Here is a 114,020-nt window from a genome sequence, read left to right as displayed (position 1 = left end):
AGATGACGCCACCCCGCACCTGCGCTTCGAAGTTGACCGGGTCCAGAATGCGCCCCACATCGCAAACGGCATACACCTTGTCGATCTTGATGCCCTGAGGTGTGTAGCTCACCTCGACGACTTGAGCCATTGGCACGCCGAAGGACAAAGTCAGCGCCACGCCGCGGGCTCGTCGATCGTCGATTCGCGAGCCGGTCCAGGCAGAAATATCACGCAAAGTATGCAGCACCTTCTTGGACGGCTCATGATTGCAGAGACGGATGAGCTCTGCCATCGGATCCGCGCCCGCGGCATGGATCAGTTCGTCTAGGAAGGAAGCATGGTGGAAACCATTGGCGGACGCTCCAACCGATCGCCACGGGCTGACTGGCACCATTTCCTTCGACTTATAACCCGTCACACGAAAGTTCGGTATTGCGAAAGGCTGGTCCCAAATACCGTTGACGCTTGAAACATCGGGGCCGGGAGGGACGGGCGCCTGTAACCGATTGAACCAGGAGGCGCCCATCGATTGTCCGGCCACATCGATGCTCATGCTCTCGACCATGCCATCGCGAACGGTTCCCTTGGCGCGCGAGAGCTGAATCGGGCGGGGATAGTCGTGCGCCATGTTCTCTTCACGGCTCCAAGTCATCTTGACTGGAACGCCTTCCATCGCCATCGCCAGTTCGACCGCCTGCAACGCATAGGTGTCGTCGAGTCGCGCCCCGAAACTGCCGCCGATCGACTGAGCGTACACGAAGACCTTCTCTTCCGGCAGTTGGGTCAACTTCGCCGCATGCGCCTGGAGGAATACCGGGATCTGCGTTCCCGTCCAGATGTCGAGCCGTTCCTTGGTGTAGAGTACAACCGCATTCATGGGCTCGAGCGGAGCGTGGGCAAGATATGGAGTGCGATACTCCGCCTGAACCGGTTTGGACGAGCCGGCCAACGCCTTCTCCACGTCTCCGTCATTGCGAAGTCGGCTGTCATACTGGTCTTTGGAAAATGAATTCTCTAGCACCTTCCACATTCCAGCCGAGTCGGCCGGATAAGGTGGGTTGTTCCATTCGATCTTGATAGCGGCGGCGGCCTGAAAGGCTCTCCACGTATTATTGGCAATGACGCCTACACCGTCTTTGATCGGAACGATCTTTTTGACGCCCCTCATCTTTTCCGCGCTAGAGGCATCATATCGTTTGATCGTGCCTCCCATGCCGGGGTTGGCTCGGACAGTGGCATACACGACCCGGTCCGGACGAATATCGATCCCATATTGTTGCGTACCGGTAGACTTGGCGACGATATCGATCCGGCGCATCTTCTTGCCGATGTAGCGCCACTCCTGTTCCGGCCGGAGGGTGACATCGGTAACCGGTGCAAGCTGCGCTGCCTCAACGGCCAGCTCCGCGTAAGTGACGGACTTGCCATCAGGCAAGATGACCTGACCGTCCTTGGTCTTCAATTGCGATCGGGACACCCCCGACCTTCTGGCCGCCGCCTCCTTCAAAGTCTCGCGTGCGACGGCTCCCGCCATGCGAAGTTTCTGATAGCCGTCGGGTACGGTGGACGAACCTCCCGTGATCTGCATACCGAGAAGACGGCTCAACACCTCGCCACCTCCCCGCGCGCCTCGGGCCATGACTCCATCGTCGATGGTAGAGAAGGGCAGACTGTCGTCCATGATCCGGCTGTTAAAGTAGGCCGGGTTTGGTGGACCAGGATCGATGCGAACCTTGTGCGGATCTACGTCAAGCTCTTCGGCAATCAGATGAGCCTGTATGGAATATGAGCCTTGGCCCTTGTCGGCGCGCGGAGTGATGAGCGTAACGCCCTTTGCGTCGACGCGGACGTAGGGCGTGATCGCGGCTTCACCCGCCTTGAGGTCCTTGAGCAGCGGATTAGGAGGATCCTGGCGCAATCGGTAGTAGCCGAAGGCGACGCCCCCGGCGAGCGCAGCGGAGCCGATCAGAAATGTGCGTCTTGCAATTGTCTTGAGCCGAGCCACGCTATTTCCCCTTCATCATCTGGGCTGCAGTTTTGACGGCGCTGTGGATGCGCGTGTAAGTTCCGCATCGACAAAGATTTCCGCTCATGGCGTCGGCGATTTCGGAGTCTGACGGATCGGGGGTTTTCGATAGAAGGGCCGCTGCCGTCATCATTTGTCCGGACTGGCAATAGCCGCACTGCGCAACTTGGTGCTCGATCCAAGCCTGCTGAACAATGTGCAGGTTTACGGGAGTTCCCAGGCCCTCGATCGTCGTGATGCTGCCGCGGACCTCACCAGCGTTGGTCGAGCAGGAGCGAACCGCCTTCCCGTCGATATGAACGGTGCACGCGCCGCAAAGGCCCGCCCCGCACCCGTACTTCGGTCCTGAGATACCCAGCTCGTCTCGGAGTACCCAAAGGAGCGGCATTTCCGGTTCAACATCCAGATCGTAGCGCTTACTGTTGACGGTCAACTGCATTGCGAATGCTCCTGTAGTTGCGAACAACGACACCTGCCTGCCTCTCCAAGCGCCGCGGCCAGCCCGATCTGATGTGCCGAACCAGGCACGTATTCTTGACGATTAGATCGTTACAGAGGCCTCGGCCAATTCAGAATCGAATAGCGTTGCGTTACCGCTGAATTGCAACTAAGCGCGTTTCAGCAAAGCCGTTCGATGCTTGGATTTTCGGAAAGCACGATGCTCGGATCCCACCAGGCACGCTCGCGGCTCGGTCCGCTCCGCGAGGACAGCCACCGTGCTTTCGGCGAACACTGACGCAGGACGAGTTCGGAGCTGTCGTGCGTCGGGCGGGCGCATCAGAGCTACCTAGGTTTGCGCCGCCCCCGGCGCCCGGAAGCTGTGGCACGGCTCTGCTCCGATCCAGCTTCAGGCAGCGGCGCATCGATAACACGCGTCATGAGCTCGCGGAGATGGCCGGCCTCGCGCGCCCCAAACGCCAATTCGAACCCGGCTCTCGCCTTTTGCCAGGCCGGATGCGCCGCAAACAGCACCTCCTGCCCACGGTCCGTGATTGTAACCTGCCGCACCCGCCGATCCTCCTCGCTCACCTTGATCTTGAGGAAGCCATCCCGCGCGAGCGGCCGGAGATTGTGGCCGACCGTCGCTCGATCCATTGTCATGATGTCTGCCAGGCTGACCATCGTCATCGGGCCTTCCGCGGCGAGGAAGCCCAGCAGGCTGTACTGGGTCGACTTGAGCCCGGTACCGGCAAGGCAGAGATCGTAATACCGAGATACGCGGCGCGCCGCCCGCCTGAGCTGGCTGCAGGTGCAGTTCTGAGGAAAATCACTCATCGGAATCGAACGTCGTGCCAAAGTTCAGGTTTCCTTGGTGGCCTGGATAGGTGCTCCAGACCCTTAGCATCAAATCGCCGAACGAACCTCAATGAAATGGCAGTTTGCTTGCCTGCACGACGGATGATAGTCTCATATGCCCGTAATTATGTCCGGCGCACCGCGCGCGGACGCACGCACCTTCGGTTCAAGGAGACCAGCATGGCGGGACTTAAGGACCATCCGATCGCCGAACGCATACGACTTAACCCTCCGGCACCGCCTGCATCCCTTAGCCTCGACGCTTTGAAGGCGTTGGTCATGGAATGCGGTGCAGATGATTGCGGTATCGTCAGCCTCGATGACCCTCTGGTAAAGGACGAAGCGGTTCACGCGCGACGGGCTTTCGCGGGGGCGCGATTGGCGGTGAGCATCGTGAGCAGGATGAATCGCGCTCCCATCCGTTCACCCGCGCGTTCGGCGTCCAATAACGAGTTCCACAAGATTTCTCACGACGTCGACGATATCGCGCGCGAGCTGGTTCGGCGGCTGGAAGACATGGGAATCTCTGCGATGAACCCTCCGATGGCATTCCCCATGGAGTTCGACAAGTACCCGGAACGAGGATGGGTCGTCTCGCACAAGCTCATTGCCGAAGCTGCCGGCGTTGGAAAGCGCGGCATCCATCGCAGCGTCATCCATCCCAAATTCGGCAGCTTTATCCTTCTGGGCACTGTGCTGGTCGATCTCGACATAGAGGCGCCGTCGAAGCCACTCGACTACAATCCCTGCTTCGAGTGCAGGCTCTGCGTCGTCGCCTGTCCGGTCGGCGCAATCAAGCCAGATGGTTATTTCGATTTTTCTTCCTGCCTGAACCACAACTACCAGCAGTTCATGGGCGGATTCGCCCAATGGATCGAGGACATCGCGGACGCGAAGTCGGCAAAGGACTACCGTGAACGCCAGCCGCTGGCAGAAACAGTCAAGCGCTGGCAGAGCCTCTCGTACGGCCCCAACTACAATGCTGCCTACTGCGTCGCGGTTTGTCCCGCCGGCGAAGACATCATGGCCGGCTACTTGTCGGACCGCAAAGCGCACGTGGAAACGATCGTCAAACCGTTGCAGGACAAAGTCGAGCCGCTCTATGTCGTCCGGGATTCCGATGCAGTAAGTCACGCAGCGAAGATGTTCCCACACAAGACGCTTCGGTTTGTGCGCTCGAGTGCCCGGGCCTCGAGTATCGGCGCATTTCTCTTCGGAATGGGGCTTACTTTCCAGCGTAATAGGGCTAAGGGTTTGAATGCCACCTACCACTTCGTCTTCACGGGCCAAGAGCCCAAGGAGGCCACGGTGGTTATCAAAAATCAGAAGCTGACCGTCACCGACGGCCTCATTGGTACCCCGGACTTGCGGATTCAGGCGGACTCAGCCGCTTGGCTGAAGACTTTGAATGGTCAGATCTCGGTCGTCCTAGCGCTCGCGCAGAGAAAGATTCGATTGAAGGGTCCTCTTAAACTCCTGAAGGCCTTCGGTGCCTGCTTCCCGAAATGACAAGACATCGTCGCAAGCCGGAGCGTAATGACCTCGTCGGGCTCGGCGCCTACTCGCCGTAGGTTCGATACTTCATAGTTCCTTTTTCGAATTGACTGAGCCGTCCATCTTGATATCTTATTGCCGCACCTCCCGGTCCGGTCCAGGAGACGGCGAGATCTGGCTCGGACTACTTAACCGGCTGCGCAAGCGGCCGGTTTTTTTCATCGTACTATTCGGTGGAACAAAAGAGCCAGGCTCGTCTCGCAATCTGCAGCATCTCCGTTTCACGGAGCTTAAGTCGGTAAACTCTCGCTTTCGATCTTGGATAATGCTGGGCCGGGGAGGCTCTCAAGATCGCCGGAAGCGCGCTGAAGCCGAGCATCATGCCATTCGGTGCGGTCTCGGTTGGATCAAGACGAAAGGCCGGCGGCGAGGCAAGGCCGTCTCCCTCGTGATCGCGGCTCCAGCCAAGGCGTTCGAGCGCGGCTACAGGCGATTGTTCGCCGGCGCGCCATTTCAACACTTCGATCGCAGATCGAAAAGCAAGCGTTACGCAATCGATGTCGTCGACAGAGCGGTCGCCGACCAACTGCTCGTGATGCTTAACAGCCTGCAATACCTCTTCACGCGCGTGATCATGGCTGAGTGCGATAGCAGTCAAGCCAAAGAGAGCGTCAAAGATCTGAAAGGCGTGACGCGCGGTGGCCAGCACCGGTAGATAACATTCAAAGGCAGTCGGTCCGAACGCGGCGGCCGACTTTGCTCCGGCTGCCGCCAGCCATACCGTACGCGCTCTCGTGAATGCCAAGCTAGGTGTCCACCCGTTCAATATCGATGATTTCGCCGCCTCAATCAACGAATGTTCATGAGCATCGCTGCTCATCAGGACGAAATGAGCCATGATGTGGGCCATTGCGCAGAAGTTGCATTCACCGGCACTGAACGCGGTATTGACTTCACCCCTCGCGCGCTCACGTAAGTCTTCCAGGGCCGCCAGATAACGCGTTGCCAACGCGTATGCCAACAATTCGATGAGAGGCGCCCATCTGAATACGGACTGGAACTCTGTTCGAGACGGAAAGCGCCCCGGAAGAGCGAATGGCGCGAGCAAATCGAAAGCGATATCTCTGCTTTTCGCTCTGAGACCATGTAGCCGGCTCCGTAAGCCTGCAGATGTCATAAGCTTGTCGATCTCTTCACCGACCGGGACCCCATGCTGACGAAGCAGGCGCAACACCCCGGACGGGTCGATCTCAATGGCGGCCGGGACGTCCGGAATTTTCAGGACCACTGGTCGCGCAGACTTGCCGGGCGTCCGGATCCTTTCCCATGTTGTTGGCTCCATCTCTATGGCGAGTCCGATCGCCAATGTGTCGGCCAATCTCATCAGGTCGTCAGATCCATATGCAGGGACGATCGGACCGAAGTTATGAGATTTCTCTCCGGCCTCCTGGTTCTCTCGATCCGGATGCAAAGTTCGCTGCTCCAACTTCCACCTCTTTGGTTCTTCCCGGGAGCGCTAAGCCGATCGTCGCGCATGGCGAACCGAGCGATTTCCGAGGATGAACATAGGGTGAGAAAGTAGGTGTGGTTCCCGCAGCCCGGTCGAGCCGCATATTTCGAGCACCGCCTAATCAAGAATGAATAAGCGAACGTTCGTGAAGAGCAGTCGATTCGACACCCGAGCTGTCCTGCTTGCTGGAGTGCGCTTGCATCGCTCAACAAGTTCTTTTATGGAACTTGTAGAAGCCCTTCCGAAGAGAGAGCCATCGGCCGTTGAGTTCGCCAACGTCAAAATGTCGATGAACCCGTTCGACGCGCGTATGCGACCCAACGTACCCGGCAATTCCAACCGCAAGCGCCGTCAAGGACGGCGATATGGAGGAGATCGATGAGCACTGTCGTGAGCCTGAAGTCCCACGATGCCGTAGGCATCGTCACTATCGATAGCCCTCCCGTCAATGCGCTCGGTGCAGCTGTACGCGGCGGCATTCTGGAGTGCGTCCAACAGGCCATTGCCGACCCCTCCATTCAGGCCATCGTGTTGACCTGCGCGGGACGGACCTTCATTGCCGGAGCCGACATCACGGAGTTCGGCAAGCCTCCGACGAAGCCGGCTCTCGATGAGGTCCTGACCGCCATTGAGAGCAGCCCGAAGCCCGTCATTGCGGCCATCCATGGGACCGCTCTCGGTGGGGGGCTCGAGGTCGCCTTGGCGTGTCATTTCCGGGTGGCGGACAAGAATTCGAAGCTCGGCCTGCCCGAGGTCAAACTCGGGCTATTGCCAGGCGCCGGCGGCACGCAGCGCCTACCGCGCGCGGTGGGTCCAGAACTTGCCGTTAAGATGATCATTGGCGGTGATCCCATCGGCGCCAACGAAGCGCATCAGAACGGACTGATCGAGGAGGTGGTCGAGGAGGCATCATCGGGCGGCGAAGCCTTCGCTCGAAAGATCCTCGCCGACCGGCGCCCGCTTCGCAGGTTGCGCGACGATGACACCAAGCTCGCCGCGGCTCGGTCAGACCGCTCGATCTTCACCGGCGCTGTGGCTGCGATTACAAAAAAGGTCAGAGGGTTGGAGGCGCCGTTCGTTGCGGCCGACGCAATCGGCCATGCGCTCGATCTACCCTTTGAGCAGGGGTTGAAGAAAGAACGCGAGTTATTCCTCCTCCTGATGAGCAGCGATCAATCGAAGGCGCTACGATACGCCTTCTTCGCCGAGCGAGAGGCAGCGAAGATCGCCGGTGTCGAAACCGGCACCAAGCCGCGCGCGGTCGAAAGTGTAGCGATCATTGGCGCCGGCACCATGGGCGGCGGTATCGCGATGTCATTCGCGAACGCAGGCATTCCCGTCACTCTGGTTGAGACCGGCAAGGATCAGCTCGATCGCGGATTGAGCGTCATCCGTAAGAACTATGAAGCGACCGCAGCGCGAGGCGGTATTCCCGCCGATGCACCTGCGAAGCGCATGGCACTCATCAGCGGAGCCATCGGTCTCGAAAACGTCGGGCAAACCGACCTCATCGTAGAGGCCGTATTCGAAACCATGGCGATCAAGAAGGAGGTGTTCGGACAGCTCGACAAGATCGCGAAATCTGGCGCTATTCTGGCGACCAACACCTCCTTCCTGGACATCAACGAGATCGCCAAGGAAACCGGGCGTCCCCAGGACGTGGTCGGCATGCACTTCTTCAGCCCGGCCAACGTGATGAAGCTCTGCGAAATCGTCCGCACCAAGAGCACCGCGCCCGACACGCTGGTAACCGCAGTTTCATTGGCGCGGAAGATCGGAAAAGTGCCGGTAATCGTGGGTGTCTGCGACGGCTTCGTCGGCAACCGCATGCTCATGGCCCGGCAGCGTCAGGCCAGTCAGCTGCTTTTCGACGGCGCACTTCCTCAGCAGGTCGACGCCGCCCTGACCAAATTCGGCATGCCGATGGGCCCGTTCGCGATGGGTGATCTCGCCGGATTGGATATCGGGTGGCGGTCGCGACAGGATCGTGGCATCAAATCGGAGATCGAAGACGCCTTATGTGAGGCGGGCCGCTTCGGACAAAAGACCGGAAAAGGCTTCTTCCGCTACGAAAGCGGCTCACGTGCTCCCCTTCCCGATCCGGAGGTCGAAAAACTGATCGATCAGACGTTGAAGCGTCTCGGGCGCAAGCGGCGCATGATCAGCGATGAGGAAATCCTCGATCGGACGACATATTCGATGATCAACGAAGGAGCTCGGATCCTTGAAGAAGGCATTGCGGCTCGAGCAAGCGACATCGACGTGGTGTGGCTGTATGGATACGGATGGCCGGTCTATCGTGGAGGCCCCATGTATTACGCCGATCATGTTGGGCTGAAGACAATCGCTGACAAGCTGTCGGACTATGCGAAGGAAGCAAGCGATCCGTCGCTCGAGCCTGCACCGTTGCTGAAGAAGCTGGCCAATCAGAACGCGAAATTTACGTGACCAGTCTGCCCCGGAGTGAACCGACCCGCTCGCCGAGAGGCTGACCTGCTTGGCGGCGAGTGGCCCCCGAACCAGCGAGGAGGGACCATTTTACCTCAATAGTTACTTGCTATTTCGTAGCTGCTCTGGCAATTTGTGCCCTGCTATTTGCAGGGGTAGGGCACGGCTCCCTATCACGGGTGAAAGCGTCCCCCCTCATCGCTGGAGAGGAAGTTCAGGAAGAACCGATACTGCTGGCGCATGATCGGGATCTCCCCCTGACTCTGGCAGTAGACCGTCGTATCACCAAGAACCGGGTCCTTATATGCGCCGAATAGTAGTCACAGGAATGGGGCTGGTCTCTCCGCTCGGCTGCGGTACGGAGGTGGCATGGTCCCGGCTGCTTGCCGGCAAGTCCGGGCTGACCATCCTGCCCGAGTGGGCTTCCCCGCTGCCGGGGAGAGTTGCCGGGCTCGTGCCGACCAAAGACGACGACGTCGATGGCGGCTTCGATCCCGATCTGACCATCGCGCCCAAAGAACAGCGGAAAATGGATCGGTTCATTCAGTTCGCGTTGGTGGCGGCGGCGGAGGCAGTCAAGCAGGCTGGCTGGTCCCCTGCGGACGAACGCTCCCAGGAGCGCACAGCGACGATCATCGCTTCTGGAATTGGCGGATTTCCGGCCATCGTCGAAGCGGTACGGACTACCGACCAACGTGGCGTCCGCCGCCTGTCACCATTCACCGTGCCATCCTTTCTGGCAAATCTCGCCGCCGGACACGTTTCGATACAGTACGGCTTCAAAGGGCCGATCGGCGCCCCCGTTACGGCGTGCGCCGCCAGCGTACAGGCGATCGGCGACGCGGCTCGATTGATCCGCGCTGGTGAGGCCGACGTGGCGGTCTGCGGGGGTGCCGAAGCTTGCATCGATCTGGTCAGTCTTGGAGGGTTCGCAGCGGCCCGCGCAATCTCCACCCACTTCAACGACAGGCCCTCGCAGGCGTCTCGTCCGTTCGATCGGGACCGCGATGGCTTCGTCATGGGCGAAGGAGCCGGAATTCTGGTGATCGAAGAGCTCGAGCACGCTCGAGCGCGCGGGGCCCGGCCGATCGCCGAACTCATCGGCTATGGAACTTCCGCTGACGCGTATCATATCACGTCAGGTCCTGAAGATGGCTCAGGCGCACGGCGAGCCATGGAAGCGGCCTTGCGGCACGCTAACCTTGATCCGGGCAACGTACAGCATCTCAATGCACACGCGACCTCGACGCCGGTCGGCGACAACTCCGAGCTTGCTGCCATCAAATCCGTTTTCGGAGCTCACGGTAGCATCGCCGTGAGCGCGACAAAGTCGGCGACTGGTCATTTGCTGGGCGCCGCAGGGGGCGCCGAGGCCATCTTCGCGATCCTCGCCGTCCGAGACCAGATAGCCCCTCCCACTCTCAATCTGGAAAATCCCGACGAGGCAGCGGAAGGCGTCGATCTCGTCGGACCAAAGGCCCGAAATATGGCGATGGACCACGTGATCTCGAATGGTTTTGGGTTTGGTGGCGTGAACGCCAGCGTCATCTTCAAGCGCTGGTAGGGTGACGCGCGCGCACTTCTCTTTGCTGGGTTCTAGCCGGCCAGCTTCGCTCTAATGCGTCAATTCCCTCATCGCCCCTTCTAGGCCGTCGATGGTGATCGGGAACATCCGATTGGCGAAGATGCGTTTGATGATGGTGGTGGATTCCGAATAGTCCCAGTGCTTCTGCGCCACCGGATTGAGCCACACCGCGTGCGGATAGGTGCGGATGATGCGGTCGAGCCAGACCGAGCCGGCCTCTTCGTTGACGTGCTCGACCGAGCCGCCGGGCACCATGATCTCGTAAGGCGACATCGAGGCGTCGCCGACGAACACCACCTTGTAGTCGTGCGGGTACTTGTGCAGCACATCCCAGGTCGGCGTGCGATCGGTGAAGCGCCGCTTGTTCTGCTTCCAGACGCCTTCATAGAGGCAGTTGTGGAAGTAGAAATATTCCATGTGCTTGAATTCGCTCTTGGCGGCCGAGAACAGCTCCTCGACCTGCTCGATATGCGAATCCATCGAGCCGCCGATATCGAAGAACACCAGCACCTTGACCGCGTTGCGCCGCTCGGGGCGCATGTGCACGTCGAGATAGCCGTGGTTGGCGGTCTCCTTGATCGTGGTGTCGAGGTCGAGCTCGTCCGGCGCGCCGGTGCGCGCGAACTTGCGCAGCCGCCGCAGCGCCACCTTGATGTTGCGGATGCCGAGTTCGACATTGCCGTCGAGGTCCTTGAACTCGCGCTTGTCCCACACCTTCACGGCGCGGTTGTTGCGGTTCTTCTCCTGCCCGATCCGCACGCCCTCGGGGTTGTAGCCGTGGGCGCCGAACGGCGAGGTGCCGGAGGTGCCGATCCACTTGCTGCCGCCCTGGTGCCGGCCCTTCTGTTCCTCGAGGCGCTTCTTCAGGGTCTCCATGAGCTTGTCCCAGCCCATGGCCTCGATCTGCTTCTTCTCTTCCTCGGTGAGATATTTCTCGGCGAGCTTCTTCAGCCACTCCTCGGGGATCTCGGCCTTGCCCATCGCGTCGAGCAGGCTTTCGAGCCCCTTGAACACGGTGCCGAACACGCGGTCGAACTTGTCGAGATTGCGCTCGTCCTTCACCAGGGCGGCGCGCGACAAATAGTAGAAGTTCTCGACGGTCTGTTCGGCGAGATCGGCGTCAAGCGCTTCCATCAAGGTCAGATATTCCCGGAGCGTCACGGGGACCTGCGCATCGCGCAGAGAGGTGAAGAATTGCAGGAACATGGCAGATGGACCATCCGAGTATCCGGGCGAAATTATCCTAGATATTGGCGCGACCGATCGACAAACGAGAATAAGTACGCCTCATCGGTGAATAGCCTCGCGCATTGATTCTTGCTCTGCCGATGGCCGATCAATTGCTCTGGATGAGTAAGGCACAAAGCATTTGAATCACGCGACTTTAATCATGTCGGGCCGGGCTCGGGCAGATAACCGCAAATTCTCGACTTTGCATGCGAGTCACTCCAGGAACACGCGCGGCAGCTGGAAGCGGCCGAGTGGCCGCGGGCTTGATCCGCTTGCAAAACTGTCGCTATTCAGATCATACCTTGCATACCATCCACTCGAACAACTCTGATGGCCATGAAATTCACTGGTACAAAAAATTACGTCGCAACCGACGATCTCAAGGTGGCCGTCAATGCATCGATCGTGCTGCAGCGTCCCCTCCTCATCAAAGGCGAACCGGGCACCGGCAAGACGGTGCTTGCTGAGGAGGTCGCAAACGCGCTGAATGCGCCGCTGCTGACCTGGCACATCAAATCCACCACCAAGGCGCAGCAAGGCCTCTACGAATACGACGCAGTATCGCGGTTGCGCGATAGCCAACTCGGCGACAGCAGGGTGTCCGACATCAATAATTACATCAAGCGTGGCAAGCTGTGGGAGGCCTTCACCGCCGAGCAGCGCCCGGTGCTCCTGATCGACGAGATCGACAAGGCCGACATCGAATTCCCGAACGACCTGCTGCTCGAGCTCGACCGCATGGAATTCCATGTCTACGAGACTAGCGAGACGATCAAGGCCAAGCAGCGTCCAATCATGATGATCACCTCCAACAACGAAAAGGAGCTGCCTGACGCGTTTCTCCGCCGCTGCTTCTTCCACTATATTAAGTTCCCCGACGCCGACACGATGGGCCGCATCGTCGACGTCCACTTCCCCGGCATCAAGAAGCGCCTCGTCGCAGAAGCGCTGCGCATCTTCTTCGAGGTGCGCGAGGTGCCCGGCCTGAAGAAGAAGCCGTCCACGTCCGAGCTTCTGGATTGGCTCAAGCTGCTGCTCAACGAAGACATGAGCGTCGAGCAGCTCCGGGAGCGCGATCCACGCAAGCTGATCCCGCCGCTGCACGGCGCGTTGCTCAAGAACGAGCAGGACGTGCATCTGTTCGAGCGGCTGGCGTTCCTCGGCCGGCGAGAGGTCTAGCCATTTCCAGAGTTCGATATTGGCTGTCGGCCGGAGTTCTTGATATTCAAGTCTCCGATTATTCTGACCGGAGTCGATGAGATGGGCCACTCCCAAGCGGACAAAGCGAAAAGTCGGGAGCGGATCCTGGATGCCGCCGCAGTCCAGATCCGCGAGCTGGGATTGGACGGATTCAGCATTGCCGAGCTCATGAAATCGGTGAAGTTGACGCACGGCGGGTTCTACGGGCATTTTGACTCGCGCGATCACCTGATTTCCGATGCTCTGACAAAAGCTCTCTCGGAGGGCGGCCCAGAATCGGCGCGCGTGGGAAGCGCGAACAATCCGCGTAATCTCAGAGCGCTGCTAAACACCTATCTCAGCAAGGCACATCGAGACGATCGGAGTGTAGGGTGTGCGGTAGCGGCGCTGGCCGGAGACGTTGCGCGAAGCGATCGAAGAACGCGCGACGTCATGACGAGCTATCTCTCCCAGTACTTCGACAAAGTGGCTCACCTGGTGGAAGGCGATCACCCCGACGAATCCGCTATTGCCATCGTCTGCACGATGGTCGGAGCGGTCGCTCTTTCGCGAGTCGCGAGAGATCGTCCGATGTCGGACAAGATATTGCGCGCGGCCCAACGTAGCATTCTCGATCTCGTGGAATGCCGCGAGGCAACTGAAGAATAGCGGGCTTAGATGACGCGCTCGGCAGATGCATCGAAGCTCAAGGCCGCGATCGCTCCCAGGCCCGAAGGAAAGAAGACGGCGATGAAGCTCTACGATTTCGGACCTGCGGCGAGCGCCCAACGCGTTCGTGTCTTCCTGGCCGAGAAGGGCCTCGAGCTACCAACTGAACAACTGAACGTCCGAGAAGGGGCGCAGTTTACCCCCGCCCTCGCCGAGATGAATCCGTTTCATTGCGTCCCTTTCCTGGAATTGGACGACGGCACGGTCATCGCGGAGTCCGTTTCGATTTGCCGCTATCTCGAAGAAATATACCCGCAACCAACTCTTTTTGGACGGACGAGCACCGAGCGCGCCGTAGTCGACATGTGGTTGCGGCGATTCGAACTGGATGGCCTTGTTCCGATGCTGCACGCCGCGCGCAATTCCCTGCCTGTGTTCGCCGGTAGAGTTGTGCCCGGCACCCGGAATGGCCTGCCGCAATTGCCCGCACTGGTCACTCGTGGGCGCGAAATGATGGAGATCTTTCTCGGTCGCGTGGAGCCGCACATGGCCAGGAATGCCTTCGTCGCCGGCCCCCAATTCAGCGTCGCAGATATCACCGGCTTCTTCGCCATACGATCTGCCAACGCGCTGAACATGGATATCGGCGCGCGCTATCCTGCCGTCGCGGCCTGGTTTGCCAAAGTTTCGGCACGCCGGTCCTTTCAACTCTGAGGAGACCCATATGAAGGATCCAGTTTGCGTCGTCACCGGGGTCGGTCCTGAGCACGGCACGGGCGCGGAGATCGCCCGGCGCTTCAGCGAGGGCGGCTATCGGGTCGCGATGATCGCCCGTAATGCGGAGAACCTCCGCAACCTGGCATCGAAGTATGACGGCTCGCGCGCTTATCCTTGCGATGTCGGTGATCGCAAAGCGTTGGTCCAGACGCTCGCCCTCATCAAGACCGAGATGGGTGCTCCCCAAGTCGTCGTTCACAATGCTCTGCGCGCAACGCGGGGAAGCATCCTTGCCATGGATCCCGACGATTTGGAGAAGAACTTCCGGGTCAATACCACCGCGTTGCTCCATCTCTCCCGCGAGACCATTCCGCAGATGCTGGAGGCCGGGAAAGGTGCGATCCTGGTCACTGGCAACACGTCCGCCTTTCGGGGAAAGGCCAATTGGGGCTTCTTCGCTTCAACCAAAGCGGCCCAGCGCATTTTGGCTGAATCGATGGCGCGAGAGTTCGGGCCGAAGGGAGTTCATGTCGCCTACTTCATGATCGACGCAGCGATCGATACGCCCCGCACCCGCCCGATTTTGGCGGCGGACAAGCCCGACGATTTCTTCGCAAAGCCTGCCGCCATAGCGGAGGAGATGTTTCGGGTCGCTCACCAGGACCGGTCGACCTGGTCGTTCCTTGTCGAACTACGCCCGTTCGGCGAGACCTGGTAAGGGTAATCGAACTGCCGAGCGCGACCGATCAGATGGTCAAGCTTGCTTCGGCGTCGGCCCCGCGCAGACGAGCTGAGTTGTTGGGGCAATTTGGCGGGCTCACGCAACCTGCTGCAGTCGCTTCTGAGCCGACCTCTGACCGACAAACCACGATTTGGTGTTGGTCAATTCGGTTTCCAGAAACCGCCAGACCTGCTTGGTCATCTTTCTGAGGTCGCTTTCGCGGCGGCGGAGCAACCATAGATCCAGAATGGCCGCCTCGTCCGGAAGCACACGCACCAGGCCTTCGGCCAAAGCAAACGGCACCGGCAGAAACGCCAGGCCAAGACCTTCCGCCGTCGCAACGAAATGATTGACGACCGGCGTAAGCGACAGCGTACTCTGGGCGTTCGCAGCCGAATTGAAAGCCGTCAACAACGTGATGTGACTGGTGCGTTCGTTGTGGAGCCTGCCGTACTCGGCCGTGCTTCCGATCAGTTCATGATCGACCAACTCGCTCAGGGAGCTCGGCGCACCACGCTCCGCCAAATAGCTTTCGGATGCAAACAGACCAAAGGCGATGGTTCCGACGCGGCGGCCGACGAGTTCGCTGTCCCCCGGATGTCCTATCCGAATGACTAGATCGAGATCACTGGTGGCAAGGTTTTGCTGCTCGACAGTGGAATTGATCTCAAGTCGGATCTGAGGATTCAGCGCGCGCAACTTCTTGACCCGAGGCAGGAGCCAGTGCTTGGTCAGGCCTTCTGTCGCAGAGATCTTGATGGCGGTCGAACGATGGCCGACACGCGCGGAGAGATCCCGGTGAAACTCCTCGAAAGAACGAACCATCTCTTCCGCCGAGCGGAGAAGGTCCTGTCCCTCCTGGGTCAATTTCACTCCCGACGAGACGCGAAAGAAAAGCGGTGCACCGATATTCCGCTCCAACTCTTTCAAGCGCCTGCTGAGAGTCGGCTGGCTCATGCCCAGGTCTCGGGCAGCCCTGTTGACGCTTCCGGTTCGTGCCACCGAAAAAAAGAGCCTGAACAGGTCCCAATTAGTTTCGGTAAAGCGAGGCTTGTGTTGGGTCGTACCGGTCGCCTCCACCCCCGTGTCACGGGGCTCCGCTTCGGAGAAAGGTCCGCCGCGCGCAGCTTCGCCACCCACCACGTTATCCATTCCCACCCCCCTTAAGACATGTCCGAGTGGAGATAAATGATGCTCGTCATCTTTTCAAGAGGATGATGCCTATCATGCAGAACGTCAAGCGGGGATTGAACAGAAATCGGTTGTAATTGAGCAATTGAACACACGGTCACCACACGTAAAGGTTGCGATCAGAGCGAATCACTGAGCGAGTTCAGCCGAGTAGTTCCTTGGCGCAAGCACGGTGCCGGCCCCGGCGGAACGCCGGGCGACCTTGCGCAGTGACGGATCTCAACTGTGAAGGCCAGCTCGCCCTGATCGGGACGTTTCACCATCCGACGGTGGCCGCGAGGACGCGAATGCGCTCGGGAGTTGGTGGTCGCGGTAACGCTCACGAAGCTCCGACTTCTTGACCTTCCCCGTCGCCGTATGAGGAATCGAATCCATCACGACGTCATCAGGCATCCACCACTTTGCGATCTTGCCCTCGAGATACGAAAGAATGGCGCTCTTGGACGCTTCCGCACCCGGCTTGATCTGAACTACGAGAAGCGGCCTTTCGCCCCATTTCGGATGTGGCACGGCGATCACCGCAACCTCCTGCACGGCAGGGTGCGCGGCAGCGACATTCTCGATCTCGATCGACGATATCCATTCGCCGCCCGATTTGATCACGTCCTTGGATCGATCGGTTATGCGCATATATGCGTGCTCGTCGATCGTTGCGACGTCGCCTGTGTCGAAATAGCCGTCGTCGTCCAAGACTTGGTCATTCAAGCCAAAGTACCCTTTGGCGACGCTTGGGCCACGCACCTTCAGTCTGCCGAATGCTTTTCCGTCGTGGGGAAGTTTGGCGCCGAAGTCATCGGTGATCTTCATTTCGACGAGAAACGGTGCAAAGCCCTGGCTTGAAAGCTGGGCAAGCTTCTCAGCGCCGGTCAAGCCTTCGAACGGCGGCTTCAGATACCCAATCGATCCGACGGGCCCCATCTCCGTCATACCCCAGCCTTGGCGCGCAGCGATTCCCATCCGCTGAAAGCCTTCGATCATTGTGGGCGGAGGCGCTGCCCCACCGATCGTCAAATTTCGAAGCCACGGCAGTCGGAGGTTCTCCGATTCCATATGCTGTTGAAGCATGAGCCAGACCGTCGGCACGCCGGCCGTCGACGTAACGTTCTCGTCCTTGAGCAATTCATATACCGAAGGGCCATCGAGCTTCGCGCCCGGAAAAACGATCTTGCTGCCGACCATTGGCGCCTGGAATACGTAGGCCCAGCTATTGGCATGAAATAACGGCACAACCGGAAGCACTGTATCGTTACAGCTTAAACCCATTACGTCTGCTTGGGCGGTCATCAGCGACTGAAGTACGTTTGACCGATGAGAATACAGCACCCCCTTCGGATTCCCTGTGGTGCCGGACGTATAGCACAGGCCGGCGGCGGTATTCTCGTCAAAGCACTTCCAGGCGAAGTCGCCATCCACGCTATCGATCCAGTCTTCATACGCAATGGCTCCCCTCAAGGAGGTGTTCGGCATGTTCTTCCGATCAGTCAATATGACGAAGCGTTCGATGAATTCGAGGTGTCCCGATAGCTTTTCGAGAAGCGGCACGAATGTGACGTCAGCACAGAGAATTCTGTCCTTTGCGTGATTGATGATCCATGCAATCTGTTCGGGAAACAGCCGGGGATTCACGGTGTGGCAAATGGCGCCGAGCCCCATGATTCCATACCAGAGCTCCATGTGTCGCCATGTATTCCAGGCCAGTGTCGCGACCCGATCACCAAGCACAATGCCGTCGCGATCCAGCCGCTGGGCAACTCTTAGCGCACGTTTTCTGATTTCACCGTAATTGGTCCGATGGATTGGCCCCTTCGATCGACCGCGTCACCACCTCGCGACTGGGATGACAAGCTGCGGCGTGATCAATGATCCGCTGACACAGCAAAGGCCAGTCTTGCATCAAGCCCAACATGGATTCCTCCGACAGGGTCCTGCCACTTCCGTTCAATCGGATGCGGTGTGTTGCTTCATTTGGAGCATGAGGTTGCCTTGCGGCAAAACGTAAACATGAGGGTTGGCGCGAAACGTCAATTTTTTGGCGCGCGCGGCCATAGAACCCGGTTCGCCAGGGCGTGATATTTCCCAGGAGATCTCAAGAACAGCGCACACGCGGGAGACGGCATGCCAATCTACACCATCACAAGCGAACGCGGCACGATCGGCTCCGAGCAGAAGTTTGAGCTCGCCGAAGCGCTCGTCGAAATGCACTTGCGCATTGCGGGCGGAGCCAGATGGCTGGTCAACGTGGTCTTCCAGGAATCGGAAAGCGTGTTTGTGGGCGGAGCGCCAGCAAAGAGGTTGTTGATAGCGACAACGATCCGCGAGGGACGAACCGACGAGGCTAAAGCGAAACTGCTGGCAGAATACTCATCCCTTGTATCGCGCGTGCTGGATGTCCCGACCTCGGATATCATCGCCGGCCTTGATGAAGTAAATCCGGACAACGTAATGGAGGCCGGATTCATTCTTCCAAAGGTCGGGCAGGAAGAGGCGTGGATGAAGAAAGTCCTGGCTTCTCAAAGACATTGATGCCGATCGGATCAAGCGAAACGCCTCGGTGTAGTGATCGACGACAGCTTATGGGTGGCATCGTTGTCGATGCAGACGGATGTCGAAGCGCCTTTTAGCTGTAATGACCTCGTCAGGGAGGACGCAATGACCGCAAGGACGCTCGAACAGGCGGTGATGCAGAATCACGCCGCGCTGGGCGCGATGGTGAAGGGTGACTGCTCCGGCTACGTCGCGCTGCTCTCTGATCATGATGACGTGACCTGGGGCAACCCGTTCGGCCCCTTCGCGCGAGGCCGCGCAAACGTCGAGGCCACTCTGGCCGGCGCGGCGGCGCGCATGCGGGGCGGCAGGGCGGCCGGTGCCAATCACGTCGCGACATACCTGGCCGACAAGCTCGCCGTGGTGGTCGAGGTGGAACACGCCGAAACCGTGGCTGGCGGCGCGGACGCCCCCTCGCCGGCGGCGCTCCGGGTCACGAGCGTCTGGCGGCTGGAGGGCGATGCCTGGAAGCTTGTCCATAGGCACGCCGACCCAATCACGACGCCCCGCTAAGCCATTCCCGTGATCTCAGCCTAGCGCCTCGGGAATGAAGAATTCGGACGAATGATGATTGACTGGATATCGGCCGGTTACAAGACGCGGTAGTGGACGATGCGCCCCGTTGAAAGATTAGATATTGTCGCTCGGACTTACCATATGGGAACAGAAGCGTCGCAACCTGTTGCCGCCTTTTGAATTTTTTTGACTGGCTTCCCGCAGCTTGCCTGACCCGCCTGTCTGCTATCGACCTTTGCTTCAACTCGAGCGCAAGCAAACAAAGCCTCGCCCCGAATGGCAACAGCAAGGAGGCGCCGGTCACATCCGTCCACCAAAATGAGGCTTTCAAAAAACATCGCCGGCTCAATAAAAGGGCATGGCGACCTTTGACAGGAAATTGATATGATGGAGCACCACATGGAGAACCATCCCTTTGGCAGCACTCACAGTGGCCTCATGCTGGTTTAACGCCATTCTCGACGGCCTTGAACGGCAGGGGCTGGAGAGAACGCAGCTGACGCTGGGGGTTCGCGGCATCGTCGGCGGCAGATTTCCGGATACGAGCCGCATTGAGCTCTCTCCGACGAGGACTATTTGGGGCCGCGCGCGGCTTCTCTCGGGCGACCCTCTGATCGGCGTCAAGGTCGGCAGCGCTTTACCTATCCATGCCACGAACGTGATTGCGGTCATCACGGCGCATAGCCCTACATTTGGCGAGGCGATTCAACACCTCTTGCGCTATCAGGCGTTGCTGAGCGAGGGCGGTCAATTCACGACGCAGACCTCGGAAGGTTCGCTTCGGATGTTGTATAAGCCCAACTGGGACGCCGTATCGATGGATGTGCTCCATTCCGATGCGATCATCGGCTGTTTCGTCGCCAGCGGTCCGAAGCCCACCCTTGTCCACCTCGTCGGGCGGCCAGATGCCGACCAGGCGTCGTTTGCCCAGGTCTTGAAATGCAACGTCTGCTTTGGCGCCCGATACGCTTCCGCCGATTACGATGCCAAGGCACTGAACGCGATCAGATCTGGAGCGGATCGATCGTTGTGCGACATCAATATCGCGTACGCCGAGACTTTGCTGGGCACTCTCCGAACAATGGATGCCCTTTGCCAAAGGGTACAGGCTGCAATCGTAAAGCTCGGTCCGGGTGCAGCTAACATCGAGGCCGTCGCCAGCGAAGTCGGCTGTTCACCGCGCACCCTCCAGCGCCGTTTGAGCTCATCCGGCATGAGCTTCTCTGAATTATTCGAGGCCTACCGGATGGGAGAAGCCTTGATCATGCTCTCCGAGACAGATGTCGGTCTCTCCCGTATCGGTCACCTGCTCGGCTACTCGGAAGCGAGCACATTCTCACGGGCCGTTTCGCAGTGGTACGGACTATCGCCCCGCCAAATCAGGAAGCAACGGAGCAGCGATATAGCTCGAACTCGAGATACGCGCCAACCGCTTTCCAGCACAACGAGCGGCGCTGTTGGAACGTCTCGGACCAGAGGCGTCAAACGGCCGAGCTCCGTGCTTACCGTGTGACATGCTCACTCCATCACAGGAAACGCGACCGGTGTGTTCGATCGACGGGGCAGGATTGCACCTTGCCCCGCCGCGATGGTGGACGGAACGTCGACGCCGCTACGCCGCGGCCGCCTTTTTCGGCGTGAAGCGACCGTAGAATGTCTCGCCTTTAGCGGCCATTTCGATCAAGAGCCTTGGCGGCGTAAAGCGCGAACCGAACTTCTTCTCCAGCTTCAGGCACAGCTCGACGAACTTTTTCGTACCCATGAAGTCGATGTAGGACAGCGTGCCCCCAGTGAACGGCGGGAATCCGAATCCGAGAATCGAGCCGACGTCGGCCTCTCGCGGATCGGTGATGACGCCATCCTCCACGGTGCGCGCCGCTTCCACAGCCTGGACCACGAGAAACCGCTGCTTCAACTCCTCGACGTCGAGCGTATCTGGATCGAGCAGCTTGGGCTGCAGCACGGTCAACTCCGGCCATAGCTTCTTCTGTCCCTTGCCCTTCTCTGGGTAGTCATAAAAGCCTTTCCCATTCTTCCGGCCGAGGCGTCCGCGCTTTTCCACCATTTCGACCAGCAACTTCATATGATGCTGATTGACCGCCTGAGTGCCGACATCGGCTTCGGTGGCCCTCAATATCTTCAGTCCCAGGTCGAGAGCGGTTTCATCATTGAGCGCGAGCGGCCCGACCGGCATGCCGGCCATCTTGGCGACGTTCTCGATCATCGCGGGCGGCACGCCTTCTAGCAGCATCTCGTAGCCTTCGAAGAGGAAGAGCATCACGCAACGGTTGGCGTAGAAGCCACGCGAGTCGTTGACGACAATCGGCGTTTTCTTGATCTGCCGCACGTAGTCGAGGGCGGTGGCCAGCGCGACATCTCCGGTGTCTTTGCCGACGATGATCTCCGACAGCATCATCTTTTCGACCGGAGAGAAGAAGTGAATCCCGATGAACTTCGACGGATCCCTAAACTCCTCGGCCAGCGAATTGATCGGCAGCGTTGAGGTGTTGCTCGCAAAGATCGCACCTTCCTTCAGAAGAGGCTGCGCCTTGGCGTAGGTCTCTGCCTTGACATTCCGATCCTCGAACACCGCTTCGATCACCAGGTCGCAATCGCTTATCGCATTGTAATCTGCGGTGGCGGTAATCCGCGAAAGGATTGCGTCGCCGTCCGCTCGATCCATGCGCCCCTTGGAAACCGCCGCATCGACGCTCGCCTGGGCGTGGCCCTTGCCCTTGTCCGCCGCTGCCTGGTCGCGATCGATCAGCACCACATCGATGCCGGCCTGAGCGGAAATATAGCCAACGCCGGCGCCCATGAAACCAGCGCCGATGACTGCAAGCCTCCTCACTTTTGTCGGCGGCATGTTCTGCGGACGGCGCGCGCCCTTATTCAGATCCTGCATCGATATGAAGAGAGAGCGGATCATCGCCGCCGCTTCCTTCGAACGTAGAATCTTGGCGAAGTGCCGCGATTCAACGCGCAACGCCGTATCCATCGGTAACTGCAGGCCTTCGTAAACGCACTGCAGGATTGCCCGTGCGCCCGGATAATTATCGTAAGTCTCCTTGCGCAGGATCGCGGTCGCCGGCTGGAAGAATTGCAATCCCGTTTTCGAGTAGACCGTACCACCGGGCAACTTGAAATCCTTCTGATCCCAAGGTGCCACCGCCTTGCCGCCGGCTTTGATCCAGTCCTTGGCTTTCTGAACCAGATCCCCGGCAGACACCACTTCTCCGATGATTCCGCGGGCTTGCGCCTTCTTGACATCGATCGCCTCGCCCTTGAACAGCATCTGCACGGCATCCATGGTCGGCATCAAACGCGGCAGCCGCTGCGTGCCGCCGGCGCCTGGGAAAATTCCAATCTTGACCTCAGGCAGCCCGATGCGAGTTTTCGGATTGTCGGAGGCGATGCGGTGGTGACAGGCAAGCGCCAGTTCGAAGCCGCCGCCGAGCGCCGTTCCATTGATCGCGGCAACCCATGGCTTACCGCCAACCTCGATATTTCGGAACGATTGCGACAATTTGCGCGCCTCGCCGAGCATGTATTTGTTCGCTGCTTCCTCGCCTTGCGACTTCAGCATCTCCGCGTGATTGCGGTTCATCGCTTCGAGCATCGTCAAATCCGCGCCGGCGCAGAATGCGTCCTTGCCGGATGTGATGACGACGCCCTTCACCGCAGCGTCCGACGTCAGTTGCTCGATGATTGCGCTGAGCTCGGTTCCCGATGTCTCATCGATGACGTTCATCGACTTTCCGGGAATATCCCACGTCACCAGCGCAATGCCGTCGACGTCGGTCTCGATCCTGAAATTCTTGTAGGCCATATGATCGTTCCAATTTCCTGTCGTCGTCCAGAGGTAACCTCGCTTCTCGCGAGGCATCCAGAGGATGTCGTGATTGAAATTCTCGATTGGGTCGCCTCCCGTTACGGGGACGATGAAGTTCAGACCCGTTCGATGATGGTCGCGGTGCCCATGCCGCCGCCGATGCACAGCGTCACGAGCGCGGTGGATTTGTTGGTACGCTCGAGTTCGTCGAGGACCGTGCCAAGAATCATCGCACCGGTCGCGCCGAGCGGGTGGCCCATTGCAATCGCGCCGCCGTTGACGTTGATCTTGTCCCTGTCGATTTGGAACGCCTGCATTAATCGCAGGACCACCGAGGCAAATGCCTCGTTCAGTTCGACTAGGTCGATGTCCGACAGTTTCATGCCGGAACGATCGAGCACTTTCCTGGTAACGTCAACCGGACCGGTTAGCATCATCGCAGGTTCGGAGCCGACATTCACGAACGCTCGAATCTTTGCACGAGGCTTGAGGTCGTACTTTTTTCCAGCATCCTTGCTACCGAGAAGAACGGCTCCCGCGCCGTCGACAATACCCGACGAGTTGCCTGCATGGTGCACGTAGTTGATAGCTTCGACTTCCGGATGCGCCTGAACTGCGACAGCGTCGAAGCCGCCCATCGCACCCATCGCGGCGAATGATGGCTGCAGCTGGCCAAGCGATTGCATTGTCGTGCCTGGGCGAATGTGCTCGTCCTTCGCGAGAATCGTGATGCCGTTGACGTCCTTCACCGGCACGACCGATTTCTTGAACCGACCTTCGTCCCAGGCCCGGGCCGCCCGCTCCTGGCTCTGAACGGCATAGGTGTCGACATCGTCGCGCGAAAAGCCGTATTTGGTAGCAATCAAATCTGCGGCGACGCCCTGAGGCATGAAATAGCTCGGCACCGCCATCGAAGGGTCCGTCGGCCATGCCGAACCGGAGGACATGATCCCGACGCGGCTCATGGATTCCGCGCCGCCGCCGATGGTCAATTCGTGCTGCCCCGACATGATCTGCGCCGCGGCAATATTCACGGCGTCGAGGCCCGATGCGCAGAAGCGGTTGACCTGAATGCCCGGCACTGACTTGTCGAAGCCGGCCTTCAGCGCAGCAAATCGCGCAATGTCGCCCCCCGCCTCGCCGATCGGATCAACAACGCCGAGCACGACGTCATCAACGCTGTCAGGCGCCAGATCGTTGCGCTCCTTCAGCGCCTGCAACGGCACAGCCGCCAGCGCGAGGGCCGTCACTTCATGGAGCGAGCCGTCGGACTTTCCCTTGCCGCGCGGCGTTCGAACGTGGTCGTAGATATATGCCTCAGGCATGTCTGGCCTCTCCTGCCTTGTTCACCTCCCTGGTTCGGGAGGAATTGTCCCATCTCAATCAAGCGGTCTTGAGTCTCCGCGAGAGCGCGGCTGACACGACAATTCTCGTCCAGCTCAAGTAGACGTCCTAAACCCACCAGCATTGCTTTCGTATATCGACTTGTTTTTTACAAGTTGATATACGACGAATTTCGGTCCGGCCGTATACCTCTCTCTCGATACCACAGGTCTGATCTTCGTTCAGTGTTCAGCGGGTGCGCGACGACCTTACGTCGGCGCACCACGGCTCAGCTCAGTGCGCAAGTCTGCCAGGAAGCGCCACCATGTGGGTGGCGGAGCCCGCTCTCGTTCCTTCTCACTCAGACGAAGCGTCAAGTACTTCCCCGAAAAGCTCCCACGCGGTGCCACTCCAGCGTTGCAGCCTCATTTGCGTGTAGTTCATGTTGATCTTATCGCTTGTGTTGACGCTGATGCCGGGCAACAACGTCGGCAGCATCACATTCTTCAGGCTCTTCGCCTGCCTGATGACGTTCTCCCGCGAGAGATCGCTCCCGCATTGCTTGATCAGGTGTTCGAGCAGCACTGCTTGCGCATACCCGTACAGGATATTGGTGTCGGCGATATCCGCGCCTGACATGTACTTGTCCAGGAAAGTCCGATAGCTCTTCATCCCCGGATCGTCGGCCCACTGGGTGTCGGTCGGATCCATGATGTTCTGGCCGACGATCACCCCGACTGCCTTTTCCAGGCCGACCGGCTTCAGGACCGCGCTGACCGAACTCGACGGGTAATTCAGCACGATCGTCGGCTTCCAGCCGATCTCGGCGGCCTTCCGAATGGCTTGCGCGGCGAATTTCGGCGTTGCCGCCACCAGCAGCGCGTCGGCTCCTGAACTCTTCAGGTTTAAGATTTGAGAATCCACGGTTGGATCACTCACCTCATATGAGACCGCAACAACCTTCGCTTCGAAGGCGTCTTTCAAGATCACCTTGAAGGCGTTGACGTAATCTTTGCCGAGATCGTCGTTCTGATAGAGGATGCCGTACTTGGCGTTCGGCATCGTCTTGGTCAAAAACTTCGCGTAGATTTTCCCCTCAGTATCGTAGCTGACGATGCTCGTCGTGGTCAGCGGATAATCCGCAACATTGGTGAACTTGTTAGCCCCGGTGATGATACCGATGCTCGGTATGCGCTTCGACATCAGATACTTTGCTACCGCAGTGTTCCCCGGGGTACCGAGCTGACCAAAAATAAAGGCGACCTCGTCGCCTTCGACGAGCTTGCGCACCTGCTCCACCGCTTTGGGCGGGCTGTACGCATCGTCGTGGGCAATGTAGTTAATTTTCCGGCCGTTAATGCCACCGCGGTCGTTGATCGATTGGACATAGGCAAGAATGACTTGGCCAATGACGCCGTACGGCGAGGCAGGTCCGCTGAACGGAAAGACTCCGCCAATCTTGACCTCAGACGGCGTCACTCCCGGTGCATCGGCGGCATACGCTGCGGGTCCGACCGACATCAGCATCAAGGCAATAGCTGGCCTCAAGATCTTAAACATGACCCTACTCCATGAATGCGAAACGACATGTGGTCAGAAATCCCACGCTGCTTCGTGAAACTTGGCTTCGTCGACTAGGACGCGCGGCGTATACGCGTCGACGATGGGAGCCGTTCGCGGACCATCTCCCGAACCAGGTCCTTGCGTACCTTGCCAAAGCTGTTGCGCGGCAACGCGTCAAGGCAGACCACTTCACGCGGCCGCTTGTAGCTCGCGAGGGAGGCGCAGCTCCTTACGATGTCGTCCAGATCCACGGGTGCATCGGTCGCCTTAACGATTGCGGCGACGACAACTTCGCCCCATTTCTCGTCGGGAACTCCGATAACCGCGGCTTCCCGGACGGACGGATGGTTGATCAACGCCAGTTCGACTTCGGCGCAATAGACATTCTCACCGCCGGAGATGATCATGTCCTTCTTGCGGTCCTTGATGGCGAGGTATCCGTCCTCGTCGAGGACACCGACATCGCCGCTGCGGTACCACTCCTGCCCATTCAAATTGATGATCGCTTCCCGCGTCGCTTGCTCGTTGTCGAGATATCGCGAGAACGCCGTCGGTCCGCTGATGAGAATCTCTCCGGTCTCTCCATGGGGAAGAACACCGCGCTTGTCGTCGTAGACGACGATCTGCGTCGCGGGTGCCGCGAGCCCGGCACTGCCTGGCTTCTTCGACAGCATCGCGGGAGGACAGGTCGAAACGAACAGCATTTCCGTGATGCCGTAAGTGTTTATGACGCCATTTGGCAGTTCGAATCGCTTTGTGATTTGTTCCGCAAGTGCCGGCGGCAGCGGCGCCGACGCCGAAAGCCAGTTGACGAGATGAGGTAACGGCTTCGTTTCAGTGGCTATTTCGCGCAGCAATTGCCAGGCCATGGTGGGAACGATGAAGGCCGTGTTGATCTCGAGCTTCTCGAGATACTCCAACGTTTGTGACGCGCTGAGCTTTTTGAACAGGAACTGCGTGCCACCGCACATCACAACAGGGAGCGCTACGTTTTCCATCGCTCCTCGATGAAAGAGGGGAGCGACTCCCAGGACTCTGATAGGTTCCGAAATCCGAATGCACCAGGCGCCGAGCATCGCGGCAGCGAGGGCTGATCGGTGCTTCACCACCGCTCCCTTCGGCCGGCCCGTTGTGCCCGAGGTGAACCAGATGCCGCTATCTGCCTCCGAGCTTACGATCGGGAAGGAAGGGATGTCTTCGGTGCTGCCGCTCAGCAGATCATCGAAGCGAAGCTGATCGGGCCGCACGCCGTTGCCGCACACGACCAGCAGGATGGGGAGGGTAGAGGTCGCGACGGCCTCCGACGCCAGTCCGGCGAGTTCTTCGTCAACGATGAGCGCTTTACACTTGGCTGCCGAGAGCTGGTACGCGAGTTCTTCGGCCGTCAGCCGAAAATTCAGAGAAACGGTCAGCGCACCGAGCCGCGCGATCGAAAAGTAAGAGAGAAGCAGCTCACGCTGATTCCACAACAAATACGCAACCCTGTCGCCTGCTCCGACGCCGAGCCGCTGAAGTCCCGCAGCAAGGCGGTCGACGGTCTGATCGAACTCGCGGTAGGTCAGCGACCCCGCCTCATCGACGACAGCGTCCCTTTGCGGCATCGCGCAGGCCGTCGCTCGGAGAACATCCGAAATAGAAATGGCTCGATCCAGCACCATGACCTCCCCTTGATTCGTTCTGGCAGCTTGTGCTGCTCTTAGAGCTTTGCGACCTCGCCTACCGTGGCGGCTCTGGCTGCCACTTCACCCAGTGGAAGAACGACCTGCACTGCCGGCACCGAAACAAGACCTCGGAGACGCTCCCACCGAAGGGCGATTCGATGTCGACGACATCAATGCCACAGTGCGGACAGACGACCTTGCTGGCATCCACCGGCAAGTCGAAGGTTGGCTCGCTTCGATTCACGGCATCGCCAATTCGCGATTCTTAAAACGGATCTTCTCGAACAGGTTCTCCGGGATACCAGGAACGCCGTTGCGGCGGATGGACGGCTGCCACGACTTTGCCGGGACTGCTATTCCGTCCTGAACATCGAAGGTTGCGCCGACCGCCTTGAGAAAGCGGTCGCGAAGGTCCGAGTCCGACGTATCCCGATAGCCGGTCGAGAAAACTACATCCGGCTGGTCCGCGTCGCCCCACCAATCCAGAGCGTCGGCCAGGCGGCGACGGGCGTCTTCGTCGACCGTGGTCGCCGGATCTTTGCGTAGCGCCTTGATCCAGCCCACCGAATAGCTGAGATGAAAGCGCGATTCCTTCAGGATCTTGTCAGCGAGACGCGCCAGGGTTCTGTCGGCCAGGCTCGATCTGTAGGCGCTCAGTTGCGTGGAAATTGTCTGCTCGGCCATGAATATCGTCGCGATAAAGTCGGACCATGATTGCGGCGGCCGATCGAGCACCTTCGGTGAGCGGATATCCTTCGCGCCACGCGTCCACTCCACCTCCTCGAGGGTCACGCCGAAGCGCCCGAGATGCTGATAAAGCGCGCGGGCATGCCCATATTGTCCCTGCATCATCGCGCAGATGGACGTGAAGTCCGAGATGGAGCGCCCGTTCTGCAACACCATCATGTACCAGCCGGCGAGCACCAGTTTGGCATCCGCGATGCAATACAACTCGTCCCGCAGGCACCGGTCTGCATCTGAAAGCTCTTCGATTGAATTGATGACGGCCATCACACCACCTTCACCTTCGATTTGCTGCCGCGTTCGGTAATCGTAACGATTGCCGACAGCGGAACGATGCACATCTCCCGCCAGGAATGGTGGTCGTAGACAAACCAGGCGCGCGCCTCCGCCAGTTCTTCGTTGGGGGCTTCGACCGAACCGATATGAGTGAGCGGTTCTGCGGAATCTCGGCGCGCAAATACCTCGTAGAATTCGGGCTTGTCGCCGCCCAACTCTAATTGTCTGTCGATAACCTTCTTCATCATCGCACCCCTAGACCTGTATTCCAAAGCGGCGCATCAGTTGTCGGGCATTGGGCTCAATGGATTGAGTGGTCCAATCGTGATGCCAGCCCTCGAGGACATTGACCTCGCTGACCCCCTTCAGGCCGCCCACTGCGTCCTTGACCGATTGCTTCAACATCGAGACGCCGGGACAGGCCAGGCATGGAATCGCGAGCTCGACATTGACGACGCCCGTTTCCGATACCGTGACTGCCCGTAACATCCCCATGCTCTCGATGCTGACCGGGATATGCGGGTCATTCACCGCAAGGAGCGCCTCCCGAACGGCCTGCTCCGTCACCACAGGTCCTGCCCCCACAGCTCGACCTGCATCCGGCTCAGGCCCGGCAGCTTCAACGGGCCGCCCTTCTTCCACTGCGCCAGCTTCTCAGGCCACGTTACCGTACGAAAATCCCACTTCAGGGTTTCCAGATTCAGCAGGATCGGCATTTGGTAATCGAGGACGTAAATGCCCCTTTCGCGATCGAAGTGAGCCGGGACCTTCAAACCAACCTGCTCGCAGAAAGGAACGAGGCGCTGCAGCCAAATCTGCCTCAGTTGATCGTTGCTGCTCCCGCGTATCTTGTAATGGAGCTGGTCAGTCCTCGACTTGACGTCGTCCGTCGCACCGAACCACTCGGCACCCAGCGGAAACCAGAAATCCATACGTTCCTGGACCCGCTTCCGTATCTCAGGGCCCTGCTGCATGTAGTGGCGGATCATGTACTCGCCGCGCTTGACGTGGAAGTTTTCTTCGAAGTTCACCTTCCGCAGCGATCGGCTATACGGCCCGAATGAGCAATTCTCCTCGAGATCGCGCGTCGTGATATATCCCGCCTGATCGCCGACAAGGTGGCCCAACCCCACGTCGATTGGACTCAAATTCCCAAACTCGAGCAGAAAGAACGTCTTGAAGTTCTTGGGATCACGCTCGAACACCTGGTGATAGGAGTCGAAGCCGAAATCCTCGAGCATGCGGAACATCACTTGGGCATGTCCCATCTCGTCTTGCAGGGCAGACGCGACGGCAATGCGATCGTTGATGCTGGGCGCAAACGCTATGGCATCGTAGTCGAGAGGCAACGTCATGATTTCCAGATCGGCGGCGATCGCCATGGTTGCGACCAGCACGTCACGATAGCGGGGCGTCATCTCGTCGATATCTTCCAGTGTCGCACCAGCCTTAATTCGGGTCTGCAGGGCGACCTCAGTTGCCTCTTCGGTGTTTTCACGCGCGAGTGCCGCTTGAGCCATGGTCGAACCTTCCGTCGTTACAATTCGTTGACTGGTTGTTCTTAGTCCTGAAGATTGCCGCGCAAGACATCGATAACGGAGGGACCGTCATCAGCCTCAATGTCTCTCGGCGCCTCCGACGCGATTTGAAGACCGGTAAGCACGACAGCCTTCAGCGTACGAACCAGACGATGAACATCAATGCGGAGATTTTGACGGAGGCACTCAAGCATGATGCCATCTCCGGTCGAGATCAGGAGCCGAGCCATATCATTGCTGCTCAGATCGGAGCGAAACGCTCCAGAAGCCTGCCCCAACTCCAGGACGTTTCGCACTTCTCGTGCGATCCGGTTGTAGCCAGCCTTTACCCTGCGCGCCGCCTCGGATTCAGTTCCGGCCATCTCTATCGAAACGACGATCGGCAGCAACATCGATCCCGGATGCTCAAGGGCGATCCTGCCTGCCCTCTCCAGGTATTTCGTCATGCGCTCGACGGGCGAAAGGCCTTGGTCTTGCAGGATCTGAAGGTACGGCTCCATGACGTTGGCTTGCACGCGATTGAGCAGTTCAAGGAGAACGCCTTCCTTGGTGCCGTAATAGAAGTAGACACTGCCCTTGGTCAGGTCCGCGAGCTGCCCGATCTGCTCCGTCGTCGTACCATTGTAGCCCTGGGTCACGAAAAGAAACTCGGCGGCAGCCAACACTGCCGACATGCTCAACTCGCGATGTTCGGAATTTGTCAGTCGTTTCTTGCGCTTTTTCATGCGCTCGAACGTATTATCACTGGACTCGCGAGGTAAAGCCTCGTGCAAGCCTAATGCACCGCTAGCCGAACAACGGATCAGTTCACCAAAGCCCTGGTTTGCATCGAACCCTTCCGACGTTGCGGCAGAAATACTCATGCTCATGGCCCGGCGAAGTCTTCTTCGAAGCGGCTAGCAGTTGACATTGACTGTCATTTACAATTAACTTACTGACCAGTCAATAACTTTCTTTGAACGCAGGAGAGAGAGTATTTTTGTCTTGGAAACCAATGAGATACACGAAGGCAGCGGCTCAGATCGGCAGCCGTTAGGCGTCAAACTGAGCCAACCAGATCGACCGACCAGGAAGAAGGGACCAGAGATGACCAAGCAGATTGAATTCTATTTCGACTTCGGTAGCCCCTACAGCTACCTCGCACAGACTCAGCTCAAGAAGCTGGCGGCAGACGCGCAGGCCACCATCGTCTACATGCCGATCAACGTGCTGGATTTGATGAAGGCAACCGGCAACACCCCGACAACGATCGAGTGCAAGGCAAAGAGGAAATACGCGAAGAGCGATCTGCAACGCTGGGTCAAAAAGTACGGCGTCGGCTGGGAGCCCAACCAGCACTTCCGACACATCGACCTCAACTTCCTGCTTCGCGGAGCCATCGCTGCGATCAAGCTCGGGGTGGGTACCGAGTTCGTCTCGGAGGTATTCGCTGGCCTCTACGCTCAGGTGCTTGATCTGGGCAACGTCGAAATCTTCAAGGACTTCCTGAAGAAGAACGGGCTCCCTGCGGATCGCATCCTCGAACTGATGGCTCAGGAGGAGATTTCCGAGGAACTGAAGGCCCGCAACAAGGCAGCCGAAGACGCCGGCCTGTTTGGTACGCCGACCTTTCGGATTGAAGAGGAACTCTATTTCGGAAACGATCGGCTCCCATTCGTCGAAGCAGCAGCAAAAGCGCAGGCATGATCATGACAAAGCCAGTTTGTGTTATTACCGGCGTCGGCCCCGGCACAGGCAGCGCACTCGCGCGTCGCTTCTCTCGCGGCGACTATCACGTCGCTCTCATTGCGCGCTCCGAGAAGCGCATTCCGAAGCTGCAAGCTGAGCTGCCGGACGCCTCCGCCCACATCTGCGATGTCACGCAAGAGGACCAGGTCAGCGAAACAATCGCCAAGATCACACGTGACCACGGCGCACCCGCGATCGCCATCCACAATGCCGTAGGTGGAACGTTCGGAAATTTTCTGGAAGTGGATCCCGCGGCACTCGAGACGAACATCAAGGTCAACACCATGGGACTTCTTTATCTCGCCAGAGCGGTCGCTCCAGCGATGATCAAAGCGCAAAGCGGTGCCATCATTGCGACCGGCAACACCTCGGCCTATCGCGGGGTCGAGAGCTACGCCGCATTTGCTCCGTCCAAAGCAGCAGAACGTATCCTTGCCGAATCGATGGCGCGGCATCTGGGCCCGAAGGGCGTCCATGTTGCCTTTCTGATGATCGACGCAATCATCAACGTGCCATGGGCTCGCAAGATGTTCCACGACAAGCCGGAAGAGTTCTTCGCTCAGCCGACAACAATCGCTGATGAAATCTGGCACATATGCCATCAGCCTCGCTCAGCATGGTCGTTCAACTACGAACTCCGGCCTTATGGCGAGAAGTGGTGACCCGTTCGATCGCATACCTCAATCGATCGTCGACCTGAGAAGCCGGACGGTCGCCTTACTGGTCGACCCGTCCGGCTCTTGAAGCGCCCTTAGCCGGTTTCTTCAAACCACTGAGAAACGTTTGCCTGAAGCACCTGCTTGGCAGAGCTCGGTGACCTCGCCGAGCGGCCAGTTTCGGATCCAGCGGATCCGACGTTAACCGCAATCTGACCAAGAGCGAGAGAATCATGACGCGACAGAGTCCAATCTTGATCACCGGCGCCGGCGGAGAAGTTGGATCGGTGAGCAAAACGATCGTCCACATGCTGGTGGAGAAGCAATATCCTGTCCGTGCCTTTGTCAAAAGGGACGACGACCGGGCCGAAGCGCTTCGGAAAGCCGGTGCAGACGTATTTGTCGGGAATCTTCTCGACCTCGCCGACGTGGTCGCAGCAGTGAACGGCTGTCGGCGAATCTATTTCAGCATGAGCTTGAATCCCTACTACACCGACGCGACCGTCCTGATGGCCGCCGCAGCGCTGGAGCAAGGCGGCAACGAGGTGTTTGTGAACATCTCGGAGTACGAGCAGTGCTACATGACTTTCGACAGAATGTCGGCCTTACACGATGCAAGACGCGCCTGGCTCGGCGGATTGGTCGGCGATTGGTCGCGGCAACAAAGGGCTCACTGGGCCTCAGAGCGGGCGCTGAAATGGTCAGGCCTGCCGGTTGTGAACGTTCAGGCGACGATGTTCGTCGAGAATCCGATCCTTTCATGGTTTCCTCTGAAGCAATTGCTCGGTGCGAATGAGCTGCACCTGCCGTTTGGATCACAGAAGGTTGCGCCCATCGCCGGTTATGATGTTGCAGAAGTATGCGCGACGATTTTGATGGATCCCGCGGCGCATATTTCGAAGTCTTATGCGTTGACCGGCCCGACGTTGAAAGACATGCACGGGGTTGCAGAGGACTATGCCGCAGTGCTGGGCCGGCGTATTTCATACGTTCCTCAGGAGGCGGACGCCTGGATCGAGACCTACGTCAACAGCGCCTATGCGTCCCGGAATCCGCATGTCGCGAGTCACATAAGGACGCTCGTCCACATGGTCGCTGGCGGGCGCTACGACGTCGTTGACGACCAGCTCGAGCGATTGCTTAGGCGTACGCCGAAGGACATACAGTGGGCGTTGAAGCGATCACCTCGCATCCGCGAAGCTCTACGGAACGTATGAATCGAAAAGGACGCGTTGCCGAGCGGGGAAGGGGAGCAGCTTGATCGAAGCTGGTGCGCAGGCGCTGATGGAAATCAATGGGAATTTCCACGGGCCGCGCTTTGTGCTCGAATTACAACCCCAAGCCAGGGGATATTGGTCCTCCGGCAATTGTATTTGGATCCGCGCGGCGTCGAAGGGTCCTAAAAAAAGAGGCCCGAGATCGGAGATCCCGGACCAGTCTGGGAGGCTCGGGCGCCCAGCGTCACAGCGCAATCCAAAGAACGAGCTGAAAGATGACAGCGAAAGGCAATCCGAACGCCAGAGCGAGAAGCTGACCTTCTCTGATCTCATCGACGCTCGGATCAGAAAAGAATTCGATCGCGAATAGACCACATTCCATGAGCCGCCCCGATTCTCCTGAACAACAATTTTGCCTGCGCTTGTCCTTTCTCAGCCCTCAACTTTGAAGGTGAGCCCGGCATTTCGAACAAGCCGAGGTATCAGCTTCTCGCCCATCGCCGCGCCGGGCGTCCAAATGCCCGCAGCAACGTCGCTCGCATCCTGCAGGAGGCAGATCGCGCATTCTGTGATCATTTTTGACGTCGATCCGTAGCCTGGGTCCCTGTCACCTCGAACCGCGACAGAGATCTTGCCGCGATCCTTGCTGCTGCCGATGAACAGGATGTCGTAACAACCGGCTTCACGCTCCGCCTTCGATGGGCCCTCACCTGGCTTCGGACTGCCTTCGCCACCGAACGACCTGTTGTCCTCCACAATCTTGGCGGCCGCAGCCTCTCCCTGCTTGCCGGTGCCCGCCACGATCATCTCGTCGTAAACGAAGTCCGTCCCGTAAGGATGCCCCATGAGCGCGTTGGATCGATGGACGTTGCGCGTGTTGATCGGCGACATGATGAAGGGTGCCACCCAGGCATTTATGTCCTCGTCAAACTCGATCTTCATTCCGTGCGGCTGCTTTGGACCGGCAAAGCCGGGCGTCAGAAGGAACGGATCCTTGAGCTGATCGAGCACCTTCGGATCGCTCATCGCCGCGGCCATCGTCGCTCGTGAACTGGCTGCAGTTCCGCCCGAGAAGGTCCCCTTCATCACCCGCACCCGGCCTTTGACGCGCTCGGCCGGCTCTCCCCAGGCCTTCCTGGCGGCGCCCTGCAGGAAGAACACGCCGAGTTCAAACGGCACGGAATCGAAGCCGCACGAGAAAATGATGCGCGCCCCACTCGATCGGGCCTCATTCTCATGAGCGTCGATCATGCTCCTCATCCAGACAGTCTCGCCACTCAAGTCGAGATAGTCCGTGCCTGCGCGGGCGCATGCCGCCACCAATTTCGATCCAAAAAGCTGGAAGGGTCCGACCGTAGAGATCACGGCGCGTGTTGTCCGAACCAGCGCCTGCAGCGACGCTTCGTCGTCCGAGTCAGCCTTGATCAGCAATGTATCGTCAGGCGCGCCGATCTCGGCGCGGACAGCAGCAAGCTTCTCGAGGTCGCGGCCTGCCATTCCCCATTTGATTTTGTTTCCGTATTTCGAGGCGACATATTCGGCCACCAGACGCCCGGTGAAGCCGCTGGCGCCAAAGACAATCAGATCGCAGGCGCTATCGCGTACCATGTTCTCGCTCCATCAGCGCTCGGAAAGATGCCTCACCCACAGCCGCGAAACTCGCGGCTCTCGAAAAATCAGCTCACCCCAGTCGATAAGGCTGAACGCTTGTTTTTCCTGATCTTTCTCGGGATCCTAAAAACATTCTGACTATACAGTATGTTTATTATGTGTAAAGTGTCGGTCGCGTCGCGGCTGCCATCTTTCACGTTTGGATTGTCTCCATCGGCATGGCACGCGGCGCTCGCGGCCAAGATTCGGGCGCCGCCCTTCAACAGAACATCAAGGTCCTCAAAATGGTCAGTTTGAAAAGCATGTTCGATCTCTCTGGAAAGAAGGCCCTCGTGACCGGAGGCTCCCGGGGTCTTGGGCTTCAAATCGCTGAGGCCCTGGGCGAGCAGGGAGCGGAAGTCGTATTGTCGTCCCGCAAGGCTTCGGATCTTGAAAGGGCGCAGGAGCTTCTAGCCGGCCGCGGAATCTCCGCACAATGGATCGCAGCGGACAACTCCAGGGACGACGACATCTCACGCCTCGTCGACGATGCGCTTGGCAAGCTCGGGCGAATTGACATTCTCGTCAACAACGCGGGAGCGACATGGGGGGCTCCGACCGAAGATCACCCGATCGAGGCGTGGGACAAGGTCATGAACCTCAACATCCGCTCCCTCTTCCTCCTTAGCCAGCAGGTCGGAAAACGCTCGATGATCCCGAACCGATATGGGCGGATCATCAATCTGGCGTCGATCGCCGGCCTTTTCGGCAGCACGAGCACGACTCAAACGATCGCCTACAACACGAGCAAGGGCGCCGTGGTCAACTTCACCAGAACACTCGCCGGCGGCTGGGGGCGCTACGGCATAACAGTGAACGCGTTGGCGCCGGGCATGTTTCCTTCGAAGATGACCAAGGGCACGATCGAGCAGGTCGGCATGGAGAAGCTGACGGCAGGCGTACCTCTTCAGCGCATCGGCGACGAAGACGATCTGAAGGGCGCCGCCGTGTTGTTCGCCAGCAATGCCGGCAAGCACATCACCGGTCAGATCCTGAGCGTGGACGGCGGACTGACGGCCGTACTGTCCTCATCCTAATGGCTCCTATCGGTCCTGAAGGACCAAGCTTCTTCATCGAGTCGCAGCATTCAGCACAGCTCCTGCGCCATCGATGAGATGCTCTACGAGTTGCTGGCTCGAGCCCTTTCTCGGGCCTCACCGCGCCGTTCGCGGCGACGCTTCGCCCTTTGAGCAAGTTGGGGGAGAGGCGGCACCGGTCCGTCGGCATTTTCGACGGCCGTAACCGCTTGCACCGAATCCGGTCCAGGCCGGGCCTCCATCAACGCCAAGACCGAGCGCCCCCGCACCGTGATTTTCCAACCACCGTTTCCCGCGTCACTAGGCGTTGCGAGAAGATATCGAGATCCGGCATGCGCGCGGCCAGCCGCTTGGTGCGCTCGGCCCAATCCGAGCCGCTGGTTGCGAGGATCGCCATATCCCGCTTCAAGTCGGCCATCCTGGCTAACCCATCCGGGTAGCTCACCAGTATCTTCAGGACCGTGACCTGAAAGTTCACCCCTCGCCCACCTGCCGCTCGCGCCACATTGTCGGGGCTTGCAGGAGAGCCTTTCTGCCGACCTGGATAAGCGCCTCGATAGACGTCTCGCCGTTGCCGACCGCCTCGATGATCTTGCATGTCACGTGCGCGCGCGCACCTGCTTCGCCTTCCGAAAGGTCTCCGAGAACCTCTTCAAGGACCTCGCGCAATTGTGCGGTGGCGGCAACGTCGGACATGGCGGGTCCCGGCCCAAAAAGGTTACGGTACCACCTTCACCCGGACTTGGCGCTCATCATTATTATTCAAGAATTCGGAATCTCTTGTTCAAGAAGCAGGAGCGAGCCTCCAATCCAAGGATGCGAATCCATCGACGATGGCACGGAGCCAGATTGCGGTGCTTGAATGAGGCGAAAGCCCCCTCTATCAGGTAGTCCCTGAACTGCGGGCACGATCGCCGGATGGCTCTTCGTCCGCTCGAAATCCAAGCCCGAGTGGAGGCTGACAGTTCGCCTCCCGCGCAGCCCGATAAGCCGCTCTGCCCGTGGTCCTCTCCAAATAATGCAGGAATACCTCGGGAACGGTGAGCATGTATTCGATCGCCCAGATCAAACAGGTAGTCAGCAAGATGTCGGCAGTGGTGAATTGGCTTCCCAACAGATATTCCCGGTCGTCCGACAGTGCCACTTGAGCATGTTTCAGTTGAGCGTTGAAGTATTCCCGCGCCTTCGCGACGACCATCGGCGCTTCGCCATAGATGTGCGCCAGTCCCTTGCCGGTACTATGCCGGCGCATGACGTAGAGACTGGTCGCATCCAACTCCGTAGCGATGAAAAAGCACCACTCGAGCCATTTCGCATATTGAACATCGTCGTCGGGAATGAGCGCCGAAGATCCGCTACGGTACTTGCGCGCCAAATAAGCCGCGATCGCAGCGCTTTCGCCGATGACGAACGATCCGTCCTGCAAAAGCGGGATCTTCTGCCTGGGATTCAGTGAAGTGTAATCCGGAGCCTTCGTCTGGCCCGACCGCGCCAGTATGGGCTTACAGACGTACTCCAGTTCGAGCTCGCGCAAAGCCCAATGGGCACGGATCGTGCGACCCGTTCCCACTCCCCATAATGTCAAATTCGAACCCATCACCAACCCTCTGCAAAGGGCCTCAGATCAAGTTCATGCGTCCACGCGTCGCGCGGCTGCTGGTGAAGGCACCAATATGCCTCGGCGACCGATGATGGTTTGATCAGCGCATCGGGTGCCATCCCGGCGACGTCCACTCCTCGTTCCACCAGGCGCCGGTGAATTTCCGGACTGTCAAGACCTCCGTCGATGATCAGATGGGCGACGTGGATATTGCGGGGTCCGAGCTCTCGCGCAGCGGACTGGGCAACGGCCCGAAGACCGAATTTCGCTGACGCGAACGCCGCGAAGTTCTTCCCGCCCCTGAGACTTGCGGTTGCACCCGTGAACAAGATGGTGCCTTTCGACCGCGGAGTCATGTATTTCGCGGCCTCGCGGCCCACAAGGAAGCCTCCATAACAGGCAAGTTCCCAAGCCTTGTAAAACAGTCGCTCCGACGTCTCCAAGATCGGCTTGCTTACATTCGCTCCGGCGTTGAAGAGACAAAGCTCGATCGGCCCCATCTCCTGCTCGACGACGGCGAACAGCGCCTGGACGTCGGCCTCCTTCCGAACGTCCATGCTTTTCGCCTGCACGCGAGCCTTGGTGAGTTCGTCTATCAAGGCCGACGACTTCGACGCATCTCGGCGTGCGATGCATACCTTGTAGCCCGCGGCAGCGAAGCGGCGCGCGACGGCGGCTCCTATCGCGTCGCCGGCGCCAACGAGCAACGCGACACCAGGTCCTTGATTCATGATCCCCCCCCGGCCTTACCTTGGGACATTGCACGGACGGTCTTACGCTCGATCAGCGCATCGATCGCCGCATCGTCGTAGCCTATGTCACGCAGAATATCGCGAGAGTGTTCGCCGACGCGCGGCGCCGGTCCCCCTATCCTGGATGGGTTGATCTCGAACTTGGCGGCCGGCTTGGGTTGTCTCACCAAGCCGACGGTCGGTTGATTGAGCTCCTCGATGAGCTCACGCGCGACCACCTGCTCGTTGCGGATGACCTCCGCTCGACGCAAAATCGGCGCACAGGGCACGTCTGCCGCATCGAGCCGCTTGAGCCATTCCGCCGTCGTGCACTCGCCGATGTATTCCTGCATCTTATTGATGCGAGCCGTGGCGTTGACGAACCGCCCACCGGGCGTCGAGAATCGCTCGTCCTTGGCGAGCTCCTGATCTCCGGTCGCACGGCAGAACCCTTGCCACTCCGAATCGGAGATCGTTCCACACGTGATGAAGCCGTCCGCCGTCTTGAAGACGAGATCGGGACGGTCGTTCGGGTCGCTGACGGACGCTTCCTTCCCGACGACCGTGTATTGCATCATCCCTTCCGGCCACAGATACGAGATCATGGTATCCAACATTGCGACTTGGATGTAATCGCCTTGCCCCGTCTTCTCTCGCGCATAGAGCGCCGCAGCCACGGCCTGCGCCGTGAATACCGCCGTGGTCTTGTCGGCCACGATCGTACGGATCATCTGCGGTCGGTTGGTAACGGGTTGAGACTGTATATCCGCGAATCCGGACAAGGCCTGGATGATGGGGTCGTAGACGCGTTTCTTGACGTAAGGACCGCTGTCCCCGACACCGCTGATGGACACATAGATCAAGCGCGGATTGCGTTCACGCAGTTTCTTAGGCCCAAGCCCCAGGCGTTCCATGGTTCCGGGACGAAAATTCTGAACAAGGACGTCGGCCTGGTCGAGCAATCGCGTCAGGATTTCGCGCCCGCTCGGCTCCTTGATGTCGATGGACAACGATCGTTTTCCCCGGTTCGAGGAAATGAACAGGGCGGAAAATTCGCCTGCTTTGTCGATCGTCGCACGGCTTCGCCTCGTGATGTCGCCGCTGATCGGCTCGATCTTGATCACGTCTGCACCTTGGTCGGCAAGAAACATCGTCGCGAAAGGGCCGGAGACGACCCCGGTCAAGTCGACCACACGAACTCCACTCAACGGACCAGGCATCTCGGTTCTCCTCGCTAGAATTCGTCAGCCGCTCTTCTTCTCGGTCGAATAGACTGCGCCGATGATCCGATCATCGAACCGACCTCGCTTCGGACGGAGGACGCAGCGATCGTTCCGCGCGCATGCGCAGCTCGTGTTTCAGGACCTTGCCGGTACCGTTCCGTGGAAGGTTGTCGACCAGGAAGACGTGTTTGGGTTTCTTGTAGCCCGCGATTCTTGTTTGAGTCGTCGTGATCACGTCCTCGATCGTCAACGAGCTGTCAGCCGGACATTCGACGAACGCAACGACGGTCTCCCCGTAAACGTCATCCGGAATTCCGACGACCGCGGCGTCCACAATGTCGGGGTTGGTCAGCAGCGCCTGTTCGACCTCCTTCGTATAGACATTCAGACCGCCGCTTATGATCATGTCCTTCTTGCGGTCTACGATATAGAGATATCCATCCTCGTCGATATTGGCGATGTCGCCGGTATGCAACCAGCCATCGCGCAGCGTCGTCGCCGTCTCCTCAGGCCTCCCGTAGTAGCACCGCATGACGGTGAAACGCCCCGGCTCGCCCGACCGGACGAGCAGCTCTCCGGGTTGTCCCGGTGGGGTGTCGGTCCCCTGATCATCGACGATCCTGACCTCCACGCCAGGTGTCGGACGTCCGATCGACTCCGGTCGGACGAACTGTTCCTCGTGTGCGAGCGACGTCACCGCTCCTGCTTCCGTCATGGCGAAGAACGAGACGAGGCGAACGTGGGGAAGCAAGGAGAGGAATTTCCGCTTCAATTCCACCGGGAACGCCTCGCCGGTCACGACGATGCACCGCAACGACGCGCACTTCGACGGGTCGTCCTGGATCGCAGGCAACATCAGGCGGCAAACCGTCGGCACCATTCCCGCCACGGTGATCTTCTCGTTTTCGATCGCTCGGACAGCAGCAACGGGATCGAAGGACTTCAGGATCACCAAGGTGCCCCCGAGGCACAAGGCGTTCGCCAGCCGCGCCAAGCCGGCGCGATGCGCGAGAGGCGTCGTAACGAGATAGCTGTCGTCATCGGAGATGCCCCATTCGACTGCGTGCACGAAATAATTCTGCACGATCAGGTTCGAATGCGTGATGACCGCCCCCTTAGGAGTTCCGGTGGTGCCGGACGTGTACATGACCAATGCATCGTCGGCGACGGGCAAGGGACGCAGCGGAGCTGGATCGGTGGCGCGCAATTCGGCCATATCGACCGTGCCGGCGACTTTCGTCCCGGTGGTAATGAACATCGCATCCGGAACCTCGGTCGCGATTTCCGCGCGGATCGAAAGATCCGCCTCCAGAGCAACGGCGAACGGCGCGCTATCGCGACAGATGTATCGGAGTTCGAGGTTCGTGAGCCGCTTCGATACAGGCACCACGATTACACCGATCGAGAATGCCGCGTAGAGGAGCTCCACCAACTCGATTCCGTTCGGGAGATAGACGACTAGTCGGTTTCCGGCTCTTGCGCCGAGTTCGGTTAGGCCGGTCGCTAGACTACGTATCCGCTGGTCCAGTTCACCGTAGCTGATCCGATCTTTCCCGCAGACGAGCGCAACCTTCTCGGGATGGCGCACCGCCTGTGCTCGGAAGATCGTGTCGAGCCGCATGGAAGCCTCACACAATCCGAAACGCTGGATACTGGACCTCGTCCGCAAGGCGATCCCAGCTTACTTCGACGCGCTGGCGGATCGAGACCTTGTCAGGATCGATGTCGACGACGTTGCCGAGAATTCGAACCCCCTCGTCCAATTCGATCGTGGCGACGGACAGCGGCAGGCGACCTTCCAGCCCGGGGCCCGGAACGCGTATCACCGTACAGGCGTAGATCAGGCCTTTTCCCGATACCTCGCGCCACTCCAGATTTCGACTTCCGGTGAAGATGCTGACCGGACGGGGATAGTGCTGAAACCGGTTGGTGTCCTTGCAGAACTGAATCACCAGTTTTCCACGTTTCGCGCCCTCCCAGAATGGTGCGGTGTCGACATAGACCGAGACCTTGGGGACGGGGCGCGCGTCCGCTTGATCAACCATCGTCAGGCCTCCAGGATCAGGGCAGCGCTGGTGCCCCAGTTGCGCGCGAATGGAATGACGCCGATTCCGGTGATCAGGGCGTTCTTGGGGTCCGTCACCTGTCGACCACCTCCTTCGCCGAACATTTGTCTCACGGCCTCGGCGAGATTGAGCCCGCCGCTCGCCAGTCCAGGCTGCCCGGCCGAAATCTGGCCGCCACCCGTGTTCAGCGGCAGTGTACCGGTGTGAGAAAGATCCGTGCCGAGCGTGAAGTCGCTTCCCTGTCCCCGATCGCAGAAACCGAAGTCTTCGAACTGCATCATGACGGCGATCGTAAAATCGTCGTACGGCTGAAACATCCGGATATCTCGGGCCGACAAGCCGCTCTGCTTGTAGATCGATGGAGCTATGGCCGAAAAGCCGGTCTCCGTGATGTCAGGGCACGACTGGTCGCCCTGAAAATTGGTGATCTCCGCGTAAGCCGTGGGGTATACCATTTTGCTCAATCCCAAGGCACGAGCACGCTTTTCGGACGTGACCAGGAAAGCATTCGCCCCGTCGCAGAACATGACGCAATCCAGCAACCGAAGCGGGTCGGCGATCACGCGGGACTTGAAGTATTCCTCCATGGTGAGGGGCGTCTTGAATTTCGCGAGCGCATTTTCATTATGCAGTGCATGTTCACGCTGGGTAATCGCGATTTTTCCAAGAGCCTCCGACTTGATCCCGTATTGATGATGATACCGGCTCATCAACAACCCGAAGCTCGCGGGAGGCCCTTGAACGCCTACGGGGTCCTGAAATTCCCCTCTGTACGCTCCGTAGCTCGCCCGCCATGAGGTGCTTGGCGCATCCGCGCAAAGAACCACGACGGTTTCGCACAATCCATCCCGGATCGCGGAGGCTGCCCTCGCGATACCGCCCGTGGCGGAGCATCCCCCCGTGCCGCTGTAGTTCAACCATTTCGGCGAAAGTCCCAAGGCTTCCGCCATGTACACGGGGAAAAAGGGATTCGGACACTCGCTCAGCGGCGCAGCGACGGCCATGCCGTCGATCGCGGATTTCGGAACGCCGGTGGACTGCAGAAGCTTGGCGAAGGCTTCTCCGCCGAAATCATAAGCACTGCGCCCGGACTTGAATTCGACCGGGGTTTCGGAATAGCCCGCGATGACGATGTCACGCTTCTTCGTCAAGATGATCTCCTCGGAATTGGACTTACCGCGGCGCCGGCGTGCCGGGACGCAATGTCATGGTTGTCTCCAGGGTAGTCCTTCCGCCTTCCAGCCTACCTTCGTGCCGCGATGTTCCTCTTCATCGACGTCTCCCTCGAAGCCACCGGCGAGACTGAACGACCGCGCGTATCCCATCGCGAAGGCCGCCTTAGCGGCCGCCAGGCTTCTGCCGCCGGACCGGCATATGAAGATGATGGGATGACCTGTCTGGAACGTCGCCCGCAACCTATCGAGAAAATCCGGATTGACCCTCATCTCTGGGAAAACGTGCCAAGAGATCTTGGCGACCGCCTTTCCGATATCCGCAAGATCCGGTTCCCCGACATAGAGCCATTCTGGCTGTGTACGCACGTCTACGAGTTGGGTCGTCTTGTCGTCAGCCAACATGTCCCACGCCTGCCGCGGCGAAATCTCCGTCGTCATCGGCGTCACAACGGAATGACGATCAAGATGTCGACGTTCCGGGAATCCAGGACCACCAACCGCTTCTGGAAGCGGACGTATCCATCCTCGATCACGACGTCGTCGATGTAGCTGCCGACCGCGAACAGATCCATACGGCCGCTTTCCATGGTTCGCACGATCTGGAAGTTCGACCGAGCCGAAAGCACTCCGTCCGACTCCTGCTCCAGAAATTCCGGCCTTCCGATAATGTGGCAATAGGTGTGTGGTTCGAAGATGTTGGCCGAATAGAACGCTTTGACCCGATCCTGCATCATGCCCCTTCCGACACAACGCACGATGCCGATCGGAAGACCGGCATCATGGTTCTCGCGCGTCGTCACGTGATACAGCGCGTCCATCGTGAAGAATTGCGGCCATGCGTCCAACTTCATGTCGTCGACCGAATGCGCGTAGGCGGTGATCAAGTCCGCGGCCTGTTCTTGCGTAGGCGCGGCGGCCTGCTGGGAGGCTTTGTCGAGAACCTTGTGCATCTAGCCTCTCCTCAGAAGCCCATGATGTTGCGATAGCCGTGCCAGAAGCCGCGAACCGCGGTTTCCGTGGCGCGCGAATTCCTTTCGGATTCGACTTCACGCCCGCCCATCTCCATGAAGGAGGACCGGTCGGGATCGGCGCGCGTTCCTCGTTGCACGAATTCGTTGATGCAACCGTCCTCAAGGGAGACGAGGCCGGCCGCGCCGGTGAGATTGCTCTGCATTACCCGCATCTGCGACTGCTCTTCGGAATCCCGCTCGTAGCCGAGATAGATCCAGAACAACTCGGTCTGGTCCACGCCGCGCGGTGCGAAAAAGCGGATCGCCAGAGAATTCAGTGTGAACTGGATGCACATGTTGGGAAAGACGGTCTGAATACTGTGCGTGATGCCATCGTCGAACTCTTCCCAAGCCTCGAGCAAACCGGGACCGTCGAGAGCCGACTCGTAGTTGGCCGAATGCACCTTCGCGTCCGCGTATTCTGCGGCTTCCTGCATCTTCGCGCGTCGCGCGAAGCTTAGATGGTGCCATTTGCGTTCCGACAAGGTGATGCCACCGTCCATGTCGAGCCGGTTGACCTTGAATGTCGTGTAGAACGTATGCAACAGGGTGGCGTGATAGGAATCTCTCAGGTTCTCCGCGTACAGTTTCCAGTTGTTGTGGATCATCTGGCTGTGCGTCCCGAGGACCCGCAAGGGTCGACCGAGGTTGCGCTTGATGAACGACGCCATCTCGGGGCCGAGGTAGGTCTCGACGTCCTCCACCTCGTCCGAAAACGTGCCGAAGATCATCCCGCAGAACGACTCCACTCTCACGGGAAGGAGCCGGTGTTGCTTCGTATCGAAATCCTCCGGCATGCCGCCGTGACCGCGGACGCCGTGACGGAATGCGACGCCTTTGAGTTGACCGTCGAGTTCGTAATTCCACGCGTGATACACGCACGAAAGGCTGGCGACATTGTCCTTCTTCTTCAGGCACACCAGAGCGCCCTTGTGCGCGCAGCGATTAACCATCGCGTGCACCTTGCCTTCGCGGTCCCGCGTGACGACCACCGGCGTTTCGCCTACCGTCGTGGTCCGGTAGTCGCCAGCATTCTGGATCTCGATGTCCAGGCACAGGAAGTTCCACGTCTTTCCCCTGAAGATCCGCTCCTGCTCCAGCCTGTAGACATCGGGGTCGGTGAACAGACGGTAGGGTGCACGGGTTACGCCCTGCGGCGGCCATTTGAATCCGGCTAATTCCGTGCGTTCTGCTTGAGCCGTCGGCGACATGAAATACTACTCCCGCTTCGATCCACTTCGAGGGACTTCGCAGGAATACTAGGCAGGCGCTCTCGCCGACCTCCAATACATTATTTCACTGTATTGATAAGCGCTCTTTATCAGCCGATCTGCTTCGAACTGCCATCGGTTCGAGCAGCCAGACGTCCAACCTGCTTCAGCTCCTTGATGAAGGAGAGGATCGCGGTGGCGCGCTCCGATTTTCTGTAGACCATCGCCAAATTCGACTCTTGGCTGACGTTCGCCAGAGGCCGGTATACGACGTCGGGTATCTTCAGATTTCGGACCGAGCTCGGCACGAAAGCCAGCCCCAGTCCGCCTGCAACCATGCCTACGAGTGCCGTGAACTGGCCGGCCCGTTGGGTGATCTGAGGGCTCAGGCCAGCCTTGGCGCAGAGGATCGCGACTTGTGCGTTGAACCCGACCCCTTCCTGGATCTGCACTGCGACGAACTGCTCGCGCTTCAACCGATGGACGGGCACCGACTTGAGCTTCGCGAGGGCATGCCGGCCTGGGATCGCGAGAATGATGGGATCCTGATAGATGGCGCTAATCGCCAGCTCGGCGACCGCCGATGTGGCAGGCAATCTTATGATTCCCACGTCCAATCGGCCGCTTGCGATATCGTTGAGTTGCGGGAGGATTCCTTGTTCGTTCAGGCGGAATTCCACCAGCGGGTTGGCCTCCCGATAGCGGGCTATGGCAGTCGCCAAGACACCGGAGAAGACCGCGGAGCCGACGAACCCGATTTCGATGTGACCAAGTTGGCCCCGCCCCGCCTGTTTGGCGACGAGAATGGTGCGCTCAGCCTGTTGCAGCGTTCTGACGGCTTCGGACAGCATGACCTGTCCGGAAATCGTGAGCTTTACGGATCTCTTGGTGCGCAAAAAGAGCTGCACGCCGATGTCGCGTTCCAATGACTGGATTTGTTGCGTCAGCGCCGGCTGAGCAATTCCCAGGCGTTCGGCAGCACGCCCGAAATGCAGCTCCTCTGCCAATACAGTCATCGATTTAAGCCGTCTCAGATCCATGATCATCGAGTATCCAAATGGAGAACCGGTGCGCCAAATTGTGCGATGGGGGACCGGTGCGCGCATACCGCGCCACGGCTCATCATAAGCCGGGCTTATTTATTTGGCACCGCCTCACTATTGGCAGCGTTCGGCACCCGCTGCCTATAATTCCCGTCCGCAGCTTAGCCGTCGGCTCGCGTCCAGCAAAGACAAGACACGCGGCACCGGAGGGACACTTGAGGACATTGAGCCGATACAAGATCGGGTTGCTGCTGCTACTGGCGGCCTCTCAAAGCCTGAGCTTCATCGATCGCGTCAATCTTTCCGTCGTCCTACCGGGATTGATCAAGGACGGCACGTATTCCGCCAGTCTTGCCGGCCTCTTGATGTCCATTCTGAATTTTTCATATGTCGCGGCCATTATCGTCGCTGGACCGCTCACCGATCGCCTCGGCGCTCGCATCGTCTTTCCGGCAGCGGTAGGAGCCTGGTCTACCTTTACCGCGCTGTGCGCGCTGACTTCGTCGTTCCTTCCGCTGGCGTTTCTGCGCGCACTGGTTGGAATCGGCGAAGCTCCAAACATCCCATCCGGCTCGCAGATCATCAAACAAACCTTCGACAAAGCGGAACGGGGCTTTGCGGTGAGCTGCCAGTTCTCCGGAACGAAAATCGGGCTGGCGGCCGGAATCCCTCTTTCGGCGTACATTTTGAGCGAGTTCGGACGTCCTGCCGTGTTCTACACCACCGGCCTTCTCGGAGCCATTTGGGTCCTGGCCTGGTTGTTGATCTACCGGAAGCCACAGAACGTGCCCGGGCACGGCGAGACCGCGCAACAAGCCTCGCGCGTCAGATGGTCGACGCTGCTCAAGGTACCGTCCGTTTGGGGGATGGTGCTTGGGCAAGCCGGATATCTCTACGTCTACTACGTCTTCGCTTCCTGGCTTCCGGGGTATCTGACGCTCCGCTACGACGTTCCCATCTTGAAGACGGGGCTTCTTTCCATGACGCCCTTCATCTTCGGCATCGGATTCACGCTGCTGGGAGGGTGGGCCGCGGATCGATGTATCGCCAAGGGTTACTCGGTTTCGGCCGTTCGCAAATCGTTCGCGGTGGGTGGTCTGCTAGGCGCCACGATCTTTACGGTCGCGGCGGCGTTCGCGCCGGAGGCATGGATCGCGGTCCTATCCTTTACGCTGGCGTTGTCGTCGATCAGTCTAACGACCTCGTCCGCCAATGCTATGCCTATCGACGTTGCACCCCCTCATCTGGTTTCGTCCTGCGTTTCGATCCAAAACTTCGGCGGGAATATCGGAGGTGCTCTCGCGCCCCTCGTAACGGGTTCTCTGATTTCGTTGACGGGCAGCTTCGTCGTGCCGCTGCTTTTCGCGGCGGTTGTCGGTCTCGTGCTCGGCTGCGGCGGCTTCGGGCTGATGGTCAAAACGCTCGACCGAGAGATCGGCGAAGACTCGCCCGACAACCTGCCAGCGGACCTCCAAGGATACGCCACCGATCGGCTCGAACCCGCGAGCACGAGATGACCTTCTGAGCGCAAGTCCCGTAAACGGTCACCTAAGCTCGCGGATGCCTGGCAGGCGCCGTAAACGGGTTGCAGGGCGTCGCGGCGATCTTGCGAACTCTTGAACGAAAGCCCGATAAGGCCGACTTAAAGCCAGCCGCCCTCTGCTGACTGCTGTCCCGGTGCCGAGATGCCGCGACGAACTACGGCAGAGATATTCCAAAACCCATGCGAGTAAAATGACATGACGAACTCCACTCAACCCACCGTCCAGGATGTTGCCCTCATTGTCGGCGGCGGCCCGGGCATCAGCTCAAGTTGCGCGAGACTGTTCGCGAGCAACGGCATGCATGTAGCCGTGGCAGCCAGGAATCCCGACAAGGCGGTCCTCGAGGCTCTCGAAAACATGCATGGAGTGCGGCGATACGCTTGCGATGCCAGCGAACCCGCGGCGGTGGAACACTTGTTCAGGACTCTCGTGCAAGACCTCGGGACGCCGCGGCTCGTCGTTCACAACATCGATGGAAGAGTTCCGGGCATTTTCCGCAAGAGCATCATCGAAGCGGACCCAACAATGGCGTTTGAAACGCTTCGCAACGCGGCATTCAGCGCGTTCCTGGTAGGACAACAGGCCGCCAAACTCATGCTTGAAAACAAGCCGGACGCCGACGGGAAAAGAGGGACGATCATCTTCACGAACGCCAGCGCAGCGCTCAAAGGCTTCCCATCGAGCGGCGCTTTTGCGATGGCATGTCATGCCAAGTCGGGGCTCGCGCAGAGCATGGCGAGAGAGCTGATGCCGCAGGGTATCCATGTCGCCAATGTGCCTATCGACGCCGCGATCGGCTGGACCCAGAACGACGGGACGCGCGCCCACCGCCTGGCCGGAACGACGGTCGATGACAACATGGCCGACCCCGATCGTATCGCTGAAACCTATCTGCACCTGCATCGCCAACATCGGTCGACCTGGGCTTTCGAAGTGGTTCTCAGACCCTGGGTCGAGAAGTGGTGATCATCGCTACCTGCGCACTTGCGCCGGACCAAAGCCCATTCTCCGTTGAATAACGCCTAGCCAGTTTTGACCACAGCGCATCGTGACAAGCTCATCCTATTCTCATGCCGGCCTTACTGGAGCCGCGGGGACTTTCCGTCCTTTGATGACTCGAGACTTGCGGGCGACAAGACTTGCCGAGCGCTTCAAGGCCTGGAAGGAAGCGATGACGAGCCAATCCACCGACATAGGGGATCGCCTTGAGCATTGAAGATCACCCCACGGTGAAGAGCGTCCGCTCTCGCGGCCGTCAGGAAGCTGCCCACATCCCCGTTTCTGCGAATCTGATCAAGCAGATCGCGCGCGACTGCGGAGCCGATGATGCAGGGATCATTGAGATCGATCGTGCCGCGATCGCACCTCAGGTAAGAGTCATCCGGAAGGTCTACGGCCGCACGCGGTCCTTGCTCGCGATCGCTTGCAGCATGAATCGTGAACCGGTCCGTTCCCCTGCCCGGTCGGTCGCCAACGAGGAATTCCACGGCACCTATGATCATGGGAACGAAACTGCGCGTGCGATCGTCCGCGCGCTCGAGGAGCACGGTATCCCGGCCTGCAATTCGGTGGCCGCCTTTCCGATGGAGATGGATCTGCCTCGGGTCATGATGGTCCAACACAAGCCGATCGCCGTGGAGGCCGGGCTCGGTCGCATGGGAATCCATCGCAGCATCATCCATCCAAAGTTCGGAAGCTTCATGGTGCTCGGCACGATTCTGCTTGGACGGGAGGTCGACGCCTATGATCAACCGATCGACTACAATCCCTGCCTGGAATGCAAATTGTGCGTCGCCGCCTGCCCGGTCGGGGCGATCAAACCGGACGGCGCTTTCGATTTCCTGTCCTGCCAGACCCACAATTATCACGACTTTCTCGGCAACTTTGCACAGTGGGTCGAGACCGTCGCCGATTCGAAAGATGCCAAGGACTATCGCTCACGCGTGCCCCGCACCGAGACACTGAACATCTGGCAGTCGCTCTCGTTCAAACCGGGCTACAAGGCCGCCTATTGCATCGCGGCCTGTCCGGCCGGCGAAGATGTCATCGGCCCCTTCCTGGAGAACCGCGACGCCCACTTTGCGGAGGTGGTCAAGCCGCTGATTGATAAAGACGAGTTCGTCTACGTGATCCGGGACACCGATGCTGAGGACACGGTCACACGGCGCTTCCCTCACAAGAAGGTCCAGTATGTCACCTCGGGCCGCCATAGTGTCAACATTCAGGGCTATCTCTTCTCCCTGTCGCTTGGTTTCCAGCGCGGCAGGGCCAAAGGGTTGGACATTGTGACACATCTAAGCTTCACGGGAACGACGACGCTCGATGTGACGGTCGTGATCAAGGACCGGAAGCTGGAGGTCGTTCCCGACCGCCATGTCGGTGAAGCGAGATTGAAGGTCACGGCGGATTCCGAGGCATGGTTAGGCGTGGTCAACCGCGACCTCAACCTGGCCGAAGCGATCGCCTCCAAGCTGGTGAGCCTGAGCGACGAAAAACTGTTTGCAACCTTCATGCGCTGCTTCCCGATGTGAACCCGTGCTCGGCAGGAACGCGAGAATTGAATTGATTGCGGCTGTGCAGGATTGAACATGATTTCTCGTCGGAATGTGCTTTTTGGCATCGGCGGTGCGGCGGTGGGAGGGGCATTTGCCAGCTCGCTGGGTGAAGCGACGTTTTTCGACTATGGCGACATTCCTGTAAACGTGTTCGACTATCGCGAGCTGGCGCGGACGCGTTTGCCGAAAATCGTTTTTGATTACCTCGAGGGTGGTGCTGGGGGCGAATGGTCCCTGTCGCACAACAGGGAAATATTCGAACGCCTTGTTTTCCGTCCCAAACGGCTGCTCGATATCAGCAAACGAGACATTTCGACTGTTTTGTTTGGACAGAAGTATGCTGCACCGATCGTGATTGCCCCGACCGGCCTGAATGGCGCATTCTGGCCCAATGGGGACATCGCATTGGCGCGAGCCGCTGAGAAGGCCAACATTCCCTTTGCCCTGTCGACCGCTTCAACAGCGTCCATTGAGGACGTGGCGCAAAATGCCGGTGGCGACAAGTGGTTCCAGCTTTATGTGTTGAACAAGACGTTGTCGCAACAATTGGTCGAGCGGGCCAAGGCAGCAGGGTACTCCAAGCTCATTCTCACGACCGACCTCGGAGTTGACGGCCTAAGAGAGCGCGACAATCGCAATGGCTTCAAGTTGCCGTTGAACTACTCATCGAGCTTGCTCGTCGATGGCTTGACGCATCCAAGCTGGGCACTCGACTTTGCCAGGCACGGCATGCCAAAGGTGGCAAACTTTACCAGAAAAGACGCTTCGGACACGGCAAGTCAGGCTGGGCAAATGAGACGGGGCCTCGACACGACCTTTAGCTGGCAAGATCTGAAGTGGCTGCGCTCCATCTGGCCTCATCAGCTATTGGTCAAGGGAGTATTGCGGCCGGACGATGCCGTGCGATGCATCGCTGAGGGCGCAGACGGCGTAATCCTGTCAAATCACGGCGGTCGGCAGCTGGGAGACGCGATCTCTCCGCTTCAGGTCCTGGCTGAAACACGAAGCAAGATCACGCAACCGATCCTCATCGACAGCGGCTTCCGCCGCGGCGCGGACATCGTGAAGGCGCTTGCTCTTGGAGCAAACGCGGTTCAACTTGGTCGCGCGACACTTTACGGGTTGGCGGCTCGAGGCGAAATGGGCGTCACGGAAGTGCTCAAAATGATGTTCGCAGAGATCGACAACACCATGGCACAAATTGGTTGCCCTTCGATTGCGGACCTGAGCCCGGATTGCATCGCTGAAGATGGATTGCCTCTGGGCGCGCGTTCCTGACTTGGCGATGCCGGCGGATGTCCTGCCGTTATCTCCACCCGCGGCATAACGTTCGGCCGGCGTAAAGCGCTTTGAGCGGAACCATTCTCCGATGAATAACGCCTAGCCGAATTAGCCGGCGCGCTCGCGATACGTCCGTCCTATTGTTCTAATGACAAACGCTGAGCGCCAGAACGAAAACAACTTCAGTCGCCTCACCAACAATACATCCAGGGAGATTATCATGCACTCACGTCGGAAGCTGATGAAGGCCGGCCTTGCCGCGGCCGCTCTTGCCACCACCAAGATCAGTGCGCAGGCCGCGGGGGAAACGACGTCGCGGAGCAACGGGAGCGACGAACTACCTCGCAAGCTTACTGTCTTGTCGATCCGCCAGGAGGACGGGCACGAAACCATGGGAGTGAAGACGACCGCCGGCGTACTCGACGTGTCCGCCGCGAGCAAACTTCTCGGATTATCGGCACCGCTCACTCTTGAGGAGCTTCTGATCAACGGCGGCAATACGGCGGTAAAAACTCTGGTAGAGGCTGCTCTCAAGGCGCCCGACGCGAAAGCCGCATTCCTTGACGAATCGAAGATCAAGTTCGGGCGTCTGTTCACCAAGCCCGGAAAGATCGTCTGTCTCGGCCTCAACTACCGAGAGCACGTCGAGGAAACGGGCCAGAAACTGCCTCCTCTCCCTATCCTCTTCAACAAGTACAACAACTCCCTTGCACCGCACATGGCGACTGTCCAGCTTCCGCCCCGCGACGTCTGCTACAAGTTCGACTATGAGACCGAACTGGTTGTCGTAATGGGCCGCAAGGCGAGCAATGTCCGCGCTGAGGATGCTCTGTCATACGTTGCCGGTTACGCCGTCGGCAACGATTTTACCTCGCGAGACCTGCAGCTCGAGGTCCCCGGCGGCCAGTGGATGGTCGGCAAGACGCTCGATGATTTCGCCCCCATCGGTCCATATTTCGTATCCGCCGATCAGATCGATCCCAACAATCTTGACCTCGAAACTCGCGTGAACGGAGAAGTGCGGCAATCGTCGAACACGACGAAACTGATCTTCAATCCTCAGAAAATCATCGCCTACGCCTCCCGGCTATTCGCGCTCGAACCAGGGGACATCATCTTCACGGGAACGCCGTCCGGCGTAATCGTCGGATATCCCAAGGAGAAGCAGGTCTGGTTGAAGGCTGGCGACAAGATCGAAAGCACGATCCAGGGGCTGGGAACGCTATCGTTCACACTCGCCTGATTGCGCTCACCGATCATGAGATGAGTGTCTATTGAGCGATCGAGGCAGGCATCGATATCGGTCCGTGCAGCCAGGTTCATCAGAGCTTTTGGCCACTCATCCCAATTCCAGCACATACCCTCGCTTCTCGGGGAGAGATCAAGATGTTTCGTTTCAACAGAGTGACGGTCTCGCTTGCGGTCGTCCTGCTTGGGCTGTCGCCCTTGCACGCGCAACAGACCGCAGGCGCGCCGTCCACGTCAGCACAAAATGATGGGACGGCTCGTATGGCCGAAATTCCATACAGCCCTCAGACGAAGATCACGGTCGAACGTCAGGGACAGGTCGTATTGATCGGCATCAACCGGCCCTATATCGACAACCGCATCGACCCGGAGGCGCTGGAAGGACTAGCGAGAGCATACTACAACTATGATCAGGACCCCTCGCTTCGTGCCGCCGTGCTGTTCGGCCACGGCGATCGCTTCTCCCGAGGCATCGATGTCGATGCCACCAAATCGTTCGCGCAGTCAGGAAGGAAACTTCTGGATGGACCGGGCTTCATCGACCCGACGGGTCGGAGCAAGCCAAGGCTCACGAAGCCACTGGTCATTGCGGTCCATGGCGACACCTGGAACTTGGCCCATGAGCTCTTCCTTGCTGCGGACATACGCGTCGCTTCGGAAGACACGGAGTTCGGCCAGGACGAAAATACGCATGGTCGGTTTCCTGGAGGCGGCGCCACGATCCGCTTTCCCAGAGAAGCCGGTTGGGGAAACGCCATGCGATACATTCTGACGGGCGACCATTGGGGAGCGAAAGAAGCCTTCCGAATGGGAACCGTTCAAGTTGTGGCCCCAAACCGCGAGGCGGCTCTCAGGGAGGCAATCGAAATTGCGAACAAGATCGCTGCGTCCGCTCCGCTCGGCACCAAAGCCTCTCTAGCCAGCTCCCGCATGGCACTCGAAGAATCGGAGAGTGCGGCCATGGCCAAGCTCGGCGAACAATATCTCGCGCTGCTCAAGACCCGTGATTTTCAGGAGGGCCGGGATGCCGAAGCGCAGAAAAGACCGCCGATTTACGAAGGGCGCTGATTGAGCGACTCCCGCTCATCCGGGCACGCGGCGGCAGTTCACGCCCCCGTGTCCCCGACGGCGCAGAGATTTGAATCAGCGGTTCACCCCGTGTGCATCAAGGAGACGCAACCACCGATACCGACATTCGGTTCGGGTTGCGATCTAACCAACGGTTTTCCCCCTTTCGAGTCCGACGTCGAGCGGCTCAAGCTTTCTGCGGCATGTTCTTGAACGCGAAATCCGTCCTCCGACACTACGTTCCAAGCTACGGTTTCCGCGGTGGCTGCGGGTGACATCACGGAACTAACCGCGACAGCTGTTGCCGCGTTATATTCATGCTTTGCGGTCACTTCGAACGGCTGGGTACGGTGGAGAAGCAGTGTGGCGGAGAGAGTGTCAGTCAATCCCCGTTGATATAAAAGCTGCTTTTCATTTCAGCGGGAGAGCACCTAGGGTTCTCGCCGCGAGTAATTGGCTTATCCGAACGCCCGCTGCATCTCAAGACGCCGCGAAGCGCGAGGATCCCCTTGTAAGATACCGAGAGATTGTCGATCACCAGCATCTTAGGCTCCGAGATACGCAAGCATCCGTCCTCCACTATCTACAAGGTCGGTTTAGCTTGGGGACCGGCTCGCGAGTTGGTCACGAGCCGGGAGTGAGGGAGAGTTTAGAATGCCACCTTGATGCCGCCGTTGACGCCGTAGAAATTGCCGTCGTTGCGGGCAAAGGTGGAGTATGCATTGATCTGGCCGCTGACATTGCCCCACAGGCGGCCGGCAATACCCGTCACCACCTTGCCGTATGTTTGATTGGTGGCGTTGACGGGCGTCATCACTGGCAGCAGCAGTGTGGTCGATTGAGCCGTGGTGATTATCCGGCCGTCACCGAGGAAGTCGTGTTCGGCGGTGACGTTGACGTACGGGCTGTAGAGGGCGCCCGTCATCGTGAACGGCATGCGCAGCTGAATGCCCGCGCTTCCCGTCAAGCTGTCGATATTCTGGGCATTGACGATCTGGGTCAGCAGAACGTCGCCGGTTTCCGTGTAGCCTCCGATCGACGCGTGGGTATAGCTGAGGCCACCAATCGGCCCGACGCGCAGTGGCGCGACGTCGAACAGATAGCCGGCCTTGGCAGCGATCGTGAACAGATCAGCGTTGGTGCTGCCGTTGATCGTATCTATGATGCCGGCGCGGTCGGTATGGATGATCTGCCGACTATAGGCCACCAGCGCATCGGCAAACCAGTTGCGGGCCGTGTAGGAGCTGTATCCACCGAACTGCAGCGCATCCATCTTCAGATGCGCGTTCTGGGTGGCGAAATTGACGTTCGGTTGCATGTAGCTGAAGACCCCGCCCAGCTTCCAGTCCGGTCGCATTAGATATTCTATCCCGACGGTGCCGCCGAAGCTGTTGTAGTTCGCGGCGGTGCCGAAGAGCTGGCCGTCAAGATTACCGCCCGCGTAGTTCACCTCGCCGTAGGCCGACCAGCGCTGCTCGGCGGGAAACACTGCAGGCAAGGCCTTGGTCGGCATTCTCACATCGGCGGCGTAGGCGTTGTAAGCACTTCCGGAGCCGTAGGCGCTGATGTTGCGGTAAGCATCGAGACGGCCGAATGCCGCCTCCGCAAAATTGCCTGCGGTCGCAAGCACGAGGCTGCCCTGCTGGGCGACGATGGTCGGCGCATCGATTTGGTTCTGCATGTATCGCGCGATCAATCCGAAGCCGACCTCGTTGTAGTGAAGCCCATCCGGACGAAATGCGCTCGCCATCGTCGGAAAGCCGTATTGCTGCGGGTTTGCATTCAATCGCTGTTCAAACACCCGCAGATCGAACAAGAAGATGCGCGTGCCGGACAGCGCGAACGGCCGCAAGTCGTTTTGCAGCGCATCGAACGCCGCGTTGTAATAGGCATGGAAACTGGATTGAAATGCCGGCGTTCCAAAGATGCTCGGACCTTGGCCGATGGGTTTGAGGGCGACGTCGCCGGGCGCCAGCCAAGCGATCGTCTTCAACCCGGCATTGACCAGCCTCTGAAGATTCGCGGCATCGCGCGCGGCTTCGTTCTGAGCGTCTACGACGGGATTGCCGGTGTCGAACGCCGTGGGGACGTGGGTTAGATTTTGAACGAAAGCCGAGTTTATACCATCGTTGCCGATGAACTGAACGGCAACGAGATCGCTCGGCCCAAAATGTCTGCCGGAGTTGATAAAGGCGTCGACCTGAGCTGCCTCACTCAAGCCATTCGGTCCGGAATAGGCGGTCGAACCGGCGATCGCATAATCAAAGGCAGCGGCATTCGGCAGGTTGTAAAGCTGCTGGAGTTTCAGCGAAAACGGGACGATTTGGGTCGCGTCGGTCGCAGGGTTGGACGGATACGGATTGTGGCTGGGATACGGGCAATTCGCAAAGCCGTTAGCAAGGAAGCAAAGGACGTTCCCACGATCGGCATAGCTTTCACCGAATACGGTCATGCTCGTGAATTGCGTCTGTGCGCGAGCCGTTTCGGCGTGCGTAAAGACGGTCAATAGCGCGGCGCTCGACAGCAAGCATCGCAAGGACGTGCGGAGACTTCCCTTCATCGCTTCCCCCTAAATTGCGTGATCTAACGTCACGTCGAGATACTAGTCAGAAATAGGTCATAACAACAATCATTTTATAATGAAACTAATATAATGACTTGAATTGGTGTTTTTGGGCAACATTAGTACGATCGCAGCGGACCTGCACATCAACGCAGCTTGCCGCAACGATGAGCAGGCGATACGGGTAGTTTGATCAAAATGAGAGATTAATCAGTGCCGCGACAGCAACCAACCGAGGCCGCCGAGGGCGCGGACGATGACCATTCAGTCAAATACGGAGAGCTGAACAATCATCTCGGATATTTCGTCAGGCGCGCGCAATACTGGATTTTTCGCGACGCCAACTTGATTCTGGAGAGATTGCGGCTCGACGCCGTCAGATACTCGATACTTGAGCTGATCTCGGTCAACGCGGGCATCAGTCAGATTCAGCTATCCGGTGCGCTCGGTATCGAGCGCGCGCGTCTGGTTGCCCTTCTGGACGAGCTGCAAGGAATGGATTTGCTGGTGCGGAAACGCTCGGTAGCCGACCGGCGTTCGCATGAGCTCCATCTGACACAAGTGGGCGATACCCTTTTAAATGAGGCGAACGCAATTATCACCGCTCACGAAGAGAGGCTGATCAAGCGTATGGGGCCGGAAAGCTATTCACTGGCGCTCAAAGGGCTTTCGGCCTTCAGACAGGGTTAGCCGAGTACTTCCGCGCGACGTGCCGCTCACCCATCACCGAGATCCAGCGCGTGTGAAGCCGCCGCAGCGGCTTGAGGTACGAGAGCTTGGGACAGCAGCAAGATCGCGAATGTTATTCGGCCTGCAATATTGTCCCCTAAGCTGGGGGATCGGCGTCCAAAATTGACCTCCTACAGGTTGGTCTGTTGCGCTGCCTGCTTTGGAATGAAGCGAGTGGTGGGGGATGCTGGTCGTGGAGACGATTGCGCGGATACGGCGCGAGCACTTCATCAAGGGTAAGACGATCAAGGAGATCGCCCGTGACTTGAAGGTGTCGCGGAACACGGTCCGGAGGCGCTGAGGTCGGGAGAGACCTCCTTCGAGTACGAGCGGCAAGGTCCAACCGCGGCCAAAGCTGGGACGGTGGGCACCGGAGCTCGATGGGTTGCTGGCGGCGAACGCGACCAAATCGGCTCGCGAACAGCTGACGTTGATCCGTATCTTCGAAGAGTTGCGCGGCCGTGGCTTCGATGGCGGTTACGATGCCATGCGGCGCTACGCCAGGCAGTGGAGCAAGGAGCGCGGGCAATCGACGGCGAGGGCTTACGTCCCGCTGAGCTTTGCATCCGGCGAAGCCTATCGATTCGACTGGAGCCACGAGGTGGTCCTGTTGAGCGGCACCACGGTGATCGTGAAGGTCGCCCATGTCCGGCTCTGCCACAGCCGCATGCTGCTCGCGCGAGCCTATCAGCGGGATTGGACGCCGCTCAGGGGTCAATTTGCAAGCCGATTGACCGAAACGTGGGGCCGATGGGAAAACGCGCGCAAGAATCATCCTGCGGTCACGACCGAATTTATTCGTCCTATTTCGCCGGTAGCCCCCTTGCGCTAGCAGTGCGTTTGCCTCGCGAGGCTGTCTGGGCTCGAGCCAGGAGAGCGCTACCGCTTTTCCCCACACCATCCAAATCTGCGACTTTTTCTACGATGGTCAGCTTGAGCCCAGAACCCGCCGAAATGGTAGGTTCAAATCGGGGAGGCGCAACCACCGATACCGACGCTCAATTCAGGTTTCGATCTAGGTTGTGTACTCATTAAGCAGCTGTGCTGCGCTCCGGGGTCTCGGCGTCAAAATGCGCGGTCGCAACCACAACCGGCCGCGGCGGTTCGGCTTTTTGCGCCACGGTCTCCTTGCACCCGGCCAGCGCAGCGGCCATCAAGGCCAGCGAGGGGCGTCTCCCCCTGCTAATCGCTATCAGCTTGCGCGGGATTGCGCGCCGTGACGATCCATGTCGCGCCGTCGATCATCACCGACCGCTCGCCGGGGCAGTCCGCGAAGGCGGCATGAACCGCGGCCGAGGCGCGGGCGCGGATGTCGTCGGGCTGATCTGCGAGCACGCGCGACAGCGGGCCGACCTCCAACGTCATCTTCACCGCGTCGTCGATCGCCGCGTCCCGCGTCGCGCCCTCGCCAAGCGGGACGGAAGCATCGAAGGGCGCGATAGCGATATCAGTGAAGCCGGCCGCCGTCAGGATCCGAGCCACCCGCCCCGGGTCGCCGAACGAGAATGGACCGGGCGCTTCGGGATCGGGCGGCGCCGTCGGCGGGACGATGCCCTTGATCGCGTCCATCGGCAGCCGCATCCAATCGTTCTCGGCCATGCCGCGCCAACAGACGAAAGCGACCCGGCCGCCCGGTTGGAGCGCGCGGCGCATATGTGCGAAAGCCCCTGTCGGGTCGTCGAAGAACATCACTCCGAAACGCGAGAACAGGATGTCGAACGCGCCCTCGGGCAGCTCGGCGCTGCTGGCGTCGGCCACCCGGAACAGGACCTGCGTATCCTGTGGCGCACGCGCGCGCGCGCGACCGATCAGCGGTTCGGATATGTCCACGCCCAGCACTTGGCCCCCCGCGCCGACGCGGGCGGCTAGAGCAAGACTCGACGCGCCCGCGCCGCAGCCGACGTCCAGAACGCGCTCGCCCGTCGCGGGCGCGGCGGCTTCGATCGCGGCCTGGCCGAACACCGCCAGCCTGGCGTCGAGCCGGGCCTGGTGGACGACCCAGCGCTCCCCGCTTTGGCCCTTCCAGTTGGTGACCTGATCGGCATTGTGCTCTGCCATGACATATCCTTGTTCTGGTTCGTTCTTAACGAAGCTATCCGATGCCAAAGCGCATCGTCTCCAGCGAACCCGCCTCCACCAGCGATGAGGCGCCAGACCTGCGTGTGATCGTCTCATGCGTCGAGATCGGTGCCGCCTGAAGCGCGATGCGATGAGGATGAATCGCCATCGCGCTTTAGGTTGTTGTTTGAGCATGATCCTTTCGGAAAACCGCTACGCACTTTTCCGGATCATGCTTTGGCATCGGCTTCGAAGGACAACCGCGCGCGCGGCAACTGGAGAAGGGAATCTGTGCACTCAACTCAGCATCGACTGCTGGGCGAAGATACCCGCCATCGCGCCCTGCGATGATGCCTGGGTGACCGAGGGCAAGAAGACCGTGGTGAGGTCGCCGGCGGCGTAGATACCGGGCATGCTGGTTTGGCGGCGCTCGTCGACCTTCAGGGCGATGCCGCCGGGCGTGTCCACCGTGGCGAGGCCCAGTGATTCATGCAGGCTTGCGGACGGCTTGTTGCGCGGATGCACGAACAGGATGTCGACCGCGACATTGGGGCCGGTATCGAGCTTGACGGTGGCGTTATGGCCCCCGTGATGGGCGATCCCGGTGATCCGGCCGTCGACGACAGGTATACTTCGGCGCGCCAAATCGGCCCGGATATCGGGCGGAATGTCGTGATCATCGGCGAAGAGCGTCAACTTGTCGGTCCAATCGAGGAACAGCCTGGCCTGATTGTGCGACTGCGGGCCGGACCAGACGAGGCCCCAATGCTGGCCGGCGACTTCAAAGCCGTCGCAATAGGGGCAGGGCACGATGGACGTCCCCCAGCTTTCGGCGTAGCCCGGAACATCAGGCATCTGGTCGGCGACGCCATAGCTCAGGATCAGACGACGCGCCGCAAGGCTTTCACCATCGCCAGTAAGGACAGAGAAATTGTCGATGGCGCCGGAGACGCTGTCGGCACGGGCACTGACCAGCTTGATCGCGGGATAACGCGCCAGTTGCCGTCGCGCCTCGGCCAAGATGTCCAGCGGCGGCTTGTGATCGTGGCCGAGCAGGCCATGCGAGTGGCCAGCGAAGCGGTTGCGCGGCAGGCCGGTATCGAGAACGGTGACCTTGCGGCGGGCACGGCCGAGCTGCAGGGCGCCGGCGAGACCGGCAAAGCTGCCGCCGATGATGATGACGTCATCCATGGTGATGGGCTCCGTGTTGTCAAGACGAGCAGCGAGCAGGGTCGGCATCTGCGAGAAAAGCGCCCATCACTGTGTTGATCGGCCGGACAATGCCGCATTCGATATCGCCGGGCGGCCGGCGAAACTTGATTTGGAGGACAAGTTGAAACCTACCCATTCGCTTGCACATTTCAGATACTGTATGGTACCGTAATGCAAGAGTTAGGATACTGTCAAGTACTGGAATTATCGTGACTGAAAACAGCCAGGGACGGCGCGGCCGGCCCGCCAACGAGGCGCTTGGCCAAACGATCATCGACGCCGCGCGCGAGCTCTTTGTGGAATTGGGTTTTCAAGCGACGACATTGGACAAGGTCGCCCAGCGAGCGAAGATATCCAAGCTCAGCATCTACAGGCACTTCGAGAACAAGGAGGCACTGTTCGGCGCTGCCATGGCGGCCGGCTGCCAACAGTTGTTTGCACCACAGGCCCTTCTTGAAAGCGTCGACGGTTCGGTCGAAGATCAGCTCATGGCGGTGGGATCATCACTGCTTCGCACCCTGTTGAAATCAGACGTCCGCAGTCTCGAAGCCATGGTCATGGCCGACAAGACGAGTCAAAACGCGTTGAGCAAGCTCCATTTCGAAGCCGGCCCCGCCCATGTCATCGCCGAAATCGAGGCCCTGTTGCGTCAGTTGCACGCGAAGGCGATTCTGAACGTGCCCGATCCGCTCCGGTCCGCCCGCTTGTTTGCCGCGCTTTTCAAAGGATCCGATCTCCTGATGATCGCACGCTTCGATCAGGCGAGAGCAGAGGACGACAACGAAATCGAATCCTATTGCCGGTCGGCCGTCGCCATGTTCATCGCCGCGCACCGTGGTAACGACCATGCGGGCGGATATTTGCCTGTCTCAAGGTCAAAAAACAAAATTTGAATCGTGCGTGAACCGATGTTGTCAAAATAACCGAAACCGGTTTGAAAATCATGGAGACTGAAGAGCTTTCGATTGGCGACAAGATCACGGAAAAATACGCTTGTTGAACTATCGGTTGCGATACCAGTCCGCACGATGATTCCCGCGTGCCCACCCGCTCTTGTCAGTTGGGAAAATAGCTCCGCAAAGAATGCGTATGTGTTCACGTCGCGGGCGCCACTCAGCGGGAATCGATCTGTCTTGAGTACAAACACGCTGGCAGCTTCGGACGCGCATCGCGCATTCGGTGACAGGGGTGCAGTCCAGTGGATTAGTGGCATATCGATCCGTAACCCTGCGCCTCCACGTTGGAGCTTGGCCCTGAGATTGTGGGGCGGCTCAGCGGCGATCCGCTACATCGCTAAAACCACTATTTTGGAGGCGCTGTTTATTTTCGACCGGCACCCTAACTAACTCGGAACGTCGGATCTCGATCGTCCGTCAGAAAGGGCCGCTCCTGCGCATCCGCCGCCATCAAATGGTCGGCGAGTTCGTTCAAATCGGGGACCCGCAACCACCTCAAATTGCTATTTAAGTCAGTCGCTTAGCGACTGCCCTCCGAAGGCAAAGGTCACACGTTCGAATCGTGTCGGGTGCGCCAAATTTCCAACTCATGCCGAACCGGTGACGTTGCCCCTATCGAGAATCGATCGGTCTCTCTAGCGCGACATAGGCAACACGATTGGCTCCGCGTCGTGCCGGGTTCGAACATAGTAAATCAGGCTGACAAGATTCTGTACGCTCCGGAGACGGCGATGCGGAATAGCCTCAATGCTGTCGGCAAGGGCGTCGAGCATCTCGGCAACGAAATCGGCGTGCTCTGGGCGCATCTGAAGCAGGATGCCATCGACAAGGCCAAGAGCTTCCTCGACTGGCTGGCGGCGCTTGCCGAGAAGTCCGTCCCGCTCGCCGGCGCCGTCGTGTTCGGCATGATGACGTTGGCCACCGCGGTCGCCGTGTATGTGCCGAAGATGATCGCGGCGATGTTCCGGCGCCAGCGCCCCGCACGTAAGACGAGGATACGTCACGCCTGAACGATGCGGAGTGGGCGTTGACTGCCCGGAAGATGCCGCCGCGCCGACGGCTGGGGAGACCGCGTCAGATCGATTTGCGCGAGATCGTGCAGGCAATCTTCTACATTAGGTCCACCGGCTGCGAATGGCGAGCTCTGCCAAGCGAGTTCCCGCCGTATTCGACGGTCCAAGGCTATTTTTATGCCTAGCGCGACACTGGTAGGTGGCGCAGGATCGTCAGAGCCCTGGTCCGGCCAGCGAGGCAGGAGCTTGGGCGCAAGCCGAAGCCACGACTGCCGTTATCGACAGCCAACCGCTTCGACGACGCAGGCCGGCGGGCCACGCGGATCTGGCGCTGGCAAACGCCTCTATGGTCGCACGTGGCACATCGTCACGGATACCAATGGGATCCTGTTGGCCGGTCAAGTTCATCCAGCCATGTTCAGGATGTCTGTGCCGTGCCTTTTGCTGGAACAGTTGAGGGAGCGCTTCCCTCGACTTCGGCATGTCTTTGCCGACCGCATTTACCGCGGTCAGCTAGGTTGTCGACGCACTCTCCCATTGCGGGCCGTGGGCAATCGAGATTGTAGAGCGGCCGCATGGGATCAGGGGCTTCCAGCTCTTGCCGAGGCGCTTGGTTGTCGAGCGCACCTTCGCCTGATTCGGCAGATGCCAACGCCTTGCAAGAGACTTCGAAGGCTCCGCCGCCACCGACCGGGCCTGGCTTCTCGTCGCCCATCTCAGGCTCCTGATCAGACGTCTCGCCAAACCCTGAAAATGCTGCTGGCTTTTTGAGTCGGACTCTCAGGATAGTATCCAACCGAATTGCAGCAACTGCAGCGTCTTTCGCGTTTACAGCCGAGGCACGCCATATCGACGCGGCTTCGTAAGATGCGCGCCGCTAAGGAAGTTCGTAGTTTCGAGCCATGTCATCAGGAGGTGGAGGGCCCCACTGGAAGAAGCTGTCCTCAGGCGGGTGGTCTCCGGCAACCCAGCTGGTGTCGGCTGGAATGAAGTCCATGTCCGCCGAATATTCCGCGTAGCTGCCCCATGGATCGCGAACATAGTGGAAGTAGTTTGAACCAAGGACATGCCGACCGAGCCCCCATCCGGCTGCATAGCCCGCCTGCGCCATCTGCATTGCCCCCATGCCGACGTCACTGAAGCTCGAGACATCCCAGCTTGAGTGGTGCAGCCCGACATGTGACGAGCGCGCGAACGCGACGAGATGATGGTCGCTGCCATGCGGCCCGTGAAGAAATGCGACGTCGTCGCCAGAACGATCCGAAAGCCGCAGGCCAAGGCGTTCAGTATAGAAGCGTATCGCGGCCGATACGTCCGGTGTGAAGAGAGCGATGTGCGCGAGCCGCCGTGGCCGGACGGTGTTGCACTTACTCCGGGGCGCCGCGCCGCGTCCCTGGGCGAAGCCGGAGGGAAGACCGAACGGCGGCTTGTGGTCCGGAGACGACTTGGCGGCGACGGCAAGTTCAATAGGCAGCCCATCCGGTGCCTGGCACCAGAGCCCGTTCACTTCGCCATCTGCAGGCGCGATGCGGACGTCATCGATTCGGGACGCAAGGGCCTCGCGGTCGCGGTCGTATATCCCCACTCGGATCGACAGCAGCTTCTTGGCAGGCCCTTCGCGGAGGTAGGCCCAGATATGGTCGTCACCGAAAGTCCTCAGCGTCAGGAGGCCGCTTTCGCTCCTGACATCGAGGCCGAACGCTTCGTAGTAGCGTTGCGCCTCTTTAACATCGGGAACCGACAGCGAAAAGCTGTCGAGAGAATGTACTGCTGGAGCCATGAGCTTAATGTCTGTCATATATTTTGTCCCATTCCACTTCTCCTTCGAGCTAGATATTCAGCTTTAATTGGGGACGTTTGCCTACGTGGTCGCGCTCGTGTCGGTGGTCGCTGCTTGAGCGCCATCTGAAGTCTGCTGAGCCGACGCTTGTGCCGAAATGAATACAAGGCCGAGGAAAGCGACGCTGAACAACAACTTCAACTTGGACATCTTCATTCATCTACTCCTGCGTTCGCGCTGCTCATATTTTCGACTGCAGCCGACAAATGAATCGGACGGATCAAGCCCTCTGGCAAATTGATAGTCCTACTTGCCTTTATTCATAGTCGTTATGGGGATTCCCATTCGCGCATTGCGGCTGGTCTCTTGTGAACCTTCAATCGAACGGTGTGCAGTGCGGGGTTGACGGGGCGTTTATTGATCGCCGGACGCCAGCCGGGTTCGTTCGACGCTCAGCCGTATCGCTGACAGCGTTGCAGTCGGAGCGTTACCGGAGCCTCAGCGGAAGCCATTCGAATCCGTAAAGACACTTGTTTGTGCCGATGAATGGCGGATCTACCTCGATCGTTTCGACGTGATCGACCAGCGCCCCGGGCGTGACCTCCATCTCGATACGCGCGAGATGCATGCCGATACACATATGCGCACCGATGCCCCATGCGAGATGATCGCGCGCGTCTCGCGCAATGTCGAAGGGATCCGGTAACGGATAGCGGCATTCGTCGCGATTGGCGCAACCGTAGAGCAAAATGACGCGCGCGCCGGCGGGACGGATGTCGGCACGCACCGCGTAATCGCTAGCCGCAAGACGCAAAAACCAGTGGATGGCCGAACTGTGGCGTACTCCTACCAAGACGGCGGAGGTGGTCATTTTGGGGTTACTGCGGAGCAGCGCACACTGATCGTGATTAGTCGCCAAGTTGTACAGGAGGTGGCCCTTTGCCAGGATTGCCGTGTCATGACTGGGCAGCACGTAGGCCCTCACGGCGCCGATTGCTTCGGCACGAGTCAGCCGCCCGGCCTCGCGCAGCTGCTCGACCGTATGCCCGCACATATAGGCCCGCGCTTCTCCATCCGCCTCACGCCTCGCGTTGAACGAAGTGCCCATTCCAACATATGATCGCGGCCGTCCGGCAGCAGCCCGACGAGATGGGCGACGCCATTCAGCGGGAGAAAGCGTGCCATCTCCGCCATCCCATCGACTGTATCGGCACCGACCAAGCCAGCGATCTTGGCGTCGACCATCTCGCGCAACAGCGGCCGCACCTTCTTCAGCTGCGCCGGCGTCAGCGGACGCAGGAGCTCTGAGCGCAGCTGCCGCCTGTGAAGCTCGCCGTCCGACTGAACGAGATTCGGCCCCGCGGCGTATTGAGCGCGTCCCTAAAGCCGACTCCGTAACCGCTTAGCAGAACGTCGTCTGCTCGCAGCGCATCTCGCACGTCAATAAGGCCGCCAATTGCGTAAACGTCGGGATCCCGAATGCGGACGACCGCCCCCTGCTCCGCAGCGCGGCGTAGATCGGATAGGGTTCGCGCAGAGCCTCGTCCGAGAAACGGTCGACCGTCAAATGTCGGTATCGAGTTCGAGTCCACATAACCCTCTCCTGCCGATTTTTACGGTCTGAACAGAGGGCCTGATGCAGTGTAGCCCAAGTGCCTAGCAGATGTCCGCGCGCCTTGACCCGACAACGTAGTCTCGCTCTGTTACGTTGCGGCGCAGAACCGCAGCGCTTGCGGCCCACGATCGATTGTCAACTTTTGGACGTCAGGACTTCACGATCACGCCAGTTTATAAAAGAAGGTTTCACGGCACAGTTAGTGCCGGCAGGCCGACCAGATACGACAAGGCGGAAACAGCGACGTTGCAGATCAGAAATAAGCGCCGCGGGAGCACTGCGGCGCTTATTTGTCCACCAGGAAGGAACGAACACAGGTGGATCAGAACTTCATGGTGATACCGCCGTAGATCGTCGATTCCGTGCAGGTGTTTGTGCTTTGGCCTGTCGCCGCAACGGTGCACACGCTCGGCGCCGTATTGTGAGGAAAAAGCTCGATCCCTGTCGGGACGGCCTCCACGTAGAGCGACTGACTTGGAAAGGCGAAATCAGATCCCGCCTTTTTCACGATCGCCTTGATGGCATACGCCAGCTCCTCCTTGATCTTCAGCCAGTCACCCCAGACCGTGGTGCGGGTGAAGCAATAGACCATGACATCGATCGACGATTCATTGAACTTGTCGACACGTACGAACGCGACGGCTTCAGGAGGATGAACGAAATCTTGACTGCCGAGGATGTACGCCTCGATTGCATCACGGACATCGCGGAGCTAGCCGATCGTCGTGCTGTAATCGAGGCCGATGATCCAGGAAATGCGGCGAAACCTCATCTGCGAGAAGTTGGTGACGGCATTGTCCGCCAAATACGAATTCGGAACGAATACGGGTGCTTGATCGAACCGGCGGACTTTCGTTGTCCGCAGACCAATGGTTTCCACCGTTCCCTCGACGATGCCCTCGGCGAGGATCCAATCGCCGTTCCGAAAGCGCTGCTCGCCAATGATGAAGATCCCGGAGATCAGATTCTTGAACAGATTCTGGGCGCCCAGCGCCACCGCGACGCCGACGAGGCCGAAGCTCGCCAGTACGGGCCCGACGTGAATGCCCCAGACCTCCAGGACGGCGGTCGCACCGAGCGCCACGATGATGGCGCGTCCGACCCTGACCGTCCAGCCGATCATGGCCTGACTGAAGATCGGCGTCCGGCCATCCAGAACCGCGCATAGGGGCCCGATCACCTCGAACAGTGCCCAGAAGATTGTGAATGCGGTCAACGAACGATCAATCTGGAGGAGCCCCTCCTTGAGCCTCTGATTGGTCAGCACGCATTCGCCGATAATAAATACGGCCAGGACGATCGGAATAAACTGAATCGGCGGAGCAAGTGCCTCGACGATCGTGCGGTTGAGGCCGACCTTGCTCGACGACCAGGAGTGGATACGGGAGACGATAAAGCGGCTGAAAAGCCGCCGGATCAGCACTGCGATCGCGAGAATGACGATCGAAACCATGAAGTGTCCGACGGTTAGGTCCAAGACGCTTCGCTGCCAGAACGAAAGCACGATTGTCCAGAGCGCGGTCAGTTCGCTATTCATGCATGTGTCATGCAGGAACGTGCCAGAGACTGCGGTGCTTTCCGACGGAACCTGCGGCTCCGCGACAAACGAGGCGGTCAAATGACCCGGCTGACCGGAACTGATTTAACGTAACCACAGTCTGATCACGCCCGAGACGAGGCCGACCGCCACAACGCTTGCGATCCAGATCGCGGCCATCGAGCCGTTGCCATAGCGGAAGCCGGGCCTGCATCAGTGATACCCTGCGGTGCCGGCCTTGCCGCGAAACACCCAGTACGCCCAGCCTGTGTATGCGAGGATGAGCGGAATAATCACGCAGGCGCCCACCAGCATGAACAACTGGCTTTCGACCGGTGCCGCGGCATCCCAGATCGTAATCGCGCGTGGAACAGCGTAAGGATAGATGCTGATTCCGAGCCCGATGAAGCTCAGCAGGAAGAGTGCTAGCGCCATGAGGAACGGCAACCGCTCGAACTCTCGCTTCAGACTCCAGAAGAAGGTTACCGCGCAGATCAGCACCAACAGCGGCACCTGGGCCGTCAACAAGACGCCGGGCATTGCGAACCACCGCCGCCAGTAGTCATAATCGAGAAACGGCGTCACCGCGCTGACGGCCCCCAGCGCCAGAAGCGTACCGGCGCCGAGCCAGAAGGCGGCACGGCGCGCGTGACGTTGGCTCGTCCCCTCCGTCTTCCAGATCAGCCACGTTGCGCCGAGCAGCGCATAGCCGATCACAACCGCGACGCCGGTCAGAATGCTGAATTGGCTTAGCCAGTCGAGCCAGCCGCCGGCATAGGCATCATTGACAACGTGGATACCCTGCAGAATTGCCCCGAGAGTAACACCTTGCGCAAAGGCCGCCACCAGGGAGCCCAACCAGAACGCAATGTCCCATAATGGCCGATGCCCTGGATCGCGCCAGCGGAACTCAAAGGCGACGCCGCGGAAGACGAGCCCAAGCAGCATGGCGATCATCAACGGATAGGTGGCTGGAAGGATGATCGCATAGGCGAGCGGAAACGCCGCCAGCAGACCGCCGCCGCCCATCACCAGCCACGTCTCGTTGCCGTCCCAGACCGGCGCGATCGAATTCATGGCCTGGTCGCGCTCGTCGCCGACCGCAAAGCTCGGGAACAGAATTCCGATGCCAAGGTCGAACCCGTCCATGACGACGTAGGCCATCACCGCAAGTCCGATAATCGCAGCCCAGAAGGTCGTAAGGTCGATGCTGGACATGGCCTCACTCCGCCGCAGTCAGAGGCACGCCGACACTGCCCGCCGGCGTAATGCCTGCGGCACGCTGCGGCACCTTGGGCGGCTCCTTCTCACCCGGCGCGGGCGGCTTCGCCATCAGGCGCAGGAGATAATAGGTGCCAGCGCCGAACGCTGCGAAATACACCAGCACGAAAGCGACAAGGGAGGCCGCCACAGCCGGCGCAGCCAGCGGCGAATGTGATTCCGCCGTTCGTAACAGTCCATAGACCGTGAAAGGTTGCCGACCGACCTCCGTCGTCACCCATCCAGCGATCACAGCGACAAAGCCGGCCGGTCCGAGAACGACGCACGCGCGATGCAACCAGGCCCAGTCGTAGAGCATTCCCCGGAAACGCGCGAGCAGGCTCCAGATACCGACAGCGAGCATCGCAAATCCAAGGCCGACCATGATCCGGAACGACCAGAACACAATCGGTACCGGCGGCCATTGATCCCGCGGAAAGTCGCTGAGTCCCGGTAAAGGTGCATCCGGATCGTGTTTGAGGATCAGTGACCCCAGGCGAGGCACTTCGAGCTTATGATGGACCTGCGCTGTCTCGTTGCTGGGGAAGCCGAAGAGGATAAGCGACGCGCCATCGGGGCTGGGTTCGTAGTGCCCTTCCATGGCGAGGACCTTGGCGGGCTGGTGTTCCAGCGTGTTGAGGCCATGGGCATCACCCGCGAGAATTTGGATCGGAGTCACGATCGCGGCCATCCACATCGCCATCGAAAACATCTTGCGTGCGCCGGCATTGCTGCGGTCTCGCAGCAGATGCCAGGCGCCCACACCGCCAACCACGAACGCCGTCGTCAGATAGGCCGCGATCACGGTGTGAACGAGGCGATACGGAAAACTGGCGGTGAAGATGATCGGGATCCAGGATCCGGCGGGCACAAACTGGTCCTTCGCATTGATCACGAATCCCGCCGGCGTCTGCATCCAACTGTTCACGGCAATGATCCAGGTTGCCGAGATCAGTGTGCCAAGCGCGACCATGCACGTTGCGAAGAAATGAAGGCCTTTCCCGACCTTGCTCATGCCGAACAGCATGACGCCGAGGAAGCCGGCCTCCAGAAAGAAGGCCGTCATCACCTCATACGCCATCAGCGGCCCGATGATCGGCCCGGCTCGCGTGGAGAATACCGACCAATTCGTACCGAACTGATATGAGAGCACCACCCCCGAGACGACGCCCATGCCGAACACAACGGCGAAGATCTTCAGCCAGTAGCGGAACAGGTTGGCATAAACGCCTTGCCCCGTCTTGAGCCACAACGCCTCGAGCACCATCAGATAACTCGCAAGCCCGATCGAGAAAGATGGAAATATGAAATGGAACGAGACGGTGAACGCAAACTGGGCACGTGCCAGAATCACCGCATCGAGATTGTCCAGCAATGTCCCCTCCTTGCCTCAGGATATGCGTCCCGGCACTTCGTCTCCGGCATCCGGCCGACAAGCGGCAACAACTCGCACCGGAATGGACTTGGCTGCCGGCGTCCCGCTGATCTTGTCGTAGTAGTCGAGAGGCAGCAGCGGATTGAGCTCGGGGTAATATCCCGCAACCGATCCGCGCGGCATCGGATAGTCCAACACCCTCAGTCCACTCACGCGCCGCTGTATGCCATCATCGCTGATCGTCTCGAGCGCAATGCCCGAGCCGTCCTCGAGCCCTCGCGCCGCGCGGTCCTCGGCGTTCATGAACAGAACCATTCGGTCATTGTAGACACCGCGATAGCGGTCGTTGTTGCTGTAGATCGTCGTGTTGAATTGATCGTGCGAGCGAATGGTTGCCAGTCGCAGCATGTCGGGATCTGAAACGGATGCGTTCACTTCCAGACCCGGCAGAAGCAAAAAGTTCGCCTTGCCGTTCGGCGTCGGCCAGACCAGTTCGCGCGGCGGCACGTCGAGGTGAAAGCCTCTCGGGCTTTCGATCCGCTCGGAGAAGTCGCTGTAGATCTCCGGATAGACCTCCGCGATCTTGTCGCGGATCAAGCAGTAATCCTCGCTGTAGCTTCTCCAGTCGACCTTGCTGTTCGGCAACGTCGCTTGCGCGATCCGGCAGACGATTTCCACCTCGGGCAGGAGATGCGGGCTCGCCGGTTGCAACACGCCGCGAGACGCGGTGACGTTTGACATCGAGTCTTCGATCGTCACGAACTGCTCACCGGCTGCCGTCCGGATGATCTCCGAACGCGCGATGACGGGCAGCATCAAGGCGTCACGACCATGAACCAAATGTCCGCGATTCAGCTTGGTGGTAATGGCGACCGTCAGCGCGAGCTTTCGCATCGCCGCGTACGACCGTTCGGTATCGGGCACGGCACGAACGAAATTGCCGCCGAGGCCGATGAAGACCTTCGCCGTCCCCGCCTGCATCGCGGCGACGGACTCAATGGTATGATGACCATGTTCGCGCGGGGGCTCGAACCCAAAGACGTCGCGAACGCGATCGAGATAGTCCTGGCTCGGCTGTTCGTCGATCCCGACGGTACGGTCTCCCTGCACATTGGAATGACCGCGAATGGGCGATATTCCGGCGCCCGGCTTGCCGAAATTGCCCTTGAGCAGGAGCAGATTGACCAGCTGCTGCACCAGCCGCGACCCCTCCTGGTGCTGCGTGATCCCCATCCCGTAGCAAATGATCGTCGCGCGCGAGCGAATGTAGATTTCGGCGCATCGCCGGATCTGCGATTCCTCAAGCCCGGAGGCCCTCTCCAATTCCGGCCATGTCTGCGCCATCGCGTCGTCCCGGACCGCATCGAGGCCGACGGTATGCTCGCGGATAAACTTCCAGTCGACGATCTTCTCGCCGGATTCCTCGCGTTCGAAAATGACCTTCATGACCCCCTTGAGGAAGGCGAGGTCACCGCCGATGCGGACATGAACGAACTCGCTGGCAATCTTGGTTGAACCGAGCGTTGCCATCTGAATGACATCCTGCGGATCGGCGAAGCGCACCAATGCACGTTCGGGCATCGGATTGACGGCCACGATCGGAACCCCGCGCTTGCTCGCTTCGACCAGATTGCTCATCATCCGCGGCGAATTCGTTCCGGTGTTCTGCCCGATGACGAAAATCGCTTCAGCGTGCTCGAAATCATCGAGGATAACGGTGCCCTTCCCGACACCGATCGAGGGCGGCAAGCCCCGGCTGGTCGGCTCGTGGCACATGTTCGAGCAGTCGGGGAAATTGTTGGTTCCGAACTCCCGGACAAATATCGAGTAGAGAAACGCCGCTTCGTTGGGTGTGCGGCCGGATGTATAGAATTCGGCCTGGTGCGGACTTTCAAGAGCCCGCAAATGCTTGCCGATCAGGGCGAACGCGTCGTCCCAGCTGCAAGGCACGTAGCGATCCGACGATGAATCATAGCGCATCGGCTCCGTCAAACGTCCTTGCATCTCGAGCCAGTAGTCCGGCCGCTCCATGAGTTCGGACACGGTGTGCCGTTCAAAGAACTCTCGTGTGACCCGAAACTTCGTTGCCTCAAACGCCAACGCCTTGGCGCCGTTCTCGCAGAAATCGAGCGTTTTCTTGCATTCCGCGTCGGGAAACGCGCAACTCGAGCACTTGAATCCGCCGGGCTGGTTCATCGACAGAAGCGCGCGCGATCCCTTCGTCACCACACTCTGCTCGAGAAGAATCTTTGCAGTCGCTGCGGCGGCACCCCAACCGCCGGCGGGATGATGATACGTCTTGAAGCGCGGCTTACCGTCCAACATAAATCAACTCCGCAATTGCCAGATCTTCAGTAGGGTCTTCAGCTGAGTGACCTGAATAAGATCACCCGCAGCACGCTGGGCCGCGTTTCCGGCTCGCTTTATCGATCCTAATCGAGGTTGGCGACGATCACCTTGTCGATCAGACCTTCGTTGTGCCGGATGAAGTCGTCGCGCGTCATGCCGGAAGCACGCCACGCATCCTGAAGGCCCGCGTCTCTGTGAAGCCACTCGTTTCGCGTTTGATGATCGATCTTGTGACGTCGCGCGTCCTGCGATCCGTGCGACGCCTTGTCGTGGTCCTTCGACATTGTATCTCCTCATGTATCCTGTCGTAGATTGGCACACTCGTCGAGGCGCAGATCTCCGCAGTCCAAGAGAGTCTTGAAGCCGCACTCCGCCGATCAGCGCTGCGCAGCGACCTGTTGTGATGGCGTTCGGCGTCCAATCGCGCGCGAGCTCTACGAACAATCGGGCATCGATACCGCTTCGCAGCAGCCATGGATCCGTCGGGGTCAATCAATCGGGATCAATCCCAATTTGCTTCCTTGGCCCACTTGTCGACCTCTTTGCGGACCTGGTTTTTGTCAATGCCGTAGAGATCTTGCAGCTTGCCCTCCAACCGCTCTCTGTCACCGTTGATGACATCAATGTCGTTGTCGGTCAGCTTCCCCCATGTTGCCTTGAGCGCACCCTTTGCAGCCTTCCAGTTTCCTTCGATGCGATCCCAGTTCACTTTCATCTCCTTCTTTTGCCCAACAGTGAAACGTGCATCGAGGAAAGGTTAGCAACAGGCGTGCCAGTCTGAGCGCATCGTCATATCAATGAGTTAGGCCGTCTTGGCTACCGGCAATGGACAATTTGTCACGACAGATTTGGCCAAGTTGTCCGCCGACAACTGCCGCGCCGGCGCGGCGCCGATGCCAACCAGCCTGAACGCGTTACTATTGGGCGTGGGATGGGTTCAGCGCCGACAGACATTTGCCTGACGCAATGAACGGCGTGGGCCACGTGATGACAAATGACTTCAACGCCGCTTTCGTTTAACCTCACGTGAGTTGAAACTCGTTGATTGTTCGCGCCAATGAGGAAATCGAGATGAAGCGCGCCTTGAGAGATCGGCGACCAATCCATCATTCTCCCATTTTCTGGATCGGTATCGCCTTATGTCTGGCAGCCATAGCCATCTACGTCTGGTCCAATGATCTTTCCTGGCGACCCGCCGCCACCCCACACTGAATCGTTGAAGTGATTAGAGCGCACTTCGCCCTTTCCGGCGGGAGCCGTTACTTTCGGCACCTTCCGTGCCGTTGAGCATTGAATGACATTCGGTACGCCAGCGCGGAGTAAGCGCGGCCCCGGCCACCCTTAGACTACCCCAGGCCAGGGTCGCGCCCTCCACGCGAGGCATGTCGCGTCCGTCTGCGCGACAAGCCCTGACGCCACCGCGCCGTCAGCATGCGCTATGCCACTTGTTTAGCATTACATCAGCACATTCTGAACAGGCTCCATGGGAGCGGGCAGATCGCGCTCACCGAGCAGAGCGAGCAGCTCGCGCTCGAGGGCTCGTCTCATTGCGTCAAGCGGGAGCGCATTCGGCTCCAACCCGAAGGGTGCCTCAAGCTGATGGCCAAGCGCGTCGAGACCGAAGAAGGTGTAGGCGACGAGCAGGACGGGCAGCAGCGTCCACCAATCGAGCGATCCGGCAAGCGCGAACGGCAACGTCACGCAGAAGATCAGCGCGGTCCGATGCAGCAGCAGCGAATAGGCGAATGGCACCGGGGTGGACGCGATGCGCTCGCAACCGCCCTGGACGTCGGAAAGCGCGGTGAGTTGCCCTTCCAGAACGGCGTAGTGGATCGGCTCGATCCGATCCCGCTTCATCAGCATCAAACAATGCAGCCCGATCTGGTTGAGCACGGCATTGGTGGGGTTGGGACCGCCTGAAGCAGCGTCGATCTCACTCCACGGTTTGATTGCCGCCACTTCGTCTTCACCCCGAAGGCGTGCCGTTAGCCCGCAGCAAAAGCCGCACAGGCCGCGGAGCAGGACGCGCCGGTCGTCGTCTTCGAGGGTGGAGATCTGACGCGCGAACGAGCGGCTGGCGATGATCAGCTTGCCCCAGAGTTCGCGTCCCTCCCACCAGCGGGTGTAACATGTGCTGTTTCGGAAGCTCATGAAGACCGACAGCGCTATGCCGATCAGCGTGAACGGAACCGCACTGATGCGCGCGAAGATGCCCGGATGCTCCATGGCAGCAAAAATCGCCAACACACTGATCAGAGCAATCGCGACCAGATGCGGCGCGATCCGCGGCAAGATCGATCCATTGACGGCAAACGCAACGTCCCAGAAGCCGGGCTTGGAGCGCACGATCATTGCAGCCTCCCCGACATCCGGGGCTGCTTCTCACGCCCGGACTGCAAAGCTGCGCTAGTCCGAGTTTCGCTGCCGCGGGCAGGCCGGAGCAGATACTTTGACCATCGAACAATTGGATTGGCTCGGGAAATGCCCGAGAGCACGCCGAGTGTCCACCAACCGGACCTGGTCGCTGTGGACATCGATGCTTTGTATCCGGGAGGACTTCCCTGTGACGGAGCAGGGAACGCGGCCGCTTTGTCGAGTTGTAGCATCATTTATAAAGCTGAGTTTGGCTCAGAAATCCACGTCGAACCGATCGAGCGAAACCACGCGGGTGGCGCTGGACTGACGGTTTTCAAACTTGTCGCTGGCGGCGCGTTCGATTCGCGCTCGACGCTTAAGGAAGAATTCCTCCGCGCTTGGAATGGGATGAAACCGAACGCGCATCACGTTGAGAGCTCTGCGCGCGATCATGCACGTGACCTCGGAATTATCCTTGTACATCACGAAAAAGATTCCATGACGGTGAACCTCATACTGACCATCGGGATCTCGCGCGAGCGCCATTTGACAGTCCTCAAACGATGGTCGCGCCCGGATCAACCCGGACCGAGCGGCCATACGATCATTGACCCGATCACTCCCAGAGCAAAGAGCACGCCAAACCCCAAGACGACGCAAATTCAATGAATTAGAGCGCGATGGCCGCCTTTAAGGCAGACATTTTGTCCCTTGCGGCGGACAAGTTGGGACCAGGGGCCTCTCCGAGGCACCTACCGTCGGCGGATTGTCGATGCCTCGAGGAGGGTGGCGCGACTGCCGAACCCAAAGCCCGTGAGGTCGCTTCATAGATCTCGAACCATGAGAGTTGCATCGACGCCCCTCCAATTGGTGCGATCGGCGGTCGACCATCCGAGCCGCGCATAGAAGCCGGTTGCCTCTGACGTATAGAGGTTTAGCCGCGAAAATCCGCGCTGCCGCGCTTGATCCTCAATCGCCCGCACCAAGATGGTGCCCACTCCTTCATTGCGATGTTCGGGGACAACGAACAGACCTGTGAGCCATGGTGCGACATCGTGATTCGGCTCGAACTCGGACTCAACCAAAAGGCAGGCGCCTATCGGCGCACCATCTGCTTTCGCGACGAGCAGCACGCCAAGGCTCCGATCGGCAGCAAATTGTTGCAATGATCTTAGCTCTTCCTCGAAGGAAGTACGAAGCATTGAAAATGAATTGACGCGCCAACGCGCGCAGATAGCCACTTCGATCGCTCCTGGCTCTGCGGTGAGTATTCGAATATCTGTCATCGCAAAACAATCAACTTCGTGACGCGATCGAAAGCGTTCCGAGCAATAGATGGACCATTTCCGGTGTGCAACAATGCCGGCGATCCAGAAGGAGCAACGAACGACAACGGACAATCTGTCTGTGTTGTTATGGACAACTTTTCTATCACCTTTGCGTGGAGCGCCCTGCTCGCCGCACTCAGTGAGTCAAGGCACGATTGCGCGACATGAGATGTTCCGCCAGATTGGAGCAAGCGGCTGATCTGCGGACGAAGTCCGGACAGATACTGCGCCAAGCGACACATTGCTTATGCAACGGACTTGAAGAGACGATCCTGGTTCGACGAGGGAGGGGCCGCCGCCGGTCACGTCGGAAATCTTGGCAGGACTTCAGGCGACACGTTCGAATCTTCGAGTTTTCGCTGTTCCGAAGGCTGGAAGCGTCTGGGAAAAAATCCAGACGATCCTGTCTCGACGCCATGCCAAACCGCCAAGGCTCAACGGTCCGCCACGGCAGGATCGCCTTGAAGTTCGCCGAAACCTGCGGGCGCGAGCGAGCCGGCCAATCCCGGATCGCGAATACGATTTCCGACGCTGATCCGTTGTCGCGCGCCCACATTCACGCACTTGCATAAATGGCCATGCCATTGAATATTCGTTGCGCGACTTGCAACGATCAGGACCATGCCGATGAATGCGAAGCTGGAGCCGCGCCGACTGCACTATTTCATGGAAGTGCTCAATAGCGGCTCCGTGCGCGGCGCCGCCGGCGCGCTCGGCATGGACGCCTCTGCGGTCAGCCGGGCGCTAGGCCTGCTCGAGAAGGAATGTGGCGCGCGCCTGCTCGAACGACGGGGCCGCGGCGTCGCGCCGACCGACGCCGGCCAACTGCTGGCCGCCTACCTGCAGCGCCAGCAGGGCGAACGACGGGCGCTGCTGGCGCAGATAGACAGCATTCGCAAAGTTGAGTCGGGTCATATCGATCTCGTGACGGGCGAAGGTTATGTCGACTGGCTGGCCAAGAGCAGCCTGTGCCGCTTCATGCAAAGCCACCCGAAGATCACGATCAGCCTCGACATCGGCAGTACCGACGAGATCGTCCAGCAAGTCGTGGGAGAACGCGCGCATATCGGCGTCCTGTTCAATCCGCCTCGCGACGATCGGCTGCGCTCGCATCATTCGCAGCCGCACCCGATCAAGGCTATCGTACCGCGCGGGCACCCGCTGACCCAGCTGGGCCGGCCGCTCAGGCTCGCCGACCTCGCGCCTTACCCAGGCGCCGCGATGCATCCGAATTTCGGCCTGCGCCAGCATGTCCAGGCCGCCGAGATCAGCGAAGGCGTTCGCCTCAATTTCGCGTTCACGACCGCCTCGTTCGATGCGCTCGCCCATTACGTGACCGCCGGACTTGGTTATGCGCTGGCGTCGCGCCTTGCGATGACGGAGGCTGATGCCGCCAAGGTGGTGGCGCTCCCGATGAAGAACGCGCTGCTGCATCGTGGCCGCACCCACGTGGTCTCCCGTCAGGGACGCACGCTGCCGCCCGCCGCAATGCAGCTGCTGCGGATGATGGTCGCCGAGATGCGGTCACCGGGAAGCGCTGCGCGGTAGCCTCAGGCAGCTGCGCCCTTTCGATCTCAATCGCGGCGCGTCGCTGTCGGAAACCAGATTCCGACCTGCGGAGGCGCACGAAAACGGCTTCCAGGTTCCCGCCGGCTGGGCGAGGCGATCGGCAATCACCCACAGCGCCGGCGCGTGAAAGCCAAGCCCCAAATGCGTCGTGTTCACTTCGACGTTCTCGCGCTCTCCGCCCTCCTGCTCCAGGCAGGCGCGCCACGCCACCACGCCATCGGTGCGGGTATAGATCGATGTTGACGGCACGGGAATCGGTTGCGCGAGGCGGCTGATCCGTTCGGCCGTCGGCGGCTGGTATTTCTGGCCGGTCAGAAGCCGCCAGATCGCGCGAACATTGCTCGCCCCCGGCGCCGCGAAAGGACTGCCGAGCGTGATGACCATCCGCACCGCCGCGGGGATTTGCCGGGCAACCTCGCGCGCAATGATGCCGCCACGGCTCCAGCCGACCAGGCTGACCTTCGAGCCGCCCTGCTTTTCGAGTTCGAGGACTCGCGCCACCACGGCGGCAAGGTCGGCGTCTGGCGCGCGCACATTGCGGCCGCGGCCCCATCCATGAACCTGATAGCCGAGGAACTCGAGGAATGAGCGGATGGCCAAGGTCGACCGGTCATCGGCGCCCAACCCGGGCAGAACCATCACCGGATGGCGTTGCCCCCGCGGCGCGGTCGCCAGAAGCGGCGCCGCCACGGCAATCAGCGCCGGGATGTCGAGAAAGCCGCGCCCTTCCGCGGCAAGCAGCGCGAGCGAGGGTGGTTCGACGGTCTGCTCGTCACGTCCCATGGGTAGCGTCCGTTGTTGATGGTCAAGAATGGCCCGTGCAGCCGTGCATTGCCGGCTAGCACGAAACGTCAGTTCGGCGGTGCGGCCTTTCCGAACACACCGCCGATGGCCCGCAGCAGCCAACTCGGCTGATACTTGATCCATTGGACCGCCAGCTCGTTGGCAAGCCCTGCGACATGCACCGGCTTGCCTGCCATGCAGGCGCGGTAGCCCTCCTGTGCGACGGTCTTCGCATCCATGATCATCATGCTTGGCATGTTGCCGAGATTGGTGCCCTGGACCATTCCGGTGTCCGTCACGCCGGGACACAATGTCGTCAGCGTGATCTTGCTGCCGCTCAACTCCTGCGACAACGCCTCGCCGAACGACAGCACATAGGCCTTTGACGCGGCATAGACCGCAAGATTCGGCACCGGCATGAAGGCCGCGACCGACGCAACGTTCAGGATCCGTCCACTGTTGCGCTCGAGCATCGGCGCGAGGAACAGACGGGTCAATGCCGTCATGGCCACGACATTGACCTGCAGCAGCCGCAACTGATCGTCGAGGCCGATTGTGCCGACGCGTCCTTCGAGCAAGAGACCGGCATTGTTCACCAGCAGGTCGACCCGCACGCCGGCGTCGTCAAGCGAATCGAACACCGCCTGCGGCGCCGCCGGCTCGCTCAGATCGGCGGCCACGATGGTCACCTTGGCGCCATGACTTGCCTCGAGCTCGCGCGCGAGCTTCTGCAGCTTGTCGCGGCTGCGCGCCAGCAGCACGAGGCTGAGGCCATTGGCCGCGAGCACGCGCGCGAGCTCGAGCCCAATGCCGCCCGATGCTCCGGTCACCAGCGCGCATTGACCTTCATTTCCGCTCGCCGACATGAGGCGCCTCCCTTCGTTGCCAGAACGGTTCTGCGCAATCCACGAACGGCGCGTGCGACAAGCCGCCGCCGCGCCAGCTCGGCGGGTGCACCGCCGCAGTTCCGGTCGGCAGCATATCTGCGCGAGAACCGTTCGATCGCCCGCAACAACAGCTGGGCCTGCTCGAACTGGTCGGCCGTCTCCTTCACCTCGCCAAGCGACTTGCGCAATGGCTCCAGCACCTCGATCCGGTCGGGATAGCCGGACAGCCGAGGGTCGCGACTTTGCGTCGTCGGCATCACATCACCGACCGATCTTGGCCGATCGCCTTGACGACGGCGAAGGCGACCGCATCGACCGGCTGCAGTCCGTCGACGGTTCGAAGGATGTTTCGCGATCGGTAGTAGTCGACCAGCGGCGCGGTCTGCTCGTTATAGGCATCGATACGCAGCTTGAGCGTCTCGTGATTGTCGTCGGCGCGCACCGCGCCACCTTGCGCTCTCGCCTCGCGGGCCCGCGTCTCGATCCGGTCCAGCAACACCGTCTCGTCGGCCTTGAGCTCGACGACATGGTCGATCGCAAGACCCTCGGTATCGAGCAGATCGTCGAGGCCGACCGCCTGGGCCATCGTTCGCGGGAAGCCGTCGAGCACAAAGCCATGCTTGGCATCGGCTTGCGAGATGCGTTCGATCACCGCGGCGATCACGAGCTGATCGGGAACGAGCCCACCCCTCACCATGGTATCCTTGACTTTCCGTCCGATACTGGTGTCCGCGTCAACCGCAGCACGCAGCATGTCGCCGGTCGAAAGGTGCGGTATGTCGTACTCCTCGACCAGGTGCTTCGCCTGTGTTCCCTTGCCCGCGCCAGGCGGCCCCAGCAGAACGATCCTCATCGCATGTGTCCCAATATTCGCTCGATCACCGGCAGCATTCCCGCGGAGCGTCGAGCGACCCGGCTCCGTGCGGGCCGGGCCGCTCGTTTCGTCCTCACGCCATCGCCAGGCGCGCACTGGGCGCAGGCCGCATCGACAGCAGCAACAGCAATCCCGACAGCACGTAGAGCGCCATCACGAAGTACATGCTGTAGATGTTGTCGCCGGTACTCCGCACGATCAGGCCGTTGATCGAGGGGCTGATGGCCGGGCCTAGGTTTCCAAGGCTGCTGATCAGTGCAAGCCCGCCGGCGGCGGCACCGGTGGAGAGGTATTCGCTGGTCAGCGCGAAGAACAGCGGCGTCGCCGACGCAATGCCGATCACCGCAAAGGACAGCGCAAGGATCGATCCGACGAGGTTGCCCTGCAGCATCGTCGTGACGAACAGGCCGAACGCGGCGATCGCGACGCAGGCGGCATAGTGCCAGCGGCGCTCGTGCCACTTGTCGGAGTGACGGCCGATCAGGATCATGCCGATGACGCCGGCGGCATTCGGGATCGCGGCATAAACACCGACAAGGAACAAATCCTTGACGCCCCAGCTCTGGATCAGGGTCGGCATCCAGAACACCATCGTGTAGGTCGCGCCGAGCAGCAGCAGATAGACGAACGACAACACATAGACCTTGGGGTCCCTGAGCATCTGCCCGAACGTTCCCGAGGGTTCGCTCTCGATGTCCTTCTCATCGTGCTGGAAGGTGTCCTCGAGCAGGGCTTTCTCGTCCTTCGAGAGCCACGCGGCCTGCGCGGGCTTGTCCTCGAGCAGGACGTAGACCAGGATGCCGAGTATCAGCGCCGGCAGACCCTGGACGAGGAACAGCCACTGCCAGCCATGAAGGCCGCCGGCACCGTCGAAATACTTCAGGATCGAGCCGCACAAGGGACCGGCGATCACGGACACGATCGTTGTCGCCGACATGAAGGTGGCGATCACCTGCCCGCGCCGCGCCGACGGATACCAATAGGTGAAGTACAGGATTACGCCGGGAAAGAAGCCAGCCTCGAACACGCCGAGCAGGAACCGGACGACATAGAACTGGAACGGCGTCGACACGAACATCATGGCGGATGCCGCGAGTCCCCACAGCACCATGATGCGCAGCAGGGTCTTGCGCGCGCCGATCCTCTCCAGCAGCAGGTTGCTCGGCACCTCGAACAGAAAATATCCGACGAAGAAGATGCCCGCGCCGAGACCGTAGACCGCATCGTCGAACGGTAATGTCTGCTTCATCTGCAGCTGCGCGTAGCCGATATTGATGCGATCGAGATAGGCGATCATGTAGGCGATCAGCAGAAGCGGGATCAGGCGCCAATCGATCTTCGAGAACAGGGATTTATGCGCCGGACTTTCCAATACCGACAGCGATCCCTTTGCGGCGGGTGGGTGCATCCTAGTTTCCTCCAAATGTTCTTTTGATTCCGGCGCCGGGCGGGAGACCGCGGTGGCGTCCCGGCTCCGGCGATGTGAAGCGTTGAAGGCCTCCGCGCCTAGCTGGCCCGGCTCGCCTTGTCGTTTGCGGCGGCCGGTGGCACCTCGTCGGTCTGGATGACCGTCACCGACGCCGCGGTCGCGGATGGCGCCTTCGCTTGAGCCGCAGGTTGCAGCTCGACGATCTCGGCCTCGACCGACGGCAGAGCCTCGATCTCGCGCAGGGCGGCGCGCAGGTGCTCGATCATCTCGTAGGACTCGTCCTGCGAGAGCACGCGCCGGCATGCGGTCAGACCGAACTCAAGCAGTCCCGCATAGCTGTGCACCGTGATGTTCAGCGCGCTGCCGTGATAGGGGATCGAAACCGGGAAATAATGCACCATCCGTGCGCCGGCCATGTAGAGGTGCTGCCCCGGTCCCGGCACGTTGGAGATCAGCACGTTGCCCGCTGCCGGCATGCGGCTGGCGAGGTTGGAGCGGCCAAGCAGCGAGGCGAGCCCCGTCATCAGCCACGGCGACCCCGTGATCGGCACATCGACGCCGAGCACCGGCTTGAGCTCGCGCACGACTGCCTTGGCCGCCTCGGATGACGCGTGGATTGCCTTGAACCGGGTCGGCAGGTCATCGATATCGGTCGCCAGGTCGACGCGTACCGCCGAGACCTGGTTGTTCATCGCCTTGTCGCCTTCGGCACGCAGGCTGACTGGCACCATCGCGATCAGGGCTTCCTTGGGCAGCAGGCCGCGCTCGGCGAGAAAGCGTTGCAGCGCGATGCTGCACATCGCCATGACGATGGTGTTGACGGTGCCGCCGACACGTTTGCCCAGGACCTTGATGTCGGCAAGTGGCAGCGACATCGTGCTGTAGGAGCGCTGGTTGGTGATGGAATCGTTGAACACCGTCTTCGGAGCCAGTCCAAGGCTGAGCGAGCGCTCCCCCTTCTGTGAGCGCTGGCTGGCCATCACGGTGGCGGCGGTGCCGAGCGCCTTGGCCGCCGTCGGCAGCAGCTCCGCGAGCTTGCGGTATTGCTGGGCCGCATTGTTGGCCGCCGCCTGCAGTAGCTCGGTCACGCCGAGCTGGTATTGCCCGGAGGCGCGCTTGCGCCGTGGCGGCGGCACCTCGCGCATCTTGGGCGAGACATCATAGAGCACCTTGGCGAGCTCCACACCGGCCTTGCCGTCGACGCCGCTGTGATGCGCCTTGGTGTAGAACGCGACCTGGCCGTTCTCGAGGCCATCGATGACATACATCTCCCACAGCGGACGGCTGCGATCGAGCAGCGAGGCATGCAGCCGCGCGACCAGTTGCTCGAGCTGCGCCATGGTGCCTGGACGCCGCAAGGTGACGGTCCGCACGTGGTAATCGAGCTCGATATCATCGTCCTCGGTCCAGACCGGCTCGGCGAGCTGGAACGGCATCTGCGCCAGTTTGCGGTTCAGCAATGCCGAGAGATGGAGACGCTTGCCGAGCATCTCCTTGACATCCTCGTAGTAGTCGCCCTGATAACCCTCGGGGAGATCGAAGATCATCAGGCTGCCGACATGCATCGGCGTCTCCGGCGTTTCGAGATGCAGGAACGATGCATCCATGCTGCTGAGTTGATCCATTCTTCCCTCCCTTGACGTTGTGACGGCGATCGCCGTCTTGATGACGGCGTGCCGATATCTGGCGCGTCGCGGTCATTGCCCAGGCGCGACACCTGTCCGCCGCTGCCGATCCGGTTCGCGCAGGCGATCTCAGGCCTGCGCCCGGGCGGCGCGCTCCTCCTCGTCGTACAGCTCCTTCTTCGATAGCTTTCCGACCGCGGTCTTCGGCAGTTCGGCGCGGATTTCGAGCGCCTGCACCATCTCGTGCTTGCCGAGCTTGTCCTTCAGGAACGCCTGCAGCTCTTCCAGCTTGAACGGCTTGGCATCCGCCTTCAGCTTGATGAAGGCCTTCGGCGACTGGCCGCGATACTCGTCGCGGATGCCGATCACGGCGACCTCCTCGACCGCCGGATATTTGTAGATCGCCTCTTCGAGCACGCGCGGATACACGTTGTAGCCGCTGCACAGCAGCATGTCCTTGGTGCGGTCCACGATGAAGATGAAGCCATCCTCATCCATGTAGCCGACGTCGCCCGTGCGCATGTACCCGTCCGCGGTAGTCACCTCGGCCGTCGCGTCCGGCTTGTTCCAGTAGCCCTTCATCACATTCGGGCCCTTGATGCAGATCTCGCCGCGTTCGCCGAGCGGCACATAGCTGCTGCTGTCGTCGACATTGAGGAACTTGATGACGATTCCGGGCATCGGCATGCCGCAGGAGCCGGCCTTGCGCATGGCGCCGTGCTGCGCCGGCGTGTAGGTGCCGCTCGGCGAGGTCTCGGTCATGCCCCAGCCTTCGCTCAAATTGCAGCCGGTGATCGAGGCGAATTGCTGCGCCACCTCGAGCGGCAACGGCGCGCCGCCGGATCCGCAATATTTCAGCGCGCGCAAGCTATGCTTCGGCGTCTCCGGATGGTTGATCAGCGCGGTGAACATGGTTGGCACCCCGCAGAAGACACTGACCGACTTGGTCGAGATTTCCTCCAGCGCGGCCTTTGGATCGAAGCGGACATGCTGGATGATTTCCGCGCCCATCAGGACGCCGAACAGCACATTCACAGAAAGCGCATAGATGTGGAACGGCGGCAACACTGCCAGGAAGCGCTCCTGCCCGTCGACCAGCACCGGTGGCGAGCCGGCCGTCGTCGCCCGGTACTGCTGGCACGCGCTGGTCAGATTGGCGTGGGTGAGCATCGCCCCCTTCGGCAGCCCCGTCGTCCCGCCGGTGTATTGCAGCACGGCGATGGTCTCGCGCGGATTATCGATCGGATAGGCCTGGTAGACACCATCATTGTGCGTCAGCTGGCCGAAGCTGATGTGATGATCGTCCCAGGCGACGTCGCTCAGCTGCTTGGCCGCCTTCATCTGGTTGACGACGGTGTCGGGGTCAGCCGTGATCTCGCCGAGCGACCCGACCACCAGCTTCTTCAATCTTGTCTTGCCCAGCATCGCCGCCATCTGCGGATAGAGCGAAACCATGTCGAGCGTGATCAGGATATCGGTCTTGCTGTCCTCGATCTTGTGTTCGAGCACCTTGGCAGCGTCCAGCGGCGAATAGTTCACCGCCGTGCCGCCTGCCTTGAGGATGCCGAAAAACGAGATGATGTAGTGCGGCGTGTTGGGCAGATAGAGGCCGACATGGACGCCCGGCTTGACGCCGAGGAGCTGCAGGCCCTTGGCCACACGATCGGTGAGCCGCCCGAGCTCGGCATAGGTGATCCGCTTGCCCATGAAATCGATCGCGGGACGATCCGGCCATTTGGCAACGGCGTCGCCCAATATCTTCTGCACTGGTCCGGGAGCTATCTCGACGTCCCAACGCACGCCGTCGGGATAGGATCGGATCCAGGGCATATCGTTCATGAGATCTCTCCCTTCTATGGTCTTGCGGATCAGACGGCGGTCACGCCGCCATCGACCGCAATGGTCTGGCCGGTGATGAATGCACAGGCATCGGAGGCGAGCAGCGCGGCGACGCCCTTGAGGTCCTCCGGGCCACCCTCGCGATTCATCGGCGCCATATGCGCGGTCGCGCTCTGGTCGAGCTGTGCGGTCATCTTGGTCGGGAAATAACCTGGCGCGATCGCGTTGACGTTGATGCCGAGCGGCGCCCATTCATTGGCAAGCGTGCGGGTCAGGTTGACGACCGCGCCCTTGCTCGCGTTGTAGGCCAGCGTCGGGGTGCCTTCCGGATAGCAGCCGGTGAGGCCCTGGATCGAGGCGATGTTGATCACTTTTCCGCTCCGCCGCGGTACCATGCAGCGCCGGCCGACCTCCTGGGTGGCGACGAAGATCGCGGTCACATTCAGGTTGATCACCTTGTTCCAGCCGTCGAGCGTATGCTCGATCGTGGCGGCGCCCCAGGACGTACCGGCATTGTTGACGAGGATGTCGATCGGGCCCAGCGCGGCCACGACCTGCTCGATCATCGGCGGGATTGTCTCCAGCCTGCCCATATCGCACACCACCGGAAGCGCCTCGATGCCAAGCCCCTTGAGGTGAGCAGCCGCGGCATCAAGCTCATCCCGCTTTCGCGCGGTGATCGCGACCTTGGCGCCGAGTTCGCCCAGCACCTCGGCGATCTGAAGACCGAGACCCCGCGATCCGCCCGTGACGAGCGCAACGCGCCCCGTCAAGTCCTGCAACTTGGCCAGACTCATGGCTTTCCCCCGATGGTTTACGCCTCACACGCGCAGCGCTATTTCGGCTGCAACAGCTTCTGAAGGTTCGCGAAGTTCTCCTGCATGCGGTCCTGCATGACCTTCCAGGCGTTGTTGCGCGCCTGCGCTTCCAGCTGCGACAGCTCGCGGAAATCCGCGACCGCCTTCTCGACCTGCTGCTTGGCAGTCTCCGTCTGCTTCGTCATAGCTTCACCGCTTGCGAAGCCCTGCATCGCCGCCTGCCACTGCGCGAGCGTCTCTTGCAGGATCTCGTTGCGCCGGCTGACCAGCGCCTGGACGCCTTCGTAGGCCTGTCTGTTGGCCTCGACCAACGCCTCCATGTCCTTGCGCTGCCACTCGACCAGGGCAGCAATATCGAACCCGGGCAGCGTGAACTTTTCGGCCATTTTCTTCAGGTCCCCGAGCCACGGCATCGCTCCCGTGCCGGCTGTGTCGGATTGCCTGTCATCGGTCCCCATCGACGTCCTCCTTGCGGTACTTGGCTGGCGGCGGCGAAACGCCGTCCCGTGGACTGCGCGTCAGGCGGCCGCCCAGCGCGGCCGGAACAGGGCGGCGCTGTCATCGGCTCGATCCGGATCCGGGTACACCATGCCGCGAAGACCGCTGCGGTCGAATGGCGACCATTCATCCTCCCCGAGCGCGAGGCGGTCCGCGATCGCATAGAGCACGGCCGGATTGTGCCCGAGCCCGCAATGACTGCCTTCGACCTCGATGTTCTGTGTCCGCTCGGCATGCTGCTCGCGGCACCCCCACCACGAGACGATGCCGTCGGTGCGTGAGTAGATCGCCGTGCTCGGTACCGGCGGCGGCAACTTCATGATGTCCCTGTCGGGCCAGTCGTCGACCTGGCGCTCGCTCAGGATCTCGTAGAGACGCCAGGCATTGCTTGCCTTCGGCTCATTGGCGAACGGGCTGCCGAGCGTGATCACCTGGCGGACCAGATCGGGCGCGCGCCGTGCAATCTCGCGCGCAAACACACCGCCGAGGCTCCAGCCGATCAGGCTGACCTTGCGACCGTATCGCTCGGCGAGCTCGGCCAGCCTTGCGTCCATGGCAGCCTCGACGCCGGGACGCGGTCCGCGATTGGGTCCGAGCTTCCAGCCGTGGACCGCATAGCCTTGCGCCTTCAGGTAGGCGCGCAACGGTCGCGTCGAGATATCGCTGGCGGAGAGCCCCGGCAAGACGAGGACCGGATGTCCGTCCCCGCGCGGCGCGCGGCGAAGCAGCGGATAGCTTGCGAAGAACGCCTGCAGCTCCCAGATCCCGCGCACCTCGAGCGCGAGCAGCAATTGCGACGGCGGCGCAGAGCGGTCGACGACCATATTCATGTCAGAATGTCCCCTCCCGGATCACGCGGTGTGTCCCGCACGACCCGACATTTTATGATTACTGCCCGGCGCCGCGAGCGGCGCCATGCAGACCCCGATCGCGCAACCGCGCATCTTCTTGGTCTCAAAACGCTATCGAGCAGGTCAGACCCGTAAAAGGTGCAATTGGCCCGCTTGACCGGTTAGTTTGGGACATCCGCCAATGAATCTTGCGCGCCTGCTGCGATGCCTGGCGCCCGGCCGTCGCGGAAGTCCGACGGGCTTTTGCCGGTCCAGCGGACAAAGGCGTGGCGAAAGTTCGCCGCGTCGCTGTAGTCAAGCCGCGCGGCGATCTCGTCATTGGTCATTTGCGTGTTGCGCAGATAACCGACCGCGAGCTGCATGCGGACCTCGGAGACGATCTGCCGGTAGGTTTTCCGCTGCAGCTGCAGCCTGCGGCGGAACGTCCGTGGATGGATTGCAAGCTCCGCCGCCATCGCCTCGATACTCGGGAAGCGGCCGGGATGCTCGACGAGCCGTCGCCGGATGTCGGCAGCAAGACCGTCGTCCCGCGCGACAGGATCGAGAAGCTGATCATAGATTCGGCCGGCCATCGCCCTGGTCATCTCGTCGGGGCAGACCGCCGGACGGTCGATCCAGGCAGTGTCGAATTCCAGCGCGTTCCTGCGCTGGCCGAACTCGACCGGACACTGGAAGATGCGGTCGTAGGTCCCGGCGTGCGGCGGCGACGCATAGGCGGCGCTCAGCTTCGAGAAGCGGAACGAGTTGCCATAGACGTCGCGGCTCAGCGTCTGATAGGTCGCAAAGGCGAACTCGAGCGCGAACCGATAGACGTCATCGGCCGGATCGCGCGAAAGCAACGGCTCGAGCAGACAGCTCACCGTATCGCCTTTGCGGGTGAAGTCGATGTCGGCGACCGTTCCGAGGATCCGACCATACTTGGCCGCAAAGTCAATGACTCCGGCCCGCGTCGGGCTGCTCAGCATGGCATAGCCGTACATGCCGTAAGCCATGACATGCATTCGTTCTCCGGCGCGAAACGCGATCGCCGGATTCCGTGACAGCCGCATCGCATTGCGAAATACCGTCTCGACCTGCCGGTAGGAGACACGTACCGACGAATCCCTGAGGTCAGCACGCCTCAAATTGGTCGCGCCGAGCGCGCGCGACGCTGAGATCCCCTCCTCGGCCAGGACGTGCACCACCGCCGCGATCCGTTGCGGCGAATAGAGACACTGCAGGAGATTTGGTGACGGGTGATACACGAGCGTCCTCGTCCGCCTTCCGCGCCTGCTTCGGGTCCCGCAATCCGGTGCCCGCAAGCTGAAGTGAGGCTAGTCAGCCGGACCGGGCAGCAGAAGGTTCGATTGGTCGCGTTTGCAGGTGAGTTCCGGACAAGACCGGCCAAAAGAAAGACCGCCGAGGGAGGGCGGTCCAGGTTGGGAGAACGCGATCGCGAGCGCAACCACGGTGCCGAGCTTACGCGCGCTTCGGTCGCACAAAAGGTTCGATTGAACCAATTTGGCGGTGAACTCCGGACACAGCTGGCGAAGCCCCCCAGATATCTCGGGGTCAAAGACCCTCCTCGCCGCGGAATTCGGATGGATTCCTGCCGGTCCAGCGCGAGAAGGCGTGGCGGAAGTTAGCCGCGTCGCTGTAGCCGAGGCGGCTTGCGATCTCCTCATTGGTCATGCGCGTCTTGCGCAGATACTCGATCGCGAGCCGCATGCGCACCTCGGAAAGCAGGCTGCGATATGAGGTTCCCTCCGCCTCGAGCCTGCGCCGCAGCGCGCGGGGATAGATATCGAGCTGTTCGGCGATCGCCTCAATGCTTGGGTAACGACCCGGCTGCTCGATCAGTATCCGGCGGATATCGGCAGCAACGCCACCGGCGCGATTCACCTCGCCGAGGATCTCCTCGCACATCTCCCGCGCCATGGCGTGGGTTCGCGGATTCGCCAGCGCCCGTGGGCCGTCATTGCGTATGTATTCGTATCCACAATGGTGCTGATTGAACAAAACCGGGCACCCGAAGAGATCACGATACGCCGCGGCGGACGGCGGCGGCGTATAGTCGAGCAGCACGCGCGAGAAGCCGAAGCCCTGGCCCGAGCGGTCGCGAATCGTCGTCAGATGCGCGGCCAGTGCGAACTCGACCGCGAAGCGATGCACACTCTCGGTCGGATTCGGCCAGTGCATGGGCTGGAACGTCGCCACCACCGTCTCTCGATCGTATGAGAGGTCGAAATCGCAGAACGGCCCCACCACACGGATGTATCGCGCAGCGAAGTCGCGCGCCTCCGCGTGCGTTGCACTGCTCAGCAGCGCGTACCCGTACATGCCATAGGCGGTGACATGCATTCGCGCTCCCGAGCGCAGCGCGATAGCCGGGTCGCCTGCCAGCCGCAGCGCGTTGCGGATCACCGTGTCGAGCTGCCGATACGATATGCGCGTCGTATGGGATTCGAGCTGGCCGATCGCGAGCCCGGTGCCCTCCAGAACCTCAGATGGATCAATGCCCTGCTCACGAAGCTCGGCCGCGATGGCTGCGATCGAATGCGGCGGGAATATTCGCTGCGCGAAGCCGGGGAGCATTCGACCCGGCGATTGGCGTAGGTGCGACTCTTGCCTAGTCATTGCAACCGCATGTCCCTGGCATTCCGCGCATTCCTGCGCCACGATTGACGATCGGTCGAACGTAAGCCCGATCCCGTACGCGACGCAATAATCGCGTATCCACGCGCGCGCGCCGCAACCCGCGTCCGGAAGTCACCCGGTCGGCGGTCCAATCGCACCTTTCTCCGTTTGCCGAGATCGCTAGGCTCGCGACGCCTTGCTCGACAACCGGCACGCACCCGGAGGCGGTACGGACCACGGCAAGCGCCAACAAGGGAGGAGCGGATGCGACGGGAAGAGGTTCTCAAGCAGCTGACGACACCGATCGGTGCCCCGGCATTTCCCCGCGGACCGTTCCGCTTCAACAACCGCGAATACCTCAACATCCTGTATCGCACCGACATCGAGGCGTTGCGCGCAGTCGTTCCCGAGCCGCTGGAGATTGACGATCCACTGGTTCGCTGGGAGATCATGCGGATGCCCGACACCTCCGGTCTCGGCGACTACACCGAATGCGGCCAGGCCGTCCAGGTGCGCTATGGCGACGAGAAGGGCGAGTACCTTCACGCGATGTACCTCGACAACCTGCCGGCGCTGGCATCGGGGCGCGAGATCAGCGGTTATCCCAAGGTGATCGGCAAGCCGAAGCTCTATGTCGATTCCGACACCCTGGTCGGCACCATGGACTACGGCAGCTTGCGCGTGGCCACCGCGACGATGGGTTACAAGCACCGCGCGCTGGACCTCGAAAAGGCAAAGGCCGAGATCTGCGTACCGACCTTCATGCTGAAGATCCTGTGGACCTATGACAGTCCGAAGCCGGCGGGCGAGCCGCGCATCTGCGAACTGCTGCGCTCCGAGATCACCGACATCACCGTCAAGGGCGCCTGGACCGGCCCGGCCCGGCTGGAGCTGTTCGCCCACGCATTGGCCCCGATGGCCGATTTTCCGGTGCGCGAGATCGTCGCGTGTAGCCACATCATGACCGACTTGACGCTGTCCCGCGCCAAGCGCTGCCACAACTATCTCGATCAGCCGCGATAAGCGGGCACGTCGGAGGAAGCCATGCCATCATCCGCAGATCGCGCCGCGGCGCTCAACCGCTATCGCAATGTGTGCGTCATCGGGGCCGGTGTCATCGGCTCCTCCTGGGCGGCGCTGTTTCTCGCACACGGGCTCAATGTCGTGATCAACGATCCGCAGCCCGGCATCGAGGCCACGGTCAAGGACGCTCTGATCAAGATCGGGCCGACATTGCTGAAGCTCGGCCTGCCGCATGAGGGATTGGAGCGCAACCTGCGCTTCGAGCCGGACCTCGCGCGCGCCGTCGCCGGCGCCGACCTGGTGCAGGAGAACGGGCCGGAGAAGCCCGAGTGGAAGCAGCAGCTCTGGGCACGAATCGAGGCAACGGTGCCGAAACATGCATTGCTGCTGTCGTCGAGCTCGGCGCGGCCAGCCACCGAACAGGCGAAAGAGATGAAGGATGCAAGCCGGCTGCTGGTCGGCCATCCTTTCAACCCGCCGCATCTGATCCCGCTCGTCGAAATCGTTCCCGGCGAGCGCACCGATCCAGAGGCCACCGCCGACGCCGTGGCGTTCTACGAGGCGCTCGGCAAGGTGCCGCGCGTGCTCAAGAAGGAAATCCAGGGCTTCGTCGCCAACCGGCTGCAGCGCGCGATCATGCGCGAGGCCTGCTATCTCGTGCAGGAAGGCGTCGTCACGGTCGACGAGCTGGACGACGTCGTCACCAGCTCGATCGGGTTGCGCTGGGCGGTGAACGGGCCGTTCAGCTCGTTCCACATGGGTGGTGGACCGAACGGGCTGGAATCGTTCTTCCAGCACCTCGGCAAGAACATGGCCGCGTCGTTCAAGGTGATTCCGCAGGTCGATCTCGACGAGGCGCTGCAGCGCAAGATCATCGACCAGGCCGCGGCATCTTTCGGCAAGACGCCGATCCCGCGGATGGAGCGCGAACGCGACGACACGCAGGTGGCGCTGCTGCACGTGCTGGCGGCACGCAACGGCAGGAACGGGACATGACCGGCTCACCCGCAGGCCTGCGCGCATTCGCAGACAGAGGCGGCCGCCACGTTTCGGAATAGGCCAACCTGGCCGACGGACAACAGCTGATCCCGGGCATCAAGCGGAGACGAACTCACATGAGCATCTTCGAAGGTTTGAAGGTCATCGACTGCGGCAGCTTCATCGCCGCGCCAACCGCCGCGACGCTGCTCGGCGACTTCGGCGCCGACGTGATCAAGATCGAACCGCCCGGTGCAGGCGACGCGTTCCGTCAGGTGCCGAAGCTGCCGGGCATGCCGAGATCCGACCAGCCCTATGGCTGGCTGCTCGACAATCGTAACAAGCGCGGCCTTGCGCTCGACCTGTCGAAGCCCGAGGGCCAGGCGGTGCTGCATCGCCTCGCCTCCACCGCCGACGCCTTCATCACCAACTATCCGCTCGCGGTCCGCAGGAAGCTCGCGATCAGCTACGAGCGGCTTGCCGCGGCGAACGACCGGCTGATCTACGCCTCCTTCACCGGCTATGGCGAGACCGGCGACGAGGCGGGCAAGCCCGGCTTCGATGTCACGGCCTACTGGGCGCGCTCAGGCCTGATGGACATGGTGCGGAGCGACGCCAGCACGCCGCCGGCGCGGGCGCTGGCCGGCATGGGCGATCACCCGTCGGGCGTTTCGCTGTTCGCGGCCGTCGCGGTGGCGCTGTATCAGCGCGAGCGCACGGGACGCGGCACCCAGGTCGGCTCCTCGCTGCTCGCCAACGGCGTCTGGTCGAACGGCATCATGGCGCAGGCGGCGTTGTGCGGGGCGACGTTCACGCCGCGGCCGCCGCGCGAGAATCTGTTCAATGCGCTCGGCTGCTACTACCGCTGCCGCGACGGCCGCTGGCTGCTGCTCGCGATCGTCAACGAGCAGCGCGACTTTCCGACCGTGGCGAAATGCCTCGGCCTCAACGACCTGCTCACTGATCCGCGCTTTGCCAAGCAGGCCGATCGCTTCGCCCGTTCCTCCGAATTGATCGCCCTGTTCGACGCGGCATTCGCGACGCGTGACCGGGACGAATGGCGGACCCGCCTCGATGAAGCAGGCATCGTCTTCGAATGCGTTGCCGAGATGGGCGACCTGTCCGCCGACCGGCAAATGCTGTCGGCCGGCGTGCTGGTGCCGTTCGAGAACGACGAGATGCTGACCATCGACAGCCCGTTCTTTGTCGACGGTGCAACCAAGGTGAAGCCGCGCAAGGCGCCCGCGGTCGGTGAGCACAGCACGCAGATCCTGCACGAGGCCGGCTACGATGACGCGGCCATCGCCGGGATGCGCGAAAGCAAGGTCCTGGCGTGATGCGCTGACCGCAAGGCGGCGCCTACCGCCCTCACCGCACGCACGAGAAAAGGCCGCGCCCTCGAATGAGAGGCGCGGCCAGTCTCGAGGCGCCCGAACCGGGGGGCACCACAGCGGCGGTGTGGCGCAGCTGAGGTTCGGAGGACGCCCCCGAGCAGAAGCGATCAGCGCCCGACACGCTTCCAACTCCCTGACGAGCCATCGCATTTGCCGTCGATGGCCAATCTATGCATCGAGTTCGACCACGAGGAGGTTCGACGAGGCCGGTTCGGAGGTGACTTATGGACAGCGTGGAGTAACGAGCGGTCACATACAGCGCTGCGCCGCCCGCACGGCCTTCACACCGGCGAAGAGACCCGGAAATCGGACGGGCTCTTGCCGGTCCAGCGGATGAAGGCATGCCGGAAGTTGGCGGCGTCGCTATAGCCCAGCCGGCTCGCGATCTCCTCGTTGGTCATCGCGGTCTTGCGCAGATATTCCATCGCTAGCCGCGTCCGCACCTCGGCGAGCAGCTCACGATACGATGTATCTTCCGCTTCGAGCCTCCGCCGCAGGGCACGCGGATGCATCGACAGCCGCTCGGCGATCGCTTCGATGTTCGGATACCTGCCGGGCTGCTCGATCAGGACCCGCCGGACATCGGCGGCGATGCCGCCTGCATGATTGACCTCGGACAGCACCTGCTCGCACATCTCGCGCGCCATTCCGTGGGTGCGGGAATCCGCCAGCGCCACCGGACCGTCGGCCTGAGACAGCTGATATCTGTACTCGTTGCCGCGCTGGCGAAACTGGACCGGGCAGTCGAAGAACATCTGGTAGGCGTCGGCATGCGCCGGTTCACCATAGGCAAGGGAAATCCGCGAGAAGCAGAACGACTCGCCCGCTAGGTCCTTCATCGTCGTCAAATGCGACGACAGGGCGAACTCGGCCGCGAAGCGATGCACGTCTTGCGTCGGATTCGGCCAATGCAACGGCTCGAACGCACAGACGACCGCCGCGCCGTCATACGAGTATTTCGCATCGCACAGCGGGCCGACGACCCGAAGGTATCGATTGGCGAAGGCGCGCGCATCGTCATAGGTCGCGCTGCTCAGCAAAGCATATCCGTACATTCCGTGCGCGGTCACGCGCATGCGCTGTCCGGCGCGGAGCGCAACCGTCGGTTCGTTCGACAGCCGCAGTGCATTGCGAATCACGATGTCGATCTGCCGGTACGAGATACGCGTCGTATGAGCTTCGAGCTGATCCTCGGTCAAGCCGGTGCCCGCCAGCGCCACGGACGATCGAACCTGTTGCCTGCCGAGCTCGGCGATGATGGCAGCAATCAACTGCGCCGAATATACATGCTGGTCGAAATCCGGCGGCAATTGGCATTCCGGCACAGCGTCTCGCAGGCGCCTTCCAGCGCTCATGGTCGTCTACCTCCTTGGACCTAAAGTCTTGCTCAAATCGAAATCATTCGCAATGCCGGCAGCAACTGGCCGGCTTCCCCTATCCCCAACCTTGGGACGGCGCGCGGATCGTATCCAATCATGCCGAGTTCGCTATCGAGGTAATTCGCCGGCACCGCCGTGCTTCAGCATTCCACGACGTTCACCGCGAGCCCGCCCAGCGATGTCTCCTTGTATTTGGACTTCATATCCTCGCCGGTCTGCAGCATCGTCTTGATGACGGCATCAAGCGATACATAGTGCTTGCCGTCACCACGCAGCGCCATTCGGGCGGCGTTGATGGCCTTGACGGCGCCCATCGCGTTGCGCTCGATGCAAGGGATCTGCACCAGGCCCCCGACGGGATCGCAAGTGAGTCCGAGATTGTGCTCCATCCCGATCTCGGCAGCGTTCTCGACCTGGGCCGGCGCACCGCCGAGCACGGCCGTCAGGCCGCCTGCGGCCATCGAACAGGCGACGCCGACCTCGCCTTGACAGCCAACTTCCGCGCCGGAGATCGAGGCATTCGCCTTGTAGAGCATTCCGATCGCAGCCGCGGTGAGCAGGAACGTCACGACGCCGTCGTCGGTCGCGCCCGGACAGAACTTGACGTAGTAGTGCAGCACGGCCGGGATCACGCCGGCGGCGCCGTTGGTCGGCGCAGTCACGATCCGTCCGCGTGCTGCATTCTCCTCATTCACCGCCATCGCGAAGGCGTTGACCCAGTCCATCGCCGCCAGCGGATCGACGCTCTCGGTGTCGCTATTGCGGGCCGACAGTTCGCGGTAGAGCGCCGGTGCGCGACGGCGAATGCCCAGCGGCCCGGGCAACGGTTCGGCCGCGCCGGCATTGTCGATTCCGAAGCCGCGGTCGACGCATTGCTTCATCGTCTCCCAGATCTTCAGGAGGCCGGCGCGGACGTCCGCGTCGGTGCGATGTACGCACTCGTTGGCGAGCACCATGTCGGCGATCGAGCGACCGCTCGACTGCGCACGTGCAACCAGCTCGGCGCCGGTGCCGAACGGATACGGCCAGACCGGGAGCTCGGCGCCTGCGCCGCCAGCCGCGTCGCCAAGGCCACGCTCGATCACGAATCCGCCGCCGATCGAGAAGTAGTAGCGTTCCGCCAGCAGACTGCCGTCGGCCGCGAACGCCACAAGGCGGATTCCATTGGGATGTTCCGGGAGTGCGCTGTCGGGCTTGAACACGATATCGTGCCCGCGCCGAAACGGGACCGGATGAACGTTGAGCAGCCGCAGCTCGCCGGAGCGCCGGATGTCCGCAAGCTGCGGAGCCACCTCGGCCGGATCAACCGTATCGGGCTTTTCGCCGAGCAGGCCGAGGATCACGCCGAGATCGGTCGCATGCCCTCGCCCGGTTGCGCCCAGCGAGCCATAGAAATCGGCGCGGACCCGTACCGTTCTGGAAAGCAGGCCATCGCGCTCGAGCGCGCGAACGAATTGGCCGGCCGCGCGCATCGGCCCCACCGTGTGCGAACTCGAGGGGCCGATGCCGATCTTGAATATGTCGAAGACCGAAAGCATCAGGCAGCAGGCAGTTGTTGCTTGACGAGCTCGACCCAATACGCGGCGCCCATCGGCAGGATGGCGTCATTGAAATCATAGTACGGGTTGTGCAACGGCGGATCATTGGCGGTCTCGCCCGCGCCGATACAGATGTAAGCGCCTGGGCACTCCTGCAGCATGAACGCAAAGTCCTCCGATCCCATCGCCGGCTTGATGTCGGTTTGCACCTGTTCGACGCCGACGAGGTTTGCGGCGGCCGACGCCGCGGCATTCGCTTCGGCAGGCGTGTTGATCACTCCCGGATAACCTCGCATGTAGCTCAGATCGATCTTTCCGCCATGGGCTTGCGCCACGCCGGCGCAGACCTGCTTCATGGCAGCCTCGACCTGATCCTGTATCTCGGCGTCCAGCGTTCTGACCGTACCGCGCAATGTGACGGTTTCGGGCACCACGTTCCAGGTGTCGCCGCCATGGATCTGTGTGACGCTCACGACGGCGGCGTCCATGGCACCGATGCGGCGGCTCACGATGCCTTGTAGCGCGGAGACGAGATCGGCCGACACCAGGATCGGGTCGATGCCCTTCTCCGGCGTCGCGGCATGACAACCGCTCCCGGTCACGACGATCTCGAACGTATCGAGGAAGGCCGTCGCAATGCCGGTCCGGATCGCGAATTTTCCTCGCGGGATATTCGGAATGTTGTGCATCCCGTAGACCGCGTCGGCGGGAAACATCTTGAACAACCCCTCCTCAACCATCCTCTTGCCGCCGCCTTCATTCTCCTCGGCGGGCTGGAACACGAAGTGAACAGTGCCGCGGAACGGCCGGCGGCGGGCTAGCTGTACGGCGGCGCCAAGCAGCATTGTGGTGTGGCCGTCGTGGCCACAGCCGTGCATTTTGCCGGCCCGGGTTGATTTGTGGGCGCGGTCCCCCAGTTCCTGTAGATCAAGCGCGTCCATGTCGGCGCGCAGCGCGATCGTCGGGCCTTCGCCATTCTTCAGCGTTCCGACCACGCCGGTGCCGCCGAGGCCGCGATGGACCGGAATCTGCATCTCCATCAGCGCATCGGCCACGAGCTGGGCGGTGCGGTGCTCCTGGAACGCGGTTTCCGGGTTGGCATGGATGGCATGGCGCCAATCCAGCATGCGGGCACAGATATCGTCGGCGATTCCAAACTTCTCTGACATGCGTTGGTCCATCTGTTCGTGGGTTAGCGATGGAAGAATTCGGCGATCAATGTCGCACCGAAAAACGTGCCCGCCGCAGCCGTCAGCGAGACCACCACGATACGCCAGCTCAGCTTCCTGAAGATCGGAAGATCCTTAGCGACCGAGAAGCCGGCGAGCGTCAGCACAGGGGTCGTGAAAGCCAGGAAGTTCAGCTTGTCGACCGAGCCAATCATCGCGTTGGAAAACGGCAGCAGGCCGGGAATGCCGAGCACAGTCGTGACCACGACCAGGACAAGGATGTGCGGCACTTTCGGCAACAGACGGGCAACGACGTCGACCAGCAGGACGACCGCGAGCACCACCAGGAGACCTGCGCACGATTCCAGCAGGGGAACCTTGTAGGTGAGCGAGTTGCCGATCAGGACGCCGCCCGCAACAGTAATCCACGCGAGCAGCGAGTCGGAGAAGCCGAACGTGCCGTGCTTTGTCTCGCTGGCGCTGGCGATCGAGGGCCCGAGATCTCCCGACGTGAAGTTCGAGAACCGGCCAAGCACTGGTTCCAGCCTGTCATACAGCCACGAGCAAACCGGCAGCGAGAAGAACAGGGCGAAATAGAAGCCGAGGACGGCGGTCATCAGGTTCGCCGCCGAGGCGATCGCGATCAGTTCTTTCGCTGTCTCGGGAGGATTGTGGCCGTTGATGGTGCCGATCGCGGCCGCCATCATGCTGCCCGAGCCGACGCCAGCGCCCATCGCGAGCGACCGCGGATCGAAGATGTGCAGGCTGGCGACAAAGCCGGCCAACAGCGCGATGAACAACGCACCGAGCACGGTGCCCGTGATGTACTCGGCCAGCACGCCGCGCCCCTCGGCGGAGTTCATGCCGTATTTCTCGCCGATGATCACCATGTTGCCTTCACGGCCGATCGAAAACGTCGCGCCGACCGCTTCGCGCTTGACGCCGAGCAGGAGCGCAATCGGCAGGCCGAGGACGAGCGTGCCGAAGGTGTGCCCGAGCTCCTGGAAGATCAACGCCCAGCCTGCCTTCTGCACCTCCGGCAGCGCGCCGCCGACCGTGAATGCCATCTTGATCACGAACAGCAACAGGCCCGCGTTGAGCAGTTGTCCCGCATAGGTCTGCAGGCTCGGCCCGATCCGCGCGGCGGTAGGTAGATAACGCGCTGAGAGGCTCCATGCGGCCGCAATCAGCAGCGCCCACACCATCGGTTGAAGCAGCACCTTGCCCGGTCCGATCTGGAACTGGACGACCCCGACCGTCTCAGCGACGGCAACGATGATCAGAACGGCAACGAACAGCGTCAGCTTGCCGGTGCTTGCGGGATTGACCGCCGGGGCGGCCAGGTCTGCGGAAGGCGAAGAGGTCGATGTCATGATGCTGGACACCTCCGGAAAATGATTGCGAGGCAATGCGGTGAACGGTGAACCAACCTGCCCGCGCAGCATCAGGGAGAAAGCAGCTTGCATCAATGATCGTGTCATCCTATTTCCGTTGCATTTTTTGCAACGTTGGCAGAACGCAGATCCGACCGTCGAAAGCCGGCATGACCGCGACCGTTGCCGTCATGGATGCAAACGGTACGAGGACGGCGAAGCGATTCCTCGGCCAGTCCTCGTGCTACTCGATCGCACCGGGCGCACCGCCCGGTTCGAGCTTCTGCACGTCCGCCACATTGACGCCAAGCACGACGATGTCGTGCGTCTTGCCCTGAAGGTCCTTCACCTGATCGCGCAACAGCGCCTCGGCTCGGAAGCCGAGTGCCTCGAAGATCGTGATCGCGCGGGTCTGGTCCGACGTCATCTGCACGGTCAGGCGTTCCAGGCCCATCGACAACGCGAGGTCAAAGGCCTCATTGGAAAGTGCCCGTCCGATGCCGGTGCCACGTACATGCGAGGAGATCACGGTCCTGATCTCGCCGACATGGGGCGACCACGACATGGGGTCCCGCACGATTGTGCCGCACCCCACCACGATGTCGTCCTTGACCACCAGCAGGCTGACGATCGAGCCGCGCTCGATCTCCTTGATCCATGCCGACAGCACCTTCGGCTCACGGATATTCCGCGGCAGGAAAAGCATGTCGTGCACGGCAAGCGCATTGGCAAATTTCCGGACGGCGGCCTCGTCGGCAGGCCCCATCAACCGAAACTCGACGTCCCCGCTCTCGAAGTTGACGCGACGCGGATAGGATCGCATCTTGATGGTCCTCATGCAGATCACTCGCTCAATCGAAATCCAGACTTCGCCGCAACCAATTTGCGGGCTCTGCGGCGTTTCTTCCTGCAGTCCTGCACGCGAGAGCCAGATCAAGCAAGCCGAGCGCACCGATGTCCGAATATAACCCCTGAGACGGCCTGTTTGCACCTTTCCGAACGACGATGAGCACAAGAGCTTGTTGCCAATGACCAATACAAACCCTTCCAGGGACATCGACGAACGTCCGCTTCACGAGATGCTCCGCAGCCATGCCCGCGAGCGGCCGGAAAAGCCGGCGTGCATCTGGTATGGCCGTGCCATCACGTTCCTCGAGCTCGATCGCGCGAGTGATGCATTCGCGGCGCGCCTGCAGCAGCTCGGCGTCGCCAAGGGCGAGCCGGTCGCGCTGTTCATGAACAACTGTCCGCAATACCTGATGGCGCAATACGGCATCCAGAAGATCGGCGCCATTGCCTCGCCCTGCGGGGCGCTGAACAAGGAGCACGAGCTCGCCTACCAGCTCGACGATCTCGGCGCGCGCGTGATCGTCGCGGCCGAACCGCTCTTGCCGATCGTGGCTCAGGTCCGTGACAAGACCAGGCTCGAGCATGTCTTCGTGGTCCGCTACCCGGACCTGCTGCCCGAGCGGCCGCCGATCGGCGTTCCCGACGAGCTGTTCGCATCCGGCTCCAGGCCGGCCGGTACGGCCGGCGAGATCGAGGACTTCCTCGCCGTCACCGCAAGCGGCGCGTCGCCCCGCGATGTCGCGATCGACATGAACGATACGGCGCTGATGATCTACACGTCGGGCAGCACGGGTCGGCCCAAGGGGGCGATGCTGTCCTATCGCAACGTCATCTTCAAGACGGCCGCGACCGTGACGTGCAACGGGATCGGCGCCGAGGACGTTCTGCTCTCGATCGCGCCGCTTTATCACATCGCCGGCATGGTGATGGGCGTCAATGCACCGGTCTATGCCGGCGCGACGTCCGTGCTGCTGTACCGGTTCGATCCGCTCGTAACGGCCCAGGCGATCGACCGCTATCAGGTGAGCTGGTGGTACAGCGTCGCGCCGATGAACGTCGCGGTCACGCAGCTCCCGAACATTTCCGACTTCAGGCTGAAAAGCCTCCGCGTCAATCCCGTGACCAGTTTCGGCATCGACTGGACCGAAGCGCTTGCGGGGCAATGGCAGGCCGTCGCGTCGAACTGCGAGAGCTTCGAGGCGGCGTACGGGCTGACCGAGACCCACACGGTCGACACTTTCATGCCGCGCAACGCAATCCGCTGGGGCACGCATGGCAGGCCGGTGCCCGGCAACGAGATCCGGATCGTCGATCCCGACTCCGGCACGGACATGCCGGCCGGCGTCCCCGGCGAAATCGTGATCCACGGCCCGGGCGTATTCAAGGGTTACCGCAATCGTCCCGACGCGACCGCGGAAGCGCTGCGCAATGGCTGGCTACACACCGGCGACATGGGCCGCCTCGATGCCGACGGCTATCTGACCTTCATGGGGCGCTTCAAGGAGATGATTAAGGTCTCCGGCTACAGCGTCTTCCCGGAAGAGGTCGAGTCGATCCTGAACAAGCACCCCGACGTGGCGGCGTCGGCCGTGATCGGCGTGCCCGACGCAACCAAGGGCGAAGTGGTCAAGGCCTTCATCGTCCTGGCGCCGCGCGCCGAGCTGGACACCGCCCAGCTCGCGGCATGGGCGCGCCAGAACATGGCGCCTTACAAGGTGCCGCGCGATGTCAGCTTCGTGACCGAGTTGCCGCGCTCACCGGCCGGCAAGCTGTTGCGGCGGCTGCTCAAGGACTGACGCAAAGCTGCCCGACCGGCCGATGGCGCGCGCTGGAAATCCCGATCAGCTCATGTCCTAAAATCACTCCCAACCTGGTCCGACGGCACCTTTTCGGGGCTCGATACCCATGTTTGGCATGCCTCTTTGACCCGACGATTCATCGGCAAAGACCAAATTGCAGCCTGCGACATGTTCAGTCACGATGACGAAAGCTCGAGCATCAAGTACCGGCGACGTATGAAACGGATGATCGAAGCGCTCAGCAGAGAACTGACGCTGCAAGGCATTATCGGTCAGGGGACGACCACGGATCTGCGGGTGGACATTATCAGCCTGGCCGAAACCGCACTCATGGTGTGTGACTTCGATAAGGTCGCGGACTGACGCGTCTCCTGGACAGAATGAAAGACTTTCGTGCGCCGAGCGACCTTGCCGGCCGCCAAAGAACCGGCACACAGACCCTCGGCAGATAGGCACTTCGAAGACTGAAAGCTGTCACCTTGTTGGTATTGCTGTTGGTATCCGCAGCAATCGGCGGTTAAAACTATTGCAAATTCAATTCGTTATGCCATTAGGCGATTGCCGGCCAGGGGCACCATTCGGCGCAGCCGTAGCCGACAAGCCATCCGCACGAAGTCTCGTCCCGGCGTAGCCCGAAGGGCGAAGCCGGATGGTTCGTCCCGCCCTGGGCACTATTCGCGTGCGATCCAGGCCGTAAACAAAGACCTCCCCTTTAGCTAGAGGGGGCCGGTTTCCTGCCGCGCCCGAGCGCGAATTGACCGACCGGGCCCTCCACGTGGAATTCAAGCCCCGTCATTTTTGCAAACAGATCGATGTTGCAGGTGCCGATTGCGCAGCCACCAAGGCCCATGTCGGTCGCCGTCAGATAGAACGTCTGGATCAGGTTGCCGACGTCCTTCAGGATCAACGAATATGCGATTGAGCTGTATTTCCAGGAGATCCGCCCAAAGCGCGCGGCGATCGTGATCAAGACCTGCGGTGGACCGGATGCGTCCATGGCAAACTCGGCCGCCGTAGAAAGCGCTTGGAGTTGTTGGGCGGAGGTGTCGATCGCGACAAGCGCGTGGCTGCCCGCGTCATAGTGGTAAAGTCCACGTGCAAGCTCCCCGCAGTTCAAGACCGCCAAGTATAGTTCCAGCTCATACGCGCCGCCTGCCGACGGATAGGGTCTTGCGCTGTAGGTGACCTCGGGACCGCCGTCAAAATCTGCGCCGATCTTCCATTCCGACAGCACGCGGGCTGTCGTGTCGAGAAACTGCGCGAGCTCGGCGAGCGTGACCGGATGCTGGTCGTCGAAATCTCGTATTGAATGGCGTTCGCGCAACAGCTTCGCGAAGTGCGAGACCGACCCCGACGTGGAGAATTTGCCGAGGTCGATCTTCTTGCCGGGCCAAGGCGGGCGCACCGCGGGTAGCGGTGGAACGACGCCCGCATGGGTGAACGCGCCGCCAACTGGATTGGTGTGCCGGCCCTCCGTGCTCCTCGTATGAAACACGAGATCGTGGAAGTCCCAGAGAACGAGATTGCCGTCGCCTTCATTCACCCGAAGGCCGTCGCCGTCTTTCGCATTGAGCCTAATCAGCATCTTGCTGTCGAGCAGCAATCCGAGCAGATCGAGGTTCGCGGAGGCCGCATGGCGGCGAAGCTCGCTGATCTTCTGAGGCCGCGACAGGGCAGCGAGGGTGGCAGCGATGGCGGGATCGAAAATCCGAAACAGCGCGCCGGCGCGCGGTGATTCCAGCACCATCTCGCTGTCGCGCCGGCGCAGATAGGCGAAGCGCGACAACACAATGGTATCACCGCTCCCCAGCTTTGCGCGTTGTGGCCAGTATTCGGCGACCTGCGGCTCGATGACCACGAGGTCTTGCTCGTCACGCGGAGAGCATAAGCGGTATTCGAGAAGTCCATGCCCTGCCAGTCGCCGCACGAGGGCATGAACCTGCCTCGCGAGGACGCCTTTGCCCGCAAAGGAGGCGAGCGGCAGGCCGCTGGTGAGATGTCCCGCACGGTCGACCGCTGCCGCGCTGAATTGTCCCAGATTGATCGAGTAGCCGCCCAAACCTGCAGCGATGCTTCCGTCCGCCTGCATGTGAAGGGAGCAACGACCGTTCAATCGGGCGACGATGACGGGTGCGATCTTCCTGAGCTTCGTTTTCCGGAAGTTGCGCAACGAGCCAGCCTTCAGGTGTGTGGAAGGAATGGCGTGAGCTCGCTTTCCAGTCGCGGACGATTCAGCAATCCGAGCTTCATCGGAACATCGTAAAGTCGGCCGGGTGCGAAGCGGCGATAGAAATGTCGCAACCCCGGAACGAGCACTCTGACGACGGGCACCTGGACATCGGGCCGCGTCTGGTCGAGCACGAGGAAATCAAATCCCGCGCCGGTGGCAATCTCGATGCAGGCATTGACCTGGTCGCGCGCGTTGTCGTGAACCTTGAGGCTCGGCGCCGACGGCACGATCGGATTGTCGCTGGGGATCAGGAACGGATAATCGTCCAGTCGCAGCGGCGTGACACCGTCCAGCGTCGGCTTCTCGCCACTTCCGCCGCCCATCATGCCAATCGACATGAACTGGGTCAGTTCGGTGAGGGAACGCAGCAGGGCTATGCGGCGATCGAAATGCGAGCCGGAACCGAATTCGATATTTTCGTGTCCGTTCTGCATCCAATGGATGATCGCCACGTAAGAGGGAATGCCGAGATCGCTGGTGATGTCGAGCACCCAAAGCCTGCGCCCCGCATCGGCAAGCTGGGCTTGCAGATCCCGCACATAGGGATCTTCGAATTGCGCGAGGTCGACTTCTGCACGTTGCAGCCGATTGTACCACCAGATCGCGTAGGCGTCGCGTTCGACCAGTTCGAGGAAGCCTTGAACGATGGCTTCCTCCCGGGTGTTGCCGGCCGCGCATCCGTTGGAATCGGTGTGGAAGCCGCCATAGAAGAAGTACAAGAGGCCCGTTGGAAGATGTTTGAAACGCTTGTCGCGTAACGACCAGACCGGCGACCACTCCGTCTTGGTCGAGGGATCGAGCGGCTCAGGCACCAGATGTGAATCGTCCGGCTGCGAGGTGTGTCTGTTTTGAAACTGCGCGTCGCTGAAAAGCTGTACTTCGTTGGGAAGAAGAGCGTCGCCGGGAGCGAAATCGACAAAGCGGCGCTTCGTCCTGATCTCGTCCCCCTGGAAAATACCCGAATAGCGCTCGATCGCCTCCATCAACGCGCTTGCCTCGCCCTGCTCGGCTGTGGAGCCCTTGCCGAAGCTGCCGCCGCTCAATCCGGATCTGAGCTGGTCGACGTTCCAGGCCGGCGCCGAGAAATTGTGGTAGGCGAAAAAATTCGTGTTCATCGGCAGATCGGCCTCGATCCGCTCGAGCCGCGAGACGACGCCGGTCAGCGGACTGACGTGCTTGCGGAACCGTGCTACGGTGGCTCGCGACGTCACGGCGCGGTAACCGCCGCTGGTCATGACGAGCTTTCCGCCCTCCGCGATCTCGATCGGCGCTGCCGCCCGGCGCGGACTCTGCAGCTTCCTGCTGCCGCAGGTAGGACACTGCGGGCGTCGCGCGACGTAATGCTTGGCAATGACGGCACCGGTCAGGTCGAAGCTTGCGATGTGATCGCGCAGATCGGTACGAAATCCCGAGGCAATCGCTTTTGCGATTTCAACAGCAGCGAAGTGGATGCCGATCTGTCCGACGGCGTCGCCGACCAGGGGCGATACGGCGACCACCTGCGCCGCTCTGCGATCGAGAAATCCCTTGATCTCCCGATTGCGTATCATGCGATCGAACAAGCAAGTCCAGCAGGCGCTCTCGCCCGGCTTGAACACGGGTCCCACCAGCGGAAACACGCCGGACGGCTGCGCCAGCAGCCAGGGCGTCCCATCGCCAAAGCGCTTTCCGTTCAATTCGACGAGCCGCCGGTCAAGATAGTCGTTCGCCAGTGTGATCGTGAGCTTGGGCGACCGCTTGGTGATCCGAACACCGAGCTTGCTCAAGGCCGCGGCAAGTTCGTTGGCGCCTTTCACATCGATGGCTTCGACCCGCACGGGGCAATCGCGGAGATTCTGTTCTGCGACCTCGGGGGGGAGGCCGAGACTCGCCCAATATCCATCGACGGCGCCTGCGAACGCGTGCGGCGCGCCGCTTACGACATATCGGCGCTCTAGCAGCCGCCTGATCGCTTCCTCGATCTTGTCGGCGGGAAAATTCTTTGAGAGCTGCCGAACGATCTCTGGTGCAGCCTTACCATTTTTGCCGATCGCCGCGGCCACCGCACAATAGAGATCACCATGCAGGAAGAATTTGCGGTTCTCGGAGTAGAGGCAGACCACATCGGGAGGAATCACATAAGCGGTAAAGTTCGGCGCGAATCGCAAAATGCCCTTGCGGCTCTGCCTCGCGGTGCGGCTCTTGCCATTGACTGTCATCGGGGCGGCACGCTGATCCTGTTGCTGTCACTTCCGAACGCCGGCGCGCGGCCGACCATTGGCATTGCGCGACTTGTGCGCCGCGTTCGGCCACCGGCGTTCTGCGAGCAATTTGGATCACACTCGCCCACCGTCGGCAAGCTGATCAGCCAGGCGCGGCGAATGCACAACGAAGCAAAAATTTGGCCGGGTCGTTCGGGCGCCCGGCCAATAAAATCGCGACGTGTCGACGCCCAGCGCTAGCACCAGCGGCAGCGGCCCCAGGATGCACAGCAGCCTGCGCATGTGACCAATGGCACGCCTACGCCGATCCAACCAACGCCGCAGCCGCCACATCCACCGCAACCGACACCGCAGCGGCAGCCTCTGCAGGCCCTGCATCCTCCGCAACCCCTGCAGCCTCCGCAACCTCTGGCGCCTCCGCAGCCACGGCAACCACCGCATCCCCGCGCGAGCAGCACGCGGCCTCCGACGCTTTCATCGTCGATGAGATTGAGGTGGAAGGTGGCGAGACTGACGTCGGCGAGTTCTTCCTCACTGAGCGTCGTCATATGGCCCGGCGCGAAGTTCGGCTTGTGTTGAACGTCGCCGGAGGGCACGGCGGAGGCATATGCACTGCCCGCGAGCGAAAAAGTCAGACCGGCTAATCCCAGCGCCGGTACCGCGGCGTTGGTCGTTCGCTTCTTTCTCGAAGCTTGCTTCGCCCGCTGCATGGCCGCATCCTCCCAGTTTGGAAGAAAGGACTTCCGAAGCACCATCTTACGCCGAGCGAACGAGGCAGACAAGAATTACGATATACACAAAATGTAATAGAGCTCGTTCTGATTGCATTCATCTTCATGAACGATATCGCGCAATTTGGTCGATTAAATCGACAATCCGCGCCCGTGGAGCGGATTGCAACGGGTGCAATTTGATGCAGTGCGCAATCGTCGGTCCGCTTGAAGGGGAAATTAGCTTGGTCGATCAACTCGGACGCTTCGCTTGGTATGAGTTGCTGACGACGGACATGTCGGCAGCAGCTGATTTTTATGGCAAGGTCATCGGCTGGGCGGTGGAGGATGCGTCGACTCCGGAATTCGCCTATACGCTGCTTACTGCAGGCGACGCCCCGGCAGTTGGACTCATGCATCTCCCGGAAGAAGGGCTGCGATTGGGAGCGAGGCCGAGATGGGTCGGCTACATCGCCGTCGACGACGTGGATGCGAAAGCCGTGCAGGTCCGCCGTCGTGGGGGCGCCATTCTGGTAACGCCGACCGCCAGCAATATTGGCCGAATTTCGGTGGTCGCCGATCCGCAAGGAGCGACGTTTGCACTGGTTTCCGGGCTGACATATGGCCAACGGCAGTCCAGCGGATTGGACGAGCCTGGACGCGTCGGCTGGCACGAGTTGCTGGCTGAAGACCGGAACAAGATCTTCCCGTTTTACGGCGAGCTTCTTGGCTGGCAGAAGGCTCACGCTGAAACCGGGCCGGCCGACCTGTACGAATTGTTTTCGGCGGCCGGCCAGACGATCGGCGGAATGCTCACCAAACTTCCGAGCGTATCGCAACCCTGCTGGCTCTATTACTTCAATGTCGACGACATCGGTGCGGCTGCCAAGCGCGTTGATGCTGGCGGGGGCCGGGTCCTCCAAGGTCCAATCGAGTTGCCCGATGGTTGCTGGATCTTGCGATGTGCCGATCCCCAAGGGGCTCTATTTGCGCTACAGGGAGCTTGGGATCAGAAAGGCACTGAGCGACCCTCCGCCTCGGAACTCAATTGGTCCACCAGGTGGGGTGATGTCGCTTCACAGGGCAAATTGGTCCTTCACAAGACCAAGCGATAGGTCGGAAACGTGTCGACCTTGTCCGCAGCAGAATTATACAGGTATTTAAATTAGGTAGATTGCGCATTTGTATTCTGAATGGTGCACCACGCTTCGCCTTTGCAGGCTTCGCGTGGCGCGGCCGCGAAGCCTGCAAGGGCGAAGCGTGTCCGGCGAAGCTCGAGCAACGCGAAAGCGAAGACGGACTGTTTACAATCACCACACCGCACTGACTCACGATCGGCAGCCGATCCTAGGCTGGCCGGCTCGACAACGCGTCGCTGTCCGAGAGCACAACCGCGGTGATCAAATTAGCAGCCATTGCGCGGACCCAGCCTGACGTCTTCGGCAGTGTCGCGGCCGCCTGACGGGACGTACCGGCCATATTTTGGCCATAGCCCGTTTCTTAAACGCCTGCGCGGGCCATGCCCCGCCTTCGTTATGCGTCGCCTGACCGATGCGGTCGCTTCGCAAGCCAATCGCAGATCATCGCTGCGCTTCCCCCCACAACATGGATGGTCTGCCAACAGCAAGAAGGACTTTGTAATGCGTAAACTTCTCGCCGCTGTGGCGGTTCTTTTGGCGTTCGCTTCAACTGCCGAAGCCCGCGGCCGTCATCATCACCATCGGCACTCTGCACATTCCGGTCGCCCAGCTGCGTGGTGCGGCTGGTTCATGCGCACCCAGGTCGGCAGCGATCCCGGTCCGCAATTCAATCTGGCCCGATCCTGGGCAAGCTACGGCACCAATGCCGGCGGCCCCTCGGTCGGCACCATCGTGGTTTGGCGTCACCACGTCGGCAAGATCGTGGGTCAGGAGAACGGCCAGTGGATCGTGCAGAGCGGCAACGACGGGCATGCCGTGCGCACGCGGCCGCGCTCGCTGGCTGGCGCCATCGCATTTCGAAATGCCTACGCTTCGTTCTAAAGCGCGATGAGATTGGGTCGAATCGTCATCGCGCTTTGGCCTCTTGTTTGAGCATGATCTTTTCGGAAGACCGCTGCGCACTTTTCCGGATGATGCTTTAGGGAACCTCGACGCTTCAGCTGACATGCGAGCTTGCGACAGCCGGGCGGTATACGAACCGTTCATGATCGCACCTTACGCTGCAGCAGGGTTTCGCCCTGAAGCCCTCAGACGGGCGCCGTCATCTGTGTTGACCAGATGGCGGCGCCTTTTTCAGGAGCCAATTGGCTTGCCCCAGAAGTCGAAAAAAGTTGCGACGGCCGCTCAGACTGTTTCTTACTGGTCGGCCGCTTACGTCAGTCTCTGCAATGGCGTGACGGTTTTCGCTGTGACCGGCGGCGTGCTCGGGTTTCTGCTGGTCGCCAAGCACTATCTGTGAACTTCAGCGCTTTCCGAGACTCCTCAGATCGCGCAGAACATGTCGACCATGGCGTCGGCATAGGTCGCGATCTCGGCGGGCGTTCGCGGGCTCTCGGAAAAATCCTTGCCCACCGTCCTTAGCGTCGTCGTGATCAGATCGCCCGCCGTCGCGCACCGCGCCGGACGCTTTCGGCAACGCCTCGCGCATGAACGCTTCGACGATGCGCTCGCCGGATGCCCGCGCCTCGCGCGCCTCGGGGGCATCGCGATAGAGCGGCGCGGCATCGCTCAGCGCGACGCGTACCGCGGCTTCCTCGCATTCGGAGCGGATGAAGGCGTGCACCAGCGAACGCAGCCGATCCAATGGCGGCCAAGTCGGCGATCAACATTTCCGACGATGCGCTGCTGAAGGAGATGTTCAAGGATTGGGGGACGTTTCAGACCCGGCTGGCGCAAGCCATCGAGAAGAAGTCGCCAAGCGACGTCAGGCAGACGCTCGAGCCCTGGCTGAAGCGCAATAAGGACTTCATGAAGCAGCTGCTCGTCGAAACCCAGGGCAAGGTGGAGAAGCTGCGGCCGCCGGAGGCCCGCTAGAGCACAAGGAGCGCAGATCCGCTTCGGCCGGACCCGCCGCTCAGATCATCGCAGCGACACGTTCCAGGCCAATCAGGCGCGCCAGCGAACGGACCTCGTTCTTCTGATCCTCGCGGAGCTGGAACAGCAGCGGCATCGCCGCCGACTTCAGCTGCTGGACCTCCTCGGAGTCCGGATCGATCGGCATGCTGCCGGATGCGGGATCGCCCTGGCGCTTGGCGTGGATCTTGCGGGCGACGGCGCGCAATGCGGTCTCGACCGCCGGCCAGTAATATTCCTGCGACGACGACAGCTTCAGCCGGTCCTTGATGCCGGCGATCTGGGCGTCGCTCAGCAGCGCGTAGCTCTTCTGCGGCGCCGGCTTGGCCGCAGCCTTGGGCTTCGGCGGCGCCGGGGCGACCGGCGCGGGTTCGGCGATCTTCGGCTGAGCCGCATCGACGGGGTCGGTGATCTTCGGCAGGCCGACATCGGTCGGCTCGACGGAGGCATAGGCCTGGCGCACCGTGTCAGTCGCGCCCGGAATCGCGGCTTGGGCCCGTAACAGGAGCGGAGACGGATTGGCGGGAGGCTCAATCGGCTGGGGCGCCTCAAACGCGGCCGCGGCAAGCGTCGAGACGGCGAGCTTGTCCTGCTTGCTGGCACGATTGGCGACCGGTCCAATGTCGGCCTGCGCCGCCGGCAGGCTGTCACGGCCCAAAATGGCTGTTACCGCGGCGCCTGCGAGGAGGAAGCATGTCAGCGCGGCGAGGGTGATGGCTCTGGTCAAAAACTACTCCATTGCCGGCCGGTGTCACCGCAAACTGCGCGCGAAATGCGGCGGTAGCGTGCCGTGACGGCGCCAAATAGGTGAAATTGTCCCGAAACGGCCGGAAAATCAGGCCGCGACGTCAAGCTCATAGGCTTCCTGGATGTCGGCGACGATCTCATGCGCCGTCCAGAGCGCGCCGGGCTGGACCGTGTGCATGCTGACCGTCCAGTTGGTGCGGCGGGTGCGCGGCGTGCTGACAATGTCGAATTCGACCTGACGGCACAGCGGATGCCGCTGCAGGGCGTAAAACACCCGGGTCCGGAGCTCGTCGAGCGATGCCGGGGTCTTGGAGAGCGCCTCAAAGGCCATGTCGCATTCCCACAAACTGCCGGGCGACCAGCCGTGGCGACCCGTGACGCTATTGTTGGGACTGGCATGGTTAATGTCGCGTTAAGCGGATGGGCGGGATTTGAGTGCTGCTATTTCGCGAACCAGCGCGCTATCGTGCACCGGTTGGCGCGAAGGGAACGCGTCAAAGCAGCGACTCTAGAGCCGCACCCGCGCGCTCGCCGCGTCATACTCCGCGATCGTCTGCGCCACGAGTTCGTCGACGCCGAGCACCCCGGTCACCCCTGAGGTGGAATGACCGCCGCTCCAGATATCGCGCCAGCGTTTGGGGCGGCTTTCGCGGGCGCCGATGTCGATGTCCTTGCCGATGTCGATCGCGCCGCGTGCCGGCAGGTCGTCGGGATCGAGACCGGCGGCCTCGATCGAGGGCCGCAGCATGTTGGTCTGCAGGCCGGTGAACGCCGTCGTGAGCATGACGTCGTCGGCGGTGGAGTCGACCAGCATCTGCTTGTACCTGCCGTCCGCCATGCTCTCGCGCGTCGCGATGAACTTGGTGCCCATATAGGCGAGGTCGCAGCCGAGCGCCTCTGCGGCGCGGAGTGCGTGGCCGTCACTGATGCCGCCGGCAAGCACGATCGGTCCATCGAAGAAGCCGCGCACAGCGCGGACGAACACGAACGGATTGAGCCAGCCGGTCTGGCCGCCTGCACCCGCAGTGAGCAGCACGAGCCCGTCGGCGCCGGCTGCTGCCGCGCGCTCGGCATGGCGGATCGAGGCGACATCGGCGAACACCAGCGCGCCGGCATCGTGCAGAGGACCAAGCACCGGCGCGGGCGAGCCGACCGAGGTGATCACAAGCTCGGGCTTGTGCCGCAGCAGCATGGCGAGATCCTCGGCCAGCCGCGTGTTGGAGCGATGCACGATCAGGTTCGGGCAGATCGGCGCCGCTGCTTTGCCGCTGGCATCGGCATGCGCCTGTAGGCGGCGCGCGATGTCGTCGAGCCAGGCATCGAGCTGTTCCGTCTCACGGCAATTCACCGTCGGAAACGAACCGATCACGCCGTTGCGGCAGGCGGCTACCACCAGCTCGACACCGGAGACCAGGAACATCGGTGCTGCAATCAGCGGCAGCCGGAGGCGATCGCGAAAACGCGCGAGAAGATCGGCGGACAAGTTGTTCCTTCCCATCATCATTGTGTTAGCGTTGCCGCCAACATTGGCACGACAAAAGCCAAAGACAAAGGCGGGAGGGACAACCAGATGAGCAATCCGCTCTATGCATTTCCGGCGGTGTGCGAACAGACCCTGCGGGCGCTGGCGCGCTATCCATCGCACACCGCCTTCGCATGGCCGGGCGGCTCGCTCAGCTATCAGGGCGCGACCGACCTGATCGGACGCATGCAGAGCGTGTTCATGCGGCTCGGCTTTGCGCCCGGCACCCGCGTCGCGCTGCTCACCGCCAACCGCGCCGACAGCTGGTGCGCCGGCGTCGCCGCGCAATTGTCGCGGCTCGCGATTACCTGGCTGCATCCGCTGGGCTCGCTCGACGACCAGCTGTTCCAGATCGAGGATTCCGAAGCGCAGATGCTGATCGTCGACGGCATCACGTTTCGCGATCGCGGCGGCGAGCTCACGGCGAAGGCGCAGGGCCTGAAGACCGTGTTCACGCTCGGCCCGGCGGATTACGGCGCCGACCTGTTGCAGGTGGCCGGGGACGCCGGCAGCGCAAGCGCGAAGAATTTCGCCCGCGCCGACGACATCTCGACCTTGAACTACACCGGCGGCACGACCGGCAAATCCAAGGGCGCGCTGCGCTATCACCGCGAATATGGCGGCTTCGCCGCGGCGATCCTCGCCGATTTCGAGATTCCGGAGACGCCGCGCTACCTCACCGTGGCCCCCATCAGCCATGTCGCGGGCACCAAAGTGCTGCCGACGCTGATGCGCGGCGGCACCGTGCACATGCTGAAAGGGTTCGATCCGGAGGCCGTGTTCACGACCATCGCGCGCGAGAAGATCAACTTCACGCTGTTCGTGCCGACCATGATCTATGTGATGCTGGATCATCCCGCGCTCGACAGGTCCGATCTCTCCTCGCTCGAGCTCCTGCTCTACGGCGCGTCCGCGATGTCGCCGAGCCGGCTGGTCGAGGGTATCGAGCGGATCGGACCGGTGTTCTCCCAGCTTTACGGCCAGACCGAATGCTATCCGGTCTCGGTGCTGCGCAAGGCGGATCATGACCCGAAAACGCCGGACCTGTTCCTGTCCTGCGGCTTCCCGATCGCCGCCTGCCAGGTCAAGATCCTCGATCAGGACGACGAGGAGGTCGCGACCGGCGAGGCCGGCGAGATCTGCGTGCGCGCCACGCATGTGATGGCCGAATACTGGAAACGGCCCGACATCACGGCGGAGACGCTGAAGAGCGGCTGGCTGCACACCGGCGACATCGCGCGCATGGACGAGCGCGGCTACATGTTCATCCTCGACCGCAAGAAGGACATGATCGTCTCCGGCGGCTTCAATATCTTCCCGCGCGAAGTCGAGGATGTCTTGTCGCAACACGCCGACGTCGCGATGGTCGCCGTGGTCGGCGTGCCCGACGACAAATGGGGCGAGGCCGTCACCGCCGTCGTGGTCGCGCGCGAGGGCGCTGTGCCCGACGCCGACGAGCTGATCGGACTGGTGAAGGCGAAGAAGGGCTCGGCGCACGCGCCGAAGCAGATCCAGTTCGTCAAGGAACTGCCGATGACCGGCGTCGGCAAGGTCGACAAAAAGGTGCTGAAGGCGCGCTTCTGGACCGGCCGCGACCGCATGGTGGGGTAGGATGCTCGCACGACGATTGCTGGTCCCGTCATCCTGAGAGGTTGTGACGCTTTTGCTCCGCCGTCATTGCGAGGAGCGAAGCGACGAAGCAATCCATCTCTCCGACCTGCCGGGCTATGGATTGCTTCGCTTCGCTCGCAATGACGCGGATGGAGCTGTGCGCACCGTCACCCTGAGGCGCGAGCGGAGCGAGCCTCGAAGGATGCACGGCCCCGATGTTTCAGCTTGCGCTATCTCCGCTTGCGGCAGCAGCCGGGCCGGCGCCCTTCGAGACGCCGCTTCGCGGCTCCTCAGGGTGACGGGGACAGAGTGGAAGGCGTGGCGAGACTGTCGGCGCTGGCGGCAGCAGCTTGCTGACCGGTGCCCTGCCCGAGCAACTGATCGAGTCGGTCGCGCAGCTGATCCTGGTGGTAGGGCTTGGCCAGCCGCGGCAGGTC

106 protein-coding genes and 6 pseudogenes (2 of these 112 only partly in view) are annotated in these 114,020 nt (G+C 60.8%); 39 read left to right on the top strand and 73 right to left on the bottom strand.

Translation table 11 applies throughout. The annotated features are described in order from the left end of the window. From ACVI1L_RS18665 to ACVI1L_RS18655, 3 genes are all read right to left on the bottom strand, one after another. On the bottom strand, positions 1-1,987 hold the 5' portion of the coding sequence (locus ACVI1L_RS18665) for a molybdopterin cofactor-binding domain-containing protein (protein WP_456783481.1). 263 nt of this gene lie to the left of the window's left edge; the window shows 1,987 of its 2,250 coding nt (coding positions 1-1,987); it begins with the start codon at positions 1,985-1,987; the stop codon falls past the left edge of the window. Position 1,988: 1 nt separating this feature from the next. Beyond that, positions 1,989-2,447: a (2Fe-2S)-binding protein gene (locus ACVI1L_RS18660; RefSeq protein WP_456783480.1), complete on the bottom strand. Its 459-nt coding sequence runs from the start codon at positions 2,445-2,447 to the stop codon at positions 1,989-1,991. 344 nt (positions 2,448-2,791) lie between these two features. Continuing rightward, complete coding sequence (locus ACVI1L_RS18655; protein ID WP_456783479.1) at positions 2,792-3,283, bottom strand: MarR family winged helix-turn-helix transcriptional regulator; 492 nt, start codon at positions 3,281-3,283, stop codon at positions 2,792-2,794. A 201-nt stretch (positions 3,284-3,484) separates the two neighbouring features. Between ACVI1L_RS18655 and ACVI1L_RS18650 the strand changes: the two genes are divergently transcribed. Beyond that, complete coding sequence (locus ACVI1L_RS18650; protein ID WP_456783478.1) at positions 3,485-4,813, top strand: SCP2 sterol-binding domain-containing protein; 1,329 nt, start codon at positions 3,485-3,487, stop codon at positions 4,811-4,813. A gap of 211 nt (positions 4,814-5,024) precedes the next feature. Here the strand turns inward: ACVI1L_RS18650 and ACVI1L_RS18645 are convergent, their stop codons facing one another. Continuing rightward, positions 5,025-6,284, bottom strand: coding sequence for a hypothetical protein (locus tag ACVI1L_RS18645; protein ID WP_456783477.1), 1,260 nt, complete (start codon positions 6,282-6,284; stop codon positions 5,025-5,027). 402 nt (positions 6,285-6,686) lie between these two features. Between ACVI1L_RS18645 and ACVI1L_RS18640 the strand changes: the two genes are divergently transcribed. Next, positions 6,687-8,756 (top strand): 3-hydroxyacyl-CoA dehydrogenase NAD-binding domain-containing protein, encoded by a 2,070-nt coding sequence (locus ACVI1L_RS18640; RefSeq protein ID WP_456783476.1) that lies wholly within the window; start codon positions 6,687-6,689, stop codon positions 8,754-8,756. Between the two features lie 304 nt (positions 8,757-9,060). Then, entirely contained in the window at positions 9,061-10,320 is a 1,260-nt protein-coding gene (fabF, locus tag ACVI1L_RS18635; RefSeq protein WP_456783475.1) for a beta-ketoacyl-ACP synthase II, read from the top strand. 51 nt (positions 10,321-10,371) lie between these two features. On the opposite strand, the gene ACVI1L_RS18630 is transcribed toward fabF, so the two are convergent. Further along, positions 10,372-11,547, bottom strand: a complete 1,176-nt coding sequence (locus tag ACVI1L_RS18630; RefSeq protein ID WP_456783474.1) for a vWA domain-containing protein — start codon at positions 11,545-11,547, stop codon at positions 10,372-10,374. Positions 11,548-11,907: 360 nt separating this feature from the next. Here ACVI1L_RS18630 and ACVI1L_RS18625 point away from each other — a divergent pair, with 360 nt between their 5' ends. The 4 genes from ACVI1L_RS18625 (at position 11,908) to ACVI1L_RS18610 (ending at position 14,854) form a co-directional block, all read left to right on the top strand. Next, positions 11,908-12,750 carry an AAA family ATPase gene (locus ACVI1L_RS18625; protein ID WP_456785568.1) on the top strand — a complete coding sequence of 281 codons (843 nt, stop codon included), beginning with the start codon at positions 11,908-11,910 and terminating at the stop codon, positions 12,748-12,750. Between the two features lie 81 nt (positions 12,751-12,831). Continuing rightward, the gene (locus ACVI1L_RS18620; RefSeq protein ID WP_456783473.1) at positions 12,832-13,419 is read left to right on the top strand and encodes a TetR/AcrR family transcriptional regulator; all 588 of its coding nucleotides are present in this window, start codon (positions 12,832-12,834) and stop codon (positions 13,417-13,419) included. A 9-nt stretch (positions 13,420-13,428) separates the two neighbouring features. Beyond that, positions 13,429-14,133 (top strand): glutathione S-transferase family protein, encoded by a 705-nt coding sequence (locus ACVI1L_RS18615; RefSeq protein ID WP_456783472.1) that lies wholly within the window; start codon positions 13,429-13,431, stop codon positions 14,131-14,133. A gap of 10 nt (positions 14,134-14,143) precedes the next feature. Then, entirely contained in the window at positions 14,144-14,854 is a 711-nt protein-coding gene (locus ACVI1L_RS18610; protein WP_456783471.1) for an SDR family NAD(P)-dependent oxidoreductase, read from the top strand. 99 nt (positions 14,855-14,953) lie between these two features. On the opposite strand, the gene ACVI1L_RS18605 is transcribed toward ACVI1L_RS18610, so the two are convergent. Both ACVI1L_RS18605 and ACVI1L_RS18600 read right to left on the bottom strand, forming a co-directional pair. After that, positions 14,954-16,009 carry a LysR family transcriptional regulator gene (locus ACVI1L_RS18605; protein ID WP_456783470.1) on the bottom strand — a complete coding sequence of 352 codons (1,056 nt, stop codon included), beginning with the start codon at positions 16,007-16,009 and terminating at the stop codon, positions 14,954-14,956. A gap of 321 nt (positions 16,010-16,330) precedes the next feature. Continuing rightward, positions 16,331-17,954: pseudogene (locus ACVI1L_RS18600) on the bottom strand (long-chain-fatty-acid--CoA ligase); the annotation flags it as partial. Positions 17,955-18,163: 209 nt separating this feature from the next. On the opposite strand from ACVI1L_RS18600, the gene ACVI1L_RS18595 reads away from it, so the two are divergent. From ACVI1L_RS18595 to ACVI1L_RS18585, 3 genes are all read left to right on the top strand, one after another. Next, entirely contained in the window at positions 18,164-18,571 is a 408-nt protein-coding gene (locus ACVI1L_RS18595) for a tautomerase family protein (RefSeq protein WP_456783469.1), read from the top strand. Between the two features lie 69 nt (positions 18,572-18,640). Continuing rightward, a complete protein-coding gene (locus ACVI1L_RS18590; RefSeq protein ID WP_456785567.1) occupies positions 18,641-19,105 on the top strand; it encodes a YybH family protein in 465 nt (154 codons plus the stop codon). Between the two features lie 418 nt (positions 19,106-19,523). Beyond that, positions 19,524-20,621 carry a helix-turn-helix domain-containing protein gene (locus tag ACVI1L_RS18585; RefSeq protein WP_456783468.1) on the top strand — a complete coding sequence of 366 codons (1,098 nt, stop codon included), beginning with the start codon at positions 19,524-19,526 and terminating at the stop codon, positions 20,619-20,621. Positions 20,622-20,720: 99 nt separating this feature from the next. On the opposite strand, the gene ACVI1L_RS18580 is transcribed toward ACVI1L_RS18585, so the two are convergent. The 10 genes from ACVI1L_RS18580 to ACVI1L_RS18535 form a co-directional block, all read right to left on the bottom strand. Beyond that, positions 20,721-22,937, bottom strand: a complete 2,217-nt coding sequence (locus tag ACVI1L_RS18580) for a 3-hydroxyacyl-CoA dehydrogenase NAD-binding domain-containing protein (protein ID WP_456783467.1) — start codon at positions 22,935-22,937, stop codon at positions 20,721-20,723. A gap of 119 nt (positions 22,938-23,056) precedes the next feature. Continuing rightward, complete coding sequence (locus tag ACVI1L_RS18575) at positions 23,057-24,265, bottom strand: acetyl-CoA C-acetyltransferase (RefSeq protein WP_456783466.1); 1,209 nt, start codon at positions 24,263-24,265, stop codon at positions 23,057-23,059. A 355-nt stretch (positions 24,266-24,620) separates the two neighbouring features. Continuing rightward, the gene (locus ACVI1L_RS18570) at positions 24,621-25,823 is read right to left on the bottom strand and encodes an ABC transporter substrate-binding protein (protein ID WP_456783465.1); all 1,203 of its coding nucleotides are present in this window, start codon (positions 25,821-25,823) and stop codon (positions 24,621-24,623) included. Between the two features lie 74 nt (positions 25,824-25,897). Further along, entirely contained in the window at positions 25,898-27,484 is a 1,587-nt protein-coding gene (locus tag ACVI1L_RS18565) for a class I adenylate-forming enzyme family protein (RefSeq protein ID WP_456783464.1), read from the bottom strand. A 58-nt stretch (positions 27,485-27,542) separates the two neighbouring features. After that, on the bottom strand, positions 27,543-27,731 hold the full coding sequence (locus ACVI1L_RS18560) for a PaaD-like zinc ribbon domain-containing protein (protein WP_456783463.1): 189 nt from the start codon (positions 27,729-27,731) through the stop codon (positions 27,543-27,545). Then, on the bottom strand, positions 27,728-28,498 hold the full coding sequence (locus tag ACVI1L_RS18555) for a Phenylacetic acid catabolic protein (RefSeq protein WP_456783462.1): 771 nt from the start codon (positions 28,496-28,498) through the stop codon (positions 27,728-27,730). The genes ACVI1L_RS18560 and ACVI1L_RS18555 overlap by 4 nt, the downstream gene beginning before the upstream one ends. Continuing rightward, the gene (locus tag ACVI1L_RS18550) at positions 28,498-28,752 is read right to left on the bottom strand and encodes a phenylacetic acid degradation b (RefSeq protein WP_456783461.1); all 255 of its coding nucleotides are present in this window, start codon (positions 28,750-28,752) and stop codon (positions 28,498-28,500) included. The genes ACVI1L_RS18555 and ACVI1L_RS18550 overlap by 1 nt, the downstream gene beginning before the upstream one ends. 10 nt (positions 28,753-28,762) lie before the next feature. Next, positions 28,763-29,074: a metal-sulfur cluster assembly factor gene (locus ACVI1L_RS18545; protein ID WP_456783460.1), complete on the bottom strand. Its 312-nt coding sequence runs from the start codon at positions 29,072-29,074 to the stop codon at positions 28,763-28,765. Further along, positions 29,071-30,027: a 1,2-phenylacetyl-CoA epoxidase subunit PaaC gene (locus ACVI1L_RS18540; protein WP_456783459.1), complete on the bottom strand. Its 957-nt coding sequence runs from the start codon at positions 30,025-30,027 to the stop codon at positions 29,071-29,073. Before ACVI1L_RS18540 ends, ACVI1L_RS18545 begins: the two co-directional genes overlap by 4 nt. A gap of 41 nt (positions 30,028-30,068) precedes the next feature. Next, a complete protein-coding gene (locus tag ACVI1L_RS18535) occupies positions 30,069-30,914 on the bottom strand; it encodes a TetR/AcrR family transcriptional regulator (protein WP_456783458.1) in 846 nt (281 codons plus the stop codon). 217 nt (positions 30,915-31,131) lie between these two features. Between ACVI1L_RS18535 and ACVI1L_RS18530 the strand changes: the two genes are divergently transcribed. From ACVI1L_RS18530 to ACVI1L_RS18515, 4 genes are all read left to right on the top strand, one after another. Next, positions 31,132-31,731, top strand: coding sequence for a DsbA family protein (locus tag ACVI1L_RS18530; RefSeq protein ID WP_456783457.1), 600 nt, complete (start codon positions 31,132-31,134; stop codon positions 31,729-31,731). Beyond that, positions 31,728-32,435 carry an SDR family NAD(P)-dependent oxidoreductase gene (locus ACVI1L_RS18525; protein WP_456783456.1) on the top strand — a complete coding sequence of 236 codons (708 nt, stop codon included), beginning with the start codon at positions 31,728-31,730 and terminating at the stop codon, positions 32,433-32,435. Before ACVI1L_RS18530 ends, ACVI1L_RS18525 begins: the two co-directional genes overlap by 4 nt. Positions 32,436-32,662: 227 nt before the next feature. After that, positions 32,663-33,646: an NAD(P)H-binding protein gene (locus ACVI1L_RS18520; protein ID WP_456783455.1), complete on the top strand. Its 984-nt coding sequence runs from the start codon at positions 32,663-32,665 to the stop codon at positions 33,644-33,646. A gap of 40 nt (positions 33,647-33,686) precedes the next feature. Continuing rightward, positions 33,687-34,016 carry a hypothetical protein gene (locus ACVI1L_RS18515; RefSeq protein WP_456783454.1) on the top strand — a complete coding sequence of 110 codons (330 nt, stop codon included), beginning with the start codon at positions 33,687-33,689 and terminating at the stop codon, positions 34,014-34,016. Between the two features lie 62 nt (positions 34,017-34,078). Here the strand turns inward: ACVI1L_RS18515 and ACVI1L_RS18510 are convergent, their stop codons facing one another. After that, positions 34,079-35,254: a saccharopine dehydrogenase family protein gene (locus ACVI1L_RS18510; protein ID WP_456783453.1), complete on the bottom strand. Its 1,176-nt coding sequence runs from the start codon at positions 35,252-35,254 to the stop codon at positions 34,079-34,081. A 221-nt stretch (positions 35,255-35,475) separates the two neighbouring features. Between ACVI1L_RS18510 and ACVI1L_RS18505 the strand changes: the two genes are divergently transcribed. Then, positions 35,476-36,333 carry an SDR family oxidoreductase gene (locus tag ACVI1L_RS18505; protein ID WP_456783452.1) on the top strand — a complete coding sequence of 286 codons (858 nt, stop codon included), beginning with the start codon at positions 35,476-35,478 and terminating at the stop codon, positions 36,331-36,333. 83 nt (positions 36,334-36,416) lie between these two features. Here the strand turns inward: ACVI1L_RS18505 and ACVI1L_RS18500 are convergent. The 12 genes and pseudogenes from ACVI1L_RS18500 to ACVI1L_RS18445 all read right to left on the bottom strand — a co-directional run bounded on the left by ACVI1L_RS18500 (position 36,417) and on the right by ACVI1L_RS18445 (position 46,395). Continuing rightward, positions 36,417-36,811 (bottom strand): annotated as a pseudogene (locus ACVI1L_RS18500) (hypothetical protein). Then, positions 36,808-37,029, bottom strand: coding sequence for a hypothetical protein (locus ACVI1L_RS18495; RefSeq protein ID WP_456783451.1), 222 nt, complete (start codon positions 37,027-37,029; stop codon positions 36,808-36,810). Before ACVI1L_RS18495 ends, ACVI1L_RS18500 begins: the two are co-directional and overlap by 4 nt. Positions 37,030-37,216: 187 nt before the next feature. Further along, complete coding sequence (locus ACVI1L_RS18490) at positions 37,217-37,930, bottom strand: glutathione S-transferase family protein (RefSeq protein WP_456783450.1); 714 nt, start codon at positions 37,928-37,930, stop codon at positions 37,217-37,219. Further along, a complete protein-coding gene (locus ACVI1L_RS18485) occupies positions 37,930-38,664 on the bottom strand; it encodes an SDR family NAD(P)-dependent oxidoreductase (protein WP_456783449.1) in 735 nt (244 codons plus the stop codon). The genes ACVI1L_RS18490 and ACVI1L_RS18485 overlap by 1 nt, the downstream gene beginning before the upstream one ends. After that, the gene (locus tag ACVI1L_RS18480) at positions 38,661-39,884 is read right to left on the bottom strand and encodes a CaiB/BaiF CoA transferase family protein (protein WP_456783448.1); all 1,224 of its coding nucleotides are present in this window, start codon (positions 39,882-39,884) and stop codon (positions 38,661-38,663) included. The genes ACVI1L_RS18485 and ACVI1L_RS18480 overlap by 4 nt, the downstream gene beginning before the upstream one ends. Before the next feature lie 70 nt (positions 39,885-39,954). After that, on the bottom strand, positions 39,955-41,508 hold the full coding sequence (locus ACVI1L_RS18475) for a class I adenylate-forming enzyme family protein (RefSeq protein ID WP_456783447.1): 1,554 nt from the start codon (positions 41,506-41,508) through the stop codon (positions 39,955-39,957). Between the two features lie 7 nt (positions 41,509-41,515). After that, complete coding sequence (locus tag ACVI1L_RS18470; protein ID WP_456783446.1) at positions 41,516-41,932, bottom strand: Zn-ribbon domain-containing OB-fold protein; 417 nt, start codon at positions 41,930-41,932, stop codon at positions 41,516-41,518. 2 nt (positions 41,933-41,934) lie between these two features. After that, complete coding sequence (locus tag ACVI1L_RS18465) at positions 41,935-43,104, bottom strand: thiolase family protein (protein ID WP_456783445.1); 1,170 nt, start codon at positions 43,102-43,104, stop codon at positions 41,935-41,937. 54 nt (positions 43,105-43,158) lie between these two features. Further along, on the bottom strand, positions 43,159-43,566 hold the full coding sequence (locus tag ACVI1L_RS18460; RefSeq protein WP_456783444.1) for a rhodanese-like domain-containing protein: 408 nt from the start codon (positions 43,564-43,566) through the stop codon (positions 43,159-43,161). Positions 43,567-43,571: 5 nt separating this feature from the next. Beyond that, the gene (locus ACVI1L_RS18455; protein ID WP_456783443.1) at positions 43,572-44,078 is read right to left on the bottom strand and encodes an aromatic-ring-hydroxylating dioxygenase subunit beta; all 507 of its coding nucleotides are present in this window, start codon (positions 44,076-44,078) and stop codon (positions 43,572-43,574) included. Between the two features lie 11 nt (positions 44,079-44,089). After that, a complete protein-coding gene (locus tag ACVI1L_RS18450; protein WP_456783442.1) occupies positions 44,090-45,349 on the bottom strand; it encodes a Rieske 2Fe-2S domain-containing protein in 1,260 nt (419 codons plus the stop codon). A 110-nt stretch (positions 45,350-45,459) separates the two neighbouring features. Next, a complete protein-coding gene (locus ACVI1L_RS18445; protein WP_456783441.1) occupies positions 45,460-46,395 on the bottom strand; it encodes a LysR substrate-binding domain-containing protein in 936 nt (311 codons plus the stop codon). A 212-nt stretch (positions 46,396-46,607) separates the two neighbouring features. Between ACVI1L_RS18445 and ACVI1L_RS18440 the strand changes: the two genes are divergently transcribed. From ACVI1L_RS18440 to ACVI1L_RS18415, 6 genes are all read left to right on the top strand, one after another. Continuing rightward, positions 46,608-47,909: an MFS transporter gene (locus ACVI1L_RS18440; RefSeq protein ID WP_456783440.1), complete on the top strand. Its 1,302-nt coding sequence runs from the start codon at positions 46,608-46,610 to the stop codon at positions 47,907-47,909. Positions 47,910-48,131: 222 nt separating this feature from the next. After that, entirely contained in the window at positions 48,132-48,902 is a 771-nt protein-coding gene (locus ACVI1L_RS18435; protein ID WP_456783439.1) for an SDR family oxidoreductase, read from the top strand. 239 nt (positions 48,903-49,141) lie between these two features. After that, positions 49,142-50,467, top strand: coding sequence for a 4Fe-4S binding protein (locus ACVI1L_RS18430; protein WP_456783438.1), 1,326 nt, complete (start codon positions 49,142-49,144; stop codon positions 50,465-50,467). Between the two features lie 57 nt (positions 50,468-50,524). Further along, on the top strand, positions 50,525-51,769 hold the full coding sequence (locus ACVI1L_RS18425) for an alpha-hydroxy-acid oxidizing protein (RefSeq protein ID WP_456783437.1): 1,245 nt from the start codon (positions 50,525-50,527) through the stop codon (positions 51,767-51,769). A gap of 223 nt (positions 51,770-51,992) precedes the next feature. Beyond that, entirely contained in the window at positions 51,993-53,015 is a 1,023-nt protein-coding gene (locus ACVI1L_RS18420; protein WP_456783436.1) for a fumarylacetoacetate hydrolase family protein, read from the top strand. A 143-nt stretch (positions 53,016-53,158) separates the two neighbouring features. Beyond that, complete coding sequence (locus ACVI1L_RS18415; protein WP_456783435.1) at positions 53,159-54,088, top strand: crotonase/enoyl-CoA hydratase family protein; 930 nt, start codon at positions 53,159-53,161, stop codon at positions 54,086-54,088. Between the two features lie 382 nt (positions 54,089-54,470). On the opposite strand, the gene ACVI1L_RS18410 is transcribed toward ACVI1L_RS18415, so the two are convergent. Together ACVI1L_RS18410 and ACVI1L_RS18405 are read right to left on the bottom strand one after the other, a co-directional pair. After that, on the bottom strand, positions 54,471-54,632 hold the full coding sequence (locus ACVI1L_RS18410; RefSeq protein ID WP_456783434.1) for a hypothetical protein: 162 nt from the start codon (positions 54,630-54,632) through the stop codon (positions 54,471-54,473). A gap of 105 nt (positions 54,633-54,737) precedes the next feature. After that, positions 54,738-56,648 (bottom strand): autotransporter domain-containing protein, encoded by a 1,911-nt coding sequence (locus ACVI1L_RS18405; RefSeq protein ID WP_456783433.1) that lies wholly within the window; start codon positions 56,646-56,648, stop codon positions 54,738-54,740. Positions 56,649-56,864: 216 nt separating this feature from the next. Here ACVI1L_RS18405 and ACVI1L_RS18400 point away from each other — a divergent pair, with 216 nt between their 5' ends. Together ACVI1L_RS18400 and ACVI1L_RS18395 are read left to right on the top strand one after the other, a co-directional pair. Beyond that, positions 56,865-57,341: a MarR family winged helix-turn-helix transcriptional regulator gene (locus ACVI1L_RS18400; RefSeq protein ID WP_456783432.1), complete on the top strand. Its 477-nt coding sequence runs from the start codon at positions 56,865-56,867 to the stop codon at positions 57,339-57,341. A gap of 223 nt (positions 57,342-57,564) precedes the next feature. Further along, positions 57,565-58,077: pseudogene (locus tag ACVI1L_RS18395) on the top strand (IS21 family transposase); the annotation flags it as partial. 346 nt (positions 58,078-58,423) lie between these two features. Here ACVI1L_RS18395 and ACVI1L_RS18390 read toward each other — a convergent pair. From ACVI1L_RS18390 to ACVI1L_RS18380, 3 genes and pseudogenes are all read right to left on the bottom strand, one after another. Then, a pseudogene (locus ACVI1L_RS18390) lies at positions 58,424-58,534 on the bottom strand (efflux RND transporter periplasmic adaptor subunit); the annotation flags it as partial. A 28-nt stretch (positions 58,535-58,562) separates the two neighbouring features. Further along, positions 58,563-59,438 (bottom strand): class I SAM-dependent methyltransferase, encoded by an 876-nt coding sequence (locus ACVI1L_RS18385; RefSeq protein ID WP_456783431.1) that lies wholly within the window; start codon positions 59,436-59,438, stop codon positions 58,563-58,565. 297 nt (positions 59,439-59,735) lie between these two features. Further along, positions 59,736-60,629, bottom strand: coding sequence for an NAD(P)/FAD-dependent oxidoreductase (locus tag ACVI1L_RS18380; protein WP_456783430.1), 894 nt, complete (start codon positions 60,627-60,629; stop codon positions 59,736-59,738). 230 nt (positions 60,630-60,859) lie between these two features. Here ACVI1L_RS18380 and ACVI1L_RS18375 point away from each other — a divergent pair, with 230 nt between their 5' ends. From ACVI1L_RS18375 to ACVI1L_RS18365, 3 genes and pseudogenes are all read left to right on the top strand, one after another. Then, positions 60,860-61,543 (top strand): TetR/AcrR family transcriptional regulator, encoded by a 684-nt coding sequence (locus ACVI1L_RS18375; RefSeq protein ID WP_456783429.1) that lies wholly within the window; start codon positions 60,860-60,862, stop codon positions 61,541-61,543. Between the two features lie 794 nt (positions 61,544-62,337). After that, complete coding sequence (locus tag ACVI1L_RS18370) at positions 62,338-62,616, top strand: hypothetical protein (protein ID WP_456783428.1); 279 nt, start codon at positions 62,338-62,340, stop codon at positions 62,614-62,616. Then, positions 62,613-63,370: pseudogene (locus ACVI1L_RS18365) on the top strand (IS5 family transposase). The gene ACVI1L_RS18370 and the pseudogene ACVI1L_RS18365 overlap by 4 nt, the downstream one beginning before the upstream one ends. A 126-nt stretch (positions 63,371-63,496) precedes the next feature. Here the strand turns inward: ACVI1L_RS18365 and ACVI1L_RS18360 are convergent. From ACVI1L_RS18360 to ACVI1L_RS18350, 3 genes are all read right to left on the bottom strand, one after another. After that, a complete protein-coding gene (locus ACVI1L_RS18360; RefSeq protein ID WP_456783427.1) occupies positions 63,497-64,417 on the bottom strand; it encodes a VOC family protein in 921 nt (306 codons plus the stop codon). 63 nt (positions 64,418-64,480) lie between these two features. Further along, a complete protein-coding gene (locus tag ACVI1L_RS18355; protein ID WP_456783426.1) occupies positions 64,481-64,615 on the bottom strand; it encodes a hypothetical protein in 135 nt (44 codons plus the stop codon). Positions 64,616-64,886: 271 nt separating this feature from the next. Continuing rightward, the gene (locus ACVI1L_RS18350; RefSeq protein WP_456783425.1) at positions 64,887-65,507 is read right to left on the bottom strand and encodes a cytochrome P450; all 621 of its coding nucleotides are present in this window, start codon (positions 65,505-65,507) and stop codon (positions 64,887-64,889) included. A gap of 8 nt (positions 65,508-65,515) precedes the next feature. Between ACVI1L_RS18350 and ACVI1L_RS18345 the strand changes: the two genes are divergently transcribed. Beyond that, positions 65,516-65,707: a hypothetical protein gene (locus ACVI1L_RS18345; RefSeq protein ID WP_456783424.1), complete on the top strand. Its 192-nt coding sequence runs from the start codon at positions 65,516-65,518 to the stop codon at positions 65,705-65,707. Positions 65,708-66,336: 629 nt separating this feature from the next. Here ACVI1L_RS18345 and ACVI1L_RS18340 read toward each other — a convergent pair. The 11 genes from ACVI1L_RS18340 to ACVI1L_RS18290 form a co-directional block, all read right to left on the bottom strand. After that, positions 66,337-66,693: a hypothetical protein gene (locus tag ACVI1L_RS18340; RefSeq protein WP_456785566.1), complete on the bottom strand. Its 357-nt coding sequence runs from the start codon at positions 66,691-66,693 to the stop codon at positions 66,337-66,339. Positions 66,694-66,726: 33 nt separating this feature from the next. After that, on the bottom strand, positions 66,727-67,551 hold the full coding sequence (locus ACVI1L_RS18335; RefSeq protein WP_456783423.1) for a mechanosensitive ion channel family protein: 825 nt from the start codon (positions 67,549-67,551) through the stop codon (positions 66,727-66,729). A gap of 213 nt (positions 67,552-67,764) precedes the next feature. Continuing rightward, positions 67,765-68,769 carry a cytochrome d ubiquinol oxidase subunit II gene (cydB, locus tag ACVI1L_RS18330; RefSeq protein WP_456783422.1) on the bottom strand — a complete coding sequence of 335 codons (1,005 nt, stop codon included), beginning with the start codon at positions 68,767-68,769 and terminating at the stop codon, positions 67,765-67,767. Positions 68,770-68,773: 4 nt separating this feature from the next. Next, positions 68,774-70,186, bottom strand: coding sequence for a cytochrome ubiquinol oxidase subunit I (locus ACVI1L_RS18325; protein ID WP_456783421.1), 1,413 nt, complete (start codon positions 70,184-70,186; stop codon positions 68,774-68,776). A gap of 15 nt (positions 70,187-70,201) precedes the next feature. Continuing rightward, positions 70,202-72,511, bottom strand: coding sequence for an FdhF/YdeP family oxidoreductase (locus ACVI1L_RS18320; protein ID WP_456783420.1), 2,310 nt, complete (start codon positions 72,509-72,511; stop codon positions 70,202-70,204). A gap of 107 nt (positions 72,512-72,618) precedes the next feature. After that, on the bottom strand, positions 72,619-72,819 hold the full coding sequence (locus ACVI1L_RS18315; RefSeq protein ID WP_456783419.1) for a hypothetical protein: 201 nt from the start codon (positions 72,817-72,819) through the stop codon (positions 72,619-72,621). Between the two features lie 218 nt (positions 72,820-73,037). Continuing rightward, a complete protein-coding gene (locus ACVI1L_RS18310) occupies positions 73,038-73,244 on the bottom strand; it encodes a CsbD family protein (protein WP_172648750.1) in 207 nt (68 codons plus the stop codon). A 746-nt stretch (positions 73,245-73,990) separates the two neighbouring features. Next, entirely contained in the window at positions 73,991-74,887 is an 897-nt protein-coding gene (locus ACVI1L_RS18305) for a bestrophin family protein (RefSeq protein ID WP_456783418.1), read from the bottom strand. Positions 74,888-75,163: 276 nt separating this feature from the next. Continuing rightward, entirely contained in the window at positions 75,164-75,436 is a 273-nt protein-coding gene (locus ACVI1L_RS18300; protein WP_456783417.1) for a DUF1488 family protein, read from the bottom strand. Between the two features lie 278 nt (positions 75,437-75,714). Next, positions 75,715-76,290 (bottom strand): GNAT family N-acetyltransferase, encoded by a 576-nt coding sequence (locus ACVI1L_RS18295; RefSeq protein ID WP_456783416.1) that lies wholly within the window; start codon positions 76,288-76,290, stop codon positions 75,715-75,717. Between the two features lie 362 nt (positions 76,291-76,652). Beyond that, entirely contained in the window at positions 76,653-76,841 is a 189-nt protein-coding gene (locus ACVI1L_RS18290; protein ID WP_156436135.1) for a hypothetical protein, read from the bottom strand. Here ACVI1L_RS18290 and ACVI1L_RS18285 point away from each other — a divergent pair. Further along, positions 76,840-77,766 (top strand): LysR family transcriptional regulator, encoded by a 927-nt coding sequence (locus ACVI1L_RS18285; RefSeq protein ID WP_456783415.1) that lies wholly within the window; start codon positions 76,840-76,842, stop codon positions 77,764-77,766. The genes ACVI1L_RS18290 and ACVI1L_RS18285 overlap by 2 nt on opposite strands. On the opposite strand, the gene ACVI1L_RS18280 is transcribed toward ACVI1L_RS18285, so the two are convergent. From ACVI1L_RS18280 to ACVI1L_RS18225, 12 genes are all read right to left on the bottom strand, one after another. Beyond that, the gene (locus ACVI1L_RS18280; RefSeq protein ID WP_456783414.1) at positions 77,743-78,570 is read right to left on the bottom strand and encodes an esterase/lipase family protein; all 828 of its coding nucleotides are present in this window, start codon (positions 78,568-78,570) and stop codon (positions 77,743-77,745) included. The genes ACVI1L_RS18285 and ACVI1L_RS18280 overlap by 24 nt on opposite strands. Before the next feature lie 68 nt (positions 78,571-78,638). Beyond that, positions 78,639-79,436 carry an SDR family NAD(P)-dependent oxidoreductase gene (locus ACVI1L_RS18275; protein ID WP_456783413.1) on the bottom strand — a complete coding sequence of 266 codons (798 nt, stop codon included), beginning with the start codon at positions 79,434-79,436 and terminating at the stop codon, positions 78,639-78,641. Next, positions 79,397-79,714, bottom strand: coding sequence for a hypothetical protein (locus ACVI1L_RS18270; RefSeq protein ID WP_076825161.1), 318 nt, complete (start codon positions 79,712-79,714; stop codon positions 79,397-79,399). Before ACVI1L_RS18270 ends, ACVI1L_RS18275 begins: the two co-directional genes overlap by 40 nt. Next, positions 79,714-80,310: an adenylate kinase gene (locus tag ACVI1L_RS18265; RefSeq protein ID WP_076825163.1), complete on the bottom strand. Its 597-nt coding sequence runs from the start codon at positions 80,308-80,310 to the stop codon at positions 79,714-79,716. Before ACVI1L_RS18265 ends, ACVI1L_RS18270 begins: the two co-directional genes overlap by 1 nt. 94 nt (positions 80,311-80,404) lie before the next feature. Further along, a complete protein-coding gene (locus ACVI1L_RS18260; protein ID WP_076825165.1) occupies positions 80,405-81,739 on the bottom strand; it encodes an MFS transporter in 1,335 nt (444 codons plus the stop codon). 98 nt (positions 81,740-81,837) lie between these two features. Continuing rightward, entirely contained in the window at positions 81,838-83,385 is a 1,548-nt protein-coding gene (locus ACVI1L_RS18255) for a WS/DGAT/MGAT family O-acyltransferase (RefSeq protein ID WP_083714891.1), read from the bottom strand. Between the two features lie 129 nt (positions 83,386-83,514). Further along, positions 83,515-85,224, bottom strand: coding sequence for a long-chain-fatty-acid--CoA ligase (locus tag ACVI1L_RS18250; protein ID WP_076825167.1), 1,710 nt, complete (start codon positions 85,222-85,224; stop codon positions 83,515-83,517). 29 nt (positions 85,225-85,253) lie between these two features. After that, positions 85,254-86,021, bottom strand: a complete 768-nt coding sequence (locus tag ACVI1L_RS18245; RefSeq protein ID WP_057016377.1) for an SDR family oxidoreductase — start codon at positions 86,019-86,021, stop codon at positions 85,254-85,256. Positions 86,022-86,059: 38 nt separating this feature from the next. Beyond that, positions 86,060-86,500 carry a phasin family protein gene (gene phaP, locus ACVI1L_RS18240; protein WP_229189854.1) on the bottom strand — a complete coding sequence of 147 codons (441 nt, stop codon included), beginning with the start codon at positions 86,498-86,500 and terminating at the stop codon, positions 86,060-86,062. Positions 86,501-86,560: 60 nt separating this feature from the next. Continuing rightward, the gene (locus ACVI1L_RS18235) at positions 86,561-87,370 is read right to left on the bottom strand and encodes an esterase/lipase family protein (protein WP_057016379.1); all 810 of its coding nucleotides are present in this window, start codon (positions 87,368-87,370) and stop codon (positions 86,561-86,563) included. A 182-nt stretch (positions 87,371-87,552) separates the two neighbouring features. Further along, positions 87,553-88,635 (bottom strand): AraC family transcriptional regulator, encoded by a 1,083-nt coding sequence (locus ACVI1L_RS18230; protein WP_229189855.1) that lies wholly within the window; start codon positions 88,633-88,635, stop codon positions 87,553-87,555. A 307-nt stretch (positions 88,636-88,942) separates the two neighbouring features. After that, entirely contained in the window at positions 88,943-89,965 is a 1,023-nt protein-coding gene (locus ACVI1L_RS18225) for an AraC family transcriptional regulator (protein WP_083714892.1), read from the bottom strand. 306 nt (positions 89,966-90,271) lie between these two features. Here ACVI1L_RS18225 and ACVI1L_RS18220 point away from each other — a divergent pair, with 306 nt between their 5' ends. The 3 genes from ACVI1L_RS18220 to ACVI1L_RS18210 all read left to right on the top strand — a co-directional run bounded on the left by ACVI1L_RS18220 (position 90,272) and on the right by ACVI1L_RS18210 (position 93,345). Further along, positions 90,272-91,030, top strand: a complete 759-nt coding sequence (locus ACVI1L_RS18220; protein ID WP_456783412.1) for an acetoacetate decarboxylase — start codon at positions 90,272-90,274, stop codon at positions 91,028-91,030. 21 nt (positions 91,031-91,051) lie between these two features. Further along, positions 91,052-92,026 (top strand): 3-hydroxyacyl-CoA dehydrogenase NAD-binding domain-containing protein, encoded by a 975-nt coding sequence (locus tag ACVI1L_RS18215; RefSeq protein ID WP_253625016.1) that lies wholly within the window; start codon positions 91,052-91,054, stop codon positions 92,024-92,026. A gap of 119 nt (positions 92,027-92,145) precedes the next feature. Next, positions 92,146-93,345, top strand: coding sequence for a CaiB/BaiF CoA transferase family protein (locus ACVI1L_RS18210; protein ID WP_456783411.1), 1,200 nt, complete (start codon positions 92,146-92,148; stop codon positions 93,343-93,345). Between the two features lie 338 nt (positions 93,346-93,683). On the opposite strand, the gene ACVI1L_RS18205 is transcribed toward ACVI1L_RS18210, so the two are convergent. The 5 genes from ACVI1L_RS18205 to ACVI1L_RS18185 all read right to left on the bottom strand — a co-directional run bounded on the left by ACVI1L_RS18205 (position 93,684) and on the right by ACVI1L_RS18185 (position 99,699). Continuing rightward, the gene (locus ACVI1L_RS18205) at positions 93,684-94,757 is read right to left on the bottom strand and encodes an AraC family transcriptional regulator (protein ID WP_083714893.1); all 1,074 of its coding nucleotides are present in this window, start codon (positions 94,755-94,757) and stop codon (positions 93,684-93,686) included. A 164-nt stretch (positions 94,758-94,921) separates the two neighbouring features. Beyond that, complete coding sequence (locus ACVI1L_RS18200; RefSeq protein ID WP_057016430.1) at positions 94,922-96,322, bottom strand: L-serine ammonia-lyase; 1,401 nt, start codon at positions 96,320-96,322, stop codon at positions 94,922-94,924. After that, positions 96,319-97,488 carry a M20 aminoacylase family protein gene (locus ACVI1L_RS18195; RefSeq protein WP_456783410.1) on the bottom strand — a complete coding sequence of 390 codons (1,170 nt, stop codon included), beginning with the start codon at positions 97,486-97,488 and terminating at the stop codon, positions 96,319-96,321. The genes ACVI1L_RS18200 and ACVI1L_RS18195 overlap by 4 nt, the downstream gene beginning before the upstream one ends. Positions 97,489-97,511: 23 nt before the next feature. Further along, positions 97,512-98,861, bottom strand: a complete 1,350-nt coding sequence (locus ACVI1L_RS18190; protein WP_456783409.1) for a DUF3100 domain-containing protein — start codon at positions 98,859-98,861, stop codon at positions 97,512-97,514. A gap of 244 nt (positions 98,862-99,105) precedes the next feature. Beyond that, the gene (locus ACVI1L_RS18185) at positions 99,106-99,699 is read right to left on the bottom strand and encodes an N-acetyltransferase family protein (RefSeq protein WP_456783408.1); all 594 of its coding nucleotides are present in this window, start codon (positions 99,697-99,699) and stop codon (positions 99,106-99,108) included. Between the two features lie 190 nt (positions 99,700-99,889). On the opposite strand from ACVI1L_RS18185, the gene ACVI1L_RS18180 reads away from it, so the two are divergent. Together ACVI1L_RS18180 and ACVI1L_RS18175 are read left to right on the top strand one after the other, a co-directional pair. Then, positions 99,890-101,506, top strand: coding sequence for an AMP-binding protein (locus tag ACVI1L_RS18180; protein WP_456783407.1), 1,617 nt, complete (start codon positions 99,890-99,892; stop codon positions 101,504-101,506). A gap of 126 nt (positions 101,507-101,632) precedes the next feature. Beyond that, positions 101,633-101,872 carry a hypothetical protein gene (locus ACVI1L_RS18175; protein ID WP_141340218.1) on the top strand — a complete coding sequence of 80 codons (240 nt, stop codon included), beginning with the start codon at positions 101,633-101,635 and terminating at the stop codon, positions 101,870-101,872. A 349-nt stretch (positions 101,873-102,221) separates the two neighbouring features. Here ACVI1L_RS18175 and ACVI1L_RS18170 read toward each other — a convergent pair whose 3' ends face one another. Both ACVI1L_RS18170 and ACVI1L_RS18165 read right to left on the bottom strand, forming a co-directional pair. Continuing rightward, on the bottom strand, positions 102,222-103,598 hold the full coding sequence (locus ACVI1L_RS18170; RefSeq protein ID WP_076825178.1) for a SagB/ThcOx family dehydrogenase: 1,377 nt from the start codon (positions 103,596-103,598) through the stop codon (positions 102,222-102,224). A 92-nt stretch (positions 103,599-103,690) separates the two neighbouring features. Further along, on the bottom strand, positions 103,691-105,886 hold the full coding sequence (locus ACVI1L_RS18165; RefSeq protein WP_229190277.1) for a TOMM precursor leader peptide-binding protein: 2,196 nt from the start codon (positions 105,884-105,886) through the stop codon (positions 103,691-103,693). Between ACVI1L_RS18165 and ACVI1L_RS18160 the strand changes: the two genes are divergently transcribed. The 4 genes from ACVI1L_RS18160 to ACVI1L_RS18145 all read left to right on the top strand — a co-directional run bounded on the left by ACVI1L_RS18160 (position 105,800) and on the right by ACVI1L_RS18145 (position 109,089). Continuing rightward, positions 105,800-106,180, top strand: a complete 381-nt coding sequence (locus tag ACVI1L_RS18160) for a hypothetical protein (protein WP_456785685.1) — start codon at positions 105,800-105,802, stop codon at positions 106,178-106,180. The two genes, ACVI1L_RS18165 and ACVI1L_RS18160, sit on opposite strands and share 87 nt — an antisense overlap. Positions 106,181-106,895: 715 nt before the next feature. Beyond that, the gene (locus tag ACVI1L_RS18155) at positions 106,896-107,765 is read left to right on the top strand and encodes a VOC family protein (RefSeq protein WP_456783406.1); all 870 of its coding nucleotides are present in this window, start codon (positions 106,896-106,898) and stop codon (positions 107,763-107,765) included. A gap of 654 nt (positions 107,766-108,419) precedes the next feature. Then, complete coding sequence (locus ACVI1L_RS18150) at positions 108,420-108,671, top strand: C40 family peptidase (RefSeq protein ID WP_057016389.1); 252 nt, start codon at positions 108,420-108,422, stop codon at positions 108,669-108,671. A 163-nt stretch (positions 108,672-108,834) separates the two neighbouring features. Continuing rightward, positions 108,835-109,089, top strand: coding sequence for a hypothetical protein (locus tag ACVI1L_RS18145; RefSeq protein WP_141340215.1), 255 nt, complete (start codon positions 108,835-108,837; stop codon positions 109,087-109,089). 3 nt (positions 109,090-109,092) lie between these two features. Here the strand turns inward: ACVI1L_RS18145 and ACVI1L_RS18140 are convergent. Further along, positions 109,093-109,440 (bottom strand): annotated as a pseudogene (locus tag ACVI1L_RS18140) (TetR/AcrR family transcriptional regulator); the annotation flags it as partial. Between ACVI1L_RS18140 and ACVI1L_RS18135 the strand changes: the two are divergent. Beyond that, positions 109,434-109,664: a hypothetical protein gene (locus ACVI1L_RS18135; RefSeq protein WP_456783405.1), complete on the top strand. Its 231-nt coding sequence runs from the start codon at positions 109,434-109,436 to the stop codon at positions 109,662-109,664. The pseudogene ACVI1L_RS18140 and the gene ACVI1L_RS18135 sit on opposite strands and share 7 nt — an antisense overlap. A 40-nt stretch (positions 109,665-109,704) precedes the next feature. Here the strand turns inward: ACVI1L_RS18135 and ACVI1L_RS18130 are convergent, their stop codons facing one another. The 3 genes from ACVI1L_RS18130 to ACVI1L_RS18120 all read right to left on the bottom strand — a co-directional run bounded on the left by ACVI1L_RS18130 (position 109,705) and on the right by ACVI1L_RS18120 (position 111,954). Next, positions 109,705-110,430 (bottom strand): hypothetical protein, encoded by a 726-nt coding sequence (locus tag ACVI1L_RS18130; protein ID WP_057016392.1) that lies wholly within the window; start codon positions 110,428-110,430, stop codon positions 109,705-109,707. Positions 110,431-110,538: 108 nt separating this feature from the next. Further along, positions 110,539-110,781, bottom strand: a complete 243-nt coding sequence (locus ACVI1L_RS18125) for a hypothetical protein (protein WP_076825188.1) — start codon at positions 110,779-110,781, stop codon at positions 110,539-110,541. Positions 110,782-110,958: 177 nt separating this feature from the next. After that, positions 110,959-111,954: an NAD(P)H-dependent flavin oxidoreductase gene (locus ACVI1L_RS18120; protein WP_456783404.1), complete on the bottom strand. Its 996-nt coding sequence runs from the start codon at positions 111,952-111,954 to the stop codon at positions 110,959-110,961. Positions 111,955-112,020: 66 nt separating this feature from the next. Here ACVI1L_RS18120 and ACVI1L_RS18115 point away from each other — a divergent pair, with 66 nt between their 5' ends. Next, positions 112,021-113,583: an AMP-binding protein gene (locus tag ACVI1L_RS18115; protein ID WP_456783403.1), complete on the top strand. Its 1,563-nt coding sequence runs from the start codon at positions 112,021-112,023 to the stop codon at positions 113,581-113,583. Between the two features lie 290 nt (positions 113,584-113,873). Here the strand turns inward: ACVI1L_RS18115 and ACVI1L_RS18110 are convergent, their stop codons facing one another. Continuing rightward, positions 113,874-114,020, bottom strand: the end of a protein-coding gene (locus tag ACVI1L_RS18110) for an ATP-binding protein (protein WP_316395919.1). It continues 1,980 nt past the right edge of the window; 147 of the gene's 2,127 nt are visible here — the last part of the coding sequence; its start codon lies beyond the right edge, outside the window; its stop codon occupies positions 113,874-113,876.

Source organism: Bradyrhizobium sp. USDA 4516, from assembly GCF_054055915.1.
Note: the sequence above shows the minus strand (reverse complement) of the source record. Positions and strands in the feature narration are given on the sequence as shown.

Excerpts from the sequence above, each read along its gene's own strand:
- ACVI1L_RS18215 (WP_253625016.1), top strand. The coding sequence starts at position 91,052 with ATGCCATCATCCGCAGATCGCGCCGCGGCGCTCAACCGCTATCGCAAT.
- ACVI1L_RS18425 (WP_456783437.1), top strand. The coding sequence starts at position 50,525 with ATGATTTCTCGTCGGAATGTGCTTTTTGGCATCGGCGGTGCGGCGGTG.
- phaP (WP_229189854.1), bottom strand. The coding sequence starts at position 86,500 with ATGGGGACCGATGACAGGCAATCCGACACAGCCGGCACGGGAGCGATG.
- ACVI1L_RS18415 (WP_456783435.1), top strand. The coding sequence starts at position 53,159 with ATGTTTCGTTTCAACAGAGTGACGGTCTCGCTTGCGGTCGTCCTGCTT.
- ACVI1L_RS18455 (WP_456783443.1), bottom strand. The coding sequence starts at position 44,078 with ATGCACAAGGTTCTCGACAAAGCCTCCCAGCAGGCCGCCGCGCCTACG.
- ACVI1L_RS18595 (WP_456783469.1), top strand. The coding sequence starts at position 18,164 with ATGCCAATCTACACCATCACAAGCGAACGCGGCACGATCGGCTCCGAG.
- ACVI1L_RS18475 (WP_456783447.1), bottom strand. The coding sequence starts at position 41,508 with ATGCGGCTCGACACGATCTTCCGAGCACAGGCGGTGCGCCATCCCGAG.
- ACVI1L_RS18410 (WP_456783434.1), bottom strand. The coding sequence starts at position 54,632 with ATGCTGGTGATCGACAATCTCTCGGTATCTTACAAGGGGATCCTCGCG.
- ACVI1L_RS18350 (WP_456783425.1), bottom strand. The coding sequence starts at position 65,507 with ATGGGCACTTCGTTCAACGCGAGGCGTGAGGCGGATGGAGAAGCGCGG.
- ACVI1L_RS18660 (WP_456783480.1), bottom strand. The coding sequence starts at position 2,447 with ATGCAGTTGACCGTCAACAGTAAGCGCTACGATCTGGATGTTGAACCG.
- ACVI1L_RS18620 (WP_456783473.1), top strand. The coding sequence starts at position 12,832 with ATGGGCCACTCCCAAGCGGACAAAGCGAAAAGTCGGGAGCGGATCCTG.
- ACVI1L_RS18160 (WP_456785685.1), top strand. The coding sequence starts at position 105,800 with ATGCAGGAAGAATTTGCGGTTCTCGGAGTAGAGGCAGACCACATCGGG.
- ACVI1L_RS18125 (WP_076825188.1), bottom strand. The coding sequence starts at position 110,781 with ATGGCCTTTGAGGCGCTCTCCAAGACCCCGGCATCGCTCGACGAGCTC.
- fabF (WP_456783475.1), top strand. The coding sequence starts at position 9,061 with ATGCGCCGAATAGTAGTCACAGGAATGGGGCTGGTCTCTCCGCTCGGC.
- ACVI1L_RS18280 (WP_456783414.1), bottom strand. The coding sequence starts at position 78,570 with ATGGGACGTGACGAGCAGACCGTCGAACCACCCTCGCTCGCGCTGCTT.
- ACVI1L_RS18290 (WP_156436135.1), bottom strand. The coding sequence starts at position 76,841 with ATGGTCCTGATCGTTGCAAGTCGCGCAACGAATATTCAATGGCATGGC.
- ACVI1L_RS18435 (WP_456783439.1), top strand. The coding sequence starts at position 48,132 with ATGACGAACTCCACTCAACCCACCGTCCAGGATGTTGCCCTCATTGTC.
- ACVI1L_RS18535 (WP_456783458.1), bottom strand. The coding sequence starts at position 30,914 with ATGAGCATGAGTATTTCTGCCGCAACGTCGGAAGGGTTCGATGCAAAC.
- ACVI1L_RS18115 (WP_456783403.1), top strand. The coding sequence starts at position 112,021 with ATGAGCAATCCGCTCTATGCATTTCCGGCGGTGTGCGAACAGACCCTG.
- ACVI1L_RS18180 (WP_456783407.1), top strand. The coding sequence starts at position 99,890 with ATGACCAATACAAACCCTTCCAGGGACATCGACGAACGTCCGCTTCAC.
- ACVI1L_RS18270 (WP_076825161.1), bottom strand. The coding sequence starts at position 79,714 with ATGCCGACGACGCAAAGTCGCGACCCTCGGCTGTCCGGCTATCCCGAC.
- ACVI1L_RS18135 (WP_456783405.1), top strand. The coding sequence starts at position 109,434 with ATGGCGGCCAAGTCGGCGATCAACATTTCCGACGATGCGCTGCTGAAG.
- ACVI1L_RS18540 (WP_456783459.1), bottom strand. The coding sequence starts at position 30,027 with ATGGCTCAAGCGGCACTCGCGCGTGAAAACACCGAAGAGGCAACTGAG.
- ACVI1L_RS18250 (WP_076825167.1), bottom strand. The coding sequence starts at position 85,224 with ATGAACGATATGCCCTGGATCCGATCCTATCCCGACGGCGTGCGTTGG.
- ACVI1L_RS18570 (WP_456783465.1), bottom strand. The coding sequence starts at position 25,823 with ATGTTTAAGATCTTGAGGCCAGCTATTGCCTTGATGCTGATGTCGGTC.
- ACVI1L_RS18640 (WP_456783476.1), top strand. The coding sequence starts at position 6,687 with ATGAGCACTGTCGTGAGCCTGAAGTCCCACGATGCCGTAGGCATCGTC.
- ACVI1L_RS18195 (WP_456783410.1), bottom strand. The coding sequence starts at position 97,488 with ATGTCAGAGAAGTTTGGAATCGCCGACGATATCTGTGCCCGCATGCTG.
- ACVI1L_RS18120 (WP_456783404.1), bottom strand. The coding sequence starts at position 111,954 with ATGATGATGGGAAGGAACAACTTGTCCGCCGATCTTCTCGCGCGTTTT.
- ACVI1L_RS18225 (WP_083714892.1), bottom strand. The coding sequence starts at position 89,965 with ATGCTCCCCGGCTTCGCGCAGCGAATATTCCCGCCGCATTCGATCGCA.
- ACVI1L_RS18485 (WP_456783449.1), bottom strand. The coding sequence starts at position 38,664 with ATGAATCAAGGACCTGGTGTCGCGTTGCTCGTTGGCGCCGGCGACGCG.
- ACVI1L_RS18580 (WP_456783467.1), bottom strand. The coding sequence starts at position 22,937 with ATGGCCTACAAGAATTTCAGGATCGAGACCGACGTCGACGGCATTGCG.
- ACVI1L_RS18655 (WP_456783479.1), bottom strand. The coding sequence starts at position 3,283 with ATGAGTGATTTTCCTCAGAACTGCACCTGCAGCCAGCTCAGGCGGGCG.
- ACVI1L_RS18170 (WP_076825178.1), bottom strand. The coding sequence starts at position 103,598 with ATGCAGGCGGACGGAAGCATCGCTGCAGGTTTGGGCGGCTACTCGATC.
- ACVI1L_RS18420 (WP_456783436.1), top strand. The coding sequence starts at position 51,993 with ATGCACTCACGTCGGAAGCTGATGAAGGCCGGCCTTGCCGCGGCCGCT.
- ACVI1L_RS18305 (WP_456783418.1), bottom strand. The coding sequence starts at position 74,887 with ATGATCGTGCGCTCCAAGCCCGGCTTCTGGGACGTTGCGTTTGCCGTC.
- ACVI1L_RS18650 (WP_456783478.1), top strand. The coding sequence starts at position 3,485 with ATGGCGGGACTTAAGGACCATCCGATCGCCGAACGCATACGACTTAAC.
- ACVI1L_RS18210 (WP_456783411.1), top strand. The coding sequence starts at position 92,146 with ATGAGCATCTTCGAAGGTTTGAAGGTCATCGACTGCGGCAGCTTCATC.
- ACVI1L_RS18145 (WP_141340215.1), top strand. The coding sequence starts at position 108,835 with ATGATCGCACCTTACGCTGCAGCAGGGTTTCGCCCTGAAGCCCTCAGA.
- ACVI1L_RS18470 (WP_456783446.1), bottom strand. The coding sequence starts at position 41,932 with ATGGTTGATCAAGCGGACGCGCGCCCCGTCCCCAAGGTCTCGGTCTAT.
- ACVI1L_RS18450 (WP_456783442.1), bottom strand. The coding sequence starts at position 45,349 with ATGTCGCCGACGGCTCAAGCAGAACGCACGGAATTAGCCGGATTCAAA.
- ACVI1L_RS18610 (WP_456783471.1), top strand. The coding sequence starts at position 14,144 with ATGAAGGATCCAGTTTGCGTCGTCACCGGGGTCGGTCCTGAGCACGGC.
- ACVI1L_RS18555 (WP_456783462.1), bottom strand. The coding sequence starts at position 28,498 with ATGGCCGTCATCAATTCAATCGAAGAGCTTTCAGATGCAGACCGGTGC.
- cydB (WP_456783422.1), bottom strand. The coding sequence starts at position 68,769 with ATGTCCAGCATCGACCTTACGACCTTCTGGGCTGCGATTATCGGACTT.
- ACVI1L_RS18530 (WP_456783457.1), top strand. The coding sequence starts at position 31,132 with ATGACCAAGCAGATTGAATTCTATTTCGACTTCGGTAGCCCCTACAGC.
- ACVI1L_RS18260 (WP_076825165.1), bottom strand. The coding sequence starts at position 81,739 with ATGCACCCACCCGCCGCAAAGGGATCGCTGTCGGTATTGGAAAGTCCG.
- ACVI1L_RS18590 (WP_456785567.1), top strand. The coding sequence starts at position 18,641 with ATGCAGACGGATGTCGAAGCGCCTTTTAGCTGTAATGACCTCGTCAGG.
- ACVI1L_RS18255 (WP_083714891.1), bottom strand. The coding sequence starts at position 83,385 with ATGGATCAACTCAGCAGCATGGATGCATCGTTCCTGCATCTCGAAACG.
- ACVI1L_RS18520 (WP_456783455.1), top strand. The coding sequence starts at position 32,663 with ATGACGCGACAGAGTCCAATCTTGATCACCGGCGCCGGCGGAGAAGTT.
- ACVI1L_RS18220 (WP_456783412.1), top strand. The coding sequence starts at position 90,272 with ATGCGACGGGAAGAGGTTCTCAAGCAGCTGACGACACCGATCGGTGCC.
- ACVI1L_RS18335 (WP_456783423.1), bottom strand. The coding sequence starts at position 67,551 with ATGAATAGCGAACTGACCGCGCTCTGGACAATCGTGCTTTCGTTCTGG.
- ACVI1L_RS18150 (WP_057016389.1), top strand. The coding sequence starts at position 108,420 with ATGCGCACCCAGGTCGGCAGCGATCCCGGTCCGCAATTCAATCTGGCC.
- ACVI1L_RS18355 (WP_456783426.1), bottom strand. The coding sequence starts at position 64,615 with ATGAAGATGTCCAAGTTGAAGTTGTTGTTCAGCGTCGCTTTCCTCGGC.
- ACVI1L_RS18360 (WP_456783427.1), bottom strand. The coding sequence starts at position 64,417 with ATGACAGACATTAAGCTCATGGCTCCAGCAGTACATTCTCTCGACAGC.
- ACVI1L_RS18510 (WP_456783453.1), bottom strand. The coding sequence starts at position 35,254 with ATGGTACGCGATAGCGCCTGCGATCTGATTGTCTTTGGCGCCAGCGGC.
- ACVI1L_RS18300 (WP_456783417.1), bottom strand. The coding sequence starts at position 75,436 with ATGGCGCTCGCGCGAGATCCCGATGGTCAGTATGAGGTTCACCGTCAT.
- ACVI1L_RS18525 (WP_456783456.1), top strand. The coding sequence starts at position 31,728 with ATGATCATGACAAAGCCAGTTTGTGTTATTACCGGCGTCGGCCCCGGC.
- ACVI1L_RS18385 (WP_456783431.1), bottom strand. The coding sequence starts at position 59,438 with ATGGCAGAGCACAATGCCGATCAGGTCACCAACTGGAAGGGCCAAAGC.
- ACVI1L_RS18285 (WP_456783415.1), top strand. The coding sequence starts at position 76,840 with ATGCCGATGAATGCGAAGCTGGAGCCGCGCCGACTGCACTATTTCATG.
- ACVI1L_RS18565 (WP_456783464.1), bottom strand. The coding sequence starts at position 27,484 with ATGGTGCTGGATCGAGCCATTTCTATTTCGGATGTTCTCCGAGCGACG.
- ACVI1L_RS18480 (WP_456783448.1), bottom strand. The coding sequence starts at position 39,884 with ATGCCTGGTCCGTTGAGTGGAGTTCGTGTGGTCGACTTGACCGGGGTC.
- ACVI1L_RS18185 (WP_456783408.1), bottom strand. The coding sequence starts at position 99,699 with ATGAGGACCATCAAGATGCGATCCTATCCGCGTCGCGTCAACTTCGAG.
- ACVI1L_RS18550 (WP_456783461.1), bottom strand. The coding sequence starts at position 28,752 with ATGAAGAAGGTTATCGACAGACAATTAGAGTTGGGCGGCGACAAGCCC.
- ACVI1L_RS18265 (WP_076825163.1), bottom strand. The coding sequence starts at position 80,310 with ATGAGGATCGTTCTGCTGGGGCCGCCTGGCGCGGGCAAGGGAACACAG.
- ACVI1L_RS18460 (WP_456783444.1), bottom strand. The coding sequence starts at position 43,566 with ATGACGACGGAGATTTCGCCGCGGCAGGCGTGGGACATGTTGGCTGAC.
- ACVI1L_RS18235 (WP_057016379.1), bottom strand. The coding sequence starts at position 87,370 with ATGAATATGGTCGTCGACCGCTCTGCGCCGCCGTCGCAATTGCTGCTC.
- ACVI1L_RS18630 (WP_456783474.1), bottom strand. The coding sequence starts at position 11,547 with ATGTTCCTGCAATTCTTCACCTCTCTGCGCGATGCGCAGGTCCCCGTG.
- ACVI1L_RS18575 (WP_456783466.1), bottom strand. The coding sequence starts at position 24,265 with ATGCCTGAGGCATATATCTACGACCACGTTCGAACGCCGCGCGGCAAG.
- ACVI1L_RS18190 (WP_456783409.1), bottom strand. The coding sequence starts at position 98,861 with ATGACATCGACCTCTTCGCCTTCCGCAGACCTGGCCGCCCCGGCGGTC.
- ACVI1L_RS18345 (WP_456783424.1), top strand. The coding sequence starts at position 65,516 with ATGATCGCGGCCGTCCGGCAGCAGCCCGACGAGATGGGCGACGCCATT.
- ACVI1L_RS18275 (WP_456783413.1), bottom strand. The coding sequence starts at position 79,436 with ATGTCGGCGAGCGGAAATGAAGGTCAATGCGCGCTGGTGACCGGAGCA.
- ACVI1L_RS18205 (WP_083714893.1), bottom strand. The coding sequence starts at position 94,757 with ATGAGCGCTGGAAGGCGCCTGCGAGACGCTGTGCCGGAATGCCAATTG.
- ACVI1L_RS18405 (WP_456783433.1), bottom strand. The coding sequence starts at position 56,648 with ATGAAGGGAAGTCTCCGCACGTCCTTGCGATGCTTGCTGTCGAGCGCC.
- ACVI1L_RS18370 (WP_456783428.1), top strand. The coding sequence starts at position 62,338 with ATGCGGAATAGCCTCAATGCTGTCGGCAAGGGCGTCGAGCATCTCGGC.
- ACVI1L_RS18445 (WP_456783441.1), bottom strand. The coding sequence starts at position 46,395 with ATGATCATGGATCTGAGACGGCTTAAATCGATGACTGTATTGGCAGAG.
- ACVI1L_RS18490 (WP_456783450.1), bottom strand. The coding sequence starts at position 37,930 with ATGGGTTCGAATTTGACATTATGGGGAGTGGGAACGGGTCGCACGATC.
- ACVI1L_RS18315 (WP_456783419.1), bottom strand. The coding sequence starts at position 72,819 with ATGTCGAAGGACCACGACAAGGCGTCGCACGGATCGCAGGACGCGCGA.
- ACVI1L_RS18615 (WP_456783472.1), top strand. The coding sequence starts at position 13,429 with ATGACGCGCTCGGCAGATGCATCGAAGCTCAAGGCCGCGATCGCTCCC.
- ACVI1L_RS18380 (WP_456783430.1), bottom strand. The coding sequence starts at position 60,629 with ATGGATGACGTCATCATCATCGGCGGCAGCTTTGCCGGTCTCGCCGGC.
- ACVI1L_RS18245 (WP_057016377.1), bottom strand. The coding sequence starts at position 86,021 with ATGAGTCTGGCCAAGTTGCAGGACTTGACGGGGCGCGTTGCGCTCGTC.
- ACVI1L_RS18505 (WP_456783452.1), top strand. The coding sequence starts at position 35,476 with ATGGCACGCGGCGCTCGCGGCCAAGATTCGGGCGCCGCCCTTCAACAG.
- ACVI1L_RS18625 (WP_456785568.1), top strand. The coding sequence starts at position 11,908 with ATGAAATTCACTGGTACAAAAAATTACGTCGCAACCGACGATCTCAAG.
- ACVI1L_RS18605 (WP_456783470.1), bottom strand. The coding sequence starts at position 16,009 with ATGGATAACGTGGTGGGTGGCGAAGCTGCGCGCGGCGGACCTTTCTCC.
- ACVI1L_RS18495 (WP_456783451.1), bottom strand. The coding sequence starts at position 37,029 with ATGTCCGACGTTGCCGCCACCGCACAATTGCGCGAGGTCCTTGAAGAG.
- ACVI1L_RS18320 (WP_456783420.1), bottom strand. The coding sequence starts at position 72,511 with ATGTTGGACGGTAAGCCGCGCTTCAAGACGTATCATCATCCCGCCGGC.